Annotated in this window: 88 protein-coding genes and 3 pseudogenes (1 of these 91 only partly in view); 32 read left to right on the plus strand and 59 right to left on the minus strand. The window is 57.6% G+C overall.

Annotation, left to right across the window (positions count from 1 at the left end; translation table 11 throughout):
• The 3 genes from tyrS to Q0K10_RS01350 all read left to right on the plus strand — a co-directional run.
• Window positions 1-341: the final stretch of a tyrosine--tRNA ligase gene (gene tyrS, locus Q0K10_RS01340; protein ID WP_294502160.1), read on the plus strand. It extends 943 nt beyond the left edge of the window; 341 of the gene's 1,284 nt are visible here — the last part of the coding sequence; its start codon lies beyond the left edge, outside the window; its stop codon occupies window positions 339-341.
• 87 nt (window positions 342-428) lie between these two features.
• Window positions 429-1,454 carry a lactonase family protein gene (locus Q0K10_RS01345; protein WP_294502163.1) on the plus strand — a complete coding sequence of 342 codons (1,026 nt, stop codon included), beginning with the start codon at window positions 429-431 and terminating at the stop codon, window positions 1,452-1,454.
• Window positions 1,455-1,466: 12 nt separating this feature from the next.
• Entirely contained in the window at window positions 1,467-1,700 is a 234-nt protein-coding gene (locus Q0K10_RS01350) for a hypothetical protein (protein ID WP_294502166.1), read from the plus strand.
• Between the two features lie 57 nt (window positions 1,701-1,757).
• Here Q0K10_RS01350 and Q0K10_RS01355 read toward each other — a convergent pair whose 3' ends face one another.
• The 4 genes from Q0K10_RS01355 to Q0K10_RS01370 form a co-directional block, all read right to left on the minus strand.
• Complete coding sequence (locus Q0K10_RS01355) at window positions 1,758-3,275, minus strand: site-2 protease family protein (protein WP_294502169.1); 1,518 nt, start codon at window positions 3,273-3,275, stop codon at window positions 1,758-1,760.
• A complete protein-coding gene (locus Q0K10_RS01360) occupies window positions 3,257-3,823 on the minus strand; it encodes a hypothetical protein (RefSeq protein WP_294502173.1) in 567 nt (188 codons plus the stop codon). The genes Q0K10_RS01355 and Q0K10_RS01360 overlap by 19 nt, the downstream gene beginning before the upstream one ends.
• A gap of 1 nt (window position 3,824) precedes the next feature.
• Window positions 3,825-4,316, minus strand: coding sequence for a hypothetical protein (locus tag Q0K10_RS01365; RefSeq protein WP_294502176.1), 492 nt, complete (start codon window positions 4,314-4,316; stop codon window positions 3,825-3,827).
• 96 nt (window positions 4,317-4,412) lie between these two features.
• Window positions 4,413-4,820 (minus strand): GtrA family protein, encoded by a 408-nt coding sequence (locus Q0K10_RS01370; RefSeq protein ID WP_294502178.1) that lies wholly within the window; start codon window positions 4,818-4,820, stop codon window positions 4,413-4,415.
• A 195-nt stretch (window positions 4,821-5,015) separates the two neighbouring features.
• Here Q0K10_RS01370 and Q0K10_RS01375 point away from each other — a divergent pair, with 195 nt between their 5' ends.
• The 4 genes from Q0K10_RS01375 to Q0K10_RS01390 all read left to right on the plus strand — a co-directional run bounded on the left by Q0K10_RS01375 (window position 5,016) and on the right by Q0K10_RS01390 (window position 10,513).
• Window positions 5,016-5,828: an AraC family transcriptional regulator gene (locus tag Q0K10_RS01375; protein ID WP_294502181.1), complete on the plus strand. Its 813-nt coding sequence runs from the start codon at window positions 5,016-5,018 to the stop codon at window positions 5,826-5,828.
• 119 nt (window positions 5,829-5,947) lie between these two features.
• On the plus strand, window positions 5,948-6,931 hold the full coding sequence (locus Q0K10_RS01380; protein WP_294502184.1) for a nucleoside hydrolase: 984 nt from the start codon (window positions 5,948-5,950) through the stop codon (window positions 6,929-6,931).
• Window positions 6,932-6,956: 25 nt separating this feature from the next.
• Window positions 6,957-9,668 carry an endo-1,3-alpha-glucanase family glycosylhydrolase gene (locus tag Q0K10_RS01385; RefSeq protein WP_294502187.1) on the plus strand — a complete coding sequence of 904 codons (2,712 nt, stop codon included), beginning with the start codon at window positions 6,957-6,959 and terminating at the stop codon, window positions 9,666-9,668.
• Between the two features lie 110 nt (window positions 9,669-9,778).
• Window positions 9,779-10,513 carry a type II secretion system protein gene (locus Q0K10_RS01390; protein ID WP_294502190.1) on the plus strand — a complete coding sequence of 245 codons (735 nt, stop codon included), beginning with the start codon at window positions 9,779-9,781 and terminating at the stop codon, window positions 10,511-10,513.
• A gap of 14 nt (window positions 10,514-10,527) precedes the next feature.
• Here Q0K10_RS01390 and Q0K10_RS01395 read toward each other — a convergent pair whose 3' ends face one another.
• Entirely contained in the window at window positions 10,528-11,430 is a 903-nt protein-coding gene (locus Q0K10_RS01395) for a GRP family sugar transporter (RefSeq protein WP_294502193.1), read from the minus strand.
• Between the two features lie 213 nt (window positions 11,431-11,643).
• On the opposite strand from Q0K10_RS01395, the gene Q0K10_RS01400 reads away from it, so the two are divergent.
• Entirely contained in the window at window positions 11,644-12,387 is a 744-nt protein-coding gene (locus tag Q0K10_RS01400; protein ID WP_294502196.1) for a TrmB family transcriptional regulator, read from the plus strand.
• 66 nt (window positions 12,388-12,453) lie between these two features.
• Here Q0K10_RS01400 and Q0K10_RS01405 read toward each other — a convergent pair whose 3' ends face one another.
• From Q0K10_RS01405 to Q0K10_RS01415, 3 genes and pseudogenes are all read right to left on the minus strand, one after another.
• Complete coding sequence (locus tag Q0K10_RS01405) at window positions 12,454-14,397, minus strand: acetylxylan esterase (RefSeq protein WP_294502199.1); 1,944 nt, start codon at window positions 14,395-14,397, stop codon at window positions 12,454-12,456.
• Between the two features lie 69 nt (window positions 14,398-14,466).
• Window positions 14,467-15,321, minus strand: a pseudogene (locus Q0K10_RS01410) (EamA family transporter); the annotation flags it as partial.
• A 117-nt stretch (window positions 15,322-15,438) separates the two neighbouring features.
• On the minus strand, window positions 15,439-17,745 hold the full coding sequence (locus tag Q0K10_RS01415; protein ID WP_294502201.1) for a glycoside hydrolase family 95 protein: 2,307 nt from the start codon (window positions 17,743-17,745) through the stop codon (window positions 15,439-15,441).
• A gap of 244 nt (window positions 17,746-17,989) precedes the next feature.
• Here Q0K10_RS01415 and Q0K10_RS01420 point away from each other — a divergent pair, with 244 nt between their 5' ends.
• Both Q0K10_RS01420 and Q0K10_RS01425 read left to right on the plus strand, forming a co-directional pair.
• Window positions 17,990-20,032, plus strand: coding sequence for an alpha-amylase family protein (locus tag Q0K10_RS01420; RefSeq protein WP_294502205.1), 2,043 nt, complete (start codon window positions 17,990-17,992; stop codon window positions 20,030-20,032).
• Between the two features lie 47 nt (window positions 20,033-20,079).
• Window positions 20,080-20,655 carry a SagB/ThcOx family dehydrogenase gene (locus Q0K10_RS01425; RefSeq protein ID WP_294502208.1) on the plus strand — a complete coding sequence of 192 codons (576 nt, stop codon included), beginning with the start codon at window positions 20,080-20,082 and terminating at the stop codon, window positions 20,653-20,655.
• An 85-nt stretch (window positions 20,656-20,740) separates the two neighbouring features.
• Here Q0K10_RS01425 and Q0K10_RS01430 read toward each other — a convergent pair whose 3' ends face one another.
• From Q0K10_RS01430 to Q0K10_RS01470, 9 genes are all read right to left on the minus strand, one after another.
• A complete protein-coding gene (locus Q0K10_RS01430; protein WP_294502211.1) occupies window positions 20,741-22,288 on the minus strand; it encodes a hypothetical protein in 1,548 nt (515 codons plus the stop codon).
• Window positions 22,275-22,943 (minus strand): prepilin-type N-terminal cleavage/methylation domain-containing protein, encoded by a 669-nt coding sequence (locus Q0K10_RS01435; RefSeq protein ID WP_294502214.1) that lies wholly within the window; start codon window positions 22,941-22,943, stop codon window positions 22,275-22,277. The genes Q0K10_RS01430 and Q0K10_RS01435 overlap by 14 nt, the downstream gene beginning before the upstream one ends.
• Before the next feature lie 16 nt (window positions 22,944-22,959).
• Window positions 22,960-23,850: a hypothetical protein gene (locus Q0K10_RS01440; RefSeq protein WP_294502216.1), complete on the minus strand. Its 891-nt coding sequence runs from the start codon at window positions 23,848-23,850 to the stop codon at window positions 22,960-22,962.
• 50 nt (window positions 23,851-23,900) lie between these two features.
• Entirely contained in the window at window positions 23,901-28,478 is a 4,578-nt protein-coding gene (locus tag Q0K10_RS01445) for an alpha-amylase family protein (protein WP_294502218.1), read from the minus strand.
• Between the two features lie 30 nt (window positions 28,479-28,508).
• Window positions 28,509-30,026, minus strand: coding sequence for a beta-galactosidase (locus tag Q0K10_RS01450; RefSeq protein WP_294502220.1), 1,518 nt, complete (start codon window positions 30,024-30,026; stop codon window positions 28,509-28,511).
• 24 nt (window positions 30,027-30,050) lie between these two features.
• On the minus strand, window positions 30,051-30,761 hold the full coding sequence (locus Q0K10_RS01455; protein WP_294502222.1) for a DUF1559 domain-containing protein: 711 nt from the start codon (window positions 30,759-30,761) through the stop codon (window positions 30,051-30,053).
• A gap of 2 nt (window positions 30,762-30,763) precedes the next feature.
• Window positions 30,764-31,858, minus strand: a complete 1,095-nt coding sequence (locus Q0K10_RS01460) for a LacI family DNA-binding transcriptional regulator (RefSeq protein ID WP_294502224.1) — start codon at window positions 31,856-31,858, stop codon at window positions 30,764-30,766.
• Window positions 31,859-31,949: 91 nt separating this feature from the next.
• Window positions 31,950-33,896 (minus strand): right-handed parallel beta-helix repeat-containing protein, encoded by a 1,947-nt coding sequence (locus Q0K10_RS01465; RefSeq protein WP_294502226.1) that lies wholly within the window; start codon window positions 33,894-33,896, stop codon window positions 31,950-31,952.
• A 48-nt stretch (window positions 33,897-33,944) separates the two neighbouring features.
• The gene (locus Q0K10_RS01470) at window positions 33,945-34,721 is read right to left on the minus strand and encodes a tyrosine-protein phosphatase (protein WP_294502228.1); all 777 of its coding nucleotides are present in this window, start codon (window positions 34,719-34,721) and stop codon (window positions 33,945-33,947) included.
• A gap of 449 nt (window positions 34,722-35,170) precedes the next feature.
• Here Q0K10_RS01470 and Q0K10_RS01475 point away from each other — a divergent pair, with 449 nt between their 5' ends.
• The 4 genes from Q0K10_RS01475 (at window position 35,171) to Q0K10_RS01490 (ending at window position 41,697) form a co-directional block, all read left to right on the plus strand.
• Window positions 35,171-36,604 (plus strand): hypothetical protein, encoded by a 1,434-nt coding sequence (locus Q0K10_RS01475; protein ID WP_294502231.1) that lies wholly within the window; start codon window positions 35,171-35,173, stop codon window positions 36,602-36,604.
• A gap of 10 nt (window positions 36,605-36,614) precedes the next feature.
• A complete protein-coding gene (locus Q0K10_RS01480; protein ID WP_294502235.1) occupies window positions 36,615-38,291 on the plus strand; it encodes a hypothetical protein in 1,677 nt (558 codons plus the stop codon).
• Window positions 38,292-38,350: 59 nt separating this feature from the next.
• The gene (locus Q0K10_RS01485; RefSeq protein ID WP_294502237.1) at window positions 38,351-39,901 is read left to right on the plus strand and encodes a basic amino acid/polyamine antiporter; all 1,551 of its coding nucleotides are present in this window, start codon (window positions 38,351-38,353) and stop codon (window positions 39,899-39,901) included.
• 854 nt (window positions 39,902-40,755) lie between these two features.
• Window positions 40,756-41,697, plus strand: coding sequence for a hypothetical protein (locus tag Q0K10_RS01490; RefSeq protein ID WP_294502239.1), 942 nt, complete (start codon window positions 40,756-40,758; stop codon window positions 41,695-41,697).
• A gap of 145 nt (window positions 41,698-41,842) precedes the next feature.
• Here the strand turns inward: Q0K10_RS01490 and Q0K10_RS01495 are convergent, their stop codons facing one another.
• The 4 genes from Q0K10_RS01495 to Q0K10_RS01510 are packed head-to-tail and all read right to left on the minus strand — an operon-like array spanning window position 41,843 to window position 47,106.
• Window positions 41,843-42,667 (minus strand): MBL fold metallo-hydrolase, encoded by an 825-nt coding sequence (locus tag Q0K10_RS01495; RefSeq protein WP_294502242.1) that lies wholly within the window; start codon window positions 42,665-42,667, stop codon window positions 41,843-41,845.
• Window positions 42,657-43,940 (minus strand): Mur ligase domain-containing protein, encoded by a 1,284-nt coding sequence (locus Q0K10_RS01500; protein WP_294502243.1) that lies wholly within the window; start codon window positions 43,938-43,940, stop codon window positions 42,657-42,659. The genes Q0K10_RS01495 and Q0K10_RS01500 overlap by 11 nt, the downstream gene beginning before the upstream one ends.
• Complete coding sequence (locus Q0K10_RS01505) at window positions 43,930-45,975, minus strand: ABC transporter ATP-binding protein (protein WP_294502245.1); 2,046 nt, start codon at window positions 45,973-45,975, stop codon at window positions 43,930-43,932. Before Q0K10_RS01505 ends, Q0K10_RS01500 begins: the two co-directional genes overlap by 11 nt.
• Before the next feature lie 9 nt (window positions 45,976-45,984).
• A complete protein-coding gene (locus Q0K10_RS01510) occupies window positions 45,985-47,106 on the minus strand; it encodes a DegT/DnrJ/EryC1/StrS aminotransferase family protein (RefSeq protein WP_294502247.1) in 1,122 nt (373 codons plus the stop codon).
• Window positions 47,107-47,281: 175 nt separating this feature from the next.
• Between Q0K10_RS01510 and Q0K10_RS01515 the strand changes: the two genes are divergently transcribed.
• From Q0K10_RS01515 to Q0K10_RS01530, 4 genes are all read left to right on the plus strand, one after another.
• A complete protein-coding gene (locus Q0K10_RS01515; RefSeq protein WP_294502249.1) occupies window positions 47,282-48,490 on the plus strand; it encodes an RsmD family RNA methyltransferase in 1,209 nt (402 codons plus the stop codon).
• Window positions 48,475-49,197, plus strand: a complete 723-nt coding sequence (gene radC, locus Q0K10_RS01520; RefSeq protein ID WP_294478244.1) for a DNA repair protein RadC — start codon at window positions 48,475-48,477, stop codon at window positions 49,195-49,197. Before Q0K10_RS01515 ends, radC begins: the two co-directional genes overlap by 16 nt.
• A gap of 111 nt (window positions 49,198-49,308) precedes the next feature.
• Window positions 49,309-51,879: a DUF2339 domain-containing protein gene (locus Q0K10_RS01525; RefSeq protein WP_294502251.1), complete on the plus strand. Its 2,571-nt coding sequence runs from the start codon at window positions 49,309-49,311 to the stop codon at window positions 51,877-51,879.
• Complete coding sequence (locus Q0K10_RS01530) at window positions 51,876-53,225, plus strand: hypothetical protein (protein ID WP_294502253.1); 1,350 nt, start codon at window positions 51,876-51,878, stop codon at window positions 53,223-53,225. Before Q0K10_RS01525 ends, Q0K10_RS01530 begins: the two co-directional genes overlap by 4 nt.
• Window positions 53,226-53,231: 6 nt before the next feature.
• Here the strand turns inward: Q0K10_RS01530 and Q0K10_RS01535 are convergent, their stop codons facing one another.
• Both Q0K10_RS01535 and Q0K10_RS01540 read right to left on the minus strand, forming a co-directional pair.
• Window positions 53,232-54,104 carry a radical SAM protein gene (locus Q0K10_RS01535; RefSeq protein ID WP_294502255.1) on the minus strand — a complete coding sequence of 291 codons (873 nt, stop codon included), beginning with the start codon at window positions 54,102-54,104 and terminating at the stop codon, window positions 53,232-53,234.
• Window positions 54,088-54,360, minus strand: a complete 273-nt coding sequence (locus tag Q0K10_RS01540) for a hypothetical protein (protein ID WP_294502257.1) — start codon at window positions 54,358-54,360, stop codon at window positions 54,088-54,090. Before Q0K10_RS01540 ends, Q0K10_RS01535 begins: the two co-directional genes overlap by 17 nt.
• Window positions 54,361-54,534: 174 nt before the next feature.
• Between Q0K10_RS01540 and Q0K10_RS01545 the strand changes: the two genes are divergently transcribed.
• Window positions 54,535-56,577 (plus strand): hypothetical protein, encoded by a 2,043-nt coding sequence (locus Q0K10_RS01545; RefSeq protein ID WP_294502259.1) that lies wholly within the window; start codon window positions 54,535-54,537, stop codon window positions 56,575-56,577.
• 79 nt (window positions 56,578-56,656) lie between these two features.
• Here the strand turns inward: Q0K10_RS01545 and Q0K10_RS01550 are convergent, their stop codons facing one another.
• The 3 genes from Q0K10_RS01550 to rpmF are packed head-to-tail and all read right to left on the minus strand — an operon-like array spanning window position 56,657 to window position 58,967.
• Window positions 56,657-57,646 carry a beta-ketoacyl-ACP synthase III gene (locus Q0K10_RS01550; RefSeq protein ID WP_294502261.1) on the minus strand — a complete coding sequence of 330 codons (990 nt, stop codon included), beginning with the start codon at window positions 57,644-57,646 and terminating at the stop codon, window positions 56,657-56,659.
• A gap of 28 nt (window positions 57,647-57,674) precedes the next feature.
• Window positions 57,675-58,754, minus strand: coding sequence for a phosphate acyltransferase PlsX (plsX, locus tag Q0K10_RS01555; RefSeq protein WP_294502263.1), 1,080 nt, complete (start codon window positions 58,752-58,754; stop codon window positions 57,675-57,677).
• Window positions 58,755-58,787: 33 nt separating this feature from the next.
• A complete protein-coding gene (rpmF, locus tag Q0K10_RS01560) occupies window positions 58,788-58,967 on the minus strand; it encodes a 50S ribosomal protein L32 (RefSeq protein ID WP_294502265.1) in 180 nt (59 codons plus the stop codon).
• Between the two features lie 539 nt (window positions 58,968-59,506).
• Between rpmF and Q0K10_RS01565 the strand changes: the two genes are divergently transcribed.
• Genes Q0K10_RS01565 through Q0K10_RS01580 form a run of 4 tightly spaced genes read left to right on the plus strand, consistent with a single transcriptional unit; the run spans window position 59,507 to window position 64,741 of the window.
• Complete coding sequence (locus tag Q0K10_RS01565) at window positions 59,507-60,160, plus strand: redox-sensing transcriptional repressor Rex (protein WP_294502267.1); 654 nt, start codon at window positions 59,507-59,509, stop codon at window positions 60,158-60,160.
• A gap of 59 nt (window positions 60,161-60,219) precedes the next feature.
• Window positions 60,220-60,741 (plus strand): NAD(P)H-dependent oxidoreductase subunit E, encoded by a 522-nt coding sequence (locus tag Q0K10_RS01570; protein WP_294502269.1) that lies wholly within the window; start codon window positions 60,220-60,222, stop codon window positions 60,739-60,741.
• A 25-nt stretch (window positions 60,742-60,766) separates the two neighbouring features.
• Entirely contained in the window at window positions 60,767-62,677 is a 1,911-nt protein-coding gene (locus Q0K10_RS01575; protein ID WP_294502271.1) for an NADH-quinone oxidoreductase subunit NuoF, read from the plus strand.
• A gap of 33 nt (window positions 62,678-62,710) precedes the next feature.
• Window positions 62,711-64,741 carry a 2Fe-2S iron-sulfur cluster binding domain-containing protein gene (locus tag Q0K10_RS01580; RefSeq protein WP_294502273.1) on the plus strand — a complete coding sequence of 677 codons (2,031 nt, stop codon included), beginning with the start codon at window positions 62,711-62,713 and terminating at the stop codon, window positions 64,739-64,741.
• An 82-nt stretch (window positions 64,742-64,823) separates the two neighbouring features.
• Here the strand turns inward: Q0K10_RS01580 and Q0K10_RS01585 are convergent, their stop codons facing one another.
• The 9 genes and pseudogenes from Q0K10_RS01585 to nifS form a co-directional block, all read right to left on the minus strand.
• On the minus strand, window positions 64,824-66,809 hold the full coding sequence (locus tag Q0K10_RS01585) for a hypothetical protein (RefSeq protein WP_294502275.1): 1,986 nt from the start codon (window positions 66,807-66,809) through the stop codon (window positions 64,824-64,826).
• 5 nt (window positions 66,810-66,814) lie between these two features.
• A complete protein-coding gene (locus Q0K10_RS01590; protein WP_294502277.1) occupies window positions 66,815-67,963 on the minus strand; it encodes an aldo/keto reductase in 1,149 nt (382 codons plus the stop codon).
• 150 nt (window positions 67,964-68,113) lie between these two features.
• Window positions 68,114-69,339, minus strand: a pseudogene (locus Q0K10_RS01595) (FAD-dependent oxidoreductase).
• A gap of 63 nt (window positions 69,340-69,402) precedes the next feature.
• A complete protein-coding gene (locus tag Q0K10_RS01605; RefSeq protein WP_294502284.1) occupies window positions 69,403-70,569 on the minus strand; it encodes a type III PLP-dependent enzyme in 1,167 nt (388 codons plus the stop codon).
• Between the two features lie 240 nt (window positions 70,570-70,809).
• A complete protein-coding gene (locus tag Q0K10_RS01610) occupies window positions 70,810-70,971 on the minus strand; it encodes a hypothetical protein (protein ID WP_294502286.1) in 162 nt (53 codons plus the stop codon).
• On the minus strand, window positions 70,968-71,096 hold the full coding sequence (locus Q0K10_RS01615) for a hypothetical protein (protein WP_294502288.1): 129 nt from the start codon (window positions 71,094-71,096) through the stop codon (window positions 70,968-70,970). The genes Q0K10_RS01610 and Q0K10_RS01615 overlap by 4 nt, the downstream gene beginning before the upstream one ends.
• Window positions 71,097-71,122: 26 nt before the next feature.
• Window positions 71,123-72,328: a hypothetical protein gene (locus tag Q0K10_RS01620; RefSeq protein ID WP_294502290.1), complete on the minus strand. Its 1,206-nt coding sequence runs from the start codon at window positions 72,326-72,328 to the stop codon at window positions 71,123-71,125.
• Between the two features lie 200 nt (window positions 72,329-72,528).
• Entirely contained in the window at window positions 72,529-72,810 is a 282-nt protein-coding gene (locus tag Q0K10_RS01625) for a DUF493 domain-containing protein (RefSeq protein ID WP_294502293.1), read from the minus strand.
• Window positions 72,811-72,925: 115 nt separating this feature from the next.
• Window positions 72,926-74,122 (minus strand): cysteine desulfurase NifS, encoded by a 1,197-nt coding sequence (gene nifS / locus Q0K10_RS01630; RefSeq protein ID WP_294502295.1) that lies wholly within the window; start codon window positions 74,120-74,122, stop codon window positions 72,926-72,928.
• 150 nt (window positions 74,123-74,272) lie between these two features.
• Between nifS and Q0K10_RS01635 the strand changes: the two genes are divergently transcribed.
• From Q0K10_RS01635 to Q0K10_RS01655, 5 genes are read left to right on the plus strand one after another with little or no spacing between them, the layout of a single operon-like run.
• Entirely contained in the window at window positions 74,273-75,370 is a 1,098-nt protein-coding gene (locus Q0K10_RS01635; protein WP_294502298.1) for an aminotransferase class V-fold PLP-dependent enzyme, read from the plus strand.
• 59 nt (window positions 75,371-75,429) lie between these two features.
• Entirely contained in the window at window positions 75,430-76,632 is a 1,203-nt protein-coding gene (locus Q0K10_RS01640; protein ID WP_294502300.1) for a hypothetical protein, read from the plus strand.
• Between the two features lies 1 nt (window position 76,633).
• Window positions 76,634-77,938: a folylpolyglutamate synthase/dihydrofolate synthase family protein gene (locus Q0K10_RS01645; protein ID WP_294502302.1), complete on the plus strand. Its 1,305-nt coding sequence runs from the start codon at window positions 76,634-76,636 to the stop codon at window positions 77,936-77,938.
• Between the two features lie 33 nt (window positions 77,939-77,971).
• A complete protein-coding gene (gene lon / locus Q0K10_RS01650; RefSeq protein ID WP_294502305.1) occupies window positions 77,972-80,404 on the plus strand; it encodes an endopeptidase La in 2,433 nt (810 codons plus the stop codon).
• A gap of 26 nt (window positions 80,405-80,430) precedes the next feature.
• On the plus strand, window positions 80,431-81,156 hold the full coding sequence (locus tag Q0K10_RS01655; protein ID WP_294502307.1) for a hypothetical protein: 726 nt from the start codon (window positions 80,431-80,433) through the stop codon (window positions 81,154-81,156).
• A gap of 90 nt (window positions 81,157-81,246) precedes the next feature.
• On the opposite strand, the gene Q0K10_RS01660 is transcribed toward Q0K10_RS01655, so the two are convergent.
• Together Q0K10_RS01660 and Q0K10_RS01665 are read right to left on the minus strand one after the other, a co-directional pair.
• Window positions 81,247-81,951 (minus strand): hypothetical protein, encoded by a 705-nt coding sequence (locus tag Q0K10_RS01660; RefSeq protein WP_294502310.1) that lies wholly within the window; start codon window positions 81,949-81,951, stop codon window positions 81,247-81,249.
• 65 nt (window positions 81,952-82,016) lie between these two features.
• The gene (locus Q0K10_RS01665; RefSeq protein WP_294502312.1) at window positions 82,017-82,880 is read right to left on the minus strand and encodes a hypothetical protein; all 864 of its coding nucleotides are present in this window, start codon (window positions 82,878-82,880) and stop codon (window positions 82,017-82,019) included.
• Between the two features lie 365 nt (window positions 82,881-83,245).
• Between Q0K10_RS01665 and Q0K10_RS15555 the strand changes: the two are divergent.
• A pseudogene (locus tag Q0K10_RS15555) lies at window positions 83,246-83,489 on the plus strand (transposase); the annotation flags it as partial.
• 270 nt (window positions 83,490-83,759) lie between these two features.
• On the opposite strand, the gene Q0K10_RS01670 reads toward Q0K10_RS15555, so the two are convergent.
• The 3 genes from Q0K10_RS01670 to Q0K10_RS01680 all read right to left on the minus strand — a co-directional run bounded on the left by Q0K10_RS01670 (window position 83,760) and on the right by Q0K10_RS01680 (window position 92,083).
• A complete protein-coding gene (locus Q0K10_RS01670; protein WP_294502315.1) occupies window positions 83,760-84,290 on the minus strand; it encodes a hypothetical protein in 531 nt (176 codons plus the stop codon).
• Between the two features lie 449 nt (window positions 84,291-84,739).
• Complete coding sequence (locus Q0K10_RS01675) at window positions 84,740-84,877, minus strand: hypothetical protein (RefSeq protein ID WP_294502317.1); 138 nt, start codon at window positions 84,875-84,877, stop codon at window positions 84,740-84,742.
• Window positions 84,878-84,910: 33 nt separating this feature from the next.
• Window positions 84,911-92,083: an Ig-like domain repeat protein gene (locus Q0K10_RS01680; protein WP_294502319.1), complete on the minus strand. Its 7,173-nt coding sequence runs from the start codon at window positions 92,081-92,083 to the stop codon at window positions 84,911-84,913.
• 329 nt (window positions 92,084-92,412) lie between these two features.
• Here Q0K10_RS01680 and argB point away from each other — a divergent pair, with 329 nt between their 5' ends.
• Genes argB through aroC form a run of 3 tightly spaced genes read left to right on the plus strand, consistent with a single transcriptional unit; the run spans window position 92,413 to window position 94,912 of the window.
• Window positions 92,413-93,300, plus strand: a complete 888-nt coding sequence (gene argB / locus Q0K10_RS01685) for an acetylglutamate kinase (protein ID WP_294502321.1) — start codon at window positions 92,413-92,415, stop codon at window positions 93,298-93,300.
• The gene (locus Q0K10_RS01690; protein WP_294502323.1) at window positions 93,300-93,860 is read left to right on the plus strand and encodes a shikimate kinase; all 561 of its coding nucleotides are present in this window, start codon (window positions 93,300-93,302) and stop codon (window positions 93,858-93,860) included. The genes argB and Q0K10_RS01690 overlap by 1 nt, the downstream gene beginning before the upstream one ends.
• On the plus strand, window positions 93,857-94,912 hold the full coding sequence (aroC, locus tag Q0K10_RS01695) for a chorismate synthase (protein WP_294502324.1): 1,056 nt from the start codon (window positions 93,857-93,859) through the stop codon (window positions 94,910-94,912). The genes Q0K10_RS01690 and aroC overlap by 4 nt, the downstream gene beginning before the upstream one ends.
• 27 nt (window positions 94,913-94,939) lie before the next feature.
• Here the strand turns inward: aroC and Q0K10_RS01700 are convergent, their stop codons facing one another.
• The 19 genes from Q0K10_RS01700 to Q0K10_RS01790 form a co-directional block, all read right to left on the minus strand.
• A complete protein-coding gene (locus Q0K10_RS01700; RefSeq protein WP_294502327.1) occupies window positions 94,940-95,359 on the minus strand; it encodes a helix-turn-helix domain-containing protein in 420 nt (139 codons plus the stop codon).
• Window positions 95,360-95,505: 146 nt separating this feature from the next.
• Complete coding sequence (locus Q0K10_RS01705) at window positions 95,506-96,123, minus strand: GDSL-type esterase/lipase family protein (RefSeq protein ID WP_294502330.1); 618 nt, start codon at window positions 96,121-96,123, stop codon at window positions 95,506-95,508.
• Window positions 96,123-96,839: a deoxyribose-phosphate aldolase gene (deoC, locus tag Q0K10_RS01710; RefSeq protein WP_294502332.1), complete on the minus strand. Its 717-nt coding sequence runs from the start codon at window positions 96,837-96,839 to the stop codon at window positions 96,123-96,125. The genes Q0K10_RS01705 and deoC overlap by 1 nt, the downstream gene beginning before the upstream one ends.
• A gap of 13 nt (window positions 96,840-96,852) precedes the next feature.
• The gene (locus tag Q0K10_RS01715; RefSeq protein ID WP_294502334.1) at window positions 96,853-97,344 is read right to left on the minus strand and encodes a peptidylprolyl isomerase; all 492 of its coding nucleotides are present in this window, start codon (window positions 97,342-97,344) and stop codon (window positions 96,853-96,855) included.
• 35 nt (window positions 97,345-97,379) lie between these two features.
• Entirely contained in the window at window positions 97,380-98,306 is a 927-nt protein-coding gene (locus tag Q0K10_RS01720; RefSeq protein ID WP_294502336.1) for an NAD(P)-dependent oxidoreductase, read from the minus strand.
• Between the two features lie 10 nt (window positions 98,307-98,316).
• Complete coding sequence (locus Q0K10_RS01725) at window positions 98,317-99,252, minus strand: glycosyltransferase family 2 protein (protein ID WP_294502338.1); 936 nt, start codon at window positions 99,250-99,252, stop codon at window positions 98,317-98,319.
• A gap of 1 nt (window position 99,253) precedes the next feature.
• The gene (locus tag Q0K10_RS01730; RefSeq protein WP_294502340.1) at window positions 99,254-100,459 is read right to left on the minus strand and encodes a class I SAM-dependent methyltransferase; all 1,206 of its coding nucleotides are present in this window, start codon (window positions 100,457-100,459) and stop codon (window positions 99,254-99,256) included.
• A gap of 11 nt (window positions 100,460-100,470) precedes the next feature.
• Window positions 100,471-102,252 (minus strand): thiamine pyrophosphate-binding protein, encoded by a 1,782-nt coding sequence (locus tag Q0K10_RS01735; protein ID WP_294502342.1) that lies wholly within the window; start codon window positions 102,250-102,252, stop codon window positions 100,471-100,473.
• A gap of 1 nt (window position 102,253) precedes the next feature.
• Entirely contained in the window at window positions 102,254-102,847 is a 594-nt protein-coding gene (locus Q0K10_RS01740; RefSeq protein ID WP_294502345.1) for a hypothetical protein, read from the minus strand.
• Window positions 102,844-104,373 carry an N-acetylneuraminate synthase family protein gene (locus tag Q0K10_RS01745; RefSeq protein ID WP_294502347.1) on the minus strand — a complete coding sequence of 510 codons (1,530 nt, stop codon included), beginning with the start codon at window positions 104,371-104,373 and terminating at the stop codon, window positions 102,844-102,846. The genes Q0K10_RS01740 and Q0K10_RS01745 overlap by 4 nt, the downstream gene beginning before the upstream one ends.
• Window positions 104,370-105,710 carry a lipopolysaccharide biosynthesis protein RfbH gene (gene rfbH, locus Q0K10_RS01750; RefSeq protein ID WP_294502350.1) on the minus strand — a complete coding sequence of 447 codons (1,341 nt, stop codon included), beginning with the start codon at window positions 105,708-105,710 and terminating at the stop codon, window positions 104,370-104,372. Before rfbH ends, Q0K10_RS01745 begins: the two co-directional genes overlap by 4 nt.
• A complete protein-coding gene (gene rfbG, locus Q0K10_RS01755) occupies window positions 105,698-106,768 on the minus strand; it encodes a CDP-glucose 4,6-dehydratase (RefSeq protein WP_294502353.1) in 1,071 nt (356 codons plus the stop codon). Before rfbG ends, rfbH begins: the two co-directional genes overlap by 13 nt.
• Before the next feature lie 4 nt (window positions 106,769-106,772).
• Window positions 106,773-107,591 carry a glucose-1-phosphate cytidylyltransferase gene (locus tag Q0K10_RS01760; RefSeq protein ID WP_294502356.1) on the minus strand — a complete coding sequence of 273 codons (819 nt, stop codon included), beginning with the start codon at window positions 107,589-107,591 and terminating at the stop codon, window positions 106,773-106,775.
• A gap of 141 nt (window positions 107,592-107,732) precedes the next feature.
• Window positions 107,733-107,921, minus strand: a complete 189-nt coding sequence (locus Q0K10_RS01765; RefSeq protein WP_294502359.1) for a hypothetical protein — start codon at window positions 107,919-107,921, stop codon at window positions 107,733-107,735.
• Window positions 107,922-108,076: 155 nt separating this feature from the next.
• The gene (locus Q0K10_RS01770) at window positions 108,077-108,823 is read right to left on the minus strand and encodes a trans-aconitate 2-methyltransferase (RefSeq protein ID WP_294502361.1); all 747 of its coding nucleotides are present in this window, start codon (window positions 108,821-108,823) and stop codon (window positions 108,077-108,079) included.
• 12 nt (window positions 108,824-108,835) lie between these two features.
• Window positions 108,836-110,524 carry a 2-isopropylmalate synthase gene (locus tag Q0K10_RS01775; RefSeq protein ID WP_294502363.1) on the minus strand — a complete coding sequence of 563 codons (1,689 nt, stop codon included), beginning with the start codon at window positions 110,522-110,524 and terminating at the stop codon, window positions 108,836-108,838.
• Between the two features lie 156 nt (window positions 110,525-110,680).
• Window positions 110,681-110,809, minus strand: a complete 129-nt coding sequence (locus Q0K10_RS01780; protein WP_294502366.1) for a hypothetical protein — start codon at window positions 110,807-110,809, stop codon at window positions 110,681-110,683.
• Between the two features lie 200 nt (window positions 110,810-111,009).
• Window positions 111,010-113,271 carry a right-handed parallel beta-helix repeat-containing protein gene (locus Q0K10_RS01785; RefSeq protein WP_294502367.1) on the minus strand — a complete coding sequence of 754 codons (2,262 nt, stop codon included), beginning with the start codon at window positions 113,269-113,271 and terminating at the stop codon, window positions 111,010-111,012.
• Window positions 113,272-113,320: 49 nt separating this feature from the next.
• Window positions 113,321-113,971 (minus strand): type II secretion system protein, encoded by a 651-nt coding sequence (locus tag Q0K10_RS01790; protein ID WP_294502369.1) that lies wholly within the window; start codon window positions 113,969-113,971, stop codon window positions 113,321-113,323.
• Window positions 113,972-114,080 lie beyond the last annotated feature (109 nt).

Consider the following 114,080-nt stretch of genomic DNA (forward strand, 5'->3'; position numbering starts at 1 on the left):
GGACCCGGTTCGGATTCGCCGATCCTGAGCGCAAGGTCGAGACCACGAGCAGCATCCGGAATGTCGACGCCGGGACGGTGCATGCCGATTTGCCGACCGTGACCGTGACGGCGGCGGAACTCGATGATCCGGCGGGGCTCTCGGTGCCGAAACTGCTTGTGCTCGCGGGGCTCTGCAAGACCAACAGCGACGGACGACGGCTGATCCAGGGGAATGCGGTCAGCATCGACGACGAAAAAGTGACCGATGTGAATGCGAAGATCACGCGGGAGAATTTCCACGACGGCGCTTTCACGCTCCGGGCCGGGAAGAAAAATTTCCGCCGGGTGGTTCTCGGATAATGGGAAGATTCCGTGGCGCGGGTCGGAAACGCCGCGTTGCGCCGCGGTGGAAGATGGTTGGGAAAAAAGAGGAAGGAGCACTGCTGTATGACACCTCAATTCTATGTGGCCGCAATGTCGGATCGTCCGGACGGCGGGATCTACCGGTATGAAATGCGTGAGAAAGCCATGCCGCCGGTTCAGGTTGGTTTTACGCCGATGCCGAACGTGAACTACCTCGCGTTTTCGCCGGATCGGAAGTACCTTTATTCGACCTGCACGGTGGACGGCCATGCGGGTGTGGCGTCGTTTGCGGTGGGCGCGGACGGTTCGCTGACGTTTTTGAGCAGCATGACCTCCGGAGGAAAAGCCGCCTGTTACGTGATCACTGATCCGAGTGGAAAATTCCTTTACTGCGCGAATTATCTGACCGGCGATTTTGCGGAGTTCCGGCTTGAGTCAGGGCGGATCGTCGAGCAGACGAAACTCGTGCGCCACGAGGGACACGGGCCCAACGCCGCACGGCAGGAGGGGCCGCACACTCACTTCACGAACATGACGCCGGACGGAAAATACCTTATTGTGATCGACCTCGGGGTGGATGCGGTGTTCACTTACCGGATCGACCCGGAGAAAGGGCTCGATGCGGCGAATCCGAAGGTTCTGAAGGTCGCGCCCGGGGATGGTCCGCGCCATCTGGTGTTCGACCGTTCCGGGAAGATCGCCTATCTTGCGAATGAACTCGGGAACAGTGTGACGGCGCTCTCCTATTCGGACGGGGAGTTCGAGATCATCGGCAAGGTGTCGACGCTGCCGCGTTTCTGGAAGGGGGATACGAAGGTCGCTGCGATCCGGTTGTCGGCGGATGAGCGTTTCCTTTTTGCGTCGAACCGCGGATTTGATTCGATCGCGGTGTTCGAGCTGGATGGAAAGGGCGGCATGAAGCCGTCGGATATGGTGCTTTCGGGCGGATCGAGTCCGCGGGATATCAACTTCCTGCCGGGCGGAGAGTGGTTCGGGGCCGCGAATGAATTTTCGAATGTGGTGGTGTTCTTCGACTACGACGGCAGGGGGAAGCTCACTCCGAACGGTTTTCAGCTTCAGCTGCCGCGTCCTCTGCACATTTTCTGGTAAAGAGGGGTGGGAATGGAACTGGATACGGCGACGCTCAATGGAATTCTGGTGGTATTGATTGTCGCCGGATTGATCGTCTCGAACACGGCCGGGCGGAAATCTCCCCCGGTTCGTTTTTTCTGTCGTGCCGGGGTCTGGGCGCTCTGCGGGGTGCTGGCGTACGGGAAGGCTCCGGTTCTCGCGGTTCTGCTCTGGCTCCTGACGGTGGTATTCATCTATCTGGGGATTCGGAAAAGACTGGACTGATTTCAGACGTTCCGGGTTTCCTTTTTCGGCCGGTGCAGACGCTGCCGTCCGCGATTTTCAAAATTCCCTGCGGATGGCGGAGAGGATGAGTTTCCAAAGCTGCCCGCCGAGCCGTTCCGGATGGCGGATCTTCACGGTGACGACGCGGCCGCTTGCGAGTTCGGCCGGAGCGGTGAATTCAAGCTCAATCCGGTAGAGTGGCAGCACGGAACTGTAATGGCGCTCGCCCCCCTCCGCAAGATAGACCGGAATCGGCCCGCCGAAGTGCTGCAGCAGCGGGGAGTCCTTCAACTGCGCCGCGATGCGGTTCACCGTGACGATTCGGGCAGGAAACGTGACCAGCGAATCCCGGAGATGGACGGTCGCCTCGTCGCCCGGCGTGAGCTTGCCGATGTCGCGATCCTGCGCGTAGGCGCAAACCATGAGCTTTTCGGAAACGACCTCTCCGGCGAGCAGCCCCTTCGGAAGAAACGCCCCTTTCGACAGGGACGGAAGTTTTGAGACGAAAACCCCGGACTCCGGAGCGGTTACGGTCAGAGCGTCCCGACGGCGCCGGAGCTCCTTCATGCCGGTTTCATCCGAGGCGAGTTTCTCGGCGGTCACGCGGCTTTCGGAAAACCGTTCCGCATCAAGCTGTTGAAGTTCGTGGAGCGTGCGGTCGTAATTCCGCACCGCATTCAACCGTTCGACCGCGGTTTCGAGCTGGGGCGAATCGAGCTGAAACAGCGTCTCCCCCGCCTTGACCCGGACGGCCCGGCGAGGAAGATCGTCTGTCAGATATCCGGACTCCGTGATCGTGATCTGCCGATGTTCCACCGGAACCGTCTCGCCCGGAAGGGAAATGTTCCATGAGAGCGGCAGAAACAGGATTCCCGCCAGAATCAGCAGTACGATTCCGCTCAGAATCCAGCGCGCCCGTCCGGCGGAACGCTTTGAGAGCGCCCGGATCGTCTGCAGTTCCCGCCAGAGCGGATAGAGGAGAATGCTGTAAAGTTCAAGGATCATCATCACGATCGCGACCGCTTTGACAAATTTGTGATAGATCAGCAGGATGATCGAAGTGTAAAGAAAGACCCGGTAGCAGAATGAACCGATTCCGAAAGAGAGCAGCAGCCAGCCCCGCTCATTGCGGGGCTTCCGGCCGAGGCGAAGGCAGTGCCACCGCCAGAACTGTTTCACATATTCCGCCGAACGGCTCATGAGGTTTTCAATGTTCAGCAGGTCGCAGAGGATGTAGTACCCGTCATAGCGGATGAACGGATTGCCGTTCACGAACAGCGTCGAGAGTGTGCTGACCGTGAATACGTAAAACATCGTCGATTTCCAGTTCCCGGGCGACAGATAGCACCAGAGGAGCGCCGCAACTCCGCCGAGCAGCAGTTCGATGATGATGCCGGCGGCGTCGATGAGCAGCCGACGCCGGCGCGGCAGCCGCCAGCTGTCGGTCGTGTCGGTGTAGAGCCGCGGATAGAACACCATGAAGCCGATGCCGATTCCGCGCACGCGGCAGCCGAAGTGGATCGCCGCGAGCGAGTGGGCCGCCTCATGGACGAATTTCAGGAACAGTACCGCCACGAAATATTTCGCCAGCCCCGCCCACGAGAGCGAATCGAGAACGTCGCTCGAACCGTGCCGAAATCCCGGAGCATCAACAAATAACCGAGAAGTGCCGGAATGGCCAGGAGCCATACGGTCCACTTCGAGGCAAGCCAGGATATATACGGTTCGATTTTCGCGAAGAACCGTTCCGGCCGCCACGGCGGCAGTCTGAAAAAGAGATAGGCCGCGGAAAAACGCAGGAACGCGGTCTTCTCCTTCATCGCCGCTTGTCGTTCCCGCTTGATGCCGATGTGGCCGTATTCGGGGGCGAGCAGATTGTTCTGCTGCAGGAATGCGAGCAGTTTGAGCAGTGTCTCTTCGTCGATGGAGACTCCGTTGTGTTCGAGTTTTGTCCGGAATTGCGAGACCGGCATCGATTCGGTCAGATAGGAGATCGCGTCGAGCATCCCGGGGGCGACTTTGTAGTAGGCGTCCGCCTGACGGTCGAACAGAAGCGGTGGATTGCCGCGGATGAGTTCGACGTCGCTTCGAAGCACGCCGGTGACCGGTTCGGGCGCCGCCATTTCACAACCCCCGGAAGTAAAGCACGACGCTTTTGAAGAGCCGGTAGCCGAGCGAGACGTTTTCGCCGCTGAGCCGCGCGATGCCGCGCATGCCGTATCGCAGCCCGGCGGAGTTGTCCGGCAGCCGGGCGCTCGCGAGGTCGTTTTCGGCGATGCGGCGGTCGAAGTCGGCTTTCTTCAATTCGTAGTCGCTCGTGAAGTTCTTCTCCCGCAGCTGTTTCTTGTCCTCGTAAGTCGCGCGTGCGAATTCAAACTGTCCGGCTGCGCGCTGCTCCTCGAGCGCACAGCGGGAGTCGTCGAGCGTAACGAGCACGGCCCCGGCTTCGAACGGTTCCCCGAGTTTGAACCGGTAGGGCTGCAGCGTCGAGTCGGCCCGTGCGGCGATGACCGCCTCGCGAAACGGAAACAGTACGGTTTTCACGGTCTCCCGTCCCGCCGCCCCGGCGGAGAGGGCGGTGCAGACAAGCAGAAACATCAGCGCAGATCGCTTCATGATCAATTCCATCCTCCGGCGTTTTTGCGACTGTCAGGGGGGAGAGGCGCCGGTCTCTCCGGACACGGGTAAACTTAGCATGAAGTTGCCGGTTTGTCAATGGGATGCGGAGCCGGTTCCGCTCTTTTTCCCGCTTCGGAATGAGAAGAAGCGATGGCCGAGATAGCTCCAGATCACACTCAGGGCCGTTATCAAGATATTGGCCCGGATCGGATTCATCCCGGCGAGTTCCACAAGCAGGATCATCCCCGCTGTGCCGATCAAGGCGGAACTGCCGTAGACGGTCCAGCATTTGAGGTATTCGCGCAGATAGTTGCCGTGTGTCCGGAAGACGATCCATTTGTAGCAGAGAAAGGCGTTGGTCACGGCGAGAATCTGGACCGCGATGCCGATGAGGAGATAGTTTTTTTGTGTTCCCCACAGCCAGTACAGAAACGTGAACAGTCCCACTCCGAAGAGCGTATTCCAGCCGCCGACGAAGAGATAGCGGACGATCCGCCACATTTCCGGATTTCTATACAGTTGTGAAACATTCATCGGTGATTCCGGCCGAAAACAGTGAAAAACAAGTGCCCGATACATAAGATGGCCGTGCCATCACCGGTTTTCAAGCTGATTTTCCGGAATCGGCTTGAAAAAACCGCGGAATACTGCCATTTTAAGTCGTCGGATTTGAATCGGAAAGAAGGTTACGGCTCCATGGATTCCATCACGGGGAACAAATTTGAATTGCCGAGGTTGCAGCTTTCCTATGCCGGGCATTATCTCTTCGTCGACAACTTCACTCGAACCATGCATTGTCATCGGGGCGGAGAGCTGGTGTTGTTCCGCCGGGGAGCATGCCGGACCCGGTTCGAGTCGGGCGAGGATCTCTCCTGCACCGCTTCGCAGGTGCTTGTGACGCCACCGGGACTCCCCCATCTGCAGTATGACAATACGACGGATTGCGAAACCTATTATCTGGTGCTGGAAGGAGCGTTCGAACCGCAGGAGTTTTCACTCCGGATGATTTCTCCGGGAGATGATACGATAGTTCCCGAGTGGTTCCGCCAGATCTTCGAATTGTGCGAGCAGCATGAGTCCGAAAGTGCTTCCGTGCTTCTGTCGCTGCTGTGGCGGCGGTTGCTTGAGATTGAGAATCGATCCGAGGAGCGGCGCTCGTTTCATCCGGCACTGCTCAAGGCGGTTGACTGGATTCGGCATCACTATCGTGAAGATCTCTCCGTGTGCGGCATTGCCGAGAGCTGCGCGGTCAGTGTCAGTCTGCTGAATCTGCTGTTTCGCCGTCAGTTCGGGGTGGGGCCGCGGCGCTATCTGCTTTCTCTGCGGATGCGTGAGGCGAGACGGCTGCTTCTTGACAACCGCTATCGGATCGGGGAAGTCGCCGAATTGACCGGTTTTCAGAGTGCAAATTATTTCAGCCGCTCATTCAAATCCTACCACGGCGTCACCCCGGAAGAGTACCGGAACGGACCGCCGGAATTTGCCGACCAAGTTGTGTTTCTGGAATAGCGTTTTGTCGATTTGTGCTATTGATTTGTCGTTTTATGAAGAAAGCCTCTCTTGTTTTTTTGTCGTTGTTTTTCCATAATTAAAACAGACAACACATTGACAATGAGGTTTCCTGAACAATGAACGACAATGCGGACCGGAAGATGGAAAAAATCGATATCATTCTCGATACCGACACTTACAATGAAATGGATGATCAGTTCGCGGTTCTCTGGGCGCTGGCTGCATCCGGGCAGTTGAGCGTGCGCGCCCTGACCGCCGCACCTTTTTTCAACGACCGTTCCGTATCGCCCGCTGACGGTATGGAGAAAAGTTATCAGGAGCTTGTTCGGATCGCCGGTCTGGTGGATCGTGAATCCGCCGGACTGATTTACCGGGGAGCTCCGGGGTATCTGCCGGATTGCCGCACGCCGGTGATCTCTCCCGCCGCGGAACGCATTGTCGAGCTTGCACGCGAGGCCGGCAGATGCGGCCGCCGGTTGAAGATTCTCGGAATCGCGGCTCTCACGAATGTGGCTTCGGCGCTCCTGATCGCGCCGGAGATCGCCGAGGTCGTCGAGGTGATCTGGCTCGGCGGCCAGCCTTATGACTGGCCGACGCAGGATGAGTTCAATTTCCGGCAGGACGTCGCCGCCGTCCGGGTGGTTTTTGAATCGGGTGCGCTGTTGGCGCACATCCCCTGCATTCACGGCGCCGAAACGCTGATCATGACCCTTCCGGAACTGGAAGAACGCTGTTTCCTTCCCGGCAGGGTCGGAAATTACCTGCGGAACCTCGCCGTGCAGTTCATGCGTCGGGGAGGCAGTCGCATCATCTGGGATATTTCGACGGTGGCGTATCTGTGCGTTCCGGAAGCGTTTGTTCTGGATGTGGTCGCGTTGCCGTGTCTGGGGGCGGATGGCCGGTGGATTGCCGGTTCCGATTCGGGGCGGCGCGCGAGGTTCGTGCGGCACATTGAACGGGATCCTGTGTTCGACCGGCTTTTCGACCGGCTTCAGGAGTTGAGTGACTCTTCCTCGCCGGGGCTGCATCGGCTGGCCGCTCCACGCGGCGTGTTCGGTGACGGGGAGAGCGGTTACAGGCAGGTTCCGGCGATCGGATGAATGTGTTTTGCGGAGGAAGGAAGAGATGTTGTTGAAACTGGTTCGAATGCTGTTTGTGTGTCTGATTGCGACGGGGATCCGGGTTGACGCCGGGGAAGTTGCCGGGCGGAAGATGGCCTGGGCTCATTATGTTCCCTGGTTTAAACCGGAGAATGCTTCGCTCACGACCGAGTTCCTCTACAATTGTCCGATGCAGGATGTTCCCGGGGACGGCAACCGGGAAAGTTATTACCGCAGTGAAATAGCGGAAGCCCGGCGCATCGGCATCGACGGATTTTTCATCGATCAGGGGGCGAACCGGAACCGCCCGGTCAATGACTGGGATTTGACGCCTTATCTCGACGCTGCGAAGGGGATGGATTTTCAGATTGGGATCTGTCTGGACGGATACGACAACATTCCGCATCTGGTCGGGGAGTTCACCCGGATGCTCAAGACCTACGGCAACCACCCGAACTATCCGCGTTACAACGGAAAGTATGTGATCGCCACCTACGCCTACTGGCGCTGGAAACCCGAGGAGTGGCGTCAGTTGCGCGACGGATTGAAGAAAGCCGGATTCGAACTTTTCATTATCGCCAACGTCGATCCCGGAGTGTTGAAATCGATCGATGCGAAGCAGCTTTCTGATTACGCCGATGCGATCGACTGCGCCTACATGTTCGGCGCGCCGGGAATCAACAATGAACACCCGGAGGAGAACAACCGGATCCTCAACGAATTCGCCCGTTCGCGCGGAAAGCTTTTCATGCCGTGCCTGCATCCCGGTTATTACGGAGCGTGGTTGAAATCCGGCAATGATTTTTACCAGCCCTTTGCCGGAGTCGATATGTTGTATGAAACCTTTCTTTCGGCACTGGAGCTGCAGACGCAATGGGTGCATGTAACCACCTGGAACGACCTGATCGAAACCGCGTTGATGGCTCGGACTTTCACTTTCGGCCTGCCGCGGGTGCTGGAGTATTATTTGTCGGTGCTCAAGGGAGAGGAGAAGAAGTTTCCGGAGCCGGAGCTGATTTTCGCCTACCATCGCGAGGAACAGCCGGGTACGCTTCTGCGGCTCGAAGTGATGAATCTGCCGTCGGTCGGTGATGAGAAGATCACTGTGGATGGCAACCTGCTCGATCTGAACGGAAAACCCGTTTTCCGGCTTGCGCCGAAACGGTTTGTGCCCGGCAGGCTCGACAGGGCGGAGTGGCTGGTTTCAACCACAGATCTCGCCCGCTCTCCGGTTCTGGTTCCGGAATTCCGGGTGACTGCGGGCGGCAACACGCGGGTGGTGCGGACTCCGGCGGTATTTCTGGTCAGTTCTTGGCTTCAGAATGCGGTGACGGTCAATGTACCGTTGAGCGGACTGGTCGAGATTCGGAATTCTCTGCGGATATCGTGGAAGGAGGGGCAGCTTGCCGCCACGATGGAATTCGATTCTCCGGAAGAGATCAAACAGGCGGTTCTTTTCAAGAACGACCGTCCGATTGCGTTGTTCTCGCCGGATTTGAAAGAAGGGGAAGTTCTGCTCTCCTGCAAACTCTCGCAGGTCGATAAGGAACTTGACGTCACCGTGAAGAACGGTCGTATTCTCCGGGCAGTCAAGAATTACGAGAAGAACGGCTGCCCCTGGTTCCAGTGGAACGGAGAAAAACTCAAAACCACCTCAACTCCCCGCTGGTCCGTGATCGGCGTGACGTTTGCCGGGAGTCCCGGGATGGAGATCACTGCGAAGAAGCCCGGCAGTGAAACATTCACCGTCTCTGTTTCCGAACTGATCCGTTCCGGTGAGGCTGGAACCGGAATCGGCCGTTTTTACGTTCTCCCCGAGATGACGTTGCGAAACGCCGATCCGCTGAAGCGGAAGAGCGGGCAGATGGAACTGTCGCTCTTTGCGCGTCGGCCGCGCCCCGCGGACAGTTTTTATGTCCGCTACGAGACGATGAGCGGGAAAGTCGGTTTTTCAGAAATTCAGTACCCGTTTGCAGAGGGCAATCCGGTGGAGGAACGCAGCTTCATCGAGACGCCGGTCAATCTCGAAACCTGGTCCGGTTCGATCGGCTGGTGTCGCCGCGACCGGAGCGAATTCCTGACTCCGGAGTCGCGTCTGCCGGTTCGCAAGACTCGCGTGGTCAAACGGCCGCTTTCTCTGCTGACTGAACGGGCACTGCTTTATCATTTCGACGGAAACGGGGAGGATGCGCTGGGGTTTTATCGGTTGAATGTGCCGGAAAACTTGTTTGTCGAAGGTGGTTTCGACGGGAAGGGGGGCGCATTGAAATTCACCGGAAAAGAGAAGTTTCCGATGCGTTTCCGGGTCTGGCCGGGCAGCACGGCGACGATTCGTTTCCAGCTGAATCCGGCGCCGTGGCCGGGAAAACCGCAGTCGGTGATCTTCAACCAGGGGTGGACGGACGGCATCAGTGTGAATCTGACCGCCGACGGCCGGATCGAAGCTGTCCGTTCTTTTCTGGTGCGCGATGACACTGCGAATGAGACGAAGGATTACGAACGGCTTGTGAGCAAAGGCAGATTGACGCCTGGAAAATGGAGCGAAGTCGAAATCGTTGCGAATGCCGGAAGCATGTCCATTTATGTGGATGGAAATTTCGACTGTCGTACCAGACTTCGACCGGTTCGCTCCATCGGGAACTGCAAGGTCATGCTCGGCGGCGGAATGCCGGATTATGAAAACTACACGGGTTTGCTCGATGAACTTTCCGTCAGCGGCCTGGGAAGAAAAGAGTGATGAGGTCCAATGAGTCATCAGGGAGTGGAACTCCCTTTTCTGATCATCAATTCAAGGAGGCGGATTTTATGGAAAGCTGTGATCGAAGAACGTGTTTGCAAAAGAGTGGTTTGTATTGTAAATGCTTTACATTGATAGAGTTGCTTGTTGTGATAGCGATCATCGCCATTCTCGCGTCCATGCTGTTGCCGGCATTGAACCGGGCGCGTGATTCAGCGAAGAACACCAAATGTCTCAACAACCTCAAGCAGATTGGCACGATGGCACAATATTATGCGAATGACTACGACGGTTATTTTCGCACTTCAAATCAAACCTACGGCTGGGGAGACAGTGCCGCCGGTCAGTTGATTGAGGAGTACAGCCGTTTCAGCACACTCGACCACAAGGATCGCAAATTCGGCATTTGCCCCAATGATCCGCTCTGGGCGACGGAATTTCAGCCGTCCTACCGTACGTTCGATTGCGACTGGGGCGCCTGGGATACGAATTACGGGCTCGGGCAATCGGCCTGGGCGAAGAACAAGCGGTCGGTTGTGCCGTGGAACACACCGTATTCCGTTACCTACTATTTTGAAAAACTTTCGCGTTTGAGCAATTACAGCAGCGGCGGCGACAAGCCGAAGTATTTCAACATTGCGCTGATCGCCGACGACCCGACTCTGCAGAGCCACATGGATGGCGGGACCGATTTTCACTACAACCGCTACAAGGCGGACGGCAGCGCCGGAACCTGCTTGAACATGTCCCGTTACTGCCCCGCTCCCACGAATGACCGTTACTGGGGGAATTCGTGGAAGACGATCCAGTTCGCATTCATGACGATGTCGAAGCAGGGGATGTGAAGAGGGGACGGCTGTCAGCTGCCGAGGGCGGTGACGGCGAGTCCGGTGACGACCAGGGCGATTCCGGCGAGGCGCGGTCTGCCCGGTCTTTCATGCAGCAGGAAGATTCCTGCGAGCACTCCGAGCGGCAGACTCATCTGCCGGAACGCCTGAAGGTAGCTGACGTTGCTGACCCGCTCCATGGCAAACAGAATCAATATGTAGGCCGTCGAAGCGAAGATTCCGGAGAACACCGGACTCTTTGATTTCAAGAAGAGCTTTTTGAATTCGTTGCGTTCCACCCGGGAGAGGCTCACCACCACCAGTTGCGAAACAGCCAGCCCGGCCTCGATCAGGAACAGATACGCGCATGAATCGATCCAGCCGGGGCGTGCAATCGAGGCGTACAGCACTTTGAGCGCAAGGCTGTCAAGGATTGTGTATCCGGTGGTGCCCAGTGCGGCCATGACGATAAATTTCAACGCGGGCGAACGATAGCTGGCGAATCGGAACTGATCCCACCGCGTCAGCGGCATCAGCACGCAGCCGACGCTCAGAATCACCATCCCCGCCAGAGCGGTCGGCCCCGGCGGACGGCCGTAACCGAAACAGAGCGTCAGGAACGCCGTCATCATGACCGGCAGCGCCCGCGCGAGCGGATAGACCAGACTGATGTCATCCGTCCGGTATGCATGCGCAAGTCCGCACAAATAAAGCAGTTCGCATCCGACGCTTCCGAGCCAGATCAGCCAGAATTCCACGGGCGGTTCGGCCGCAATCAGCCCCGAACAGAGGAAAAACGGCAGCCACATTACCGCCGAGGTCGAACTCATGATGCAGTAAAACGCCAGAGAGGGAATCTTCTTCTTGCTGAGGAAGTTCCATCCGGCATGCAGAAAGACCGATGCAAAAACAAGAAGGAAGGCGCTGATCGTCATCGGTCCGGCTCCTCCCGATAAGGAATTTTGCTGCATTTATCAACCGGAACGGTTGAAGGTTTGAATCGACTCATCATCTGCCCCTGCGTTCTTTGATTGCGATATGTCGGTTGAAATCGAATGACTTTTATAGTATATTCAAAAACAGGTCGATTTCAAGCGTGTTTTTTGAAATAAATGATGTCGGTTTTTTACGACATTCCGGGAGGTGGCATGAACATTATCGATCAGCTTGAGACGCTCGGTTTGAATGGACGGCAGGCGAAGGTCTACCTCGCATTGCTGCAACTCGGCAGCGCGAGCGCCATCGAGATCGCGAAGGCGACCCGGTTCAAACATCCGACGGTCTACGATGTGCTCGACATTCTGAAGGAACGGCGGCTGGTTTCCGAAACATTCGAAGGAGGGCGGAAGCGGTTTTCCGCCGAAAATCCGAACCGCCTGCGACAGGCGGAGGAGGAGCGCCGCCGGACACTGGAGGAGCTGCTGCCTGATCTTCAGGCGCTTTACGACGGTGGAAGACGGCGTCCGCGTGTCCGGGTTTATCTCGGGTCGGAGGGAATGGAGGTCGTAGACGAAGAGCTTCTCAACGTCCGCAGCGGTGAATATTTCTATTTCGGCGGCGTCCGCGAGATGATCCAGAATTCCAGCGAGGAGCACCTGAGTGATTACTACCGCAAACGGATCAGCCGCGGCATCTGGTCGAACGCGATCCGCGTCCGCGGAGCGGAGAACGATCTGGAATACATGCGCGGCGGCGAAAACCATCTGCGCCGGGTTCGCTATCTGCCGAAGCCGATCCTGGAAAATTCCGCGGGATTGTACCTCTACGACGATCGCATCGCCGTCATCTCCGCCTGGAAGGAGAATTACGCGATGATTATCGAAAGCAACGAGTTGTCACTGCTTCTCAAGACCATCTGGAACTGCATGTGGGAGATCGCCGTCGAGCCGTGACGGCAGACGGATGAAAAAAGGGGGGAGAGGCTCACCTCTCCCCCGCTTGCGGAACCGCCGTTCGGATCACTTGCTTTCCTGAACGAAGATCTGCGGATTTTTCGGGACGAATCCATGTGTGGATCCCTGGAACCAGAGGATCTTTTTCGGCGCTTTGATGACGTTGTAGAGCACCGCCACGCCGGAGGGCGGGCAGGTGTAGTCGCCGAGTCCGGCGCGTGTGATTTCGACCGGGCACTTGATCCGCTTCGCATGGTTGACCGTATCGTAGTAGGCGAGTCCGTCGACATAACCGGGGAACCAGCCGCGGATCCGTCCCTTCGAGGAGCCGTTCAGGTCGCAGCACCACGGGATGTTCGGTCTGGCCAGAGACACATCCGGATCGAGACCGGCGGCCCAGATGGTCTGAAGTCCGCCCTGGCTTCCGCCGGAGACGATCAGATCCCGGCCGTTCCACTGCGGCAGCTGCTTCAGGAATTCGAGCGACCGCATGACCCGCAGCGCCATCCCGTTGAAGTAGGCGGTTTCCGGATTGGAGTTCTGCTTCGGGTCGAACGCATAGATCTGACCGTTCGACTTGATTTTATTCGAGAAATCGCTGTAATAGGAGTCCGGTTGATTCAGCAGAAAACCGTGAGCGTTGATGCTGAGATTGATCCGGTCTGCCGGTCCGTCCTGCGGCGGCCGCTGGGCGCCGACGCCGTAACCGAAATAATTCGCCTGGGCGGGCAGGGATTTCTCTTTCGCCCCGACGGGAATCGTGAGATAACCGGTCACGGGGCGCGGTCCGGCGCAGTCGATGGTGACGGCGTAGACATCCGCCTTCGGGGTGGTTCCGGCTTTGGGTTCGACCTTTTTCATCTCATACTTCAGCGGAACGGCCGCGAGGCGTGCTTTCTGCTTCTGCCAGAAGGCGTCAAAATCCTTCGGCTCCTCGGCTCCGGCAGTCAGTTTCTCCGGCTGGACGCCGGCGCCGCCTTCAAAGGAGAGGATGGCTTGCCCCCACAATTCTCTGGTGTTCATGCTTCTTCCGTTTTTGTCCACGAGTTTGGCGATGATGCGGACGAATCCTGGTTTGTCGATCGAAGTCTTGATGACGAGGGGCTCTCCGGTCACTTTCGCGCGCCCTTTTTCCGTTTTGCCGTCGTCGCCGCTGCGGGTCCAGTCGAGGAAGTAGTCGAGGGTCGGCTTCTGGCCGCCGAGTTCGGTGGTGATGGTGAAGGTCATGGTTTCGCCGGGGGCGTACGAGAGCGGATTCTTGTCGGTGGTGCCGACGACGCGAACATTCTTCGGGTTCAGGGCGACGACCTCTTTCACCGTCAGGTTCTCATATTTCCCGACGATGTAGAGTTCCGCACTCTTGTAGTTCTTTCCGGAACTCGTGAAGGTCCAGTCCGGATTGCCGTTCGGGCTGTTGCCGATGCCGAGGTCGCAGTTCTGGTTGGCCTGCAGCTTGTTGAAGGCGAAAACGGTCTGTTTCTCCTGGAAATTGTGAACCTGCATTGAACCGTAGTTGGCGTCTCCGGTGGGGGCGTCACCGAAATCGAACGACTGACTGCTTGCGCCCGGAATCTGTTTCCCGTTGCCGGGAGCGTAGTTGCATCCCCAGAATTCGATGTTGCCCTTTTCAAAGGTTCCGGTCTTGACACCCTCGACGTTGCTGGCAACCTCAAGATTCGTCACATAGGTCTGGAAGGTCGGCGAACCGGGGTAGGGGACGGCCACTTTCGCCGCCGTGTCCGCGAAGGGATCCATCGCAGTGAACACCCACTGCATCTTTCCGTCATTTCCGGTGAGTTTCAGCAGATAGCCGACACGTTTGAGATCCCCGGAGAGCATTTCCGTGCGGTCGGTCTGATACCCGTCTGCCGCCCAGCGGGTCGGATTGAGTTTGGCGATGAGTTCGTAACCTTTCGCTTCCGGGACCAGCTCCAGAAGTTCCGGCACTTCGGCCTGGAGCGAAACGCCCCCGAGCAGCGCGAGCGCGGCGAATCCACAGTAGAATTTCATGGATGACCTCCTTGGTTGTATTCCCTAATTATACTCCAGAACCAGCTTGAATGCAAGCGGGTGCGAATCTTATTTTGCAAGAGAATAGAGGGTCATCGCCGCGAGCATGAGAATCGCCATGATTGTACGGCGGGTCCACGCTTTTGCTCCGACCCGGGGTTCGAGCTTGTCGAGTCCCGCTTTGAGCAGCAGCAGACCGAGCAGCACGGAGATGAGTCCCCGGCTCGCCTGGATGATGTTGCCGAACAACACCCCGATCGCCCCGAACGATGCGAAGAGAAAGATCATCGCCAGATACCACGAGACCGCATAAGGAACCGCGTCGACGAAACATGCGCGGGAACACTTCATCCGGAACAGCGCCAGACTCGAGACCGCTCCGAGGGCGGTGAACGCCGCCCCCGTCACCGCGATCGAGTTGAGGAACAGCCGGTCGCCCGGCATCCTCAGAATCATTCTCGTTTCCACGAGATCGGCCGTCGCATAGGCGAGGAGCGTCAGCAGCAGAAAGAGACATCCGCGCCGGTTCAACGGCCCCCCGGTGAAATTCATCCCGACCGCGGCCACGGTTGAGAGTCCGACTGCAAGGTACTGGAGTCCGTGCAGCGGCTGGTGCAGCAGTGTGATGCTGACCACGGCGAGCACAACGATTTTCAGTCCGAGCAGGGAGCTCAGCCGCGAGGCTTCGATCTCATGCAGCGCCCGGAAGAAACAGAAATAGCCGACGTTGCTCGCTGCAACGAAGGCGGCCAGCAACACGAGAAACTCCCAGGTGAGCGGGAAACGGACGAACGGCAGCGTCACTCCCAGTGTGACCAGCCCGAAGAGGCACATGACCGCCTGGGAACAGACAACCAGACGTCCGGGATCATGGTGCTTCAACACGAACCGGCGTGAAAATACGTAGGATGTCGACTGCAGAAACGCACTGAAAAAAACCGGCGAGGATTCCGAAAAACATAGATCATTCTCCTGTGTAAAGAATTAATATACCACATGTTTTCCGAATTTTCTCCCCGGAAAAAGCGGATTTTTCCGCAATTACTGGTAGGCCGCGATGAACTGTTCGCGCAGCTCGACCTTGACCCGGCGCGAGAAACGCGGCGCCCGCAGCTCGACCGTAATCGGTTTCAGAGCCCGGATGCGCAATCCCGCGACACGGCTTTCCTTCCAGACCAGATCGAGAAAAACTCCGTTGCGCAGCCGAATTCCGGTAAGTTTTCCTTCGGTCCAGTTGGCGGGTGGAGCGGGCAGCAGGTCGACGATCATGATCCCGTCCTCCGTTTTCCGGTGACACTGCACGAGCATTTCGACAATTCCGGCCGGAATTCCGAGATTCGCATCGATCTGGAACGGCGGGTGGGCGGAAAAGAGATTGGGATAGATTCCGCCGCCGGAGCCGGGACTGGTTTCCGCGGTGGAATCCACGGCTTGAAGGAACTCCCGCAACATGGTTTCGGTTTTTTCGCTGTCGCGGAACCGCGCCCAGAGTGCGAGGCGCCAGCACATCGCCCAGCCGGTACTGTGGTCGCCGCGCCGGATGAGGGAGAGCTTCGCAGCCTCGAATCGTTCCGGATCGTTTTCCGGCGTGAAAAGATCCGCCGGATAGACGCCGTAAAGGTGGGAGAGATGACGGTGATGGATTTCCGCCTCCGCGTAATCGTTGTCATATTCCAGAAGCTGCCCTTCGCTGCCGAGTCCGATGGGGCGCAGACGCGGAAGAGCACGTTCCAGTTCCGGGATCAGCGGATCGTCCAGTTTGAGTGTGCGGGCGCAGTCGATGAAATCCCGGAACGTCTCCCGGATGAGTTCCAGATCCATGCTTGTCCCTCCGCCGCAGACGGCTGCCACCTCTCCGGACGCAGGGTCGACAAACCCGTTTTCCGGCGAAGTCGCGGGGGAGGTGACCAGCTCCCCGCAGGAGTTTTCCACGAGCAGATCGAGTGCGAATTCCGCATTCCCCCGAAGGATCGGATACCATTCGCGCAGAAAGTCCTCATCACAGGTGTAGCGGAAATATTCCACCAGATGGCGGCAGAGCCAGAGGCCGCCGACCGGCCAGTACCCCCATCTGGCTTTTCCGCTGGCGGGGACACAGAAGCGCCAGAGGTCGCTGTTGTGATGCAGACACCAGCCGCGGGCGTGGTAATACTCTCTGGCACAGGTTTTTCCGGCCTCCGCCACTTCCCGGATGAAGCGGAACAGCGGCTCCGTGCATTCCGCCAGGTTGGTCGGCAGCGCGGCCCAGTAGTTCATCTGGAGATTGATGTTGGTCGTGTAGTTGCAGCCCCACGGCGCAAGCATGTGCGGATTCCAGATCCCCTGCAGATTCGCCGGCTGAGTTCCTGGACGGCTCGAAGCGATGAGCAGATATCGCCCGAATTGATAGAGCAGCGCCGCAAGAGCCGGTGAATTTGATTGCGCATACCGGATAATTCGTTCATCCGTCGGGAGTTGATCGTCTTCCGAATCCGGCAGTTCAAGATACGAACGGCGGTAGAGCGGGCGATATTCGGCGAGATGCGCCTCCAGAAGTTCGGTTCCGGTCTGTTTCTCCGCCTGATCGAGATCCTCCCGGCAGCGGTCGGCGGGAAAGAATCCGCCGGGTTCCGTATCCCATCCGGTGAAATCACTTCGGATTGCGACGAGAAGCAGGGCGTCTCCGGTTCCGGTGAACCGAATGCAATCCTTTTCCGTGCAGACGGTTCCATCTTTTGAGACAACCCTGGCCCGAATCTGGAAGCGGATTCCTTCCCTGCCATTTTCGTCGGATTGCCGGACAGCGTTACGGCGGGCGTGAATCGGACAGATGCCGTTCAGAAACAGATCGCCTCCCTCGGAGGCACATTCGTGCCGGATTGGTGAATCGAGCCGCAGCGTGAAGTCGCCGGTATTGCGGCAGCGCATAACCAGAACCTGCTGCGGGACCGAAACGAACCATTCGCAGGAGGATTCTCCGTTCCTGGTGGCGACGACCGCGCGGTCGAGGTCGAGTTCGCGCCGGTAATCGGCGGAGACGGCGGCATTCCCGAATTCGAGTTTCAGCGCCCCCGAAGGAAGGTATCCGGCGCAGTCATGACGCAGCATCTGTTCTGAAATGAATTTGTCCGCATCTGTCAACCTGTTCTCTTTCAGCAGATTGCGTGCTTTCTGAAGTTTTTCGTGATATTCCGGGTCAGAGAAGCGGCGCGGCCGCCCGGCCCAGAGAGTATCTTCATTGAGTTCGGCAACTTCTCTGGAGACGCCTCCGAAGATCATTGCGCCGATGCGGCCGTTCCCGATGGGCAGAGCTTCATTCCAGCACGAAGCCGGTTTCCGATAGAACAAGAGATGCTGATCGTGTGTCATAGTAACCTCCCCGTTAAATGATACCTCCTCGAAGTGCTTTCGTCAAGCGTGGTTGTGCAGTTTCCCGGAAAATATCCGGTTGATTCGGCAGGAACGCGATCAAATGACGTAAAAAACTGTCCGGGACGGCAATATTGTCGATTTTTGCGCTTTCATGCCTTGATTTTTCGCGGGGGATCAACTACAATTATCATAATCGCAGAACATGAGTGCCGAAAATAACGAATCTGGAGGGAACCGCCGCATGAGTGGCAGCTGGTATGGAGATCACTGCAATATCGGCATGCACTACGATCTGCATGCGCGAAAGGAGGATACGGTACTTGGGACACGGGTTGACGACACGCTTGCGGAATTGCTTGGTGAGCTCGACGTCGACTTTGTTCAGACCGACTGCAAAGGACATCCCGGGGTTTTGAGCTGGTTCTCAAACCTGCCGGGATCGACGATGCCTCCCGGCCTTCGCCGGGATGCGCTCGCCGGCTGGCGCGAACAGACCCGGAAACTCGGTCTGCCGCTGCACTGCCACTACTCCGGGATCTGGGACAAGGCGGCAGGCGCCCGTTTCCCCGACTGGCATTGTCAACTTCCTCCTGAGGCCCAGGTCGGCAGCGGCGGGCAGAACGTCGGCACGAACAATTCGCAGGAGATCATGTGTCCGAATCGCGGCTATGTCGATGGACTCATGATCCCGCAGATGAGTGAACTCATTGAACGGTATGGAGTTGATGGATTCTGGGTCGATGGAGATCTGTGGGCGGTCCGCCCCTGTTACTGCGACCGCTGCCGTGCGCGTTTTTGCGAGGAGACCGGACTGGATCGTATGCCGGTTTCGGAGGAGGATCCGAACTGGTATCTGGTCTGGAACTTCATGCTGCGGAGCTTCAAGCGGTACGTAAGACACTACTGCGACGAGATTCACCGCCGTTATCCGGGTGTCAAAATCTGCTCGAACTGGCTTCAGACCTACCGCAATCCCGGCGAACCCGATGTGCCGACCGACTGGATCAGCGGGGACAACGCCCACCACTTCGGACTCGACACCTCCCGCTGCGAGGCGCGATTTCTGGAAACGCGCAACAAGCCGTGGGACATCATGTTGTGGACTTTCACCTGCAACAACGGGTTCGCTCTTCCGGAGTCTCCCTGGGTTTTCAAACCCGCTGAAATGCTTGAACAGGAGATTGCGGTTCTGCTCTCCTGCGGCGGCAACATCCAGCTCTATGAAACCTCGAAGATTCGAGACGGACGGCTTGTTCCGTGGCGAATCCGGCGGCTGCGCAAAGTGGTCGATTTCATCCGGGAGCGGCTGCCGGTCTGCAAACGCTCAAGATCGATTCCGCAGGTGGCGGTGCTGCACTCCGAAGTTCATTTCTACCGGCACGTGACCGGGGTTAACCTTATGACAGGAGGGGATATAACGCCTGTCGACGGTGCGGTCATGCTGTTGCTTGAAAACCATTTTCACACCGATCTGTGTGATGAGTGGGCGCTGTTGCCCCGCCTTGCGGAATATCCGGTCGTCGTGGTTCCCGAGCAGTATGATCTTTCGGAAAAGATGGCGGAAGCCTTGAGACAATATGTAGCAGGCGGCGGCTGTCTAGTCCTGACCGGATCGGAAATCTTCGACCGGTTCGGTGCGGAGTTCATCGGAGCGGAATCCGTGAAGGTCGAACGCGACGCCACCTGGTTTGTTCCGGATGCCTCTGATGGAGCGACTCCGCTCTTCAGTCGGACGTTCCGGCTGCTGAAACCATCTGAAGCGGAAGGAGTCGGGGAGCTCTATCGTCTCGGCCGGGTCGGTGACGACGGCAGCGGTTTTCCCGCTGCGACGGTTTTACGGAAGGGCAGGGGCGTTGTCGCTTATATCCCGGCGGCGATCTGCCACGATTTCGCATTCAACCGCGAGATCGGGATTCGGGAATTCTTCGGCTCTGTTGTGCGAAGTGCCGCATGCGGGCGGCTTGCCGTTGAATGCGATGGACCGAGCTGGGTCGATCTCTCGTTGCGGCGCAGCGGGGAAAACGAGATCCAGATCCATCTCATCAACCGTTCGACCGGCATTCCGAATCTGCCGAATCAGGGAGTCGTCGCGGAGATTCCTCCCGTCGGGCCGCTGACGATCCGGCTCCGGATGGAACAACGCCCCGACAAGGTCGTGGGCGCGTGGGAACGTGTTCCGGGGCTGGAGTGGGAGTGGCATGACGGGATTCTTACTGTCCGGCTGCCACAGCTTCGGCTTTACGAGGCGATTCTGGTGAATGAACCGGGCCGATCGACTTGTTGAGATCGTGCCTTGCTTATTATTGTTTATTAACGACAGGAGGAAAATTCATGAAAATCAAGAAGATGTCGCTTCTCGCCGCTATTGTCGCCGCGGGAGGACTCTCGGCCGCGGACATCGAGCTGCCGAAGCCGGAAATCACCGGCGGGATGCCGCTGCAGGAGGCGTTGGCGAACCGGCGCACCGACCGGAAGTTCAGCAGCAAACCGCTTTCGCGTGGGATGCTTTCGAATCTGCTCTGGTCGGCGATCGGCGTGAACCGTGCCGACGGCAAGAGGACGGCGCCGACCGCCCGCAACCAGCAGGAGATCACACTTTACGTCTGCATTCCGGAGGGGACGTTCCGCTACGATGCGGCGGCGAACAAGCTCGTGCAGACCTCGGAGAAACGGGCCGGAGACGCGCCGCTCATGTTGATTTATGTAGCTGATCTTGCGAAACTTCCGGAGCGGCTCTGCCATGTGGACTGCGGCTTTGTCGGCCAGAACGTCTATCTTTTCTGTGCCTCGGAGAAACTTGCGACGGTCTTCCGCGGCAGTTTCCGCGAAGGCGACTACAAACCGCTGCTTGACTTGAAGGGAAAGGAGAAAATTCTCTACGTACAGGCGGTCGGTTTCCCGGAGTAAGCCGGTTCTGTATAGGAAACACCCGCCCGGTGTCGCCGGCGATTCGGCTTGTGGCACCGGACGGGTGTTGTTGTTTGTTGTTCTTTCACTTTGCGCGGCAGACCAGGAGCGTGACGCTGCCTGCGGGAAGCCGGATGGTTTTCGCATCTTCCGCCGTTCCCTTGCGGTAGTGGATGGCGATCGGCTTGTCCACGGCGGTGTTCACCTCCGACACGGAGTCGGCGGTCAGCGTGTAAACATGCTCCACCGTTCCGCCTGCGAGATCAAGCGAGAGCTCCCGGTCGGTGTCCGGCAACCGGTTGGTCAGTACGACATACCGTTTCCCATCCTGTTCGACTGCGACGGCGGAGAGGGAGAGTTTTCCGTCGAATGCGGTTCCCGCTCCCCGCAGCTCCTGACCGATCACCTTGCCTCCGAAGGGAATGAGTTTATAGAACTTGAACAGTTCCGCCAGACCGGTCGCGTAAACCTTTCTGCTGTACGGATCCGGATAGAACATCCCCCAGGGGCCGCTCGAACAGGCGTGCATGGTCATTGCCGCCACTTCGGGCCGCGCCAGCATGCGATTGAACCATTCGCTGACGGCCAGACACCCTTGCAGGGCATGGGTTTTGTACCAGGAGTTTTCCCAGCGGCCCGGTTCTCCGCCCGGCCAGAGACCGTGTTCGGAGATGAAGATCCGGATTCCCGGGTTCGAGCTGGAGGCGATATCGTCCCGAATGACATCCAGATAATTGTCAATCACGGAGATGGGGTATCCGTGATAATATGGATGGAACGCAAAATAATCGATTTCATCCGCCAGTTCGGCAAGCAGTTTGCGATGCCACTCCTTCCAATGTTTGTTCTGCGTCTCATGCCACGGGGCGGTTGCCGCGTGCGGCGCGAATTTCGCGTCTGGAACCACGGAACGAATCGCTGCCATGACTTCCTTGCAGGTCTGGACATATTTGTCCGCAGTGAGCTTCTGGGAGCTCCAGTCGGTTTCGTTGCCGAGTTCCCAGATGGCGACTTTGACTGGATCGGGGAGTCCCCATTCGATCCGTTTCCTCCCCCATTCGGTTGAGGCGTCTCCGGTCAGAAACTCCGCGATCTCGCGCGCCTGGCGGGCACATTCCGCGTCTCCGACGCTGACCATGATATCGAACTGCGCTTCGGGATCGACCGCAAGAATGGAACGGATGGTTTCGACGGGACCGGTGACCTGAATGCGTTCCGGCGCCCAGGAGGCCTGTTTATGTTTGACACGTTCGGCGAGGGGACCCGAGGCGAATTTCCAGTTGTCCTTCAGCAGCCAGAGCCGGTTCAGCGGCAATGGAACGCCGCGGGCAGCATCGGTGAAATCCGGGAGAATTTCCGGATACGGTTTGCCGGGAACCTCGGCCGCCATGCTGATGCCGTCCTGAGCGGCAAAGTCGTAGGAGAGTCCGAACATCTTCGCGTCATAGTCGCGAATTGTTTTCTCTGGAAGCAGCCGGAACTCCGCCGGGAGCTCCTTCTCGGAGCGGTGAATCGGCTCTTCCAGAATGATGTTGTCATATTCATGCCCCGCCCCGATTTCCGCGGCTGGTCCGAGCAGCGGTGCGACTCCCAGCAGCATGGAGATCAGCGCACAAAATTCAGTTCTTGTCATAATACCAGTCTTCCTTTCTCTGAACCCCATCGGGCCGTTCGTTGCGTTTCACATGGCCGACGTGGCCGTCTATGTAGGCGGTGTTGGCGCCGTTGTTGTGTTTGGCGGCGAGGCTGTTGTCTGTACCGTTATACCAGTTCCACAACGCCCAGTCTCCGGCATTGTAGTAACCATCATCACGAATGGAGTCAATGAGGAAAATCATCCGGGACGGGTTTCGTTTAACCTGTTTGAAGGAGGAAAAAGGAGTGGAAGTCCCATCCAGAGTAAAACTGTACTGTGCGTGATTCATCCCGTAGGATTCGTGATTATCCTTGAGAGAGACCGGGCACTCAGATGCTCCGTAGCCGTTCCATTCCCATGTTACTTTTGAGGTTGGGCGCGCCAGAAAACCGGTTCCGGCGAGAACCAGCCAGTGCGGCGTATTTTGCCGTACATTCCCGTCGTATATCATGGTAAGCTTATTTCGGGCAAACGCGTCAAAGCTCTGCTCATACATGATATGCGCGGTCATGAGCTGTTTGAGATTGTTGGTGCAGGCGACGGTTTTGGCGCGGTCGCGCGCCTGATTCAGCGCGGGCAGCAGCATGGCGGCGAGAATCGCGATGATCGCAATTACCACGAGGAGCTCGATGAGGGTAAATTTTGATTTCATGAGCGGAATCCTTTCGTTATTTCAGAAAAAGCGTCTGGTCTGCGATGGTGAGTGAATTTTCCTTGAGCGAGTTACGGATGACCCGGCCGCCGCGCCAGCCGTCCGGCAGCTTCCAGACGAGCTGTGAAGCGTGTGGCGCGAGGTGGACGATCGCCAGTTCGGAAGCGTTTTCCGGAATCGGATTGGAGAAGGGAACCTTTTCTCCGGCTTTGTTGAGCATCGTGAATTCGAGCGTGCGGCTGCCAGCCGGCAACTTGATTCTGGTCGCCGGCAAAATGGCGATATAGGCGATTTTGGCGCTTCCGTAGCTCTGAAGCAGCGTGTTCGCATGATTCCATTCCTGCCCCTTGTAACCGCGCCAGAGGCCGTCGCCGGAGAGCTTGAGAACGGAGATCGGAAGTTCCCGGACTTCCTCCGACCACTCGCCCTTTTTTCCGACCGTGATATTCTGATATCCGGAGCCGTTCGGGTGCAGCGTGAAGGTGATTCCTCCATACAGTTTACAGGCGATCCACGCTCCGCGCGACGTTGCAACGGGAAGAGAAATTCCGCCGTTATCCGATGCAACGGTCAGGAGCGGCTGATAATTTTCTGTGATTTCCGCTACTGGGACGCCATCCTGAATGCCGGCTTTGGGCATGTTCCAGACGCCGTCCCGCTGGTGATTGCCGGGCAGAAGCCCCGGCGAGAGGTGACCGGGCTCGCCGAAAACGCGGATCGCAACGTTTTCCATTTTAAGCAGATCGCTGCTTTTCCCCTTCTCGGCGCCGCCGATGGCCAGATCGAAAGTTCCGGCCGCATCGTCCCGGAGTTTGGCGCCGTCGATCGACTCCCAGCCCACCGGGGCGGCCGATAATGCCGCTCCGAGCAGAATGGCTGCCAGCGTGGAAATTGATTTTTTTGCCATATTTCTTCCTTTCCTGTTAGCGCGCTGAAAATAGCGGTTCTGAATCGGGATTATCTCGGATGAACTGCAAGATCTTTTATCCGGAAGGAGGCGACGCCGTCGCGGCTGCCGCGGAACTGGATCATGACCGAAGTGAAATCACTCCCGCTCTTCGGATTGCGGAACAGTTTGAGCGGGATGGAGATTTTCCATGCGCCGTTCCTGATTTGCGTCGCGTGCGATTCGAGCGGCAGCTGGGTCGAGGAGGCGAGTGTGCGGCCGCCGGAGGAGTTCAGCAGAGTGATCTGGAGCTGAGGAAGTTCGGCGCGGTCGGAAATGATTTCACACGCCAGAGTTCCGTTCTCCCAGTCGTCCGATGCGATCGGAAGTTTCCCCGCGTGCAGGACGAACCCAGCCCACGGCGCGGTTTCAGCCCCGGCCGTCACGCGGATTTCTCCGTCACCGGCCGCCGTCGCAACTTTGCCGATCGGATAGAGGTCGGCTGGACAGAATTTGACCGGTTTCCCGGTGGCGGCCGGCTGTGCCTCCCGGGTTGGACGGTTCGGGCATATGGCGGGATTCCGCAGCCGGAAGGAGGCGATGCCGTCGCGGCTGCCGCGGAACTGGATCATGACCGAAGTGAAATCACTCCCGCTCTTCGGATTGCGGAACAGTTTGAGCGGGATGGAGATTTTCCATGCGCCGTTCCTGATTTGCGTCGCGTGCGATTCGAGCGGCAGCTGGGTCGAGGAGGCGAGTGTGCGGCCGCCGGAGGAGTTCAGCAGAGTGATCTGGAGCTGAGGAAGTTCGGCGCGGTCGGAAATGATTTCACACGCCAGAGTTCCGTTCTCCCAGTCGTCCGATGCGATCGGAAGTTTCCCCGCGTGCAGGACGAACCCAGCCCACGGCGCGGTTTCAGCCCCGGCCGTCACGCGGATTTCTCCGTCACCGGCCGCCGTCGCAACTTTGCCGATCGGATAGAGGTCGGCTGGACGGAATTTGACCGGTCTGGCATCCGGCGCCTGCGGCTGCACCGATGCGGATGGAGCGGCGGATGGAGCGGCGGAAGACGGCGCGGAAGCCTGCGACGGCGCGAGGGTGTCCGGCGTCTCCAGGCGGATGTTGCGCACGGTCACGCCGGAGTGGACGTCGTAACGGAACTGGAACTGTATGCCATTGACGTTTTCCGGGAGTTTTCCGTTTTTCGCAAACTTCTCCAGCGGGATTTCCACCGTCTGGAAACTTTCCGGATCCGTGTCGATCCGTCCGCCGTCGATTCCCTTCTCCAGCTCAAACATCGCCCCGATGACATTTTTCCGGTAGTCCGACGCGGCCGAAAGCAGCGTAAGCTGCAGCGCCTGATTGCCCCTGGGGGTGCCGAAGGAGTCGGAGCCGCCGTTGATTTCAAATTTCAAAACTCCGCCGTCCGGCAGTGCTCCGCCGCCGAGCGGCTTGAGATCCCGCTCCCGGATGATGAATCCCGCCCAGGCGTTCGTTTTCGCCGTGGTTTCAACCGTCAGAGTGCCGTTTTGAAGTTTCGCCGCCAGACCGCCGAATCCATAGACCTCCGGCGTGGAGAAAGAGATCTCACGCATTTCTGCAACCTCTTTCCCGTCATACTGTTCCGCCGTTATAGCCAGAACGATCGGAACCGATTCCGTTCCGGAGCCGACGACGTCCAGGGAACGAATCTCGTCATCCGGTGTCGGATTGACCCAGCGCCAGGCGTAGAAACCGCGCCCGGAACGGTTCTGCCAGGCGACCAGCTCGTTCACCGCGTAATTCGCGCTGCCCATCCACCAGTCGCCGATGTTTTTGCCGCATACGACCGGAATGTCGAGCGTGCGACCGGACGCGTAGTGAATGCGGTAACGCATGACTTCTCGCCCGGCATTGAACCAGGCGGTCGTGTGGAAGAAGATCAGAGAACGGAGCTTCGCATTGATTCCTATCCCGGTGATCTCCTGCGGCAGATCGCTCCTGACCGAAGGCGAACGCAGCATGATGCAGGTGCGGTTGTCGTTCTGATCGAACCGGATCAACTCACACGGAACTCCCAGAAACTCGTGCGTCCCCCACGGTACTCCTTCGAGTGAATTTTCCCTGCCTTGATCGGTCCAGCCACCTTTGCCGTCTCCCCCGACCGAATCGGTGAACCCGCGGTTGCAGAACTCCCGAATGTCGAGCGGCGCGGTCAGAGCCGGATCGACCTTGTAGCGGAATGAGTTCGCCGCTTTCGCCTCCCTGGCCGCGCGCAGTTCGGCCTCCAGCGCGGAGCACTCGTCCTGAAGGGTTTGCGCCGTCACCGGAGTGAGGGGGCCGAATTTCGTCTCAAGCGCGGTCTTCGGGCCGACTCCCGCAATCAGGCGCTCCTGCGGGGCCAACAGCAGCAGGGCGCGGCCGCCGGAATCCGGAAGCAGCCGGTTCCCCGTAAGATCCGCCGCGGCTTCCGCCCCGTCGAGTTTGAGCTGAATCAGTTTCGGATAGTTGTCCCAGTTGTAAAGATAGTGCAGTGCGAGATCTCCGCGGCGTGCGCTGTGCGTTTCGACATTGACCGCAAGATCCCCTTTCCCATACCGCGTAAGTTCAAGCGCCGGAACGATCTTGTGCCGCGAAAACGCAGTCGAGAGCAAGGCTCCGAGCGCGTAGTCCTGCAACTCCGGGGTGATGACGTAAACCGTTCCTTTTCCGATTCTTCTGGAGAGAAAAACCGGAACTCCATCGCTTTCCGCGAGGATTTCCCAGCCGGACGAGGCGGTGATCCGGCGGGTGTTGCGCCCGATGAGCCGCCCCGGAAACAGCTCCGGCTGCTTTCTCAGGAACGTGATTTCCGTGATTCCCGCCTCTTCATCCGGCACGAGGGTGAGTCCCTCGAACAAACCGGCCGGGTCGCGCATTTGACCGTATTCATCTTCCGGCAGAAGGTCGCGTCCCGCGATCAGCACGCCGCCGTCTTCCACGAATCGGCGCAGTGCCGGAGCGGTTGTGTCGTAACTGTTTCTGACTCCGGCTGCAACAATCGCCCGATATCGCCGCTGGCGATTTTCCGGAAGCTGTTCTTCGAAAATCGCATCAGCCGGGAAAAAGGTGAATTGCAGCGCGCCGGTGTAACTCGTGATCTCATTTTTGACCGGATTGCCGGTCGCTCCACCCATCCGCTCGGTCGGCAGCGAGATCAGAAGCGCAACCTCGCGCGGAATACCCCGGTCGCGCGGAACGAAGAACTCCCCGAAACGGAAAATCTCCTGCTTCGTCTGTTGAATCGAGGCGAAATCCTCCGCCGGATAGGCGTAGGGATTCAAGATCATCCAGGGGAATTTTTCGGCGATCAGCCGCCCGCCTTCAGGAGATGCGGGCGGCTTCCAGTCCCACGCCCGTTTCGACCACTCGAAGAGGTAGACCGCATCGATTCCGCGGGCGACATCGAGCCAGATCCGGTTCCGGGTGGAGCGGCCGTCCGAACCCGTGTAGGCTTCGGGATTGTGGATCGGTTTCCCGTCGGCCATCGCACGGAGAAACCAGCGCTGGAGTATCCCTTCCGTAATCCCTCCGGAGATCGCCGGCGCCGACCCGGAGTGTTCCGGCGGCGCATCGTATCCGGAGCCGGAGCCAATGGAAATTCCACCGCCGGTCGGGGTCGAAATCGCATCGAGCTGCCGGTTGATCTCGAACAAATTCACGTGCGAGCGCGGAAGCATCCGGTAATAGCTGCCGCCGAGACTCTGAAAACAGAGTCGTGCATCGGGAACGAGTTCACGGATCGTCTCCACCCCGAGTTTCGTGATCGAGTTGAATCCGGATTCCAGAAATTTCGACCAGTCCACGCAGAGTCCCGGATTTTCGCTGCTCGACTGGAAGTTCGCCGCCGCCTCAAAGTCGGCATAGGAGCTGTTCCAGCGCCGGTTCATCGCTTCCGGCGTCGTGTAACGTTCACGGAGAAATTCCGCAAACAGCTTGCGGTTGTAGGCGCTCGGATCGTCGTAGGCCGGTTCGTTGAAAAGCTCGAACAGCATGAGCGGATTGCCGCCCGCAGTCATCTCCCTGACGCCCGCGCGCCACATCGACTGATAGAGCTTCCGTCCTTCCGGATGAAAGAGATTGTAGGGAACCCAGTGATTGTTGGCTCGGTCCCGGTCGGCGTTGATCGCTTCAGCAGGAATGGTCTGCGCATATTTTTCCGCGGCAAGCATCCCGTGCGTCCAGGGGAAGCAGGTGAAATCCACCAGCGTCGGCAGTCCGTTGGAGCGAAGTTTCTCCCCTGCGGTTCGGTTGCTGTTTTCAAACGCGTTGTTCCGGTAGCCGGGGACAAAGTCGGCGATCCAGCGGTCGGCGGTGAAAATCGCCAGTGTGTCGAAGCCGAGCCGCTGGGCATTTTCATAGGTGAGCGGTTCCTCGTAAAGCCATTTCCACTCCGGCGTATATCCGGAGGTCGGAGCGATGTCGTCGGCACTGCTGCTGGAGGCGGCCTGAACGCCGAGAAGAAACCGTTCCCGCCCGTTCACCAGGTAGTTTCCGGACGGCGCAACCGTCACGGTCGGATTGGGGGCGAGCCGCACCTCCTGCGGAATTTCATCAAGTTCGGGCAAACTCCCGCCGAGCAACGGCACTCCCGTCACGAGCAGCAGCCATAGAAAGTTTCCACGTTTCACGCAATAATCTCCTTGTCATTAAGATGTCAGTTACAAAATTTCCACCGGCCCGAGCGCGTATCGCCCCATCGCATCTCCGCCGGGGAGCGGGAGTCGGATCGGCAGATGGTCCGAGAGTCTTCGCAGACCGATCGCCAGCCGGTATGTGCCGCATTGAACTGTTTCCGGGACAAAAAGTTCGGTTCTCTCCCCAACGCGGCATCCGCACTCCCACAACGCGGTGGTTGTCGGCAGGATCGGCGGTGTGAGCTGTTCCCAGACGCAGTTGCCCGTTCCGTCGAGCAGAGCGAACAGAATGCCGAACTCCTCTCTCGGTCGGGCGGCTCCCCGGTTTTCCCAGAAACTTGTGAGCAGCGCCGCCTTTTTCCTTACGATCCGCTCCGGGTAGTGCAGTTCCGCCGGAAGCAGCCGGTAACCGACGATCTTTGCGGCTTCGCGCAACGTGCCGCGCCGGATTTCCGGAGCGTTCCGGGTCTGATCGAGATAAAGCTGTTTGCTCAGTGGATCGTAATTCTCCATGGCTCGGAAACAGTCATCGTGAATCGTATCGATCGCCGTCTCCGGCACGCCCTGCCGCTCCCCGCCGCGATTGGTGTAACTCGCATGGCAGCGTCTCAGGGTTTCGAGTTCGCAGGGCGCGTGGAACGTGGAAATATTTTCGACGATGATCTTGACCCATTCATGATAGGCCCGGCAGTAGTCGACATACCACCCTTCCATAAACGGATCCTCCCCCCAGCGATCCCAGTTCGCGCCGAGCCCGTTGTATTTGAGATTGATCCCCTGAGAGACCAGATAGGGAACCAGCTCCCGGGCCTGTACAATTGAGATCGGGCCTGTCTCACAATCCGGATCGGGCGTGTTGTAGCTCAGGTTTCCGAGCTCCTGGTAGAGCGGTTTATCGGGAAACGCCGCTTTGAAACTTTCCGTCTGCCAGTGGAGCGCGGCTGTGTAGGTCGCAAGGGAAAAACCCGCTTCCACCCAGGGGCGGATCGGCGTGTGCTCCGAAATGTGCATCTCCCCGTAATGGCCGAGAAAGCCAGGGAAAACCATCTCCACCGCGGGATTCCCGTTATAGCGTTCCCCGAGCGCGAACGCGAGTTCCCGGCTCTTCTCCAGGTAAAGTCTGTCCCAGTAGACCGGATAGCGCATCGGTACTCCTCCCGGGGCTCCGGGTTCATCGATGTACTTCGCACCGCGGTCGAACAGCCATTGCGGCGCTCCGTCGTTCAGAAGCGTGCCGCGGCAGCCCATGCCGCGAACCTGAATGCCCACCTTGTAACCGGCGTTGATCCAGCTTTGCATCGCGCCTTCCCACTCGGGATTTTCCCAGTCGTATTTTCCCTCTTCCGGTTCGATCACCGACCAGGGGACGTCGAAGATGATCTTGTCACACAGCTGCGGCGCAAGAAACCACTCATTCCGTGCGAGTTCATCGAACCGTTTCTTGTTGTGCCCGCGTTGAATGAGCATGTAGCCCATCCCGGGATTCAGCACGATTTCGCCGCTGTCCGAGGTGACGACGCGGCGCGTTCCGTTTTCTGACATGTTTATCAAATCCTTGATGTTCAATCAATTCCTGAGAGCCTGCCCCCAGAAGTAGACATACCATCCGGCATTCGGAATCTCATCCTGCGTCATCGCCTTGACATGTCCGCCAACGAATCCGACCACACTGCCCCGGCTGTTCATATGCCGGAATCCGAACTGGTTTTTGGCGGCGATGCTCGGATTGTCGCTGCCTGTCGCCTGCGGCAGGCTCATGTCGGAAAGCATGAACCGCTGGCTCGGAGTCTTGATCCGCTTGATCGTTCCGCCGAGGATATAATTCTGATCCGAGGCAAGGATGGTGCAGATGTAGCGGTTGATGCCGTAATTGTTGCACATGTAAAACGGTTTCGTCTGCGAAGTGGTGATGGAGTTCGGGCAGATGAATATCCCGTGCTGAACCCGGGTTCCGTCCTCGTTCAGCGGCAGAAACGCGTCCGGATCCCCCGCTTTCACGAGGCCGGGATGCGTATAGGGCAGAATCTGGGTCTGCCACTTCGCCCAGGGCGGGTTGCTGCGCGAACTTCCGCCGTCATTCGGGAAAAAACCGTTGTAATCGGAAGTGTACTGGATGCAACCGAGAGCAAGTTGCTTCATGTTGCTCGTGCATTTGATCTCTTTGCCTTTGTCGCGTGCACTGTTCAAGGCGGGCAGCAGCATGGCCGCAAGAATCGCGATGATCGCAATCACGACCAGGAGCTCTATCAAGGTAAATGGGTTTGTTTTTCCTTTCATCTTCAATCTCCTTTCCTGACATTGGCGTATTCTGAAAAAATCGATACATGGCCGGCGGCGGGCCCGATCGCCTGATTCAGAGGCGCTTCCGGATGATTTTCCGGACCCGGCACATGGGGGATGACGCTCGCTCTTCGAACCAGCGCGGTGGAAATCATCTGATGTCCATCCGGATCCGGCCGTTTCGCGATTCTTGCGAGGAGACGTTCGAACGCCTTCTGCGCGAGCAGCCTGCGGTCGAGGTGGATCGAACTGAGCGGCGGCGTCCCGATCCGGCTCAGAAGCGTGTCGTCGATCGCGATCATCGACAGATCCTGCGGAATCCGGATGTTCCGGTCAGCCAATGCGCGCAGAACGAGCAACGCATCATAATCAGACGCCACGATGATGGCATCGAGCTCCTTCGCCGCCGCGGCGACCGCGTGCCCGCAACTGATGACCGCATCCTCGCCGCCCGCCGTCGGAGAGAGATAGCGGAACTCCCGGAACGGAACCGAATGTTTCCGGCAGCATTCGCGGTACGCGGCATATTTGATCTGCTGAATCGGATCGTGGACGAATGCGATTCTGCGGTGCCCGTGTTCCAGCAGATCACGGAATGCTTCATCCATGCCGGGCAGGTAGTCGAAGCCGATACTGTTGTATCCGTTTTCAGCGTCATCGATCTGAATCAACGGATAATCGGCCGGAATCTTCGTCTGCTCCATCATCTTATGCGGAACTCCGCCGATGAAGATGATTCCGTCGACCGGTGTCGAATAAAGCTGGAAAATACTTTCGCACGTCCGCGCATCCGGCCAGTCCGACTGCATTTGAATCGTCTGAAATCCGGCCCGGTCCGCCGCGCTCTGCAGTTCCCAGGTCAGGTCCGCGAAGTAGGGCGAACGGATATCCTGAATGACGATTCCGACCATTCCGCTCCGTCCTGAAACCAGACTCCGCGCCGACCGGTTCGGACGGTAGTTCAGTTTCGCCGCCGCGAGAAAGATCCGCTCCCGCGTAAGCGGAGCCGCCTTCGAGAGATTTCCGTTCAACACTGCGGAAACCGCCTGGTACGAGACCCCCGCAAGTTTCGCAACATCTTTGATTGTCGCCATGATTTTCCGTCTCTTGATTCTACTTGGTAGAACGTTCTACTTCCTATGGTATATATTATGAATCATGTTGCCGGAAAAAGCAAGTTTTTTTTTATTTTTCAGAAATTTTCGCCTGCGGCGGACGAGCAGGATGACAATTCTCCCGGAGGCGCGGGGCGTTTTGTTCCAGTCCCGTGACCGGATAAAGCAGCCGGTAGAGGGTCTGGCTGCCGAGCTCCTGAAACGGGCCGGGCTGGACGGTTTTTCCGTAAGGCGCTCCGGTGAAATCCCGTTCTACTCCCGGAACGGGTTTGAACCCGAAACGCTTTCCGGAGAGGTTCCGGATGTAGATCGACGGTTCAAACGGTTTGATCCGGATGTAAAATTCGCGCTGCGGCAGAAACGCCGATTCCGTCTCCCGGCCGGAGATTTTCGACCACACAGCCGGAGCGAATCCCCGGATGAGTTCCGCATGGCGCATCTCCTCGTTCGTCAACTTCGGCTTCACTGCGGGGAGGAGCTGTTCCCATGGTGTTCCGCCGCTGTATCGGAAGTTGACGTCGCCGACGAAGAGATTGCCGTCCGAGACGCAGTTGCCGGAACGTTCCCCCGGGAACGGCAGGCTCACGCCGCCGCCGTTGTTCGCAAAGATGTTGTTGACCACAAGTTCGTCGGAGGTCTCGACGATCTTTCCGTGATACTTCCGGTCGGTGACGTTCTGCATGTAGACCCCTTCTGCCTTGTTGTCGACGATAAGGTTATGGCAGATTTTAAGCCCGGACGCGTCATGCGCATAGATTCCCCGGCCGGGATAGGGGCTGAAGAACGGTGTCGTGTTCGCGACGATGTTGTTGTCGATGAGGACGCTTCCCGCGCCGAGCTCGATGAAGATTCCCGTTCCGATGTTTCCGAACACGAAATTCCGCGTGATGCGCGCCTGGTTGTATCCGTTGTCGAACCAGATTCCGTGTGCGCCGTTGAACCGGACCAGATTGCCTTCCACCAGCGCTTCGTCGGCCTCGTGCAGTTTGATTCCGGCCCACTCCTCCCAGTTGCACTCGCTCGTGGTGAGCGATAGGAAGTTGTTGTTTTCGATGGTGTTACCGATGATCTTCACTCCGCGGCAGCTCCATCCGGCGATGCCGCAGAGGCCGTTCTCGACGATGAGGTTTCCGGTGACGAGGTGACGTCCGCCTTTGCGCAGGAGCTTCTGATCTTCCGGGGTGGTTTTCGGCAGCAGATCGGTGCGCCAGTATTCGCTGCCGACATCGAGTCCCACCGTCTTGGCATGGCGGATCACATTGTTGCAGATCACCCAGTCATGTCCGCTGCGGGTCGAAACCATCCCGAGCTGCGGAAAGGGCGCCTGATTTGCGCAGTGCTCGAAGATGAAACCCTCGATCTCGATGTAGCCGAGCCCGCGTCGCGCCGGAGCGAACACCCGGTCGCGTACGGAAATTTCGAACTGCGAACAGGCGGAATCATAATCGAGCGGCAGATGCAGCAGGATATTCTTTCCGTCGGGGGAGAGAATCCAGCTTCCCGGCACCCGGTCCACCTCCTCGACGGTCTGCGACTGGCGCAGTTCCCGGCCGTCGCAGAAAATCTGTCCGAGCGAGTAGGGCAGCAGCGGCCCGTCGGCGGGACGGGCGGGTTCGTTTTTATCGGAGCTTCCCGCATTCAGCTTGCGTTTGAACGGGTTCGGATAATCGCCGAAAAACGCGTCTTCCGGGGTCGGAGTGGTGAAGAGTTCCGGCCGCTCCGGAAGCGGAGTGAGTTCCGGTTCCCAGATTTCGCTGCCGCGGACGAACACCGTACCCGGCTGTTCGGCGCGATATACGATCGGTCTGCCCTTTTCACCGCCGCGTTCCGGCGCGATGTGTTCACGATAGATGCCGGGAGCGACGAGGATCAGATCCCCTGGCTGTGCCCGGGCTGCGGCCTCGCCGATGGTTCGGAACACGGTTTCCCCGTCGCCGGCAGCATCCACGTGCAGCGTCGCTGCGAACGATCCGGCCGAAATCAGTCCGGCCGCAAACAAAAGAAGAGTTTTTTTCATTGATTTCCACCGCAATTTTCGATTGTCGGCAAAACCGGTTCCCGGCAGTTATCCGGCTTCCGTGTAAAGTTCCTGCATGCGCGGCGCATCGACTCCAAGATTGTTTCGGAGATACTGTTTCACTCCTCCGAACTCCCCGTCGATGACTTCAAACGCGGCGTCGAGGTACTCCGGTCGAACCGTGTAGATCGAAGCGAACCGCTTATCCGCCTCGATCGCACTGCGGTACTTCTCCCGGATGAGCCGGGCTGAAAGCAGATAATCCCGCAGAACCGTTTCCCGGGACGCGCCGAGCGACAGCAGAAACAGCGCCGCCGCGAATCCGGTGCGGTCCTTCCCCGCCGAACAGTGGAACAGCAGCGGCGCATTTTCCGGATTCGACAGCAACCGGAAAAACTCCCAGTACATCTCCTGCGCATCCCGTGCAAGTGCGCGGTAGAGTTCGCACATCATCTCCGGTGCGTTTTCACAGGTCAGCCTCGCAAGTTCCAGTACATTTCCGGGTTCAATCGGCAGCCGGACGGTTCGTCGGACCGTCCCCGGGAGCCGGTTCGGGGCGAGGCACACCTCTTCGTTTCCCCGGAAGTCCACGATTGTCCGGATGCCGCGTTCTTCCAGTGCGGATTTCCCGCGGCTGGTCAGTCCGCTCAGGTCGTCGGAGCGAAACACCTTTCCGAGCCTGACCCGCCGCCCCGGAACCGTTTCCACTCCGCCGATGTCGCGCAGGTTGAACATTCCGTCCACTGCGATCGGAGTTGTGAAGCGTTCCGCTGTCTGGAGGGGAACTCCTCCGGCCGGAAGGTCGGCCGCTGCCGTATTCATCATCTGCTCTTCCCGGGATTTTCTTCTGACAACCTAACATCGAAAACCGGATTTGTCAACCGGCAGCAGGGTTTTTTCCGGGATGTTTTCCTGCCGTTTCATCCGGGTCATCGATAGAGACAGGGTAATAAAAGTATCTGTTTTTTAGAGTGATATCTTTTTTTTCCCTATCTTTTTCCTGTTTTTATGTGTAAATATGGAATTTTATCATTTTTTTGCAGATACAACTTGACAAAGAGAGAAAATGGTTTTCTATTGATATCAGAAGCTACAAACCTGGGATGGAAAAGAATTTCAAGGAGGAGTGATTCTTTTTGATCCGCGCCCGGGAGCCTGCGTTTCTGCCCCGCCCCCGTGGCAACGGAATGCCGAGAAACAATCCGACCGGCCAATGAAACCGTCGCGGTTCGACGCGTTCTCTGCCGGAATTTCAAGGACGAGGAGGTGGGGAAATGAGGTGTTCTCCCGGATCGGCGCTGATGGTTTTGATCTCTTCGGCGCTGTTGGTCGGCCGTGTTGCCGCCGCTCCCGGAGAGGAGGGGAGCGAAGCCGGATCAGGCGTCCAGCTTCTGCGGTTCGTGCAGGACGACGCGCAGGACTACATGGTCTCAAAGATCTACGTGCTGAAATACGCCCAGTCGAACGATCTGATGCCGTTCATTGCCGGCATGATCAAACGCTACAACATGAATTCCAGCGTGAGTTGCATCGAATACGGTTCACAGAACGAGCAGATTCTGACGGTAACCTGTCCCGTCGGCATGATGCCTTACGTCGATGAATTTGTGAAGATGGCTGACCGCAACGTTTTGATCGACGGCAAGGTTCCGGGAGACATCATCCGGGGAACGGGAATCACCCGTGCAGTCTATCGCCCCAGGTATCGTTCCGGACAGGATCTGGTGAACGTCATTGTGAATGCGGTCATCAACGAGGGACCCTATGGTTCCGTCTACGGCTGGGATCGGAATTCGAACCAGATCTACTGGAAGGACAATGCGACGAACTCCGAATTCATCTACCAGTTTCTCGCGTTTCTCGACCGTCCGGCGCCGCAGATCACGTTGACGTTCCAGCTTTACGAGGTGCGCGAAAGCACGCTGCGCGACCTCGGCATGGAGTATCTCGCATGGAAAAACGGGCCGGGGCTGAATCTCTTTCAGGCGGGATTTGACGTGTTCAGCCTCTCCTCGGGGGGGAGTGCCGCGCTGCAGGCGGCCTCCGGTCCTCTCGGCGGATTTTTTTTCGCACCTCAGTTTGATGCGAGCTTCATCCGCGTTCTTGAACAGAGCGGCAAGGCGACGTTGCGGAACAGCGCGACCCTCACCGTCGCGAATTCCGACGAGAAAAGTTATGAAATCTTCTTCAATCCGCAGCTTCAGAACATCGTCAAGAGCAACAACGATCAGAGCAGCGTGACGCAGAGTGCCGTTCTTCAGGCGGGGCTCAATCAGGTCTATTTGAAGATCGTGACGCCGATCGCCTGTCTGCACAGCGGTTCCGAGGTTGATTTTGAGATTCCGAACTACGTTCCGGGGGCTTACGACGGAGTGCCCGGTACGCTCGTCTTCGGATACGACGTGCAGGCCGCCAACGTCGTGGAGCGCAACAACTACGGCGCGGAACTCGTCGAGACGACCCAGCTGCAGGGGAACGTCTCGATCGATCTCGGCGTGGAGAAACTGCTCGCCTCCTGGGAAAAGGAGGAAGAGGTCGAGCAGACCATCGGCGTGCCGTTTCTCTCCGACGTGCCGATTCTGAAATATCTTTTCAGCACGACGACCACAAGCGAGGAAAAGACCCATGTCTGCCTTACCGTTACCGCCGGAATCCTGAACACGAGCCCGCAGCGCGAAAAGAGCGGCGTGCTCCAAAAATTGAAATAAGGAGGGGAAGATGAAACGAATCACATGGATTCTTCCGACGCTCCTTGCCGTGTGCGGCGCATATGCTTCCGGCGAGACTCCCGCTCCGCCGCGCGATTCGAACTTCGGCAACACAGCCGGTTACGACAGCACGCGGGTCGAGGTGCATCTCCAGGTTCCGGTTCGGGAAGAGGCGAAGGCGGTCCACTTCGTCCGGGACAACAACGATCCGCGGGTTGTGACCAGAACCTATCTGATCCGCCACGTCGATCCCTATGAGATTCGCGACTATCTGCGCCAGATGGTGCAGTCCAAGCGGGTCGGCAACACGGCGCTTCAGCAGATTTATCCGGGCAACACGACGGCACTGCCCTATGCCGCAACGACCAGTTCCGCAGAGCTCACGACTCCTGCGAACGCTCAGCCCGGCTACGATCCTGCGCTTCAGCTCGGCAGCAACACCGCCGTGGAGTGTCTGAAATATGTGGACGGCACCGGGCTGTTGATCGTGAGCGCCGAGGAGTACCGTTTCCGGGACCACGAGAACGGCATGGGATTCGATTCACTCATCGAGTTTCTCGACAAGCCGCAGATGGGAGCGAACTATGGGACTCAGACCTTCTTCTACATTCCGAAATTCGTTCCGGCCCGGAACCTCATGCCGATGATCGAAAACGTCGGCATGAATGTTACTGATGTGACGGAACTCTGGCAGGGGCAGGATCTGGTCGCTTACGATCCGGCGCTGAACTGGCTGGTCTTCGATGTGACGAACTATTCGCAGCCGAACATCGAGAAGATGCTGCGCGAGTACGACGTTCCGATTCCGCAGGTGCGACTCCGGATCCGGGTCTATGAGCTTTACAGTGAAAACGATGACCGGATCGGCATTGATTTTCAGGCGTGGAAGAACAATCAGGGGGCTGATTTCTTCAGCGCGGGCGGCCGTTACCGCGACAACTGGTCGGCAGTTTACGGCGGGGCGATGGGCAGGACCGGCTCCGAGCGGACGAGCTTCTACAACTTCAATCCGAAGTGGAACTCCCGCTATCTCGATTTTCTGGTAAGCAAGGGTCGCGCGAAGATCGCCCACACCGGAGAATTGTGCATCCGGAACAACACCCCTGCGCTGCTTGAGCGCAAGACGCAGATCTTTTACGTCAGGAGTTCGACGCCGGCGGGGAATGCGCAGAGCTCTCCCGATATGGGAGTCGGTCCGTACGAACTGCTGTCCGCTCTGGTCGGCAGGAGTTTCACCGCATCTTCGGAGGAGGAGGTCCCGGTCGGAAAAGGGAACCGCCAGGAGGTGGAGGCGTTCACGGGATTCGGTTTCACGATGAACATCGAGAACGCCTCGGTGAATCTGGCTGAGACGCGGTTTACGGTCTCGCTCACCAATTCGAGCCTGATCGGATTCGAGTCGAACGGGACACCGCGCATCTCGGAGAACAGCGTGGCGGGCCAGGAGATCAGCCTGCCCTACGGGAAGGATTCCTTTGTGATCGGCGGGCTGCGGAAGCAGGAGGAGGTCACCTCTTCGTCGGGGATTCCGCTCTTGAAGTCGATTCCGTGGATCGGTTATTTGTTCTCAACCGAATCGAAGTCGATCAAGAGTTCGGAGCTCATCGTGGTCGGAGAGTGCGAGTGGGACGCGCAGCCGGACAGGCCGGAACAGCCCGCCATGAGCAGATCGTACCGGGTTCCGTAAACATATCAACCAGCAACGTCCTCAGGGAGTGAGGCGGACAACAGTGAAAGGGGAGAAAAATGCCGGAATCGAACGACAACAGAAAACTCGGCGTCATATCGCTTGCCGCCCTCGTCGTCTCCGCCATGATCGGCGGCGGGATCTTCAGCCTGCCGCAGAATATGGCGCAGAGCGCCGCTCTTGGCGCGGTCGTGATTGCGTGGGTCGTTACCGGGATCGGGATGTTTTTCATCGCCAATACGTTCCGTGTCCTGTCCGCTGCGCGTCCGGATGCTTCGACCGGGATATACGCCTATGCCCGGCTCGGCTTCGGGCGGTTTGCCGGATTTCAGATGGCGTGGGCCTACTGGCTCTGCAACATCTTCGGCAATGTCGGATTTGCGGTGCTGCTCATGGATGCGTTGAACTACTTTTTCCCGGGGGTGTTCACCGGCGGGAACAATCTCTGGTCGATCGTCGGCGGATCGATCGTGATCTGGGGGATGAACTTCGCGGTGCTGGCCGGGATGAAGCAGGCGGCGTTCATCAATACGGTCGGGACGGTGTGCAAACTTGTACCGATCGCGTTCTTTATTCTGATTATGCTGTTTGCGTTCCGGTGGATTTTCTTTTCGACCGATGTGCTTGGAAATCAGACGATTCCGGAGCATGGGATCAAGCCGCTCGGGTCGCTCTTCGACCAGGTGCGGTCGACGATGCCGGTGACGCTCTGGGCGTTTATCGGCATCGAGGGGGCGGTGGTGGTCTCCTCGCGGGCGAAGAGTCCGGCGGCGGTCGGTCGGGCGACTGTGCTCGGGTTTCTGGTCTGTCTGGCGATCTATGTCCTGCTCTCGGTTCTGCCGTTCGGGCGGATGTATCAGCCGCAACTCGCGGATCTCGCGAATCCATCGACCGCGCCGCTGCTGCAGGATGTGGTGCATGGATCGTGGGGCGGGATTCTGATGAATCTCGGCGTGATCGTCGCGTTGCTCACGAGCTGGCTCGCGTTCACGATCATGATCGCGCAGATTCCGTATGCGGCCGCGCTGGACGGGACGTTCCCGCGCATGTTCCGGAAAGTCAACTCCAAAGGGATGCCGAGTGTTTCACTCTTCGTCACGAGCGCGGTCATGCAGCTTGCGATGATTTTCGTCTACTTTGCGAATAATGCCTGGAATACGATGTTGACGATCACTTCGGTCATGATTCTGCCGCCCTATCTGGCGTGTACGCTCTATCTCTGGAAGATGTGTGTGACGAAACAGTATCCCGCCGGGATGCAGGTCGGTTTGCGTTACGCGCTCGTTTGCGGTGCGGCCGGGTCGCTCTTCGCGCTCTGGATGATCTATTCGGCCGGATTGCGCTATCTCATGTTCGCGTTCGTCTTCCTGCTGATCGGGATTCCGGTCTTCGTCTGGGGGCGGAAGAACGCGCTTGCGGATGATGCGGCGGCGACTGATCGCCGCGTCTTTACCCGGAAAGAGATGATCGGAGCGATTGCCGTGGCCGTAATCGCAGTGATTTCGATCATTGTGATGATCGTTCAGACTCCGCTGGTCGACAAGCGGTTCCACAAGTGGGCGCACTGGGCGGAGGACGAGGTTCAGACCATCGAACATGACGGAAAATAGCTGTTCCCCGGGAAATCAACCCCCCCGGTTCATCCGGTGGTTTTGATTCGAGGAGACGCCGATGGCCTGTAAAGAAGATCGAGTCGGGTCATCGCTGCCCTCAAGGCTGCGGGATTGATCCGGGTTCTCCGCTGTTGACGTTCAAAAGTCCGACGGCGGAGAAGGCATGAAACAACGCGGCATCCCCCGTGCTCATGATTCACGGGGACGAGCTGTGCAGACTTGCGTTGCGGGCGGGTGAGTCTCGGGCGTCCTGATGAGACCAGTCGGTTATGAAAAAACACTTGATTTATTGATAATCAATAAAAAAGTTGACATTTTATGATATATTCTTGAAGAGAGTCTGAAAACCGGGTTGCGTGAAGGCTTCATAAAAAAAGTCGAGTTGTCTCGTGTAAACGTGGACTGCACAGTTCAGGAAAAAGCAGTCCGTTATCCGACCGATGCCCGGCTTTATGACCGTATGCGCGAACGATTCGTTCAATCTGCCCGTAAAAACGGCATTCAATTACGGCAGACTTATGAACAGATCGGAAAAATTTGCGCCGTCAGAGCGTTTCTGCAAAAGCGAATCAGTTTAAGCGAGCAAGAAAATCGACAAGGCAGTTGAAAACGATTCTCGGTCGGGCCATTCGTGACATCAAGCGCAAAACAGTCACTCCCGATGCTGAATTCAAAAACTGCTTGAACTTGGGGAACGGCTTTACAATCAGAAAAAGAGCAATAAAAACAAACTTTATTCCAGAAATAAAAGGGATATGGTGTCTGAAAGAAATTGCTCATCACTGCGTTAACACACGTCATAAAAAATGTAAATGGACATGTTATCAACACTAAGGAGCAGAGATGAGAGGATGAAAAAAGTATTTTTAAGTTGTTTGTGTTTCATTTCAATCGTGTCTTATGGCATTGAATTGCGTCAAGCTGATCAATCCGGTATTGACTTGATTTTTGGGTATGAATATGGCAAACCTGATGGAAATATTTTCTATTCTCCGAAACATGCACTGACGTTTGTGCCGTATAACAGCAAATCCGAAGACAGAAAACGCTGTTTTTCCATTTGGATGTTTCGCAACGACGAGATCCGCTTTGAAAATATAATTGGACAGGTTTCGATGAGGAGTGTTGATGATGCCGAAGTGGTTTTGCAATTGGACTCCAGCTATGATACACGGGTCTCTGAGAAAGGCAAAGAGACTGCTGTAGACACCTATTTATTTCATAAGCGTCTTGCCATGGTTGCCGCGTCGTTCATGCCTGGCGAATGGAAAACGCAACGTTGGGAATCAATTACATATCATAAATCTCAATGGGTCTTGACTCAAAAAGATGCCGATGGCAAGCTCCATAAAACGACACTTACCCCCACGAAAAGCACAAACACCATGTTGTTTCAAAAAATCACGCTGCCGCAAAGTTTTGCTCAAACGGAGTTCCTGAAAATCAAATTTAATGCGGCTCCGGTCGGTATTCCGCAAAAATACGGGAATGGTTACTGGATAAGATTTGAAGATGACCGTGTATTCTATTATTTTGACGATGCCGATTTTGCATGGTGCATCGGATTTGACAATGGGAAGATCGTAATGGTGCTGCGGGGAGATCAGCAGAGAGTGGAAGCCGATTTCCATACCGACAAAAAATTTGGAAAAATCTTTTATCAGCGGACACCGTTTCAACTTTACATGACCCGCTATGAAACCGACAACAAATACGGACTTGAATTCAAACTCAATCCGTGGGACAGCAAACAGCTTTTTACCGTCTCAACTTGCGATCTTTTGAAGGAATAAAGACAATATAATTGAACTGAACAAAACCCACAACGCTAAGGAGCAGAGGAAGTCAATCGGTAGTCGCCTGTGCCGCGCAAATCACCTCCCGCATTTCGCTGTTGCATAAGCGACAAGATCAGACTCCGGGGCGGCTCTCTCTTTCTCAAACGCCGACAGGGGCGGAATAGCGGCGTTCGCGTTCGAGCGTCATGCCGTCGAAGGCCGCTTGTGCGCCGATCTCGGCGGCTTTGGCCTGAATGAGTTTCTCATCCTCGGGCCAGAGGGTGCGGGCGAGGTGATTCAGCACGACCCGGGTCGTTTCGTCGATCATGCCGCGGTTGCGGAACGTCGCGAGCAGATGGCGGACCACCGTACGGTCGTTGTGTTCGAAGATTCGCCAGTCGCCCTCTTCCGCCATCGTGCAGTCAATCACGATCCAGTCGAATTTGATTCCGTCGATCAGCAGCCACTCCGGTTTCGTGAGTCCCGCTCCGTCGAGCGCGTAGAGCAGCGTTCCGGCCGCGCTTTCGAAGAGAAAGTGATACGCCTGTTCCGAGGGAAAGTCGGTCAGGTGATTGGCCGGGAGCGCAGTCACATTGAGCTCGCCCAGCTGGAAATGGAGCCCCGGAGCGAGTTCGCGTTTCTCAAAATCCCCGGCCTCCGGAAGCTGTGCGAGCGCTTCCGGCGCGGCGTAAATCCGGAATGGTTTCGCTTTTCCCGGCGTCCGGGCGAGCTCCACAATCTGATCCGGCTGGAAATGGTCGCCGTGGGAGTGGGTTACGAGCAGTGTGTCGACCGCTCCGAAGTCGATGCCGTTCCTTTGCAGATTCCGGAGTCCTGTCGCGCCGCAGTCGATCAGAATGTGCCCGTTCAGGAGAGAACTGGTGCTGCCGCGCACACCCGGTTCGCCGAGCCGGCTCCAGTCATAATCGGCGGCTCCGGTTCCGAGCAGTACGAGCCGCATTCGGGCAAGCGTGTCATCTGCCATCTGCCTGACTCCCGGGGAGGTGTTGAAAGATCTGTTCAATGTCGCCCGCGCCGATCACCGCGAGCAGCAGGGGACGTTCTCCCTGATAATCGAGCGCCGTGCACGCAATCTTCTCCCAGTTGCCGTCGAGATAGCGGACGCGTTCTCCCGCCGCTGCGGCGAGGTCGGCTTCGCCGGAGGGCCCCGTTTCGCACCACGCCGCAAAAACCGGGGTGACGATGGCTGAATCCGCCTTTGCAAGTTCCGCCGCCAGCTGCGGCAGATATTTGTGCAGCCGCGCGTAGCGATGCGGCTGAAAGACGATCCGCAGATGATGTTCCGGATATGCAAGCCGCAGCGCTTCGATCGAACTTGCCAGTTCGGTTGGATGGTGCGCATAATCCTCGATCACGGTCAGCGTGTCTGAGTTGTAATGTACGCTCATGCGGCGCGCGACTCCCGCGAAACTCGCGAGGGCCTCTTCCGCTTCTCTGGAATCGACTCCGAGCAGAGCGGCCGCGGCTGCGGCGAGTTTCGCGTTGCGCGCCTGAAATCCGAGCCACCGGCCGCCGAATGCGCCCGGTCCCGGAAAGTCAAGCCGGGTCGCCGCCGGATGTTCCGCGAAGAGCGCGTCCGGGTGTTCGCCGGGGTAGTAGAGCAGATGTTCGCTCTGAAACGCGAATTTCCGGAAATTTGCAAAGAGCTGCTCCTCTCCGCCGACACTCCAGCTGTGGTCGTCCTCGATGTTCGGCACGATCCCGAGATAAGGATGGACAAATGTGTGGGTGCCGTCGGACTCGTCGACCTCCATGATGAAGAGATCGTCCCCGGCGCCTGCCGAGGCGGAGTCGCCGCCGTTTACCGCCGCTCCGATGAGGAATCCCGGTTCCCGCCCGGTATGGGCGAGGATGTGGGAGAGCATTGCCGTGACGGTGGTTTTTCCGTGCGACCCGGAAATCGCGACCGGCCTCCGGTAGAGTGCTGCGAGGCGTGCGAGAAATTCGCCGCGCCGGATTTGCGGGATTCCGCGTTCCGCGGCCCGTTTCCGTTCCGGATTCTCTGCTGTCACGGCGGAGGAGTAGACGACCAGTTCCGTGTTTTCCGGCAGGAACTCCGCGCTGTGTCCGGCGTGGACCGTCGCGCCGAGCGCTGCCAGATGGGCGGTTTTTCCGTTTGATTCGCGGTCGGTTCCGCTGATCGAAGCGCCGCGCGCGAGCATGATTTCCGCGAGCGGAGCCATCCCGGCTCCGCCGATTCCTACGAAGTGAATGCGTTGCGGAAGATCACTCTTCATCGAGCTGAAACTGCGTGTTGTAGAGCCGGAAGTAGATGCCGGACTCGTTTTTCATCAATTCCTCATGCGTCCCGGACTCTGCGATTCTGCCGTCCTTGAGGACGATGATCTTGTTCGCGTTGCGGATCGTCGAGAGCCGGTGCGCGATCGCAAAGACCGTGCGGTTCGCCATGACCCGGTTCAACGCCTCCTGTACGAGTTTCTCGGTCACGGTGTCGAGCGCGCTGGTCGCCTCGTCGAGGATCAGAATCGGCGGATTCTTCAGAATCGCCCGGGCGATCGCCACGCGCTGCTTTTCCCCGCCGGAGAGGCGGAATCCCTTTTCTCCGACTTCCGTGTCGTAGCCTTCGGCATGGCGTCCGTCGACGATGAAGTGATGGGCGTTCGCGAGCTTCGCCGCTTCGATGATCTCCTCGCGGGTTGCCTCCGGACAGCCGTAGGCGATGTTGTTCGCGATCGTGTCGTTGAAGAGGATCGCATCCTGGTTCACAACGCCGATGACCCGGCGCAGCGAGGCGATCTCGTAATCGCGCACGTCGACGCCGTCAATCTTCACAGCTCCGCCCGTCACGTCGTAGAAGCGGGCGATGAGATTCGCGATGGTGGTTTTGCCGGACCCGGTTTCGCCGACCACGGCGACCATTTCGCCTTTCGGAATTTCAAAGCTCACATCGTCGATGATTTTGCGCTCCTCGTAGGAGAATTCGGTGTGAACAAGCTCGATCTTGTCCCGGAACTCCTTGAGTTTTACGGCGTTCGGCTTCTCCGGGAGCGATGTGTCCGTGTCGATGAGTTCAAAGTACCGGTCCGCCGCGGCCATCGACCGCTGGATCGAAGTCACGACCTTCGACAGATCCTTGATCGGCCGGTAGGCCATGAAGGCGGGCGCGAGCAGCGCCGCGATTTCCGTGATCGAAACTCCCTGGCTGTACGAGTAGACGAAAAAGACCAGCGTGGAAATCACCGCGACCACTTCCATCGCCGGAGAGAGCAGCAGCTGCAGCCGCAGTGCCCGCACCACCTGTTTGAAGTAGCGGCGGTTCTCGCCGTGGAACCGTTCGATTTCCATTTTTTCGGTGTTGTACGCCTTGACGACCCGGATTCCGGTGAACACCTCGTGCATCCGGGAGAACACCTCCGCGATACGTGCAAAACTCTTCCGGTAGACCCGGCGGATCTTCCGCCCGAGAAAGTGGATCGGCAGGAAGATCACGGGAACACCGATGAGCAGAATCACCACAAGCGAATAGCTTTCATATTCCCGGCACGCCATGAGAATCGCCACGAGGCATGCGAAAATCTGGATCGGCGCGCTTGTCAGATCCGCGACGGAATTCGACACCGCGTTTTCGATTGCGGAAGTGTCGTTCGTCGAACGGCTGATGAGGTGTCCGATATCGATTTTCCCGTAATACTGCAACGACTGATTCACGAGTTTGTCGAAGATCTTGTCGCGCAGATCCGCGACCACCTTCGCTCCGACCCAGTGCGTGTAGTAGTTGCTGATGAAGGTCGCGAGATTCTTCACCGTCCACGCGAGGATGAAGACGAAGACATAGACCGCGAAGATCTGCCACGCGATCCGGCCTCCCGGACCGACCGCCTCGAATCGAAATTCCCTCGGCCAGCTTACAACGATTTCGCGCCCTTCGACGGAGAAAGGAAGTCCATACTTTTCCGCCGCGCTGCGCGCTTCGTTCAGCATCTTGGTCAGCTGCGGGTCGTTGTCGACCGGGTGCAGCAGCTCCTGGACGGCTTTCTCTCTCTCCTCGCGGGTCAGCCCGGGCTGTTCGAGGATTTTGACGACGTTCTGCGCCTCTTCCTCGAATTTGGCCGCCTCTCCGCTGCCGGTTCCGTGCTCGACCGCGCCGACCAGACGCGGAACCATCAGCAGACTCACAAGCAGTGAGCCGCCGACCAGAATTCCCGACACGATGCCGACCGTGAGTCGAAACCAGTAGGGACGGGCGTACTTCAGCAGCCGGAAGTAACTCTGCGCCTTGAATTCGCCCTCATTGCCGCTTCTGCGCCCCATGCCGCTCCTTTATTTGAGGAAGGCCGCGATTGCATCGACGACCTCTTTGCGCTGGGCAGTGGTGGATTCCGGATAGATCGGCAGAGCCATGATCCGGCCGGTCGCCTTTTCGCTGACCGGGTAATCCCCCTCTTTCCCGCCGAGAGCGGCGAAGCAGTGCTGCAGATGAAGCGAAAGCGGGTAGTAGACAGCGCAGCCGATTCCGATTCCACGCAGGTGGGCGACGAGCGCATCGCGTTTGCCGTCCGCGACTTCGATGCAATACTGATTGTAGATGTGGCGAACCGGGTAGGCGGCCTTTTTCGGGAGCGACACCTTGTCGAGCAGACCCGCTTCCGCAAAGAGCCGGTCATATTCCGCCGCATTGTGCTGGCGCGCCTCGCTCCAGGAGTCGAGATGCGGCAGTTTGACCGAGAGAATGCCTGCCTGCAGGGCGTCGAGACGGAAGTTGCCGCCGACGTAGTCGTGCATGTAGGTGCCGCTCTGGCCGTGGTTGCGGAATATTTTGAGGAGCTTCGCTTTTTCGGGATCGTTGCATGTGACCATGCCGCCGTCGCCGAAGCAGCCGAGGTTCTTGCTCGGGAAGAACGAGAAGCAGCCGTAGTCGCCGATCGAGCCGACGCGCCGGCCCTTGTATTCCGCTCCGATCGCCTGGCATGCGTCTTCGATGACGATGAGGTTGTGCTTTTTCGCGATTTCCATGATCGGATCCATGTCGGCGCTCTGGCCGAAGAGGTGAACCGGGATGATCGCTTTCGTGCGGGCCGTGATCTTCTCCTCGATCTTCGAGGGGTCGATGTTGTAGGTCACGGGATCGATGTCCGCAAAGACCGGCGTCGCGCCGACGCGGACGATCGCTCCGACCGTCGCGAAAAAGGTGAACGGCGTGGTGATGACCTCGTCGCCGGGGCCGATCCCTTCGACCATCAGCGAGATGATGAGCGCATCCGAACCGCTCGTGACGCCGACTGCGAAATTGCTGTGGCAGTAGGCCGCGACCTCTTTTTCAAGTTTCTCGACCTTCGGGCCGAGGATGAAATACTGGGAGTCGGCGATCTCGGAAAACTCCTTGAGAATCTGCTCCTTGATCGTCGCGTACTGCGCCTTCAGATCCAGCAACGGAACCGCCATATTTCCATCTCCTTATGCTCAATGAAAAACAGAAGAACTCCCGTCCGGGGAGTCGCGATACAAAACTCTGGCATAATATAGCTCAGGTTCTGCAATCTTTCACCTTTTTTTTTATTTTTTTTCGCAATTTGCCTCTCTTCCGGCTATATTAAACGCCGGAACACGGGGAAAACAGATGCGGATCGGTACGGAATTTCAATGTGAGGTCGAAACCTGCGCGCTGGGCGGCGACGGAATCGCCCGGGTCGACGGGGAGGTCATCTTTCTGCCGGGAACGCTGCCGGGCGAGAAGCTCATCGGCAGGATTACGGCGGAGAAGAAGAATTTTTCGCGGGCCGAGGTGGTCCGGTTCGGGGGGAAGAGCCCGCACCGGATCGATCCCGGATGTCGTTATTTCGGGCGCTGTCCCGGCTGTTGCTATCTGCACGCCGATTATTTGTATGAGACCGCGTTGAAACAGCGTCAGATGCTCGACATGATGAAGGCGGCGGGGATTTCGTTCGAGGAATCCGCCATCGCGGAGCCGTTCGCTCCGGAGCCGCCGCTCGGATATCGCAACAAGATCGTACTGCACACGCACAAGGTGCGCGGCGAAACCTTTTTCGGTTACGTCATGGCGGACAACATGACCGTGACCGATATCGAGGCGTGTCCGCTGGCGCATCCGGAGATCAATGCGGAACTTGCGCGGCTGCGGGCGGACAAGGGGTTTTTCCACTCTCTGCACGAGGGAATGAGCGTGACGTTCCGCCGCACGGAGCGCGACGGCGTGAAGTTCTGGCGCAATGCGCCTGCGAAGAACCTCACCTGGCTGCGGGAGGAGACCGTTTTCGGGGAGCTTTCGGTGCCGTGCGGGAGTTTCTTTCAGGTGAATCCGGCGGGCGGTGCGCGTCTGGTCGAACGGTTTCTCGAAGTGGTGGAGCGGCTGAACCCGCGTCGCGTCATCGATCTCTATGCGGGGGTGGGTCTTTTCGGCTGTGCGGCCGCGAGCCGCGGTGTGCCGGAGATCCTTGCGGTCGAGTCGGACGGGGCGGCGGCGGAGGCGGCGAAGTATAATCTGGGGAAATTCGTTTCGACTTCGGCGCGGGTTGTCGCCGGGGATGCGGCCGAGGCGCTTGCGGAGGCCGGGCGTGGAACGGACGAGGCCGCGTCGACATTGCTTGTGGTCGATCCGCCGCGCACCGGGCTCTCGGGGAAGGCGGTGAAGGAACTTTGCGGCAGTTCGCTGCGGCATCTCGTCTACATCTCCTGCAATCCGGCGACCTGGACGCGTGACGCGGCCCGGCTGATCCGGGGCGGATTTGTCTTGCGGCAACTTGAGGTCGTGAACATGTTTCCGCGAACCGAACACTTTGAACTCTTCACGGAATGGGTGCGGAACTGAGCATGGCCGGGCCGGAGAAAAAGCATACGGACGGCCACCGTCGACGATTGCGGGAGCGGTTCCTCCGGGCGGGGCTCGACGGACTTCAGGATTACGAGGCGATCGAGCTGCTGCTCACCTACGCGATTCCGCGGCGCGATGTGAAGCCGCTGGCGAAGGAGCTGCTGGAAACCTACGGTTCGCTTGAGAAACTGCTCGACGCGACCCCGGCGGATCTGCTCGACCGGCACGGGATGGGGCCGAGCGGAACGACGCTGGTGCTGCTGATCCGTCAGCTTTGCTCGAAGTACCTTGAACAGAAGATCCGGGATGTCGATGTGCTGGACTCCTCTGCCGCGACGGAACGGTTTCTGCGCATGAAGCTCGGCGGCGGGCGCAAGGAGACGTTCATGGTGATCTTCATGAACAGTCACAATCACGTTCTTGATTTTCAGGTGTTTCCGGGGACGGTCGACCGGGCGGCGGTCTACCCGCGCGAAATCGCCGAGAAGTGCCTGCGGACCGGTGCGACCGCCGTCATCGCCGCGCACAACCACCCGAGTGGAATCTGCATGCCCTCCGACGGGGATCTTCAGACCACGCGGCGGATTCTTGCCGCGCTCCGGACGATCAACGTCGGGCTGGTCGATCATCTGATTGTGACGCCGACCGCCTGCCTGAGTCTGCGCGGCAACGGTATGCTCAAGCGGCTCGAAGCCCAGATCTGATCGCGTTCGGCTGAATCGGACTTTCCGGGTTGCAAATCCATTTTGCCATGATATAGTAATTCGGAACATGTCGGGGATTTTAAGTGCATTCGATGTGCGGGAGGTGATAGAATGGAAGTTTTTATTGTGTTGCTGTTCCTGTTTTTTCTCCTCGGCGGATTTGTCTTGCTCATTGTGAACGTGATTGCAGTCAATTCCTGCCGCAAAGCGGTGGGGAAGCTCGCCGAACGGCTTGAACAACTGGAGCGGCAGGGGGCGTTTCGCCCGTCCGTTTCCGTGGCCGCATCGAAACCGAAACCGGAACCGAAACCAATGCCGGGAATTTCCACCCCGCCGCGGGCGGCTCCTGTTTGTGCGCCTGTGCCGAAGCCGCCGGTTTCTCCCGCTTCCGCAGCCGTGCCGAAAACCATCTCCGTCTCCGCACCGGAGCCGAGGTCAGCGGCGGTGTTCGCCGAAAAGCTCGCCTCCTCCTTTACCGCCCCGGAGCCGAAACCGAAGGCCGCTCCTGCGCCCAGCCCTGTGCCAAGACCTGCGCCGGAATCTGCTCCGAAACCGGAATCGGAAACCGCTTCGATTCCGCAGCTTCATCCGTCCGAATTCGAACGGCGTGCAGGGGAGGCGCTGCAGAAGATCTGGAGCTGGATCGTTGTCGGCGAGGAGTTCCGGCCGCGCCGGGTCGCGGTCGAATATGCGGTCGCGACGGTCTGGCTGGTCCGTTGCGCTGTGCTTCTGCTGCTGATCGGGATCGGGTTCTTCGTCAAGTATTCCCATGACAACAATCTGGTTTCACCCCAGGCGCGCATTGCGGGGGTGATTCTCATCGGGCTTGCCGTGGTCGGCGTCGGCTGCCGGCTGGTGAAGTCGGAGCGTTACCGGCTGCTCGGCTTCGGACTCTCCGGAGTCGGGATTGTAACGCTCTATTTCGCGATTTTCGCGGCGGCGTCGATCTACAAGTTCCTGCCGGTCACGGCGGCGTTCCCGCTCATGATCCTCATCACGATTTCCGGGGCGCTGCTCGCATTGCGGCAGAATTCACTCTTTGTTGCGCTCGTGGCGGTGATCGGCGGATACGCCACGCCGATTCTGCTTTCGACCGGCTCAAAACATCTGCCGGAACTCTTCGCTTATCTGGTCCTCATCGGGGCAGGGGCGCTCTTCCTGGCGTTTTATCGCAACTGGAGAATTCTGAATTTCGTCGCATTTCTGTTGAATTACGGGATTTTTCTGGGGGCAGTGCACAAGTTTTACGATCCGCTGTCGCGGGCGGACTTCGGGCAGACGGTCGGATTTGCAAGCGGGCTCTTTGTGCTCTTTTCGCTGCTTCCGCTGCTCTATTCGCTCGTGCACCGGAAAAAGATCACGCTGCTTGAAGTCCTGCTGCTCGCTGCGAATGCGGCGCTCTATCTCATAACCGCGATATGGGCAGTCGAAAAGAGCTTCCCCGATTCGCGTTACGGGGCCGGAGTCTCGCTCTTTGCGGCGCTGGTGTTTGTGGTGGAGTTCCTGGCGTGCGTGAAATTCCGTGTGCGTGACCGGAATCTCTACCTCGCGCTTCTGGTATTCGCCTCGTTTGCGGTGGCGCTGACGTTCCCGCTGCTGCTCTCCGGCCACTGGATCGTGGCGGCGTGGGCGATTCAGGCCGTGGCGATGCTCTACCTAGGTTCGCGCTGCGGCAGCCGGTTCCTGACGACGCTCGCGCTCATCCTCCATGCGGTGGCGGCTTTCGATGCAGTCGTGATGCTCAGGGAACTGACGTTCATCCAGGCGGACAACTACTGGCCGGGGATGCTCGACCGCCTTGTGTCACTCGGCAGCTGTGCGCTGGCGTTCGCTGCTGGATATTTCATCCTGAAGCGTGGCGGCGGAACCGACGGCCATCGGCCCGAAGTGGTCGGCACGAACGAACCGGAACCGTTCGGCACGGAATTGAACGGTGAGATCGTCAATGTATTTTTCTGGGGAGCGGCGATTTTCCTCTTTGCCCTCTTCCGGATCGAGATTGAGAACTTCCCGGTTTTTGCGCCGGTGCTTCGGGTCACGCTCTCTGCCGTGCTTTATCTCGGTACCCTCGGATTCCTGTTCTGCCGCTACCGCCGGAGCGGAAACAGGACGCTGGGCGGCTGGATGGCGGCACTGGTAATCGCGGCGGTGGCGGATCTTGTCCGGCTGGCACTGCTCGGGCAGAAAATCGATTATCCGCTCGACTGCGGATTCCGGCTGGCGGCGTTTCTGCTTTACAGTGCGGGACTCGCGTGGACGGCGAAACGGCTCTTTGCCCGGGAGGGAGAGTCTCGGAATTTCGCCGGATTTTTCGCTGTTTCCGGCGGTGTGCTCTGGTTCGGTTACAGCAGCGTGGAGTTGTATCAGGGGTTGACGCTCTATGTGCCTGAGTTTGCGGCAGGCGGGCTCTCCGTGCTCTGGGCGGTTTACGCGCTGTTGCTGCTGATCGGCGGGATTCGCTTCCGGCAGCGGGCGATGCGTTACTGCGGGCTTTCCCTTTTCGCTGTGGTGGCGGTGAAAGCGATTCTGCTTGATATGGCAAAGCTGCCGTCGCTTTACCGGGTGCTTGCGTTTCTGGCGATGGGGCTGCTCTTCTTTGTCGGGGCGTTCGCCTACATGCGGGTCGAACAGCTCTTTCGGCCGGACGGGGAGGAGACGGAAAAGGAGGAGGCGGAGAAATGAGAAAACGATTGCTTTATGTGTTGTTGCTGGTGTTCTGCAGCGCACTTCAGGCGGCCTCTCCGGAGGATTACCGTTTTTTTACGGAACTCGTTCCGCCGGAGAAGGAGGTGACGAAACAGCTGAATTCCGTCCGGCTCAATAACGCTGTCTGGACGGCGATTTCGGGGCTTGGTGACATGCGGCTCTACTCTGCGGCAGGGCGGGAGCTTCCGTTCAAATCCGAACAGCTGTTCGAAAGTGGCAGTACATTGCGCAGCGAACCGGTGCCGTGCCAGGTTATTTCGTTCAAGCTGGAAGGACGTAAGGCGGTGATCTTCGTCCGTGTCGGCAGGGATGGAAAAGGAGCGCGGGTCGACTCGCTCACCATTCGGACGAACGAGCGGGATTTCGAGAAACGCGTGACGATTTCGGGGCGTGATAATGTCGCGTGGCATGAACTTGTGCGGGAGTCTCCGTTCTTCGACCGCAATCCGCGTATTGCGCTGCGGCGCGTTTCGTTCCATTTCTCCGCAGGATGCTACCGGGTGCTGAGAATCGAGATTGACAACTACGGAGAGGATTACGTCTCCCCGTTGCGCCGGATTACGGAGGGAGAGACGCCGGAGAACCGCAAAGAGGAACGCGAAGTGCTCTTCCGGGAGCTGAAGATCGACGGCATCGATCTCAGCGTGAAGAAGAGCGTAAATGTTTCTGCCTGCGCCGTTGAACAGTCGTTCGAGCCGGAGATACGGAGCGTGGCGAACGATCCGGAAACGAAATGTACCGTCATCGAGTTTGATTGCCGGTGGATTCCGATGACGCGCCTCGAACTGTTGAGTTCCAGCACGAATTTCAGCCGCGAGGCGACGTTCGAGACGGTCGATGGCACTTTGAAGAAACATGCGCGGCTTGAGAGCCTTTCGATTCCGGGATACACCCGCCGCACGACGGCGATTTCATTTGGCGGCGAACAGCGGCTCGGACTCTGCCGGATCACGATCCGGAACGGGGACAATCCGCCGCTCGAAACTCTCACGCTCAAGGGGTACGGCCCGGTTTACCGGCTCGTTACGCTTGCGGCGGATATCCCGGCGAAACTCTGTTACGGAGGAAACGGTGTCGCCCCCGGTGATTACGATCTCGGACGGACGCTTTCCGGTATCAATACGGCGACGCTGAAGTTCAACGAATACCAATGCGGCCCGCAGTTGGATACGCCTGATTTTCGGGAGTCGGAGGAGGAGAATTCCTGGTTTTTCTCTTCGAAATGGATCTTTCCGGCGGCGACCGTGCTGCTGGCCCTGGTGCTGATTGTCTTTATCGTGCGGAACATCGGCCTTGTGGAGAAGTCGCGGGACGACAATTGATCCGCCTTACCACAGCGCGTCATTCACTGTGTGCAGACAGCGGCGGAATTTTCCGTTCGGTCCGATGACGCCGAACGTTTTCCCCGCAGGGCAGGGGACGGCGTCCGGGCGACCGTAATGAGCGAGATATTCCGGCGGCTGGTCGCGACATTCGCAGAGGATCTCATCGCAGAACTGGTAACGGGTTTTCCCGCCGGGCAGGGCGCGGATCTGCTCTTTCAGCGCGTTCCACTCCTGCGGCGTCAGCGCGAGATCGGTTCTGGTTCGGCCGCGCCCCTCAAGCATCATCGCTCCGGCCTGTATGGTGCGCGCCCCCGCGACTGCGGCCGCGGCGAAGAGGTCGGTGAACTCCGGCGCGTTGACTCTGGTTGCCGTCAAACTTACGTCGAACGGCCAGCGCAGCTCTTTTGCGCGCGCGAGCAGTTCCAGAACCGGCAGGCAGCTCCGGCGCGTCCCGGTCATCGCCCCATAGGTGCGCAAGCCGGGGAGGCTCGTACAGAGCCGGACGCGCAGTTTCCGGAACCGTTTCAGCCTCTCTTCGGTCATCCGGGAGCCGTTTGTGAAGAGCGAGAGGTCGCATTCGGGCGCCCGTTCGCGCGTGTAGCGCACAAGTTCCTCCGCGTCGCGCCTCAGGAGGATTTCGCCGCCCGTGAAGAGCAGGCTCTTCACGCCGCCTGCGAGTGCCCGGTCGATGATCCGTTTCCACGCGCGGGTCGGCAGATCGCGCTTCGCAAGTTCCGGGAACTCGTGCCAGACGCAGTAGCAGAACGGACAGTGGAAGTTGCAATGGCGCGTGAGTTCCAGAATCAGATACGGCGGCAGTGCGCCGGTGGCTGATGCCTCTCCGTTCGGGCGCTCTGTCTCAGCGGGATTCTTCATCGCTTCCGGCGGATGGTTCAGTCGGAGGTCTTGGCGGAACTCCTGCCAGGGGGGCGGGGGCGATTTCTCCTCGAATGACGACTGTTTCGGTCGATTGCTCCGGCGCGATGTCCCCCGACAGAGGGGCGGTGCCTTCATCGCACCCGCCCGCAAGCGGGAGCAGTGCGAGCAATCCGGTGAGCGGCAGCCCTTTGCGGATCGCGGCGGCAAGCCGCTTCTGCCTGTTCCGGTCGGCCTTGTTCAGCTGGTATTTCATGGCGTTCTCTCTCCGGTTGATGATTATATAAAACATAATAGCGTTTTTTGTTGGAAATTCAAGTGCAAATTCTCTTTTGTTGTCGGAAAAATCTGCAGAAAGACATTTGACAACCGGATTTTCTGCATTTATTTTATTGTTGAGACGGTGTTCCGTAAACGGGAGTTCGCTGAAATGTGGCGTTCGATTAAGCGGAAAGTTCTGTTCCCGGATATTTCGGCACGAGGCGCTTTTTACGCATTGACGCAGCTGCTCTGCGGTTGTTATCTTCTCGGATCACTCGCGATTCTCATGTTCGGATTCTGCGGCGTCAGTCTGGAAAATCCGCTTCGTTATGGAGGCGACGCCTCTCTCCGGAACTGGCTCGGGTATCTCGACGGGGTCGACCGGCTTGTTCTCGTCGGCTGGGCGGGGATTCTATTGGCTTTCGTCATTTTTTACGTATGGACAACGCTTGCGTTTTTCCGGAAGTTCGCCCCGCGCGCTCCTCTTTCCCCGTTCTGGTGCTGGCTGATCTGGATCGCCCTCTCGCTGTTTTTGTGGAAGATCGGCGTTCCTGCGTGGGTTGCCGTGTGGGTCTTTTTCGCGTTTTTTCCGGCCGTCCTGCCGCTCTTTCACAGTGCGGACCGGTGGAAGAGCGCGCTCGGCGCGGCGCTCTCCTGGTGCGTCGGGAGCGTGCTGGTGCTGATTCCGCTCTACTATTATGACGCGATGCTGTTTCGGGGCGGGTACGGATTCCACGGATCGGGGGAGGCTTTTTCGTGGTTCTTCGGAATTTCCGGGTCCGGTTGGATGTTCTGGCAGGCCGCCGCTCTGTTTTTTCTCACCGTCTGGTACATCTTGACGGCGCTCTTTTTCGCACGGCGGGAGGGCGTTCGTCTGCGCGCGCTGTTCGGATTGGGCGTGGCGGTCTGGTGGGGCGTTTCCGGTGCGGTCTTTCTCCTTTTCTGCATTTTGACAGCGGTTGCGGGACGCGAGGTGTCGCGTGAAATCGCGGCGCTTGAATGCCGTTTCGGTCGGCCGGTGACGGTGGAGGCGCTGGCGGAGACCTGTTGCGACAGCGAAACACCGGATCCGGTCTGGCTGGAACGCTGGAGACAATTGTGCGACGCGGCTTCTCCATTTCATCCCGGCGATGATGAGGAGAACGAGGGATGGGCCGAGCTCAACATCGTGCCCGACTGTGTGACGATGCCGGAAGCCGATCTTGCTCTCTGGCGGGAGCGGTTCAACCGGCACGCTCCCGCGCTGGCCGAATGGGAGGCGCTGCTTGCCGGGCCGATTCCCCCGGAGGCGCGTCTGTCCCGGCGCGGCGGATGGTTTCGTGGGACCGGTTCGGGGGTGAAGCAGGGTTGCCGACTCTTTTTCAAACTCCAGCTCTGGCGGCTCTATTTTTCTCTGGTCAATGAAAACCGGGAAGAGGCGCTTGCGGCTTACCGCTCTCTCCGGCTTACGGAGAAATTTCTTCGGCGGGAGCTGCTGACCGGCGCGTTTTTTCCGGTTGATCTGGTTGAACTGCGACTGGCCGGCTCCCGAATGCTGCTTGCATCCGGAATTCTGACGGACGGGGAGTTGAAGCGCCTCGCAACCGAAATAGAGGAGATGGAACTCTCGCTGGAGTCGCAGCTGGAACGTTTCCGGTACAGTCAGGCGGTTTCTGCTCTGGAGTTTTGCGACCTCTTTGCCGATGGGAACTTCAGTGCATATGGGAGCGATCCGTTTCCGCTGAACGCAACCTGGTTTCTGCTGCCGCAGCTCCGATGGTACGGCCTGAGGGAGAAAGCGGACCTTGCCCGACTGCTTCTCAATCCGGAGTCTCAGAGTCCGCCGCTTTTCCTGAGCGGCGCAATCGCCCCTGATGACCGGATTCTGTCGCGTTCCCTCCGGAAACTCCGTGCCCATTGCCGGGCGTTGCGGGTGATGGTCCATGTGGAGCTTTCCCGGCGGCAGTACGGCTCTTTGCCGGAGACGCTTCCCCATCTGCCGCCCGACCCGTATGGTTCCGGGACGATGGAATACAAATTCGGAATGTTTCCGTGCCGCCACCGGGTTTTCTCGCGCCGGAGGTTGACGGGATTGCCGGGCGTTCCTCCCAATACGTTCCGCTGGGAGAGCCGCGAAGCGTTCAAACCTCTCCCGGCGATTCAGGTGCGCTGCCCCGGCGCGGGCGATGACCCGTGGGAGGAGGTCTCCTTCACGTTGCCGATCCGCGAGTGACGGCGCCGTTTCGCCGAAAACAAAATCAGGCGGCGGATTCTCTCCGTCGCCTGTTTGCCCGTTACTGGAAAATGTCCGCTCAGAACTTGAGCAGCATCGCCCCCCAGGTGAGGCCGCCGCCGAACGCGGTCAGGAGCACGTTGTCCCCCTTTTTGATGCGCCCGCTGCGAACCGCTTCGTCGAGGCAGAGCCCGATCGAGGCCGCCGAGGTGTTGCCGTAGTGGTTGATGTTGATGAACACCCGTTCGTCCGGGACGCCGAGCCGCGGCGCGACCGCGTAGATGATCCGACTGTTCGCCTGATGCGGGACGACCAGATTGACCTCTTCCGGCGTGATTCCGGCCTCTTCCAGGACGGTCTTCCCCGCATTGACCATGGCGTTTACCGCGAGTTTGAACACCTCTTTCCCCTCCATGTGGATGAAGTGCTCGTGCGCTTCGACCGTCTCTTTGCTCGCGGGAGCAAGGCTGCCGCCTGCGGGCATCTTGAGAATTTCACCGTAACCGCCGTCCGTGTGCAGATCGCTCGCAACCACGCAGTCCGGACCGTCGGAGCCGTCGTTCTCCAGAAGAACCGCTCCGGCGCCGTCGCCGAAGAGCACACAGGTGTTGCGATTCGTCCAGTCCGTGATGCAGGAGAGTTTTTCCGCCCCGATCACCAGCACATGTTTGTACCGTTGCGGGTGGGTTTTCATGAGGGAGTATGCGACCTCCAGCGAGTAGAGCAGCCCGGAACAGGCCGCTTCCAGGTCGAAGCAGAACGCCCCTTTCGCCCCGAGGCGATCCTGAAGTACGCAGCCGGTGCTCGGGAAAACATAATCCGGAGTGATCGTCGCCACGACGATCGCATCAATCTGCTCGCCGGTGATCCCGGCCATTTCCAGCGCTTTCAGACTCGCCCGGTACGCGAGATCGCTCGTGGGCTGATCCGGCGCGGCGATGTGGCGCTCTTCAATGCCGGTGCGGGTGCGGATCCACTCGTCACTGGTCTCGACCATCTTCTCGAGATCCGCGTTGGTTAAAATCCGATCCGGAACATAGGATCCGGTTCCTGCTATCCTGATGCTCATGTCACTTCCTTGTGCTGAGATTGATCTTCTACCGGCCGGCGGAGCTGCCGCCGGGCCGCTGCTTCTTTTCCTCTGCCAGCTCTTCCTCCAGTTCCGCGGTGTTGCTGCCGGTTTCATTGATGCGGGCGGCAATTCTGTCATTAAGGCCGAATTCGACGCATTCACAGGCCACCCTGATCGCGCTCCGGACCGCCTTCGGACTCGAAGAACCGTGCCCGATGATGCAGATGCCGTTGAGACCGAGCAGCGGAGCACCGCCGATATCGTCGGCGTCACCGAATGATTTGAGCTCGATGAACGCATTTTTCGCCAGCATCGCACCGGTCATGCGAAGCGCATTTTTGGAGAGTACGCGCTTGAGCCAGAACATGACGGATTTCGCAAGCCCCTCGACGCCTTTGAGCATCACGTTGCCGGAGAAGCCGTCGGCGATGAGCACGTCCGCGACATTTTCAAAGATCACGTTCGCCTCGACGTTTCCGACGAAATTCAACTGGCTGCGTTTTCCCAGCAGCTTGAACGACTCCTTCGTGAGATCGTTCCCCTTGATATCCTCGCCGCCGACGGAGAGGAGACTGACACGCGGCGAATCAAGCCGGAACAGATACTGCGCATAAACTTCACCGAGAATTGCGAACTGAACGATGTTCACCGGCGTGCACTCGATATTCGCTCCTGCGTCAACGAGCAGAAACCGTTTCCCGTTCTGCGTCGGCAGACTCGCCGCCAGAGCGGGGCGGTCCACACCCGGGAGAGTTCTCACCAGAACCTTCGTCGCCGCCACGGTCGCACCGGTGTGACCCGGCGTCACCATGGCGTCTACCGCCTTCTCTTTCAGCAGCCGGGCGCAGACCGTAATGGAACAGTTCTTCTTCGCGCGCAGCGAAGTCGTAGAGGGTTCCGACATTTCGCACACCGTTTCGGCGTGCACTACGGAGATCCGGGGATGGCCGGCAATACCGTATTTCTCCAGATAAAACGGCAGTTTGCCGGAGTGTCCGACCAGCACGAACTCACATTCCGGATAGTCGGACAGTGCCATGACCACGCCTTCGATCACCGGACCGGGGCCGTAGTCCGCACCCATCGCGTCTACCGCAATCTTCATCTGCTCCTGATCTCCTCCGAATTCAGGGCAAACTTACGCTTCGACGTTCAGAATCTGCTTGCCGTTGTAGCAGCCGCAGGAGGGGCAGACCCGGTGCGGCGTCGCCGGAGCGGAGCAGTTCGTGCAGAAGGTCGCCTGCACGCCTTCGTAGCGGTTCGCGGCCTTGCGCTGACGTCTCTTCATACGGGAGGTTTTTCTTTTCGGAACAGCCATTTTAACAACTCCTTATATCGTTGATTTCTCGTTTATCCGTTTTCATCCGAATTCATACAGAGTGTAGAATATATCACCGTTCACAAAATTTTCAAGACCGGGAGATGCAGATTTATTGATAAAAACACAAATGTGAACGAGTTAACCCCGGGTTTTTTATTGCAGTTCCCCGGTGGTTGCTCCTCTTTTCCCCTCCCGGACATGTCTCGTCCGACCCCGGATGTGTTCCCGCGGCCGCCTGACCTTCCGGTGACTGACTGCGGCGTTCCGGCAGTTGCGGCCGCATGGTCCCGTTTTTCAGTAATTCCCTGAAACTTCGCCATTTAATCTCGATCGATAAAAAAATATCTAATTTAGATAAAAAAATATCGATAATAAAGTCCCGAATGCCTTGACATTCGGCTGAAAGGTGATATTTTAAATGGAGGGCCGTACGGATAAATCGGCCATGAAGGAGCAGGCTGACCGACGCAGATCCGGTCAGCCCGCATTGTGAACGGGCGGGTTATACGCTTCTAATCAGGAGTTGATGGACTGGTATGGCGAATGTGAAGGTGCCGAAGCTGCCGACGATCCGGCGGCTGCCTACTTACCTTTATAAGTTGTCCGAAATGCGCAAGGCCGGGATTGAGATTGTGGCTACTCCGGAGCTGGCCCGGTATATGAATCTTGGTGAGATCGTCATCCGCAAGGATCTGGCTTTGACCGGGGTGACGGGTCAGCCGGGCGTCGGCTACAAGGTGCGCGAACTGATTGATGCGATCAAGCGGTATTTGAACTGGAACAATGTGTCCGAAGCGGTTCTGGTCGGTGCGGGCGCGCTCGGCAGCGCCCTGATGGGATATGAGGGGTTTGAAGAGTACGGGCTGCGGATCATCGCCGCATTTGATGCGGATCCGCTGAAGGTCGGTACCGAGGTGCGCGGCCGGAGCGTTTTCGATATCGACCGGCTGGAAGAGCTGACGCGGCGGCTTCAGGTGCGGATGGGGATCATCTGCGTCCCCGCCGATCAGGCTCAGGACATCGCCGACCGGATGGTCGCCGGCGGAATCAAGGCGATCTGGAATTTCGCAAACGTCAGCTTGAAAGTGCCCGATGACGTAATTGTTCAGCGCGAAGTGATCGCCGGAGGTTTTGCGGTGCTTTCCGTCAAAATGAGCCGGAAGCTCCTCGAAGAGGATGCACAGGATTGAGGTAAGTCGATTCGTTCGTTTCTATAAATCAGAATAGAGAAAAGGTACAAGGAGCCAAAATGCAGGAAACCATCGAAACCACCCAGGCGATGATCGATCATCTCGCCGCGGTCAACAAGATTCTGGAGAAGAACCACTACTCCGAAGGACGGTTGATTCCGATTCTCCAGGAGGTTCAGGCGGTCTACAAGTACCTCTCCAAGGACATGATCAGCTACGTCGCCACGAGCATCGGCGTTCCGCCTTCGCGCGTCTACGGTGTCGCGACCTTCTACGCGCACTTCTCGATGCAGCCGAAGGGCAAGTACATCATCAAACTGTGCGACGGAACCGCCTGCCATGTGAAGAAGTCCCACAGCATTCTGCATGCTCTCTACGAGAAGCTCAAGCTCTCCGACGAGAAGCGCACGACTGACGATTTGCTTTTCACCATTGAAACCGTCAGCTGCCTCGGCGCCTGCGGACTCGCCCCGGTGATGCTGGTCAACGACTCGGTTCACGGCCAGATGACCCCGGATAAGACCGATGAGATCATCGACCAGATCCTCGCGGAAGAAAAGGCCGCGGCCGCCAATTTGTAACCCCCGACCGGAGAGAAGAGAGAAAATGAGTACTGATACCGTCAAAGCCGTCGATCTTGATAAAATCGCAGCGGATTATAAGAAAGCCTATGAAAACGTCAAGCGCCGCATCATCATCTGCGGCGGCACCGGTTGCGTGGCCAACGGCTCCCTCGATGTTCGCGACGCGCTTGCGAAGGAACTTGAAAAAACCGGAATCGATGTGACCCTCGAAGTCAAGACCGAGGATACGAAGAAAGACGAAACCTACATTTCAAAGTCCGGCTGCCAGGGATTCTGCCAGATGGGACCGCTGCTCCACATCGAGCCGGGCGACATCCTCTACACGAAAGTCAAGATCGCCGACGTCCCCGAGATCGTCGAACGGACGCTCCGCCACGGCGAAGTGATCGAGCGTCTGCTCTATGTCGACCACAAAAACGGCAACTGCCGCTGCAAGGGTGACGCCGAGATCCCGTTCTACCACCGCCAGAAGCGCGTGGTCCTCGCAAACTGCCGCATCGAGCCGGGCGACGTGCGTGAATATATCGCCCGGGGAGGCTACTTCGGTGCGCGCAAGGCGGTTCTGGAGATGAAGCCCGAAGAGGTCTGCCAGACCGCGATCGACTCCGGGCTGCGCGGCCGCGGCGGCGGCGGTTTCCCGACCGGTCTCAAGTGGAAGTTCACGCTCGCTTCGCAGAACAATAAGAAATATGTCATCTGCAACGGCGACGAAGGCGACCCGGGCGCGTTCATGGACCGTTCGGTCATGGAAGGCAATCCGCATGCGGTGATCGAGGGAATGATGATTGCCGCCCGTGCGATCGGCGCCGATGAGGGTTATGTCTACGTCCGCGCCGAATATCCGCTCGCGGTCGAGCGTATGCGTGCCGCCGTGAAGGACGCCGAGGAGATCGGCGTGCTCGGCGACCATCTGTTCGGCAGTGATTTCAGTTTCCGGGTCACTGTGATGGAAGGTGCCGGTGCGTTCGTCTGCGGCGAGGAGACCGCGCTCATTGCGTCGATCGAGGGCAAGCGCGGCATGCCGCGTCCGAAACCGCCGTTCCCGGCTCAGTGCGGTCTCTGGGGCAAGCCGACGGTCATCAACAACGTCGAGACGCTTGCGTCGGTTCCGGGCATCTTCTACAAGGGGCCGGAACAGTACCGGTCGGTCGGTACCGAGAAGTCTCCCGGCACGAAAACCTTCGCTCTCACCGGACACGTTGCGAACACGGGTCTCATCGAGGTTCCGTTCGGCACGACGCTGCGCGAGATCGTCTACAATATCGGCGGCGGCGTGACCAACAATGCCGGCGAGATCACGAATGAGGATTTCAAGGCCGTGCAGATCGGCGGACCGTCCGGCGGCTGTTTGACTCCGGAAATGCTTGACCTTCCGCTCGACTTCGATTCGCTCAAGAGCGTCGGCGCGATGGTCGGTTCCGGCGGACTCGTGGTCATGAACAAACAGACCTGCATCGTGAAGATCGCGCGGTTCTTCATGCAGTTCACGCAGAACGAGTCGTGCGGCAAGTGCGTTCCGTGCCGTGAGGGCACGCGCCAGATGCTTGCGCTGCTCGACGACATCATCGAGGGGCGCGCCGACCGGCACACGCTCGAGCTGCTTGAGGAGACCGCCAAGGCGGTTCAGCTCGGCTCGCTCTGCGGCCTCGGCAAGACTGCGCCGAATCCGGTGCTTTCGACGCTGCGTTACTTCCGCGATGAGTACGAGGCGCACGTGCTCAAGAAGTGCTGCCCCGCCGGCGAATGCAAGGCACTTGCCCGTCCGGAAATTCTGGCCGACAAATGCAAAGGCTGCACAGCTTGTGCGCGCAAGTGCCCGGTCGGAGCGATCACCGGCAAGATCAAGGAAGTTCACGTCATCGACGCTGACAAGTGCATCAAGTGCGGCGCCTGCAAGGCGGCGTGCAAGTTCGGTGCGATTATCGGCCTTTAAGCAATCAATCTCAGCCCTGGAGCATAAAATAAAATGAGTGAAGAAAAAAAGACGCTGTTTGTCAATAACCGCGAGATCGAGATCGCGGGCGAGCGCAATCTGCTCGAGCTGATTCGCAAGGCGGGCATCGACATCCCGACTTTCTGCTACCATTCGGAGCTGTCGATTTACGGTGCGTGCCGTCTCTGCCTGGTGGACGTGAAGGGCCGTGGCATCATGGCTTCGTGCTCGACCAGACCCGAGCCCGGCATGGTGATCTTTACCGATACGAAGGCGATCCGCAACATGCGCAAAATCAATGTCGAGCTGCTGCTCGCGAGCCACAAGCGTGAGTGCCCGAGCTGCCAGCGCAGTGCGAACTGCTCGCTGCAGGACATCGCCCGCAAACTCGGTGTGCACGAGGTTCGTTACAAGCAGACCGTGAAGGATCTGCCGATCGATGATTCGAGTCCGTCGCTGGTTCGTGATCCGAACAAGTGCGTGCTCTGCGGCGACTGCGTGCGGGTCTGCGCCGAGGTGCAGTCGGTTGGCGCGCTTGATTTCGCGTGCCGCGGGTCGAATGCGCGGGTGGTCCCGGCGTTCGACAGCAAACTCGCGGAAGTGGAGTGTGTGAACTGCGGCCAGTGTGCGCAGGTCTGCCCGACCGGTGCGATCGTCGCGAAGAGCAACATCGACCAGGTCTGGGATGCGATCTATGATCCGGACAAGATCGTGGTTGCGCAGGTTGCTCCGGCGGTCCGCGTGGCTCTCGGCGAGAAGCTCGGCGGCTTCGGTATGGGAGAGAACGTCGCCCGCAAGATGGTGACGGCCATGAAGATTCTCGGTTTCGATGAAATTTACGACACCTGTTTCGCCGCCGATATGACGATTTTCGAAGAGGCGACGGAATTCCTCGACCGGGTCGGCAACAACGGCGTTCTGCCGATGTTCACGAGCTGCTGCCCGGGCTGGGTGAAGTTTGCGGAAACCTACTATCCGGAACTGCTGCCGAACATCTCCACGACGCGTTCGCCGCAGGCGATCTTCGGCTCCGTGGCCCGCAAGACGCTGCCGACCAGGCTCGGTGTGAAGCCGGAGAACCTGGTGGTGGTTTCGGTCATGCCGTGTACCGCCAAGAAGTTTGAGGCGCAGCTGCCGAAGTTTTCGCAGGACGGTCGTCCGGATGTCGATTATGTGCTCACGACGAACGAGCTTGCCCAGATGATTCAGTCGATGGGCATCCAGATGAACGAACTTGAGCCGTCGGCGTTCGACATGCCGCTCGGTTTCTCGACCGGCGGCGGCGTGATCTTCGGCGCGACGGGCGGTGTGATGGAAGCGGCGCTGCGGTTCGCGGTCGAGAAGATCTCCGGAGACCCGATAAGTCCGATCGACTTCAAAATGACCCGTGGACTCGCTCCCCGCAAGGAGGCGACGCTTGAAGTCGCCGGCAAGAAGCTGCGCATCGCGGTCGTCCATGGTCTCGGCAATGCGCGCAAACTCATCGAGGAGATGAAGGCGGGCAAGGTGGTTTACGACTTCGTTGAAGTCATGGCCTGTCCGGGCGGCTGTGTCGCGGGCGGCGGTCAGCCGATTTCGCATGACAAGGATTTCCGGCAGAAGCGTGCCGCGGGGTTGTACGATACCGACAAGGGTCGTCAGGTTCAGAAGCCGCAGGACAACTACTGGGTGGACAAGTGCTATGCCGAAAGTTTCGGCGGGCGTCCCGGTTCGCATGAGGCGCACACCCGGCTGCACACGCACTACCAGAACCGCAGCCAGCTCTTCGATGCGAAGAGTCCGATTCTGCGCAGCAAGAAGGAAGATGCGCTCCCGATCTGCGTGACGATCTGCACGAAACAGAGTCACTGCCCCGGCCAGGAGCTGCTCGGGCGCGTGGTCGCTTTCGTGAAAGAGAAGAACTGGGCGGACAGCGTGAACGTCGATGCGGCGTTCAGTTCGCGCCCGGAGGCGGATGGAACGATCTCCGTGACCGTCGGCGATGTGGTCATTCCGCGCAATGACTCCGTGGAAGTGACCTTCTCCGAGGTGAAGCGCGCGATCGAGAACGCGTTCTCCCGGTAATTCCGGAACAGAACACGACTGCCGCGTTGCGGGGAAACCCGCAGCGCGGCTTTTCTTTTCCGGGGGGAGGGGGAAGAACGCCTTACCGGTTTTTCCGGACGGCGAAACAGTAGAAACCGTTGCGCATCAGGAGGGGCCGGAAGGTTTCCGGATGGGCGAGCGCCCAGTTCACCTCGATTTCCGGATTCGGTGCTGCGAATGTCCGGGTGTCGCAAATCAGGAACGAGACGTTGTGGTCGAACAATCGCCGGAGGTAGGTGGAATAGGCGCCGGGACTGCGCATGGCGTTCCAGTTCGGATAATCGTGATTTTCGGTTTTTCCGGATTCGGTCACGGGAATCGAAAGAATTCGATTCTGCCAGCGGTCGCCGAGCATCTGGTAGTAATGGGCGCCGCAGTAGGCGACAACAGCTCCTTCCGGGGCGAGTTTCCGCAGCAGTTCACGGCACTCCTCGTCCTCGCGTGAGATGAATTCACTGCGCAGGAAGGATGCCGCCGCATTGGCCCCCGCAAACTGGAAACCCGCATAAATGCCGAAAGCGATGACCGCCGCCGCGGAGAAACTCCACCGCTGCCACTTGCGGGAGAGGCGATTCAGAATCAGGCAGAAGGCCGCGGTTGCGCAGCCCCAGAGCAGAATTTGCAACCCGTGTTCGAAATAGTTGAGTTGACGAAACGAGCAGAGCAAGCCGAGAATGACCGCCGCCGTGAGAATCAGAAGAGGATGGCGGAGCTGCCGGAAAAGTGCCGCACTGCATCCCGCCGCCAGCATTGCCACCGGAATGATCTGGCGCGGCTGGGTCATTGACGGGTAGAATTGGAGTTCGATCAGGAAGAGCAGCACGGTTCCCGCCGCGAGGAACGCCGGGGCGAAAATGGTGATACCGGGTTTTCGTCTCCACGGCAGCAGCGGCCGGATTCCTGCCAGGAGGATCACTCCGAGAAGGATGACTGCGTTGTAGACATTGAGATTGTTCTGACCGTCGTTGACGAAAAAGCTCCAGGCCGCTGCGTGCAATCCGACCGGTGGTGCATCCACCTGCATGGAAGCGCCGAAGCCGATGGAGACCGGATAAAACGGATTGCCGGTTTCGATCCAGTTGGCCACGAAGCACGGGATCGCCGCCAGAAATCCCGCCATTGCCGCCAGAAGAAGAGCCCGGCGACACTGCGGTTTGAATCCCCAGAGCACTGCGCCGAAGAAGAGCAGGGCGGGCGGTGCGAGCAGCAGTCCGAGATATTTGGTTCCCGCCGCGAAACCGAAACAGATTCCGCCGAGGACGATCATGGCGTGACGCTTCCGTCGGGCCCCGCAGCAGAAGAGAGCCACTCCGCACAGAATGCCGGCTCCCACCATGAGGTCGGTATTCGAGACGACGGCATTGCGGAAAATAACGCCGGAACAACCCAGCAGCGATGCCGCGGCCAGCGCTTCCATCCGGCGGAATCCGACCGCCCTCAATCCCGCCGCACAGCCGCAGCAGGCCGCCAGCAGAAAGAAAAATTGAAAATTCTTCGCGAAGAAATCCGATTCCACCACTCCCATCTGCCAGGCGTAGACCAGTTCGCCGTAGCAGGGATAGCTGGAGGTCATCAGGCCCGGCTGGGTGACGCGCTCGATCCCTCCCTCCGTCAGCCAGAGCGCGGGATAGTAAAGATGATAGATCAACGCATCTGTCCCGATCGGCGGCAGCAGCAGAAATGCCGAATACTGATAGAGTGCGAGTCCTCCGGTCATCAGCAGCAGGCCGAGTTCCGGAATCGTCCATTTCCGGCGCGGAAGCGGCGGATCACGCCGTTCCCGCTCCGTGACCAGAGCAACGCCGCCCAGACACCAGGATGCGATGAAAAGCGCCCCCGAAGAGAGGACTCCGAACAGCCCGAGAATGCCGGTGATCGTCGTCGTCAGCAGGATGTAGAGCACCCCCGCGACGGTCAGCTGCTCAAAGCCGCTTATCGGGCGAAACCGCTTCGCCCAGAAAAAGGCGGCCAGCAACACCGGCAGCTGGGCTGCCAGACAGGTTCCCGAGAGGAGGGCTCCAAGCATTCCCTGGGCGAATTGATCCATTGCCGTTATTTCCGCGCCGGTTGGGAGAGAAGTTCAGCCGCTTCAGTCAGGTACTTCCGGATCGGCAGTTTTTGCGGACACTTTGTCTCGCACACTCCGCAGTGGACACAGGCCGAGGCATTCGCCTCCTGCTTGTTCGGATCGGTGCCGATTTTCCGGTACCGTTCACGGGCGTGCTCATGAAATCCGTAGACCCGGTCGTAAATCAGCGCTTCGAGAACCGCCGGAATCGCGACATGCTTCGGGCAGGAGGGACCGCAGTAGTTGCAGCCGGTGCAGTAGACGTTTCGCAGTTCCGCACATTTTTCACGAACCTGCGCGAGGGCGGAGAGTTCCGATGCCGAGAGCGGCGCCGGATCGGAGGCGACGCGCACATTATCGTCGACCATCTCCGGATTCCCCATGCCGGAGAGCGCGCAGCAGAGATTCGGATTCGACAGCACGAATCGGAGGGCTAATTCCGGTGTTGTGAACTTGCCGCCGAGGGCGTCCTCGAAAACTCCGCCTGCAAACGCGAGCCTGCCTCCGCCGACCGGCCCCATTGCCACCGTCCCGAGGCCTTTTCCCGCCGCGTAGGCGATCATCTCCTCGTTTGCGGTATCGAGCAGATTGTACTGAAAGAGCACAGATGAGAACTCCCCCGTGTCGATCAGGGTTTTCATCGCCTCGGGGCGGTCGTGGAAAGAGAAACTCAAGTGCCGGATCATGCCGCGGTCGCGTGCTTTCGCCGCCTGCTCGAAGATTCGGAACTCCCGGATCGGGCCGCTGAGTGCGGATTCTCCGATTCCGTGCAGGTGGTAGAAGTCGATGTGATCGGTATCGAGTTTGCGCAGCTGGTGTTCGAGAATGCGGAAAAAATCATCCGCGCACTTCATGTGTCCGAGCGGAAGTTTGGTTGAGAGTCGTACTTTGTCGCGCCAGTGATTCCGTTTGAGGGCGCGGCCGACGGCGATCTCGCTCCAGCCGTTCAGGTAGAAATAGGCGGTGTCCACATAATTGATGCCCGCCTCAAAACCGCGGCAGAGCAGTTCGACGGCCGGCTCCAGATCAGGTTCGGGGCCGTCAAAAGGAACGTTGGCCACGGGCAGGCGCATCGCACCGAACCCCAGCGCGGAAATTTCAAAACCGGTGTTTCCGAATTTGCGAAATTGCATGATGATTGCTCTCCATAACATGTGTTTGGAAAGTATAGATGTACTTTGCCGGAAGTGCAAATTGTTTTATGAGTGAAAAAAGATATTTTCCTCGTTTTTTTCTTTGCATTTCCGGATTCAGAGAGAGCGTGCAACCGGCTTCCTTCCGCATCAGAGCCGCCTGGCGGCATAACTGCGGATACTCTGTCCCGCGCGGATTGCCGCCACCGCGGCAGAGCCGGCGGCTTCGCCCATTCTGAGGCAGTCCCCTGTGACACGGTAGGCCGCGTGCGCGGCAAAACTGCCCGAGATGCAGCGCCCTGCCGTCATGAGATTTTCGACCTTCAGAGGAATGAGCGAACGCAGCGGAATGTCGAATCCCGGATGTTTCCAGCAGGTCTGTCTGGTCTGTTCCGGTTCATGGATGTCCACGCCGAAATGGACGCGGCAGACGGCATCCGGCTGGCGGACGCCGTTTTTCACATCCTCTTCGCTGATGATGTACTCCCCTGTGATTCGCCGGGTTTCACGTACGCCGATCACGGCGGGGAGATCGAGAAGATAGACGTCACCGAGTTTGTCCCGTACAAGTTTGAAACACTCGAGCGCCCGGCGAACCTGGCGCCGCCCCTCGAACGTTGCGGCCGTAAGTTGCTCGGCGTCGGTACCGAGACAGCGCTTCACGTGCGTCCACTGAATCAGCGCCTCGCCGCGGCGCGGCAGGGTGATGAGCGCGGGATTGTCGTAGGGAATCTCCGCAAGAATTTCCTTTTCCGGCATCCGCTCGATGAGCGCATCATACCAGCTGCGCAGGTCATCCCGCTCGTAGTCAGGGCGGAGCCCGCCGATTTTGAACATCATCGTCATCGGCTGAAAGACGCCGTCATTCTCGCGGCCGATCCGGAACGGCGCGCCGGCGCGCGCGGCGATGTCGCCGTCTCCCGTGCAGTCGATTACCATGTCCGCAAGAACTGCCTGTTCGCCGGATTTATTCCGGAGGAAAACTCCTTTGAGCTTGTCTCCTTCCAGGATCGGATCTGTTCCCATTGTGTAGAGCAGCACGTCGATGCCGAGCCCGGTTACATATTCGTCGAGCAGCAGGGCCATTTCGCAGGAATCGAACGACATGTTCCACAAGCCGCCCCAGGAGTTGCGCTGCAGGAGCCTTCCCGCAGTTCGCGGTTCAATCCGTCCTGATGCAGGTTGTCGAAGAACGGACTGAGCAACCCGAGAGTCCACATGCCGCCCAGCATGCCTCCCTGTTCGATCAGCGTCACTTTCGCGCCGGCGCGCGCGGCCGCGACCGCGGCTCCGAACCCTGCCGGCCCTCCGCCGACAACCAATACCTCCGTCCGGTTGCGAACCGGAACTTCCGCAGCTGGCCGCATGATCCGCATGGCGGTCTCCTGCGTCCTGTCCGAAAAGGCGGGGAATCGACTCCCCCGCCCGAAAAGCCGTTTCTACTTGACGAAGTAGACCGGCAACGGTGGAAATCCGTTGAATTCCACTGAGCAGTAGCTGGACGTGTATGCTCCGGTCGTGAGCCAGTATACCCGGTCCCCCGCCTTGATGTAGGCCGGGAGCGGATTCCGGAAATATTCGTACATCACATCCTGGCTGTCGCAGGTGGGGCCGGCGATGATAAAGTCCTCGCACGGTTCCCCGCGCGCTTCACAGTAGAGCGGATACTTGATCGATTCATCCCAGGTTTCAATGAGACCGTTGAATTTGCCGGTGTCGAGGTAGAGCCACTTGTCGACGCCCATCGATGACTTCTGGCTGATGAGGACAACTTCGCTGACCAGCACTCCCGACTCGGCCACCAGAGAACGGCCCGGTTCGAGAATGATTTCAGGAGCGTCCTCCCCGAAGTCCTCCTCCAGATAACGGGTAATCTCCTCGGAATAAACCGTCATCTCATTCGTTTTGGAGATGTAGTTCGCCGGGAAGCCGCCACCCATGTTGATCAGCGTCAGCTTCAACCCTTCGCCTTCAAGATAATCGAAGATGTACCTGACTTTGGCAATCGCCGAGTCCCAGGTACCGATGTCGCGCTGCTGAGAACCTACGTGGAAACTCACCCCGCACGGCTTCAGGCCGATTTCACGGGCCAGCAGAATCAGATCGATCGCCATGTCCGGATGGCAGCCGAATTTTCGTGAAAGCGGCCAGTCCGCCGTTTCACTGCCTTCGGTCAGAATCCGGCAGAAAACGCGCGAGCCGGGCGCTTCCTTGGCGATATTGCGCAAATCCGCCTCGCTGTCGGTTGCAAACAACGAAACCCCTTTCTCATGAAAATAACGGATGTCTGACGGCTTTTTGATGGTGTTGCCGTAACTGATCCGGTCGGGTGTCACTCCGAGCGACAGCACCCTGTCCAGTTCATATCGCGAGGCGATGTCGAAATGAGAACCGAGATCACGCAGCAGCTCGATCACCTCGGGCGCCGGATTGGCCTTGACGGCATAGTAGATTTTGGCGAACGGGAAATGAGCGAGCAGTTCCTCATATTTCCTCTTGATGATATTCAGATTCACCACCAGAAACGGGGAGGGATGACTCTTCGCCTCCTCCCGGATCAGAAGCCAGTCATCTTTGGTGTAGTAGTCCAGAACGTCAATCCGCATTGTTTCTTCGACCTTTCCTAATCACGAACGTTCCTGTATGTTCCGATTCGCCGCTTTGCTGCGGGGGCGAACCGGCCGCCCGGCTGTTCCTGAGAACCGGGACCGGATGAAAACCGGGTGTTCTCTGCTTACCCGGTTTTTGACAACTTTTAAAAGTAGCTCCATTCTTCCCGTTTTCAACTTTGAAACGGGAAAAAATGCCGATTTTTGCGACTGGAAAGCTGGACGAAAAGTCCCTGGTCAGTTTTGAATCGGGCCGTATGGCTGCAATTCCCACGAGGCCGGCGCATTTTGCGGAATCGGACTCATTCCCATCCGCTCCTGTTCCGTGCAGCCGAACCCGAGGCAGAAAAAGGCCGCCGCAAGAACTGCGGCGGCGGTATTCAGCAATATTCTCTTCATTTGGAAGCGAACATCGTATTGAAGAGATTGTATTCACTCATCTCCAGCGCCTGGAACGCCACTGTCGCGCCCATCGCGAGGAAGGTCAGAATAATCATGACCGTGAAGAATTTCGAATTGAACACTTGCGTATCCTCCCGGTAACGGTTGATTACTTGATGTCAAACCAGACCTTGTCACCGATTTCCACGGTTCCGTTCTCTTCCCCGAACGGCTCCGCAATCGAGCAGCTCTTGTCGACCTTCGTGATCTTCACCTTCGTGATGAACTCGGAGGCCGGAACCTCCAGGTCTCCGCGGGAAACGATCATCTCCAGACCCGGAGCCATGGCGATATTGACGTTTCCAACCTTGTTCCCGAGCTGCTGCGGAACCGTGGACTCGGTTCCGAGGTCGATCGTGATGAAACCGTACTTCGAGCTGACGTCCACCACCCTGCCGACGACCATCTTGCGCGCTTCCGGCGAACCCGGCTTCCACGGCATCGGAATCTTCTCATCCTTGTTGAGCCCGAGCACATCGCGCAGGCTTTCAAGCTGATAAACCTTCTCGTCGAGGTTTTTCTTCGCGGTGTCAAGCTGACCGTTCAGCTGTTTGATCTGGTTGTTCTGGCGCTGAATCTCCTGGTTGCGGGCCGCAATGGTGCGGTTCGCTTCGTCGAGTTTGCCTTTCATCGCGTTGACGGCCTGCTTGACTTTGTTGAGTTCTCCGGTGAAATTGCCCGAGAAGTTCAACGCCCCCTGGCCGTTGCACTGACGGTAGATCTCCGTCAGAGCGCTTTCAAAGTCGCGACGCTCCTTGCCGAACTGATTCATGCGGTTCGCAAATCTTTCCAGTTCCGACTGGTCGGCGGCGCGCAGTTTGTTCGAGTCGAGCGTGAGATTCAGATTGGCGCGGGCGGAGCTCACGATGCGATCCACAATCTTGTTGCGGTTGCTGATCAGATCTCCCGCTCCGTTGACGACATCGTCTTTCGCCGTCGAGTAGGTGGTCATTTCCTTCAGGTTCTTTTCCTGGGGAACATTTTTCATTTCCACGATCGAGCCGATCCGGCGGAGAGCGCTGGCGAGTTCGTCACGCTGTTTCACAAGAGCGCGGCTCTGGGTGGTCAGCTGGGCGAGCTTCTGATCCAGTTCCGCATAGTTTTCATGAGAGAGTGCCTCCACGGTCAGGGCGTCGCCGACTTTGGTGCCGCTGCCTTTGTCCATTTCCTTTGCGCTCTGGTTGATCGTAGTTGCCATCTTCTTCCAGCCTTCGACCATCTGACTGCGCTTCTCAAACAGGAAATAAGAGAAGACTGCGCTCGCGGCCGCAAGCAGAAGAATCAGGATACTCAATACGACGTTGACTGCTTTCATCGGGGCTCTCCCACTCTGATTTTGGTTGAATTTGCCGTTTGTATGTTAAAACCTGGTTGACAAACAAAAAACACGTCCGTTATGACGCTGTTGAACATTAGCACGACAAAAATGCATTGTCAAATGCCAAAAAGCGCTGAACAGGCAAATAAATCGATTTTTTTTTGAAAAAAACGTTTCTTCCCCCTGTCCGACCGCATTTACAGCAGAAATTTCACTCCTTCGATTTTCGCCAGATCCGCACTGAGCGAATCCATCATTCCGCGGTCGAGAAGTGTCACCGGAACTTTCAGCGTCCGGTATTTTCCTCCCCCGGAATGAAGCCCCTCGTGAATTGTCGGGGAAATTCCGTGCGACCGCAGGCAGCCTTCCACCTCTTTCCGGACATTTTCCTCCCGGGCGGCGTCGACGATGATCCGATATTCCCAGTCAACCGGGAACTTCAGCTCCTCGCCGCGTATCTTCATCGGTTCTTCGCTCATTTTCCGCAACTGCTCCTTCCCCCTTTGCCATGGTGGTAGGCCTGGTAGGCCCGGCAGTCGCCGTGACGGGAACAGCCGGTGTTGAGGCATGGGCATGCAGAATTTTTCTGCCCGCTCATTTGTCCCTCCCTTCCCAGTATGGTGAAATCGCACGCAGCCGTTCGATGATCGGCGGAAGCGCTTCCACAACAAAATCAATCTCTTCCGCAGTGTTGTATTTCGACAGACTGAAACGGATCGTCCCGTGCGCGGCCGTGTACGGCAATCCCATCGCGCGCAGCACGTGCGATGGTTCCAGACTGCCGGTCGTGCAGGCCGAGCCGCTCGACGCACAGATATTCATCATGTCCAGCAGCATCAGGATCGACTCCCCTTCGATGTATTCGAAGCTGATCGATGAAGTGTTCGGCAGCCGGTTCTCGAGATCGCCGTTGACCCTGATATGGCTGATCCGTTCGCGAACCCCCTCTTCGAGCCGGTTCCGCAGCTGCGTGAGCTGGATATTTTCCGCCACGAGGTTCTTCCGTGCGATTTCGCAGGCGCGGCCGAGGCCGATGATGGAGGCGACATTCTCCGTTCCTCCGCGGCGCCCCTTTTCCTGATGGCCGCCGAAAATCAACGGCTTGAACCGGGTTCCCTTCCGCACGAACAGCGCACCAACTCCTTTGGGCGCGTGCAGCTTATGACCCGAAATCGAAAGGAAGTCGATTTCGCTGGAATCAAGATCGATCGCAACCTTCCCCGCCGCCTGCACCGCGTCGGTATGGAAAAGCGCCCCCTTCGCGTGGGCCATCTTCGCGACCGTCTCCACCGGGAAGATCGTCCCGGTTTCGTTGTTCGCCCACATGACCGAAACCGCCGCCGTCGATTCGTCGATCGCACGTTCCGCATACGCAAGATCCAGACGGCCGCGTTCATCGACCGGAATGTATTCGATTTTATATCCGCGGCGCGAGAGTTCCCGGCAGTAGGCGAGTACGCCGGGGTGTTCGACGATGGTCGTGACGATTTTGTTCCGCCCGGGCCGGGCGGTGACGGCGGCGTTGATCGCGGCATTGTCTCCTTCGCTGCCGCAGCTCGTGAAAATGATCTCCGCGGCATTCCCGTCGTTGTCGCGGAAGCTCGTGCCGAGAAGCGAGGCAACCTGCCGCCGCGCTTCTTCAATGTCCGCGGCAACGCTTCCCCCAAAACGGTGGATGCTCGAAGGATTGCCGTATCGTTCGCAGAAAAACGGACGCATCGCCTCGAACACCTCCGGATCGACCGCGGTCGTGGCGTTGTTGTCCAGATAGATGATTTTATTCTGATTCATGATGGATGGAAACCTCCTCCCTCTGTCGGACGTCAATTGTCTTTCATAAAATAAACCATATTTTTCCGAAAAGTCAATCTTTTTCGAGGGAATAATGGTATATTATAGAAGAAACGCATGGAAAACGGATCTCAGGAGGGTTTGTCTGTCATGGTTTATCTCGATCACGCGGCGGCGGCGCGCCCCCCCCGTGAAGTGCTTGAATATTTCTCCTCTTTGCTTGCGGAGGAGTTCGCCAACCAGGAGGCGGCGCATCGGCTCGGATATGAGGCCCGGCGCAGGCTCGACGCCGCCGCGGAGCGGTTGGCGGGCGCACTCTTCGGCAAGGGGGAGTACGCCGTGGTCTGGGGAATGAACGGAACGGAACTGTTCCGGCTCATCGCCGATTCTCCGGTTGTCGCGGGCAGGCGGGGGCTCTCCTCGCTGCTGGAGCATCCCGCGTTGACGGCGAATCTGCAGCGGACCGCGGCAGGGCTCGCTCTGCTGCGTCCCCGGCGGGACGGCACGCTCATCCCGGAGGCGGCGGAGGCGGAGTTCGCCGCGTTCCATCTTGTGCAGAGCGAACTTGGTGTTCTTCAAGCGCCGGAATCTCTCTTCGCCTCCTCGCCCGGCGGTGTCCGGATCCTCGACGCCATCCAGGGGGCCGGACGGCTGCCGCTGCCGGAAAACGCGGCGGATCTTTATGTTATTTCCGGTCACAAATTCGGGGCCCCGGGCGGCGCGGCGATTCTGGTTGACAAACATGCCCCCTGCGCGAAATCGTTCCTGGAATTCGCCCACCGGTACCGCCACGTCGAATACCGGTGCGGCCGTCCGGAAGTTCCGGTGCTGTTTGCAATGGTCTTTGCCGCCGAACTGCGCTGTCGGGAAATGCACGAAGCGCTGGTTCGTGTGCGTGATTTGAACCGCTTCCTGCGGGGGGCGCTTTCCCGGGTGGAGCTGCCGGGGGGAGGGCGCTGTTTCTGCACGATTCCGGAGGAGACGGCCTCCCCGTACATCCTGCATGTGATGCTGCCGGGAGTCGAGTCGGGTGTCGTGGTCCGGATGTTGTCGGAGGCGGGAATCATGGTCGCCGCGGGGAGCGCATGCTCTTCGGAATCCCGGGAATCCTCCGCCGCATTGCGCGCTCTCGGCTACCGGGGGCGCGACGCGTGGTCGGGGCTCCGGGTGAGTCTGAGTCCCGAGTCGACCGTCGATGATGGGAAAAAGTTGGTTGAAGCTCTCCGGAACGTGTTGAAAAACTGGTGATTGCGGGTTATGTTACCCGTTGACAGTCATTCAGCGTTGTGGAATCAAGGAGTCAAACCATGAAGAAAGTTCTGTTTCTGGCTGCTGCGGCGTTTTTCGCTGCGTCGACGACCGTTTTTACCGCGTCCGCGGAGACTATTGTCATTACGAAGAACGTCCGGACGAATCCGGAACTTTATTTTGCCGGAGTCCAGGGGGATCCGGAGTTTTCGAAGGAGATGACCACCTTTCTCGGCGTCTGCGGCTGGTTTGATCTCACGCGGAATCCGAAGGCGGAATACATTCTGACCGGCAGCCTTTCCGGCAACCGGGCCGTCTTTACGCTCACCACGGGCGGGGCTCCGGTCGGGAGCTGGAGCGTCACGCTTTCCGGCAACCGGCGGCGTCTTGCCCAGCAGACGGTTGACGCGATCATTCAGCGTAATTTCAAGGAGTTGAAGGTCAAGGGATTCTGTTCCACCAAGATCGCTTTCTGCGCCCAGACCGCTCCCGGTGTTAAAAACATCTACACCTGCGATATCGACGGCGGCGATATCAGACAGATCACGAATTTCAACGCGCTCTGCGTGGAGCCGTGCTGGTTCCCGAACGGCAATTCGATCGGTTACTCGAAATACAACCGCGCCGGAATGGATGTGATCGAAACCCAGCTCAATCCGAAACGCAGCCGCGTCCTGACTTCGTTTCGCGGCATCAACAGCGGTGCGGCGATCAGCCCGGACGGCCGGAATCTCGCCGTGATTCTCAGCCCCGATCACAAGGTCGATCTCTACGTCATGCCGGCCGACCGGCCCGGTACGCCGCGGCGGCTGACCAACAGCATTTCGGTGGAGGCTTCGCCGTGCTGGAGTCCGGATGGACGCGAGATCGCGTTCGTCAGCGATGAGACCGGCGTCCCGAAGATCAACATCATTTCCGCAGACGGACGCAACCGCCGCGTCCTCAAGGCGGTCGGTTCCGACGCGGTTACACCGGACTGGTCCGGCGACAACAAGATCGTCTATGCCACGCGGATTCAGGGCGCCTACACGATCGCCGTCTACGATCTGGAAACCGGCGAGAACACCCGCATCACGAACGAACCCGGCGTCTGGGAGTCTCCCGCATGGGCGGCGGACAACCGGCAGGTGGTCTGCAAGCGCTCCGACGGCCGCCGTTCGGCGCTTTATGTGATCGACAGCTGGACCGGCAAGGTGCGGCTGCTCGTTTCGACTCCGTTCAATCTCTCCATGCCCGCTTGGTCGCGTGCCGGGAGGCGTTGAGATGTCCTGCGGCAAGATCGGCGGAGGCTATCTCGACTCCCTCTCGATGTTCGGGATCAAGCCGGGGTTGGAGGCCAGCTGTGAACTGATGCGCCGGGTGGGGAATCCCGAACGGGAACTTTCCTTCCTTCACATCGCGGGTACGAACGGCAAGGGGTCCACGGGCGCAATGCTCGAATGTATGCTGCGCGGAGCGGGTTTTACCACCGGATTCTACTCCTCTCCGCATCTGATTGACATCCGCGAGCGCTTTCGCGTGAACGGTCTGGCGGTTTCCGAGGAGGATTATCTTGCTCTTTCGGCCGAACTGGCCGAGGCGGCGCGTGCGGAGACGGGGCGTTCCTTCACATTCACCTATTTTGAGTTCACGACCGTGCTCGCCGCGATGATTTTCGCGCGGGCGGGGGTCGACATTGTGATCTGGGAGACAGGCATGGGAGGCCGTCTCGACTCGACCAATGTGGTCCGGCCGATCGCGTCGATCATCACCGGGATCGCGCTTGATCACCAGGCTTATCTCGGCGATACGATCGAAAAAATCGCTGCGGAAAAAGCGGGCATCGCCAAACCCGGCGTCCCGGTTTTCACCGGCGTCATGCCGGATGAGGCGCGGCGCGTCATCGCCGAACGGGCGCGCGAGCTTGGATGTGACTGTTTCCCGGTTTCGAAGGAGGACTTCAAACCGGTTACGCGCCGATTCGACGGGACGCGCACCGTGCAGGAGTTCGATTACGAAGGCCGCCGCATCACGCTGCCGCTCATGGGGGAAATGCAGCGGCGGAATTTCCGGCTTGCGGCGCTTGTGCTGGAAAAACTTTCGCCGCGCCTCGGAATCGATCTCGACCGGGCATTCCGGGCGCTTGCGACCTGTCGCTGGCCGGGCCGCTGCCAGCAGGTGAATGAACGGCTGATCGTCGACGGGGGGCACAACCCGGACGGGATCGCTGCGCTCTGCGCCGCGCTGAAGGAGACTTTCCCCGGTGAGAAGTTCACCGTGGTGTTTGCCGGATTCAGGGACAAGGACGTCGCGGGCGGTTTGCGGCTTCTTGCGGAACTTGCCGCAAAATTCATATTTGTTCCGCTCAGGGAGTCCGATCGCCCGAGCTACAGTGGCGAAGAACTGATCGCGCTGGCGAAACAGAGCGGTGTCAAGTCGCAGTTCGCTTCTGCTCCGGACGCGGCGGCTGCGCTGAAACTCGCTTATGAGGATGCTCCGCGACGGGTTGTCGCAGCCGGTTCCCTCTACCTGGCTGGAGATGTGCTGTCGGCATCCGTCGACCCCGCCGCGGTTTTAAATCTTGAATGAACATTTTCTCCGTAGAAAGGGAGCAGATACGATATGGCAGATTCCTCGACAATTTCCGTTACCGGGCTCGGTTCGGTCAAAGCGGAGCAGTCCGTTCCGCTTTTCCTGATGCGCGATCCGGTCATTTTTCCGTTCAGCCTCACGCCGCTCCAGGTCGATGAGGAGAATCTTTCCGCGTTGCGTCAGGCGATGGCGCAGGAGCGGCTTCTTGCGATCTTCCCGGAACTGCCCGGTGACGAGGAGCTGGGCATGCTGCCGGTGCAGGTTCCGCTGAAGCTCTTCGTGTACCGGGAGAAACGCTACGGCGGAGTCGGTGTTCTGGTCCGCGTGGTCAAGGAGTTGAACTTTCCGGACGGTTCCGTCCGGATTCTTGTGCGCGGAATCAAGCGGATTTTCTGCCGCCAGATCGAACTGGTCAACGGCGTCTCCGTCGCCAGAGTTCAGCTGTTCACCGACTCCCAGGCGGAAAACGAGGATACGGAGAACCGGGCGCGGCAGAAATCCGTGACCGTCGCATTTCAGGAGCTTGCCTCCGCCATGCCCGGATTCCCCGAGGAACTGCAGGTCGCGGTGCTCAACGCCGAGTCGCCCGGACGATTCGCCGATCTGCTGGCTGATTCACTCAATATCAGTTATGCCGAGAAAATTCTGCTGCTCTCCATGACCGCGATCCGCAAGCGGCTGGAGGTTCTTGCGATTCTGCTGAACCGGGAACTTGAGGTTCTGAAACTCGGCATGAAGATTCAGAGCGAGGTGCATCAGGCGATGAGTCGTCAGCAGCGTGAATTCTTTCTGCGAGAGCAGCTTCGCACGATTCAGCAGGAGCTCGGTGAAGACAGCCGCAATCCGGATATCATCGAGATTGAAGAGCGGCTTGAAAACATCGAACTGCCTCAGCACGTGTTTGACGTGGTGCGCAAGGAGCTTTCCCGGCTCGAAGTGATTCCGCAGGCTGCGCCGGAGTATCATATCTCCTACACCTACATTAACTGGTTGCTCGATCTGCCCTGGTGCGTATTCACCGAGGATCGTCTCGACTGTGCGGAGGCGCAGAAGGTGCTTGACGCGGATCATTACGGACTTGAGGATGTAAAAAAACGGATTCTCGAATTTCTTGCCGTGCTTCAACTCAAGGAAGGGGAGGACCGCAAGGCGCCGATTCTCTGCCTCGTCGGCCCGCCGGGCGTCGGCAAAACTTCGCTTGGACAGTCGATTGCAAGGGCGATGAAGCGGAATTTCATCCGCGTCTCCCTGGGCGGTGTCCGGGACGAGGCTGAGATCCGCGGCCACCGCCGCACTTATGTCGGCGCTCTGCCCGGAAGGATCATCCAGAATTTGAAAAAAGCCGGCAGCGGAAATCCGGTGTTCATGCTTGACGAGATCGACAAACTTGCCAATGATTTCCGCGGGGATCCAGCTTCCGCTCTGCTGGAGGTGCTCGATCCTGCTCAGAATTTCTCGTTTAACGACCACTATCTTGAGGTTGATTACGACCTTTCCCGGGTGTTCTTCATCGCGACGGCGAATCTGCTCGACACGATTCCGGGGCCGCTTCAGGATCGTATGGAGATCATCCGGCTGCCCGGTTACACCTCGTATGAAAAACGCGAAATTGCAAAGCGGTACCTCGTCGGCCGTCAGATCAAGGCCAACGGACTCAAGCCGAAACAGGTGCGTTTCCGGCTTGCGGCGGTCGATGAGTTGATCGACCATTATACGCGCGAAGCGGGTGTTCGCGAACTTGAGCGGTGTATCGGCCAGGTTTGTCGCCGCATTGCCCGCCGTATCGTCGAAGGGGAAATCGCTCCGGATGCGACCGTTTCCGTCACACCCGCTCTCGTTCAGGAGCTGCTCGGCGCACGAAAATACATCCTTGACGAGGCCGCCGAAAATCTTGGCCCCGGCTGTGCGACCGGTATGGCATGGACGAGCTGCGGCGGCGTGATCCTGCCGGTCGAAGTGATTTCGATCCCCGGCAAGGGAGGGCTGAAGCTCACTGGTTCGCTCGGCAAGGTCATGCAGGAGTCGGCGGAGGCGGCGTACAGTCTTGTGCGCGCTCATGCCGGAGAATGGGGGATCGAACCGTCGTACTTCGCGGAGCATGACTTCCATATCCATGTTCCGGACGGCGCGACGCCGAAGGACGGTCCTTCCGCGGGGGTGACCATCGTGATGGCGCTCATCTCGCATCTGCGGAACATACCGTTGCGCCCGCGCCTTTCCATGACTGGAGAAATCACGCTGCGCGGCCGCGTGACCGCTGTGGGCGGCATCCGGGAGAAGGTGATCGCCGCGCTGCGTGCCGGGATCGATACGGTCATGCTGCCGGAAGAGAACCGCAAGGATGCGCTCGAATTGCCCGAAATGGTCAGGGAAAAGCTTGAATTTCACTTCGTCTCCGATTTCCGAGAGGCGATGGAGGTCGCGTTCTCTCCCGCGCGGAAGGTGGAACGAAAGAAAAAATAAGGTAACCCTGGAGAGGAGTTTGCCCGATGAAACGTTGGATATTGCTGGTGTTGTTTGCGGTCTGGACGGCCTTGCTTGCCGCTGCGGAGGAGCTGCCGCTCGATCGATTCATGGAGCGGGTGCGATTCCCGAATCCGACGGCAACTTACGCTGCGCTAGAGGGGCAGATTCAGCACCGCCGCAGCGGGGAAGCCCCGAAAAGCGAATCGATCTACTTCGCGGTGATTCTTCAGCCTGAACGCATGACCGGACAGATCATCATCGGCGATAAAGAGGGGTATTTGATCGGCCAGACCCGCAACTCCGGCGACTCGGAGACCAGCGTCGTTCCGATGCAGGGGAGCCGTCAGGAGAATCCGATGCTCGGATACATGGGGGTGCGTGCCTCGGATCTGACGATGAGCTTTCTCTTCTACCCGGTTCTGAAGGAGCTTGAGCCTGAAATTGTCCGGGCAGTCCCCTGCCGGGTTGTGCTGCTTGAGGCTCCTGACAAGAGCGAACAAGTAAGGGTTTATATTGCCCGGAATCACTATTTCCCGCTGAAGGCCGAATTCCTGAAGCCGGGTGAGTCGGAGCCGTTCCGGACACTCGAAGTGAACAGCTTCAAGCAGGAGAACGACCTCTATTACACCGACGAGATCGGCCTTTTCGGCCCTGGCTGGCGCACCCGGATCAACTTCAACAAGTCCGCGAAAGTCGGGCTCTTCGTACCGGGCGACAAGGCGGCATCGTCGATTATCCGGACGCTCTGATCACCACGATAGCGGGCGAAGTGGAACTTCGGATTCCCGTGGGCGGACGCTGCCATTTTGCGGTTGTCCCGTTTTCGGGGCCAACCGCAATTATAAAATTGTCCAGGAATCCCATTGGGGCAAAACAATGGAGAATTCCGGAAAATTCAGTGTATAGTCGAAAATCAGAAAATATTTTTTCATGCCATATCGTTGAACAGAAGCTTGTGAAGAATCCAAATGCATTATACAAAAACGAGGAGCAATATTTTTATTGTTTGGAATGATTAATACTTTGATTGTAAATGGATTATTTTCCGGGGATAAAATGATCAATACTTCTTCTGTGTTTTTTATTTCAGTACTCCCATAGTATTCCTTTTTTTCAGGTATAAAATATTCTCCAGGAAATATATAGGATATATTATACGTGGGAATGGGCATCCACCGGGAATTCTTTTTAGATAAACTGAATAAGTAAATTTTCGCGTTTAATTTATATTTTTCCTCATATCCATCCTTTAATAATTTTTGCTTTTGGCTGATAGACAATCCATCAACAGAAAATTCAGAAACAGGATCGTTTTCTTCTCCAGTACCTTTCCTCATGTTTTCAAGAGAAAGAAAAGGATATTGTTGAGGATCTGGAAAACAAAAACGTACTAGTACCGCATTGCGGTCAGGGGTTGTTACATTGCATCCTGTTAAACCTGATAACGAAATGAAAATACCTCCAAAGACAATATATGCTTTTTTTATTTTATGCATTTTATTAAGGCTCTTTGGTGACTCATAGTTCTTGATTGCGCCTCTCATCAATATACCGTACTGACGGCACCATATCAAAAGACCGATAAAACCGCTGTTGAAAATTACATTGGTCATTTTGTGTTACGGTTTGTTATTTCTATCCAATCATGATAAGAGAGTTGCTTGACAATTTTACCTTTTTTATCCCAGATTGTTACGTCTGACCATGTCCCGTTTGTTCCAGATATACAACGCTTAAGACCGCCAGCAGGGAAGAACGAGCAGTCAAAATTTAAATCTTCCATCTTTATCGTACCAGCAACAATTTTCTTTTGCGCCATCGTAACTGAAAAGAATAATTTTCCCCACGGCGATTTTTCGTTCGGATCTTTGCCTGTTGCAACATTATATAATGCCCCATTGACTATACTTAAGTTTTGTATATAATTATGATTATAATATTTTATCAATATGGCCAACGAATTTTTACCAAGTTGTACTTTTTTTAACCCAATTTTGTTTTCGCCAATTTTTAAGTAAAAAAGCAAATCACCATATTTTATTAAATTTCGATATGCAGTATTAGATGCAGATGAATATTCTATCGGATAATAATTAGGGTTATTTATTGTCGGAATATCTCGATTATAGTAAGTGATTTCCATGGAAGGTGAGGTTATTTTTTCAATTTTCATTGCAATATCTTTGATAAAATAAACATTGAAAACAACATTGTCATACTCTTTAATTTTAATACTCACAGCATTATCATATCGAGCATGAACATTTTTATCAAAGTCTAAATCAGCTACCTGAAGGGAGAAAATTTTCCATTCCCCTTTGTCGGGATTAATATCTTTTGTTTGGGGCAATTCATTTATTATTGGGGATAGTAGAAACGCAAATGAGTAGAGGTCATGATCGTTCACTTCAGTAGCGATGCAATTTGCGACAAAGGCGATATGAAAAGATATTAGTAAAAAAGTTATCTTCATAATTGTCTGCTTTCTGTAAATCTGTTTCATGTGCGGGAATAAATGATTCAGTTTTTCAGTAAAAAACAGATGACACTTTTCTCCCTGTTAATAAATTGACAGTCAATATGATGCAACATTGCATCTATTCTGTCAATAAAAGAAAGATAGCATGAAAAATTTCGATTGCAAATCAGAATTTCTGAGTCATAAATCAAATTGACCGATAACTTCCGGAAATTTGCGCACATTTTGAGAGAGGGCACTTGAACAAGGGCCTGTTTTCTGATTGATTACAGTCATCACACAACAATCAATCGAAAGGAAAACAGACCAGCGCAAGAAAACAAAGCTGATCATTGAAGCTGAAACGGATTACAAGTTTTGTAGAAACCAGCGTGGAGGAGACATTGTCTTATATGGATTTCCCGTATGAGCACTGGAGCCGGTTGCGGACAAATAACGGTCTCGAACGCATTATGTCGCCGTACCCGGGTTGTCGGCAGCTTTCCGGATGGGTACTCGGCTATGATGCTGGTCGGAGCCAGGCTCAGACATATTTCCACAACAAAATGGGGCACTCGGCAGTACATGAATACTTGCAAACTTTACGAAGGTGGTATAAGGTAAAAAGACGGGAGGCTCCGCCTGCGCAACCGACCTGCTCCTCCGGAGCTCTCAGGTCGGTCGGTTGCTTCGGCTGCGCCAACTCACGTTTGTCATCTGTAATCGCTCAGAAACAAATGTGCGCAAAATTTCGAACACTACCGGTGGACAGAATCTGGCGATCCTATATTCATTTGCTGCAATTTGCAAAGCAAATGGAATTCCATTCCGAAAATGGCTGGAAGATGTTCTTCCACGTTTGAGTTGTATATTGTTTGCAATATCGCATCTGCATTACTGCCTCACTTGTTTGTTTAAAATCCCGCATATTCCATCCCTGATTTGAACGGCATCCTCATATGTATAAGTTATAATAATTTCTTTACAAGTGATAGTGATTCTTGGATACGGTCCGTATGTATTATTGCATGAGATTTCAATATTTTTAGATGAATCTATAATAGATCGCAAAGAAACAACCCCTTGAGGTGCTATTTCAACGATAGGAATTCCATATTGTGTTTCATACTCAGAAGGTGTTAATTTCTTCTTGATTACTGTTGGAGTACATTTTTTCAATATAGGCAACAACGAGGCAACTATTTCTGCAGATTGCACTTCTGAATATTCAGTATTTCGCATGCTAACATTTTCCCAGTGTGAAACCTGAACAGTAAAGTACGTATTTGAAATGATAGAAATAATGTGTTCGGTTCCCTCATACAATGAAAACATTTTTGAGGAAGTAACTTGTTCGCGACACGACACAGTAACCAGACATATCAGAACAATAAAGGAAGATTTAGCATTACCAAACTTCATCATAACCTGCCTCCATGTGCTTCCCATACCTCGCTAGAGAACAGATCAGTGGTAGTCTTATAGCTATTTGGTACGAAATTGTTTTCATCATCAAGTTGGGAGCCATACATCAATCTATTATCCGAACTGATCGCAATATAATATTTAGTTCCGTACGCGGTAGCACCTTTCCTTAGCGCGGCAGCAGCAAATAACTTTGCTAATCCAGACGAGGTACAACCTGCAAATCGCACTGTTGCATTACGAGCAAACTGTCATGTGCGGGAATAAATGATTCAGTTTTTCAGTAAAAAACAGGTGACACTTTTCTCCCTGTTAATAAATTGACAGTCAATATGATGCAACAATGCATCATATTCTGTCAATAAGAGTAAGATAGCATGGAAAATTCTGATTGCAAATCAGAATTTCTGAATCATAAATCAAATTGACCGACGCAGGAAAGCCTTCGATTAATGCACGCCGCGATGCACCTGCTCAAGAATGTCCATGCTCCAGATCAGATGCACGTCGCAGTATTCGACCAATATAACAAACAGGGAGAAAACCAGATGGTTTTCTCCCTGAACTTTTCCGGTTGACGCTCTCACCGGCGGAATGTATCCGCCGGTGGAGTGTTGCCGTTACGCCAGCTTGGTGATGCCGAGATCGTAAGACGTCCAGTTCTTATCCGGATTCGAGATTTCGACCGATACCGCATAAGTGCCGGCTTCGAGCGTGTTGGTTGAGGTCAATGCCCCGTCAAGTCCCAACGTCTTGCCGGTGGCAGCATTGTAGAGCTTGACTTTCACTTCCTTGCCGACCGTCAGCGCCTTGTTGTCGAGATCAAGATCAAAGTCGACTCTTGACGCCGAATCGAGTTCGAAGCGGAAGAAGTCGGTGTCGTCTCCGTAACCGATCCACTCGTTCTCAAGATCGAACGTGTTCACGTTACCGAAATTCACGCTGGTGGCACTCGCCAGATCATTGTTGGTCGTCGGCGCCGGGAAGATCTCATTGGCAACGATGCTGATGCTGTAATCGCTGTTCTGCTTGCCCTTGCCCTTGTCTCCGGATTCGATGGTGAGGAGCGTATCCCCCTTCAACAGCGAGTTCCCAAGTGCCGGGGAGATCAGCATCTGGTCTTCCTTGACATTCCAGGTTTTGATCTTTTTGCCGGAGGCGATATCGGTCAGCGTGACCTTGAGCTGGGCGGTTACGTCATTGATCGAAATCGAGTAGCTGCCAGCCGCCGCGTCGATGGTGTAACTGTCAGACGCATCGCCGAAGCCGACCCAGCCGGAGATCGACGTGTTGATCGATGACGAAACCGTGTAACTCTTCCCATCATTCACTTCCTGCGGATCGAGGAAATAATCGTTATTGATGGTGAAGTCATAATAACCGTTCTGCTGCCCCTTGCCTTTGTCCCCGGACTCAACAACAAGGTAATACGTTCCGGCAACAGCGAGAACATCATTCTTGAAGATGTTTTCAACAGAGCCGAGTTCGCCCTTGATCGTGACGTTCTTGAGCTTCTTGCCTGCCGAATCATACAGCGAGACCTTGTACTGGGTCTTGGCGTTCTGCGGCTGCATGTTGAAGTCGATCGAGAGCGCACCGTTTTCGGTCGTGGTGAACTTGAAGTAGTCGGCTGCGTCGCCGAAGCCGACCCACTGATTCTTGTCGCTCGTTCCGGTTCCGGCAGCGTTCAGCGCAATCTGTTCCGCAGTCCCGAAACTGTTGTTTGACGAAGCGGCCGGGAAGTAGTCATCGTTGATGACGAAGTCGTAGTAGCCGTTCTGCTGCCCCTTGCCCTTGTCGCCGGATTCAACCGTAAGGAAATAGGTTCCTTCAAGTGCGAGGATCTCATTCTTGAAGATGTTCTCAACAGAGCCGAGTTCTCCCTTGACGGTGACGTTCTTGAGCTTTTTGCCGGTGGCATCGTACAGCGTGACCTTGTACTGAGTTTTGGCGCTCTGCGGCTGCATGTTGAAGTCGATCGTGATTGCGCCGTTGCCGTCGGTGGTGAATTTGTAGTAGTCGGTCGCGTCGCCGAAGCCGACCCAGCGGTTCTCCGCGCTCGTTCCGGTGCCTTTCGCATCCAGCGAGACCAGCTCGGCGGATTTGAAGTCGTTGTTCGACGATGCGGCCGGGAAGTAGTCATCGTTGATGACGAAGTCGTAGTAGCCGTTCTGCTGCCCCTTGCCGTTGTCACCGGATTCGACAACGAGGTAGTAGGTGCCGGTTTCCGCAAGAATGTCGTTCTTGAAGATGTTTTCGACCGAACCGAGTTCCCCCTTGACGGTGACGTTCTTGAGTTTTTTGCCGTCGGCGTTGTACAGCGAGACCTTGTACTGGGTCTTCGTGCTCTGCGGCTGCATATTGAGATCGATCGTGAGCGCGCCGTTGCCGCTGGTGGTGAACTTATAGTAGTCGGCGGCGTCACCGAATCCGACCCAGCGGTCCTCCGCGCTCGTTCCGGTTCCGGCAGCATTCAGCGAGACCAGTTCGGCGGAGCTGAAGTTGTTATTCGAGGAAGCCGCCGGGAACAGATCCTCATTGGCCTTGATCGTATAGTTGACGGTCGAATTCTTGTTGCTCGAAACCACTTCGAGATAGTATTTGCTGCCGTATTTGGAGACATCCCACAGCACACCGTCCAGCGTCGTAGTTCCGGGTTTGACCGAGTAGCTTTTGATTTTCTTGCCGTTGCTGTCGTAAAGATTCAGCTTCACGCCCGCATTTTTGCCGTTGAGGTCCGTGACGTTCGAAACCGTGAACGAGAGCGTCGCCGCCCCGTCGAAGGTTCCCGTGAACCAGTCAACCGTGTCGGTTCCGCCGACGGTCTGTTTGTCGTTTGTTGCCCACGGCAGGAATTTTGCGGTGCTCCGCGTATCGCCCGCGTCGCCCGAGGTGTCAACCGTGACGGTGATATCCTTGCTGGCTTCGGAAACGTTCCCGAAGGAGTCGGCCGCATAGAGGGTGAAGATGTACTCCCCGTCTTCCTGATTGTAGAGGATGTAGCTTGTCGCCTTGGGATCGTAGATGTACTGCGCCTGCGTGATGTAGCCGGAAGTGGTTTTTTTGCTGACCACAAGCATGTAGCCGGCAAGGTTCTTGTCACTGGCTGCATTCCAGGAGAACGCGATGTCCTTCGAACCTGCGATGGAGTTGACGGCGAATCCGGCGCCGTTCACCCAGATCGGAGCCGTGCTGTCCACTTCGAATTTGCTGCCGGTGGTCCAGGCGCTGGCGTGGCCGACGTAATCGACCGCGCGAACCTTCCACGTGTAGACGCCGTCCGCAAGGGTCAGAACGTCGGATACTTCCTTCGCCGAGACCGTGATGGTCGTGGACTGGCCGCCGGACAATGTGTAGGTGATCTCATAATTCTCCACCCCGAAGATGTCCGTGGAGGCCGTCCAGCCCAGCGTCGCCGTATTTTTGTTCACGGAAACAGTCGTTGACGTGATGTCGGTCGGAGTATCGACATCGGTGGCGTAATCGGTCATCCCTTCGCCGATGAAGTAATGCATGTCGCCATAATACCAGTTGCCGGTTCCGTTGCCCATGGAGTCCATGGCCTGAACGCGCCAGTAAACCTGATGGGTCGGCGTGTTGGCCATGCAGCCTGCGCCGTAGCCGTTCGTCCCGTCAAGACGCAGCGTGGTTTCGCTGGTGACAAACTCATAGAGCCGGTCGCCGGTGAATTTGTTGTTGTCGCAGACCTGAATCAGATACTGAACCCCGCTGGCATTGTCCGTGTAGGTGCTGTCGAACGTAAAATCGATATAGATACTCGTAACCGTTTCCACAATCGTGGTTCCCGAGGTGGTGGTGTCCGGCTTCGCACCGAAACCGGATGTCCGTCCACTCGAAGTGTCGGTTGCCGAAGTGGTTTCATAATTGATGAGACCGTCGGAGACGAGATTCGAAAGCGCACCGGTCGGGGCGGCCGTGTCGATCAGGAATGTGCCGCCGTCGAGAGTCGTGGCGTTTCCTGCGTTGTCGTAAGCCGTGACTTCCCACTTGTAGGAGCCGTCCGCAAGCGCGAGCTGCCCGTTTTTGCCGACTGTGACCGCGTAGGTGTAGAGTTCGTTGCTTTCGTTCCAGTCGAAGGTCTTGAGAATTACACGGTTTCCTTCGAGGTCGTAGTACGCCAGCTCGAAGCGGTCCATGCCGGAATTCGGCCGGAGTTCGTTTTCGTCGGTGGCGTTTGACCAGGTAAAGACCAGCGAATTGGTTCTGGTCGTCAGATCGTAGTCATTCGTCGCGCTGAGCAACGAAGAGTCCGTAAAGACCGGAGCGACATTGTCGCAGAGCCAGGTGCCGTTGATTGTGACAGAGGCGTTTCCTGCCACGTTGTAGGCAACGAGCTGGTACTCCCAGTCCTGATTTGCGAGGTTGCCCGCCCAGGAGAGATCGTCTTTCACACTGATGACCTGAGTCGTCCAGGCGTCGTCGCTGCCGGCGACGCGGTAGCGCACTTCGTGGCGCAGAACCTTGGAGTATCCCTCCTCGGTTACGGCCGGATCCCAGGTGATCGTGACGTAGATGTTGTTCGCTTTCGAATCCCACGACGAGGTCGAGATCACCGTTGTGGCATCGAGCACCGGCTGCTTGTTTTCCTGCGTCCACACTCCGGTAAGCGCGGTGGATTCCTGTCCGGAGTAGTCGACCGCGGTCAGCTGCCAATCGTAGGTGGCGTTCTCCAGGAGCTGGAGGCCGGAGGCCGGATTCTGCTTGAGCCACTCCGAAAGCTGGAAGTTGTAGATCTGCTGATCGTCGTCTTCCACCGGAATGTCGCAGGAGGTCCACTCGCCGTTGCTGCCCTGAACGCGGAAGCGGATCGTGTAGCGGCTCACGCCGGAACGGTCGTCTTCCGCTTTTTCCCAGCTCAGGGTCGGATCCATCGTGTGGGTTTCCTGCGGATCGACCGTCGCGGGATCGGCCCAGGTGACACCGCTGTCCAGAATCGCGCTCTGGCCATTCACGAACCACGGGGCGGTGGTGTCGTCGTCGTAGACCTTGAAGATTTCACCGTCGACCCAGTTTTCATCTTTGATGACCCAGTTGCCGTTCGCGTCGACCTCGTCGATTGCCTGCACCTGCCAGTAGAAGTATTTCAAGTTGGTCAACCCCGTGACCACGAGTTCCGGAGCGGTCACATACTTCTCCATGTAGGCCGTGGTATCCCAGTTGACTCCCTCCGGTTTCCGCTTGTCTACCTGGACGTAGCGCACGACGTAGCCGATGAGCCCCTCCGAGTACTCCTCTCCCGGCGTCCAGGTCAGGTTCGCCACGGCGGACGCGGCGGAGAAGCCGCTGAACTCGAAGTCGACATTCTCGACCTTGCTGTAAACGTAATTTTCTTTGGTCATCAGTACGTCGCCGCCGTCGCTCCAGACGCTGGTGCGGTCGCCGTTGCCGATGTTCTGACGGATGCGCCATTCGACGGTCTGCCCCTCTTCGATGTTCGAAAGGGTGATGCTCTCCTGACTGCCCGAGACATACTGAACGATGGTTTTGCCGGTCGAATTGCCGCCGACGATGCGGTATTCGACTTCGAAACTGCCCTGCGTTCCGTCCGCTTCCCAGCTCAGGGTCACGGTCCCCTTGTCAACGTCGAACGACTCCTGAAGGTTTTTGACCTGATCCAGTTCCGCGACGTCGGTCGGCAACGAGTTGACGGTGAAGATCACTTCACCATTGACGATTGCCGACGAGAACGAAACACCGTCCTGATCGTAGGAACCGCCGTCGGCCAGAATGTCGTAGTTTTTGCCCTGATACTTGACCGCAAGAACCTGATTCCCCCATCCCCAAAGATTGCCGGAGTAGAGCTTATAGGATCGCGAACCGTTGGAAAGGTCGACACTGTTCAGATTGACCGTGAAGTGTACGGTCGAATCAATCAGAGTGTTGCTCGTTAAAATCGCATCGTCGTTGACTGCCTGAATCCGGTTTCCTTCGTCATCAATGACAAAGGCATAATCGTTCAGAACAAATTCAACGTTGTTTGTACCTAAACTGGCGTTGACATTGCCTTCCACTCGCGCATTGCTGTCGATTACAATGGCATTTCGACCATTATAAAGCTCGATGTCGCCCACAACATGAGCACCAGCTGCAATTTCAACCCGGTCATCAGTGTTGTAACGCACACTTGTGGTTGCGGTGATGAGCATACCGGCATAAATCGCATAGTTGCTGGATTTGACATTTCCGGAAATACGGATGTTCATGTTTTTTCCGGTATTGCCGAGGATTCCCGCCGCAACGCCGGCCGTGACGTCGATATCGCCCGTGATGTCAAAACTCTCATCGTTGCCGTTGGTAAAGTACTGGTCGACCAGGATTCCAGCCGTTACTGTCGAAGAGCGGTTGCTGTTGATCGTGATGTCGCCATCGAATGCGGCGGCGTTGATCGTGTTTGCACGCAATCCGCAAATATATTCTGAAGAAGAACGCTTGCCGATCAGAGTGTCGTTGACGGAAATCGTGACGTCGCTGCGGAAATAACCGTTTGTGACAGTGATGCTGTCACCTCGGATTCCATAGATGTTGCTGTAAATTTCACAATTCTGCGATGAGGTGTAGGGAGCGTCCACCGTCAGGTTGATCGCTCCGTCGAAGTTCTTGTTCGCAATAAACTTGCCGGAGGCATTGATCCCGTAGAGATTATAGGAGTTTCCCGTGTAACTCGAGGTTTCCCCGCCGGATCTCCCTACCGTGATATCGGAAACTTCGGCGGTCAGAACACCGGAGAATTTATCATTGAAGGTAATATTCGAACCGTTGATCGCAATCGAATAGATCGCATTGTTGATAGCGGATGCGGAAGAACCGTCGCCGCCGGTGGACTTCGCCACCAGGTTGACCCCGTCCACCACGGTCTGGATGGAACTGCCGCCCGCCGCCGGAGCGTCGAATGCTCCAAATGTGAGGTCGCTGCCCTGAATACCGATGGCACGAATCACATTACTGTTGACGTTGGCATTTTTGGCGGCGTCATCCTTAATGCCGGTAGTCTGGTTGTGGAGATCGACATTACCGACCGTCGCGACGATTTCACCGCGATAAGCTCCAGTGATATTGACCGTGCCATCGGACCAGATTCCGTAGGCGGTAATCTGGTTGCTGTTCAGATTCGAAGCATTGTAGTTGACAACGTAAAAACTCGTGTTGTTCGATTGCAGCAGCCCCGTGAAATTGTTGTCGATCGACATGCTGCCGACACGGAACGCCGCCGCATTCGAAACGTTGCTGGAAGTAGATTCGATGTAGGCGATGTCTTGAACCGTAGTATCGCGGTAATACCCCATGTACAGGGATGTTGTAGTGAAGAACTGGGCGCTCATATCGCTGAGAACGTCCAGATTCCCCGAACTGCGGACACCGTAGGCACTGGTGTTTTGAGTTCCTGGAATGATGGAATTTTTGTATTTCGCCCAAGTGTAGTTTTCGGTATCCACAACATTGCTGGTCCAGATGATCTGGCTCTGAGGCTCAATCTTATCAACACGACCCGCGGCCCCGTTACCGGTAACTGGGGAAAAATCAAATTCTCCATCTCCGGAGAAATTGACCATGTTGATTTCGCCCTGGAGGTTGGCCCCGCTGTAATACAAATTGTATGGCTGGTCGGCAATAGACTGATTGTCTGCTGTATTACCGAGCGTTACCCGGCTGCCGCCCGACATGCTGATCGGGGTGTAATAGGGTTTCGTATCGTCGGACGTCAAATAAGGCGTGGTTGTGTAGGTATAATACCAGCTGCCGCCGATGTCGAAGCCCGCTCCATCGAGAAACACGAGATTCCCGTGAGCTCCAATATAGCTATAGCCTACGGATGTTACGAATTCATACAGCATATTCCATCTATCCTCATTTTGATTAAGATATGTTCAAACTCTCAAGGCACAAGAACACAACCACACACTGTAAATTATAGCATAGCCAAACTCATTTGCAAACAGCTTTCGCGTGAAATTGACACTTTTTTTACAAAAATGCCCGCTTTTTTCCGTTTTTGCCGTAACTTCGGCTCAGAATTCGATTTGTGCCGTTGAAAAATCCCCGGTGCACGCTATATTATCAGACGTTTGCAGTGATTTACTTCTTAGCAGGAGAACGAGGAAAAATGAAAGAATTGATCGGGAAGGCGGCCGTCCTCATCGAGGCGCTGCCCTACATTCAGAAATTCCGCAACTCCATCATGGTCGTCAAATTCGGCGGGAGCGCCATGGAGGATCCCGAACTCGTCCGCAGCACCATGCGCGACGTCGTTCTGCTCGAAGCGATCGGCATCCGTCCCATCGTCGTTCACGGCGGCGGCAAGGCGATCTCCGCCGAACTCCGGCGCCAGGATATCCCCGTCCGCTTCGTGAACGGGCTGCGCTACACCTGCGAGAAAACCATCAAGGTCGTCGACGACGTGCTCCATAATCAGGTCAACGCCGAACTCGTCAAGCTCGGCAGGGAGTGCGGCGGCCGCATGATCGGTCTCACCGGAAAAGGGATTCTGCACGCCGTCCGCACGAAGTCGGTCGACCCCGTCACCGGGGAACAGCAGGATGTCGGGTTCGTCGGCGAAATCACCGCCGTCAACGCCGCCCCGGTCATGGAGGCGCTCGAAGCGGGTCTCACCCCCGTTGTCACTCCGCTCGGCACCGGCATCGACGGCCAGACCTACAACATCAACGCCGATATCGCCGCCTGCAAAATCGCCGAGGCCGTTCATGCACGCAAGCTCGTGTTCCTCTCCGACGTCCCCGGCGTACTTGCGGACTGCAATGATCCGGATTCGGTCATCCCGACCATCCGGACCGACGAGATCGAAGGGCTCGTGCTGCGCCGGATTCTCTCCGGCGGCATGCTGCCGAAGATCAGGAGCTGTGTCGCCGCGCTGAATTCCGGCATCAACAAGGTTCACCTCATCGACGGGCGCGTGAACCATACGCTGCTGCTGGAGATCTTCACCGATCACGGTGTCGGCACCCAGATCGTCCGCCCCGACTCGGTCATGTGATGAACCGTCCGACACGGCCGGTCGTTCTTGCCGGAATCAAGCATTGCGGCAAATCCACGCTGGGCAGAATGCTCGCCCGGCGCTGGAATGTGCCGCTCGTCGACACCGATGCGGAACTCGAAGCGGAATTTGCCCGCCGCACCGGGCGTGCCGCCGGAACGCGCGAGATCTTCCGCGAACTCGGTGAGGAGGCGTTCCGCAAACTCGAGGCGGAGGTGATCCGGAGTCTGGCGGATTCGCCGGAGCTTCGGGTGATCGCTCTCGGCGGCGGAGTCGTTTCGAACCGTTTTGTGGAGCCGGAGACCCTGCGCCGTCTCGGACTCGGCGTCTGGCTCGACATCCGGCCGGAGATCGCCTATCCCCGCGTGCTGCGGCGCGGACTGCCGCCATTTCTCGCGTCGGCGGCCGATCCCGAGGCGGAATTTCTGCGCATTCACCATGAACGCGAGCCCGGATTCCGGGCGTTCGCCGAACTCCGCTTTCCGATCGAAACGGAACGGCCCGCACCGCAGGTTGCGGCAGAACTTGCCGAACAGATAGAGAAAGGAATCGATTTATGAGCGGTAACACATTTGGACGGCTCTTCCGGGTGACGACTTTCGGCGAGTCGCACGGGCCGGGACTCGGCTGCATCATCGACGGCGTACCCGCCGGAATCCGGCTCGATCCGGCGTTGATTCAGCGCGATCTCGACCGTCGCCGCCCCGGCCAGTCGAAAGTCAGCACCATGCGCAAAGAGGCTGATGAAGTGGAGATTCTCTCCGGCGTCATGAATGGCGTCACCACCGGCACCGCGCTTGCGATGCTGATCCGCAACACCGATCAGCGCAGTCAGGATTACGGCAACCTTGCGACCTGTTTCCGGCCCGGCCATGCGGATTTCGGGTATTTCAAGAAGTACGGCATCCGCGACTACCGCGGCGGCGGCCGCTCCTCCGGGCGCGAAACCGCCACGCGCGTCGCCGCGGGGGGCGTGGCGAAACAGCTGCTCGCTCATGCGGGGATTCGCATTCAGGCTTACACGATCCGGCTCGGAGGGGTCTCTGCGAAGAAGATCGACCTTGCCGCGGTCGAGTCGACGATCGTGCGGTCCGCCGATCCCGAGGTCGCCGACGCGATGATCACGGCGATTCGAGCCGCTCAGAAAGAGATGGACAGCGTCGGCGGCATCATCGAATGCCGTGTCGACGGCGTTCCCGTCGGCCTCGGGGAACCGGTTTTCGACAAACTTGACGCGACGATTGCCCATGCGGTGCTTTCGATCGGCGGGATCAAGGGAATCGAATTCGGCGCGGGATTTGCGGCCGCCGATCTGCGCGGCAGTCAGAACAACGATCCGATCACGCCGGAGGGATTTGTCTCGAACAACGCGGGCGGCATCCTCGGCGGAATTTCGACCGGGGAGCCGATTCTCTTCCGTGCCGCGATGAAGCCCACGAGCTCGATTGCGAAAGAGCAGCATACGATCAACGAAGCGGGCGAGGCGGTCACGATCAGTGTTCACGGCCGCCACGATCCCTGCCTTGTTCCGCGCGCGGTTCCCGTGGTCGAGGCGATGACCGCGCTCGCGCTCGCCGACGCGCTCCTGCAGAACCGCTGCGCGCGGCTCTGACGGGAGGAGAGGGGAGGGGAACGGAATTCAGCGTTCCTCTTTCTCTCTGCTGGTGATGGTTTTGTGAATTGCGGCACGTTCTTTCTTATCCATCGCCATCAGTTTTTCGAGCAGCTGAGCCGCTTCGCCGGCAGGTTGATTTTCGCCGTTCTCCCAGGCGTTGACTTCCTCTTTGCTCACGCCGAAGAGCTCGGCGAACTGCTGTTTGGTGAATTTCAGTTTTCGGCGGAGTTTGACAATTTCGCTTCCGCCGTTCTTTTGCTCTTTTTTCGCCTTTTTTCTCTTTTCCGGGGTGGGTGCAGCGGGCGTACTGATCTGCTGTTTCAGCAGTTCGAGTTCCTGTTGCAATGCGGCGACCGTCTCAAGCAGCGGCTGAACGGCGGAAGCGACCTCTTTGCGGATCTGTCGGGAAAGTTTCTCACTGTTTTTTTCTTTATTCTCCGGCATTTTCGACTCCTTTGTCAGCGATATTTCGAGAAGAATGCCACCTGCCGGCGGCTGTTGTTTCAGATTACATCCGTTTCCCGGCAAATGCAATATTCTTAACAAAATTCTAACAAAACGCTAATCGACTTTTCGATAAAACGGGGAAATCAGAGCAGTTCCGCCAGACGGGCCGGATAGGTCGTCTCGCGTCTGAGGCCGAGACCGTAAGTCAGGCTGTCGCCGAAACAGACGATCCGCCCAGTCGGCAGCGCGTAGTTCCGGATCGCGGCGGCGGCGCATTGCGCAACCGCCTCCGCCCCGGCTTCGGTCAGGTGAAGCCCGTCCCGGACGCCGCTGTTCGCGGGATTCCGCAGATACGACTCCCGCTCTTCCCCGATCGGGCGGCTTTTCACGACCGCTTCGAAGTCGGCGAGCGGCAGCCCCAGGGTGTGCAGAAACGCATTGACCGGCGCGAGCCGCTCCGCCGGACTCTCCGGATAAGCCGCCACTCCCGGAAACTGTTCGACCAGATAGGGAACAAACTGCGGCGGCAGAGTCCCGATCAGCACTTCGGCTCCAATGGCTTCAATCCGTTCGAGCAATTCGCGGTAATTCTCCTCGAATTCCGGCAGTTCGAGCGTATGACCCGGATAGAGCCGGTCGTTGACTCCCGCCCAGAGAATGATCAGCTCCGGCGCGCGCATGGCGACGTCACGCTGGAATCGTGCGAGAAGTTCCCGCGTCGTGTTTCCCGGAGCTCCGGCATTGAAGACGCGGACGGTCATCACTCCTCCAGGCGGCGAAGTGCTTCCCGCAGAATCGGTTCCGTGTCGGACGTCGCGATGCGTGCAGCTCCGAGTTTCCGGGCGGCGAGCAGGGCATCGAGCGTGTCGATCGTGCCGGCCGCCTCGACCTTGATTTCCGGCCGGGCGAGGCGGCGCATCAACGCGAGGTGCGGAACGGTCGCCCCCGTGCACACATACTCCCCGGACTCCTGCTTCTCAAACCCGAATCCGGTGGAAGTTTTGATGTACGCGGGGGAGATTTCGTTGCAGACGCCGCAGAGCTGTTCGATCATCGCGTCGCAGAGGAACCCGGTTTCAAACGTCACTTTGAGCTGTGCGCCGCGCGCGGAGACGCAGGCGTTCACCCCGGCGATCTCATCGCGGACGAATCCCCATTCTCCGGAGCGCACCTTGCCGATGTTGATCACCATGTCGATCTCCTCCGCGCCGCAGTCGACGGCCCGTTTCGCCTCGTTGATCTTGAGTGCGGTGGAGACTGAGCCGTGAGGAAAACCGACGACGGTTCCGGTTTTGATGCCGGTTCCGTCGAGCAGTTTTGCGGCGGTTTCGACGAAACAGGGTTTGATGCAGACGCTCGCGCAGTTGCATTCGACGGCGAACGCCATGCCGCGGATCAGCTCTTTGTCATCGAGCATCGGATGCAGCAGCATGTGATCGATCATCCGCGCGAGTTCCTCAAAACTCCATTCGGGCATGGCGTGTTCTCCGTCAATCCCGGATGACGTCGAGGATCACGACGTTCTCGGTCGGCACGTCGCGGTGCATACCGCGCGAACCGGTCGGAACCGCAGCGATCGCGTCGACCACATCCATTCCTTCGACGACTTCGCCGAAGACGCAGTAGCCGAAATGCTGCGGGGTCGGGGCCTTGAAGTCGAGAAAGTCATTGTCGACGAGGTTGATGAAGAATTGCGACGTCGCAGAGTCAACGATGTTCGTGCGCGCCATGGCGATGGTGCCGCGGCGGTTCGAGAGCTGGTTGTCGGCCTCGTTGGTGATGGGGTCATTGGTCGGTTTCTGGACGAAGTCGGTGGAGAACCCGCCGCCTTGAACCATGAATCCGGGGATGACACGATGGAAGATGGTCCCCTTGTAGAACCCGGAATCGATGTAATCGAGAAAATTTTTCGTAGTGATCGGCGCCTCTTCCTCGAAGAGGTTGATTTTGATGTCGCCCTTGCTGGTTTTGAGAGTAATCATGATACAGGCTCCTTGTGTTTCTGCTATAAGATAGTTCACTTCCGGTGAAAATCAAATGTCCGCCGCAATGCTGTTTCGAGATCGATTTGCGGGACGAGGCCGAATTCCTGCTCCGCCCGTGTGAGATCGGGCACATAACGCGGCGTGGGGCCGTCTCCGGGAGTTCCGAGAATCGAAATTGGCAGTGCCGGTGTCCGGAGTTTCGCGCAGAGGGTTGCGAGTTCCGCGATCGATACGGCGTGTTTGCCTCCTACATTGCAGATACTTCCGGGAGCTCCGGTTTCGAGCAGCTTCCACAGAAAGCGGACAAGGTCATCTGAATGCAGATAACTGCGCAGCGGCCGTCCGTCGCCGCGGATGACGATCGGCCGGTTCTCGAGTGCGTCTCGGAGGAAATTTCCGGCGGCGAAGTGGATATCGAGCGGCAGATAGGGGCCGATGAATGCGAAGCAGCGGGCGATGACGGTCGGGATGCCGGATTCAAGGCAGAGTTGTTCCGCGGCAAGTTTCCCTTTCCCGTAGGCGGTGACCGGCCGGCACGGATGGGTTTCCGCAAGTCGTTCGCATTCCGGCTCCTGTGGGCCGTAGACTGCCCCGGAACTTGTGAACAGCATGCGCTGGACGCCGCTCTTCCGGCAGAAATCGATCACATGGCGTGTCCCTTCCACGATGATGGAATACATCTCTTCCGGATTTTCCTGTTCGAGAGTGGCACTTGCCGGAGTGGCGGCGTGGATGACCTCGTCGAAAGGCGTGGTGGGGAACGTGAAATTCCGGACATCGCCCTTGAGAAAACGAACATGCGGCAGTGCGGAGAATTCCGGGAATTTCAGAAGAAACCGCTCCGGATTCCGGGACAGGATCGTCAGCTCGCATTCCGGGTGCGGCTGAAGCCGCCACGCCGCGAGCAGGCTTTTTCCGAAAAAACCGGTTCCCCCGGTGATGAAGATTCGTCGAGGCATATTGTTTGACTTATTCGTCGAAGTTGATTTTTTCTTCCTCAATGGCGAGCGGTTTATTTTTGACCTGGGTCCAGATTGCCCCGATGTATTCTCCGAGAATCCCGATGAAGATCAGTTGGACCGCTGAGAAGAAAAACAAGCCGATCACCAGCGGAGCCAAGCCCAGTTGGAACGTATCCCAGTACAGCAACTTGTAAACCAGGTATCCGAAAGCTGTGAGTAAGCTCAAAAATGCCAGAACAAAACCGCAGAAAACCGCCAGCCGCAACGGCAGTTTCGTATGATTGACGAACCCGGTCATCGCGAGGTCATAAAGGGTAAAGAAATTATTCTTGCTGCGACCGAATCGGCGTTTTTCCTGAATAAAGGGAACTTCGACTCTTGAAAACCCAATTTCCGCTACCAAGCCCCGGAAGTAAGGATAAGGTTCATGAAAGCGTTTGATCGCCTCGACGAATTGTTTGTCATAGAGGCCAAATCCCGTAAAATTATGAAGTTGCGGCGTGTCGGAAACTTTTCCGATCAGCCAGTAATAGAACCGTCTGACCATGAACATGAGGGGCGATTCTTTGCTCTCCGGTTTAACGGCGCAAACCACTTTTGTTCCCTTCTCCCACTCCTCCAGAAAACGTTCAATCATTTCCGGTGGTTCCTGCAAATCAGAACATATTGTGACCACCGCATCACCATTGGCCTGAAGAAACGCATTGTAGGGCGAACGGATGTGCCCGAAGTTGTTGGAATTGAGAATTACTTTGAGTCGTTTGTCTTTCCCCGCCATCTTTCTCAATAAATCCCGGCTGCCATCAGTGGAATAGTTGTCAGCGATAATCAGTTCAAACTCATACTCTGGATGTTTGGCAAAAACAGCCTTGATTCTTTCCCAAAGCTGTTCAAGATTTTCAACTTCATTGAAACAGCTTGAAACAACTGTTACTTTTTTCATTTCAGTACTCCTGCTCTTCCCTCGGCCGACAGGCGGAAAGAATTTGACCTTTCCACTTTAATTTTTCCAGTTGCTTGCGGATTTGCTGTTCATACAATACAGATGAGATCATCACAATTGTTTTTTCTGAATTTTCTGTCATCAGCATTTCTGGAGAGATAATCGGACACCCGTCAACGTTTTGTCCAACTTTCTTCGTGTCAACTTCAACTATTCCGGCAGGTCGAGCAGACAGTTTATTTCTCAAAAACCATTTTGCGTATGCTCCGCACCCCCAGAGAAAAAATTTCTGTTGCGTGTCCGGCGCATCCGGCAGAGTTTGTGCTTTTTTTTGTGACCATTCAATATATTGGCTGACCGGGATTGCGGTATTGCTTTTCGGAATACCGAATGTCCCGTCGTTTTTTTGACGTTTTTTCTTCTGTACCAGCAGTCGGCAAATTGGATTCTCCATCCCTTCCACAGGGAAGCAGGTCTCGGCTTCTTCCGCTAATACTTCAAATCCCATGGAACTCCAGAGATTCCGCATTGAATTCAAATCAAAGTGATTGATATGCTCCATATCGAAAAAATAATACGGTGCATGCGGAAACAATGCATAACGTGAGGCATCGGGCACCTCTACTGCGATCATACCATTTGGAGTGATTATTTTGCTTAATTGTTTTACCGCTTCACGCAGATTAAAGACATGTTCCAAAACATTTGCAACAATAACGAGTTCAAATTGGTTAGTGGAGTTTAAAGATTTGATATCCGAACACACCGCATCCATTTTTAATTGATGCCTGATAACTTCCACACATCCCGGAGATGGTTCAATACCTGTCAGATTCTGAAAACCATTTTCCCTGAGAAAACGCAGCAGTCCTCCTTTCCCGCAACCGACGTCAGCAATGATTAATTCCGCATTCAGGAAGGGGGAAAGCCACTTAAGTAGTTTATGGTAACGAATACGGTCAATCATTGTTAGTCCCCCGGCTCCTCCGGTCCCGGAGGAAGTATATTTTGTACAACTGCGGTAATATTGCTCGAACAGCCCCTCATCTGCATCAAGGTCATCATAGACAAAGCCGCAGTTGTTACATTCAACGATTCGGTAACTTTCGGGAAGAATGCAATGTGATTCCCGGGCAAAATCCATTGTTTGCAGGAATTTAACTTTTTTTCCCGTGCAAACGGGACAGGTTCTTTGGGCAGATTCCATTTGATTACCACCTAAACTATACTCAGGTTTTCCGCAAGTTCTTCGCGGCTCAGGAAAGGAGCGAGGTCCTCCATCGGCTTCGAGACCATCCGTCCGTCCGGCAGCGCCTCCGAGGCGAGGCGGGGCGCGCTCGGAACTGACGGGTCCGTCATCACTTCGCAGATCACCGCTCCCGGACGCTCGAGCACCGCCCGCACCTGGCTGTCGAGCTCTTTCGGCGACGCAATCCGGACAAAATCCAGTTGATAGGCTTTTGCAATCCGCTCCAGATCCGGCAGCGTCAGCCCGCTGGCCGGATTGCACGCCACCAGATGTCCCGCAAAACGGCCGTTCTGCATGTTGTAAATCGAACCGTAGCCGTTGTTGTTCAAGACGAAAAGTTTGACCGGAAGATTCAGCCGGTGCAGCGTTTCGAGTTCCTGAATGTTGTGTTGCAAGCCGCCGTCGCCGACGATCCCGACCGTCCGTTTCCGTCCGGAAGCCAGGCAGCCGCCGAGCGTTGCGGGCAGACCGAAGCCCATCGAGCCGAGGCCGGGCGTGTTGTGAATCCGTACACCGCTCTTCACCTTGACCGCCTGCATGGTCACCTCCGCGCAGGCTCCCGAACTGCCCGGAATCAAGATGTCACCCGGTTCAAGCTGATGCGACAGCACTTCTACGAGGTGATAGAGATTAACCAGCTTCTTCGACTCGTCGCAATATTCCGGCAGAATGACAGGGTAACGTTTCTGCCACTCTTTCGCCCGATTCAGAAATGCGGCGCACGGCAGCGCATCCGGCCGTTCCGCCAGCATCGCCCGGATCACTTCTCCCGCATCCATCGCGAATTTTCCGGCGAACGGCATGTTCAGCTTGTCGATCTCGTGAATGTCGATGTCCACCATCAGCTTGCGCGCGTTCGGAGCAAAGTGCGGGTGATTGAACCCGGTCTGGCAGAGATCGAGCCGCGTCCCCAGAATCAGCAAACAGTCCGCCGTCTGCTGCACAAAGTTCGCTCCGCGCTGCGCGATGATGCCGGGACGGCCGACGAAAAGCGGATGATCCTCCGGCAGAAAGTCCGCTGCTTTCCAGCTGGTCAACACCGGAATCTGCAGCCGTTCCACAAGTTTCAGAAAATCGTCGACCGCTCCGGCGGCCCGGATGCCGTTCCCCGCGTACACCGCCGGACGATGCGCCTGGCGCAGCTCTTCGAGGATCGTCACGGCCGCCGTTTTGTAATCCGGTTCGGCAGCAGGTTCCGGCGTGAACCCGGTGAGACGGTCCGGATCGATCTGCGCGCCCTGAACATCGAGCGGAATGTCGAGCCAGACCGGACCTCGCCGCCCGTGCTGCGCAAGATAGAGCGCTTTTTCCAGCTCCAGCCGGATCGACTCCGGTTCGGTCACGCACTTCGCATATTTGATAATGGGGGCGACAATCGCAGTGATGTCAACCTCCTGAATCCCCATCTGCCGGACGCCGAGGCCGGTCATCCGGTCCTCCCGTTTCGCCTGCCCGGAGAGCACCAGCAGTGGCGTCGAGTCGATCCATGCCCCCGCCACTCCAGTGATTGCATTCGTCGACCCGGGCCCGGTCGTGACCAGCGCGATTCCGAGTTCGTTGTTGTTCTGCGCGTAAGCCTCCGCCGCGATTGCGCAGGCCTGTTCGTGGAGATTGCAGACGAATTCGAGCCCGGGCTGTTTCCCCAATGAATCGACCAGATGCATGCAGCCGCCTCCCGGCAGCATGAAGACGTGGCGGACACCGGTGTGTTCCGCAAGATACCTGAAAATGTAATCCGAAACTTTTTCCATTTTATTGTAACGACTCCCCGTTCAGAAGTTTTTCCCAGACCTCTTCCGTTTTCCGGTTCCGTGCCGCGTTCCATGGCGCGGGAAACGCGATTGCCTCCGCTCCGGCAGACCGGGCGGATTCCAGATTTTTCTGCGTGTCATCGATCAGAATGACTTTTCCCCGGAATCCCGCAAGCACTTCTCCTTTCGTCTGCGCGTAGGCAGGCAGCACACACTCCGGCCGCGCCGACGGTACGAAGTGGAAGCTCCGGATCCACTCTCCGAAGTGTTTCATCACCCACGCCGCCGAAACGGATGCGAATTTCCGCGGCGTCGCCGTCACCGCCGCGTGCCGGAACCGTTCTCCGTATCGGCGCAGAAACGCCAGAACTTCCGGCGCAGGTTCGAGTTCTGCGTACTTTTCCGCCCGGAAGCGGTCGAGGCTTTCCAGGTACTCCCCGCGACTGATCCCGAGCAGCCGGTCGGGGGGATTCTCTCGCAGCATCTCGTAATCAATCCCCGGAAATTTCCCCCGGTTGTGTTCAAACCAGCTCCGTGTCAGGCAGTTTAAAACATCATCCACATCCCACGCCACCAGCGGGCGTTCATCGTTCATCGCACCTCTCCGTTCAGCCAGTCGGCGTAAAAGGTCAGATAAGTTTTCCGCGAGGCGGTTCCTTTGATCGCAGGGTCGTCGTAGAAAGAATCGTCCTTGTAATGCGTGGTCGAAATTTCCTCCAGCACCGCCCCGGACGGGCTCGAGAATTTGTGTGCCGTCCCCCGTTCCACCACGACGATCTCCCCGGCATGATAGAGCTTTTCCACGCCGTTCAGCGTCAGCGAGAGGTCTCCGTAGAGAATGTGGAACGTCTCCTCCTTGCGGTGGTGGGTGTGGGTCGGATTCTCCTGCCCCGGCAGCAGCAGAATGATCTTTTTGCAATACTCCCGGTTCACGCAGGTGATGATCGTGCAGCCGTATTCGTAGAAGCGGTCGATCCCGTAGTGGTGCGAGAGTTCGAGCTCAAGTTTGTCCTGAAGATGGAGCCCGCTCTTCCGGAGCAGTTCGCTGATCTGGCGGACTGCCTGAAGCACCTTTTCCCGGTTGTTCCGCACTTCGACGATCTCTTTCCGGATCGGCGCGCCCGCCGGGATCTCCTGCTTCGCCGTCAATTCGAGATATTTCGACAAGTCGTTGGCCACAAACTGATCCGGCTGATTCGGAATCGCGTAGAAGAGCAGCTCCGGCGTGAGTTTCTCGCCGGCGGCGATCGATCGTCTGGCAAATACGCCGCGCTGAAGTCCGCGCAGGTCGGCGCGCTCTTTTTCCGACACCGGCCGCCGCATGCCGGAAACGCCGCACATCGCATACGCTTTCCGCGCCGCTTTCAACCATTCGCGGATCTGTTCCGGAGTCGACGAATAGGCATTGAGTTTCCACGCTTCCGTTGCGACGCCGACATGCCGTTCCAGCACGACAGCACCTTTTGCCACCGCCAGCTTGACCGGGTCGAAATCCCCCGGTTCCTCGTGGGTGGAGAAGCCGACCGGCACGCCAGGATAACGCTGCCGGAAGAAGTCGATCTGATTGAGTTCGAGCTCCGCCGCGGGGGTCGGGTAGGAGCCGACACAGTGCATCAGGCAGAATTTTTTGTCGCGGTGCTGGAGAAAATTCACCACGTTGTCGATCTCTTCGAGTGCGGCGCCCGCCGTCGAGATCACGATCGGTTTATCGGTCTGGACCACCCGTTCCAGCAACGGCCAGTCGTTGCAGGAGCAGCTCGCGATCTTCAGGTATTCAAAATTCTGCTCGACGATCCGCTCCACCGAGCGTTCGTCGAACGGCGTGCACATCGAGTGGAAGCCGAGCTGTTCCGCCTCCTGCTTCATCCGCAGGAAATCCGCCTCCGACAGCCGGGTCTCGGAGAAACGTTTGATGTATTTGAGGTCCATCCGCTCCCGGTAGTCCGGATGGATGAATGTATCCAGATCCCGGTACTGGAATTTGAACGCAAAGCGGAAATCGGGAAAATCCCGGATCACTTCGCCGAATGCCCGGATCACGTTCAGCCCGTGCTCCACGTTCCCCATATGGTTATTGGCCAGTTCCAGGATGATCAAACGATCGAAAAGAGTATCTTTCATGGTTGTTCTCCACCGTTCGCGTTGCAGAAACTCCGGATTTCCCGGATCATATAGTCGAGTTTTTCGCGGGTCATGCCGGGGTAGACCCCGATCCAGAATGCGTCGTTCATGAGCTTGTCCGTGTTCGTAAGCGCCCCCGATATCCGGTAGTCAACTCCCTCTTTCAATGTCTCGAAACATGGATGGCGCGTCAGATTCCCCGCAAACAGATTCCGGGTCTGGATTCCGTGCCTCTCCAGGTGCGCAACCAGTTCGTTGCGCGTGAAATGCGCTTCCCCGGTCAGCGTCATCAGAAAGCCGAACCACGACGGTTCCGATTCAGGTTCCGCTTTGAACAGCGACAATTCCGGCAGATCTTTCAGCTGCTCGTACAGATAGTCGAAGTTTTCCCGCCGCCGCCGCGTGAACTCATCGAGCCGCGCAAGCTGCGCACAGCCCACCGCCGCCTGCAGATCCGTCGCCTTCAAATTGTAACCGAAGTGACTGTACACATATTTGTGATCGTACCCCTCCGGCAACGTCCCGAATTTCCCCGTGAACCGGTGACCGCACCGGTTGTCTTCGCCCGAAGCGCAGCTGCAGTCCCGTCCCCAGTCCCGCAGCGACAGCGCGATCTTCGCAAGCAGCGGATCGTCCGTGTAAACTGCTCCCCCTTCGCCCGTGGTCATGTGGTGCGGCGGATAGAAACTCGATGTGCCGATGTCTCCCCACGTCCCCGTGAGCCGCCCCGCGTATTTCGACCCGAGCGCATCGCAGTTGTCCTCAATGAGCCACAGATCGTGCCGTTTGCAGAACTCTTTGACCGCATCGATTCTGAACGGATTCCCGAGCGTGTGCGCAAGCATCACCGCCCGCGTCCGCTCCGAAAGCGCCGGCTCCAGCTGCGTGACGTCCACGTTCGCCGTCGCCAAATCCACATCCACGAAGACTGGAATCGCCCCGAACTGCACGATCGGCGCCACCGTCGTCGGAAAACCCGCCGCCACCGTGATGACCTCGTCCCCGCGCCGGATCCGCCTCTCCCCGAGCAGCGGCGAGGTCAGCGTCATGAACGCCAGCAGATTCGCCGAAGATCCCGAGTTGACGAAAAGCGCCCTCTTCAAACCGAGAAACTTCGCCAGCCCCGTTTCAAATTCGCGCGTATACCGTCCCGCCGTCAGCCAGAATTCGAGCGCCGCATCGACCAGATTCGTCATCTCTTCCAAACCGTAGACGCGCCCCGCATAATTGATCCGGCTTTTCCCCGGTTCGAACGCGGAGTCCTCCTGCGTTTGTTTCGCTTCGCAATAGTTTTTCGTCAGCGCGAGAATCTCTTCGCGCAATTTCATCGCATCCATACGACTCCCCTTTCCGCGGCGGCGGCGAGGTATCCGTCGAGATCCGCCGCCGTGTCGACCGCTCCGGTCTCATAAAAATCCCGATACCACTCCGCTGTCCGGCGGATCGCTTCCCCCGCACTCCATACGCCGTGCCAGTGAAGTTCACGCTCCGCTTTCGCGCAGTCGAGCTGAAGCAGTTTCGTTTCGTGCGGCGCATCCGGCTGCGGCGCAAACCGGAACTCCACCCGCGGCCAGAAGCGTTTCATCTGCGCGGCGACTTCCCCGACCGTCAGCGCGTCGTTTTCGGCCGGGCCGAAATTCCATCCCGTCGCCGCCTGCGTCTCTCCCTCGAAGAGCCGCTGCCCGAGCAGCAGGTAGCCGCCGAGCGGTTCGAGCACATGCTGCCACGGCCGCACCGCGTCGGGGCTGCGCAGCGGTTCGCATTCCCCGCGGGCCGCGGCGCGCACCAGATCCGGAATCAGCCGGTCCGCCGCCCAGTCGCCTCCGCCGATCACATTGCCCGCCCGCGCGGTCGCGAGCAGCGTCCCCCCGCGGGTGAAGAAGCTGTCGCGGTAACTCGCCGCCAGGAGCTCCTGACACGCCTTGGAGGCGCTGTACGGATCGTATCCGCCGAGCGGATCCTCTTCGCGGTGTCCGCGGGGAGATTCGTCGTTCCGGTAACATTTATCGCTTGTGACGATCACGATCGCCCGGGCTCCGCCGGTCGAACGGAGCGCCTCGAGCAGATTCACCATTCCGCCCACGTTCACGGCGAACGTCAGTGCCGGTTCCGCATACGACTTCCGGACCAGCGGTTGCGCTGCGAGGTGAAAGACGATTTCCGGCCGGAAATCGCGCACGATTCCGGAGACATGTTCCGCGTCCCGCAGATCGCACCACTCCGAACGCAGTTCCGGTTTGAGCAGATTGTAATGGGAAACTTCCGTCTCCGGCGGCAGCGCGATTCCACACACCTCCGCGCCGAGGCGGCGCAGCCACATCACGAGCCAGCTCCCCTTGAACCCGGAGTGGCCCGTGACGAGCACCCGTTTCCCGTTGTAAACATCGCCGAACACCCGCTCACCTCTGCCAGTGTTTCGTCCAGGGGGCGCTGCCCGAATTCCAGAGATCGTTCAGGAGCTTGTGTTCGCGCGGGGTGTCCATGCACTGCCAGAACCCGTTGTGGCGCAGTGCGGCAAGCTGGCGGTCTTTCAGAATCTCCTGCATCGGCCGCGCTTCGAAGTAGCAGTCCGGACGCCCTTCCAGATAGCGGGAGACGATCTCCCGGTCCGCCACCATGAATCCCCCGTTGATGTAACGGCTGCTGGAAATCGGTTTTTCGGCGAATCCCTCCACCAGATTCCCCCTGAATTTCATTTCGCCGAAGCGCCCGTCCGGATGAACGGCGGAAAGAGTCAGAAGTTTGCCGTTTTTTCGATGAAACGCGAGCAGTTCCCCGATGTCGAGATCCGAAACCCCGTCGCCGTAGGTGAGGAAAAACTCCCGGTCCTCCGGCTTCAGATAACGCGAAGCCCGCAGAATCCGCCCCCCGGTCATGGTTTCGATTCCGGTGTCGGCGAGCGTCACCTCCCAGTCCGCCTCGAACGTTTCACCGTGGTAGGTGATGCCGTGATCTTTGCCGAGACGCACCGTGATGTCGGTCGAACGGGCGTGGAAGTTCAGAAAATAGTCGATGAACTCCTCGCGCTTGTAGCCGAGGCAGAGAATGAAACGCTTGACTCCGAACGCGGCGTATCCGCGCATGATATGCCAGATGATCGGCTGCTCCCCGATCGGAACCATCGGTTTCGGCAGCAGCTCGGTCACTTCCCGCAGTCGAGTCCCCTGTCCGCCGCAGAGTATCATCGCCGGCGGCATCGGTTGTTGCGATTCTGTCATGCCGTATCCTTTCCTTAGTGCGGGGGTAATGTATCATCTTCCCGGGAAAAAGTCAACCGCTGCATTCCCACCCCGCAAAAAAAGACTCCCCGTTCCACGGCGGAAGGGAGAGTCTTTGACTTCTCGGCAGAAGGGAGAGTCTTATTTCTTCAGCTGGGCCTTGGCCTTTTCCCAGACATCCTTGCCGACGAAAGCGGTCAGGCTGCGGCCGTCCGCCGTCTTGCCCTTGAACGCATAGCGCTTGCGGCCGGCGTCGCCGAACGTCACGCAGTCGAGAACATCAGCGCTGACCTTGGCTTTGGCCTTCACATCGTAAAAATCATGCTTCATCGTTCAACTCCCTCCTGTTTGTTGTGGTGAGCCGTGGTAACTGTGTGTAATTATACTTAACGTTGCTCATAAAATCAAGCTCAAAACCGGAAAATCAGTCAAAAAAAACGAATTTTTCTCTGTTTGACTCTTTATTTCAGTCAAAAACGCCGGTTTCAGCGCTTGAATGCCACGGCCCGAAGCCGTCGGTAATCGACGATGAACTCACTGCCGTTCCAGAGCAGCGGACGGCAGGCGGTCTCGACCTCCGTGAGGATCTGCTCCTGCACCGAGGCGCTGAATGGTTCAAGATCGCTCTTCAGAAAACGGCACACCCAGTGACGAAGTCCGTCTGCTCCGCCAGGCAGCGGCGTCTGCCGGTCGAATTCGAGCACGCGCTCCGGCTCAAACCGCGCCGCTTTCAGCCGGTCGAAGAACTCGTCCGGGGTCGGGCAGTAGAACCGTTCGCGGTATTCCCGGCCGTGTCGCGCGCTCGCAGCCGCAAACGCCTGGCGCATCGTGGCGATATTGCTCGCCGCACCGAATTCGCATACGAGCTTGCCGCCCGGCTTCAGCGCCCGGCGGATCTCCGCAAGCAGGTGGTCCACGTCCGGAATCCAGTGAAACACCGAATTCGAAAACACCGTGTCGAACTCTTCGTCGTAGGGCAGCTCGAGCGCGTCGATCTCCGCGAACATGAGTTCCGGATGGCTGTAGCGCGCCTTGACGATCATCTCCGCCGAGTTGTCGATCCCGAGTACGTCGGCCCCGTTCGCCGCGAGCACCGCCGTGAGGTCGCCCGTCCCGCAGCCGAGGTCGAGAATCTTCTGTCCCGGCGAGGTGTCCACGTGCACCATGAGCGTTTTTCCGTATTCGGAAATGACGTTGGTTTCAGCCGGTTGTGTCTGATCTTTCCTCTCCATCTTTCCTCCCCGTCACTCTTCCAGAGTATGATTGATCGCATTGACGATCGCGCGGATCGCCGCGAGATTGATGTTTCTGTCGATTCCGGCGCCGTAGATCATCCGCCCGGAATTGTCGCGAATCCCGACGTAGGCGGCCGCCTGCGCCGTCGCTCCCCGCCCGAGCGCGTGTTCGCTGTACTCCTCGAGCTGGAACTCCGGAATCGCCCCGCATTTGTGCAGCGCCGCCGTCGCCGCTTCGATCGGCCCGCCGCCGACTCCGGAAACCGCGTAGAGTACGCCGCGCGATTTGAGTTCGAGCTCCACGCCGGTCTTGTCCGGCTCTCCCGGAACCGGCCGCTGGATTCGGAATCCCTCGAGCCGGATTGCCGCTCCCGCCGGTTCGAGAATCTTCTCGCGGAAGATCCGGTAGACCTCCGCCGGCGTGAGTTCGCGCCCGGTCGTTTCCGCCTCGCGCTGGACGGCGAATGCGACCATCGGCTGCATCTCTTTCGGCAGCCGGATTCCATAGACGTACTCGAGCACGTAGGCCACGCCCCCTTTGCCGGACTGGCTGTTGATCCGGATCAATCCGTCGTAACTGCGCCCGAGGTCGGCCGGATCGATATGCAGATAAGGCATCTTCCACCCCTGGCCGAAGAATTCGGCGATCTCCTCCCGGCGCGCCATCCCCTTGCGGATCGCATCCTGGTGAGTGCCGGAAAACGCGGTGAACACGAGCTCCCCCGTGTACGGCGCCCGCGGACTCAACCGGATGCCGGATGCCTCCTCGATGAACCGGACCATATCCGGGAGACGGGAGAAATCGATCCCCGGCTCGATTCCGCGCGACTTCAAGTTCAGAGCGAATGTGACCAGATCCATGTTGCCGGTGCGTTCCCCGTGGCCGCAGAGAGTCCCCTCGACCCGTTCCGCTCCCGCAAGCACGGCCATTTCGGCGGCGGCGACCGCGCACCCCTGGTCGTTGTGGGTGTGGACGCTGATCGTCGTATGATCCGCTCCGGAGTAGCGGCGGAGGAACGCTTCGATCATGTCGGCATACTCGTAAGGGGCGCGGCGCTCGACCGTCGCGGGGAGATTCAGCACGAAATCGCGTTTGTCGCGCGGGCGCCAGACTTCGCGGACCGCTTCGGCAAGTTCCGTGACGAAACCGAGATCGCTGTCGGAGAACTCCTCCGGAGAAAATTCGTAGCGAACCTGATCGCGCATTCCGGCGGCCTCAACCTGTTCGGCGATCATGCGGGTGCCTTCGACGGCGGTGCGCATGAGTTCCTCCGGTGTTTTCCCGAGCACGAATCTGCCGTGCAGTTCGCTTGTGGCGATGTAGCAGTGGACGGTCGCGGCGCGGACGCCCGCGATCGCCTGGATCGTGCGTTCGATCAGGTCCTGCCGGGCGGCGGTGAGCACATTGATCCGGACGCCGTCCGGGATCTGCCCGTCTCCGATCAATCTGCGGACGAACTCGAACTCCTCGGTCGAGGCGGCGGGATAGGCAACCTCGATTTCGCGGAATCCCATCTCGCAGAGCATGCGGAAGTAGCGGAGCTTGGTTTCGACGTTCATCGGGCGTGCGAACGCCTGATTGCCGTCGCGCAGATCGACCGGCACCCAGATCGGCGGGGCCGTGAGGCGCCGGGTGGGCCAGACGCGGTTTTCGATTTCGATTGGTCCGGGGGCTTTGTATTTCGGATACGAATTCATACTTGCTTTCTCCAGTTCATTCATGCGTTTTGCGGTTTGAAAATTGCGCTTCGACGCAACCGGAGAACGGGAAGACGGACGCAGAACGGCGCTCGAAGCAAAGAAATGGGAACTCCGCCGATCCGGTCCGATCCGGGAAGGTGTCGCAGTGCGTCTTCACTCGGCCTGATCGGCGCTGGTAAGTCGCAGCAGCAGGGAGGAAAGCACGGGCGCAAAAAAACGCGGGGCGGCATTTTCAACGCCGTTCCGGATTCCTGCATCGGTTTTTCTCGGGAACGTTTCCATCGTGCTTTCCTGTATTCCTTGAAAATTATTATATCACTTTTCCGGCCGGAATCAAGCCGCTTTTTCAAAAAAAAACGATATTTCGCGCAGGACGAATTGCGTCAGGGGGAAGGGAAACGCTCCTGTTCATCCCTGCGTACTTGGTGAGGGAGAATGGAAAAACGCGGGTCCCGGAAACATTGCCGGAACCCGCGCTCCACTTAAAGTGCGCCGCTCTCCTTAAGCGTTTTGATCAATTGCGGGATGTCCGCGCCCGCTCCTCCGGTTTTCCCTCCGGGAACAAGTTTTTCCAGCTGGGACGGGATATCGTCGTTCGGGTTGAGTTTCCCCCGGAAATTCGGATCGACAATGCGGCTTCCCCGGCCTGTTTTCGCAATGGCTTCGGCGTAAGCTCCCCAGAAAAGATTGTCGGACAACATCCACGATTTCTGGCGGCTGCGCAGTGTGAGCGGCGTCTCTGCCACGATCAGGTTGTCATGAAAATTCACCTTCTTCATCTGGATCGGATCCGCATCCCCCTTGCCCCAGTTCGCAATCAGGAACACCGCCTTGGAGTTATCAGGAGAAATGACCGTGTTGTTATGGATGTCGATGTCGTCCAGATTGTTCCAGAGCGTGAAGACCGACATCCCGTCCGAGATGGAGAGATTGTTGCGCACCGTCGCCTTCCGGTTCAGCGTGTCCGCTTCCCCGCAGATCAGAATGAATCCGCCGCAGTTGTGGAAACTCAGATTGTTCTCCATCAGGGTGTTGAAGTTGTTTGTGTCCACATCGAATCCCTGTCCGTCGCCGTTGCCCTGATGTTTTGCCGTGAACGCGGCGATGTTCCCGGAAATGACCGCGTTGTCGCAGCTCCACGGCCAGATCGCCACGTTGGCCTCCCGTGCCGTCGCCGCTGCCCGGTAAACCACGTTGCCCGTCACCCGGACCCCGTCGCACGCCCACGGCACGATGCCGTCTCCTCCGATGTCGCTCAGGCGATTGCGGGAGATCCGCACCCCAGTGCTCGGGAACCAGTGTGTGCGCAACGCATGCGGCCACACCTGAAAGACGATTCCGGAGCGGCCTGTGTGCCGGATCGTGTTCTCCTCGATGACGAGATTGTGGAACCGGCTCGGTTTGCGGCTTCCGTCGATCTTGACGAGAATGCCGCCGCTCTCCTTGGCGTTCTGAGGTCCCTCCACATCGTGAATGTTCAGATTGTGGATACGGATGTTCTTTGCGATTCCGTAATTTTCCAGTTCAAGGGTCAAGCCGGTCTGGCGCCGTTTCCGGGCGTAGGGCGCGAAGAACGGATCGTCCCGGGTCAGCTTGATCTCTCTGCCGGGGAGTGTTATTTCAGTGACGTTCTCCGGAATCGTCTGCGTATTGACCAGTTCGAGTTCCCCGATCTCCCAGTGGCTCTGGTTCTTCAGCCGGACGGCGTAGAGCACGTCTTTCACCGCGATGAGCGGGAGCTTGCCTTCTCCCCGGGCGTCGAGCCGGATCGGCGCATCCGCGCTGCCGCTGCCGCGCAGTTCGAGCGGAACATGCCAGACCGAACCCCGCTGAAGCCGGATCTGGTCGCCCGGCGCGAAAATCGTGGAACTGACCTTGTCCAGCGATTTCCAGGCCTTGTCGGGCGCGGTGCCGGGATTCGCGTCGTTTCCCTTTTCCGAGTCGACAAAGTAGACGGTTTTCCCGGGGGAGCGACGCCACATCGGAATTCTGACCGTGAACGGTTCCGACCACTCCGATTCCGCACCGTGCGACCGGTTTTTGACCCGGTAACGATAGGTCTTGCCGGGCTCGACGGCTGCGTCGGTGAAGGTGTGGAAGCCCGGCTGCGCTTCGCCGAGCGGGCGGAATTCGCCGTCCCCTTCGGCGCGTTCGACTGCGGCGCCGCGGCTGTTGTTGAGGTAGTTTCCGAACCGCAGCTGTGCGAGAAATGGGGTGCTGTCCACGTCGATGCCGCTGATCTGCGGTTTTTTCGGCGCGTCGGCGATTTCCGGAATCGGCCGGAGTCGAATCGTGTAGTTGTCGACGCCGACGGCGGAGCCCTTCGCCCCGTAACACCAGATGCTGATCTGCGTCAGATCCGGGGCGACCGGGAAGAGGGCGGTGCACTTCCGGTCGGTTCCGGTTTCGGAGAGCGTTCCGTAAACCTGTCCCGCGAAGCCGTTCCGGTCATTGAGCGTGATCTGCAACCCCGGTGTCCCGTTTTCCGGAACGTTGCGGAACCGGGCGGAGACTTCAACCCAGCCGGTTTCGTCCCGATTCCATCCGAGATTCCGGGTGAAGCCTCCGTCGAGAATCTCCACGTCGCCGCGCCGGCTCCGTTCCGATTCCGGCACGACTGCGACTTTCCCCCAGACCCGGTACGGCGCGAGCTGATTGGCCGTTTTCCATGGAAACAGATCCGTCGCAGTGCCCGGCAGCACGAGAAAAAGCAACGGAAGCAACAATAAAACATGAATTTTCACAGGCACAAACTCCTTAAGATGGTGATTTCAACCGTTTCCCGACCTCCGCTCAACTGCCCGTATACGGCGGATTCGGATCCGAGGCGATGTGCCAGCCCCAGAAGTCGTGGTGCTGTGCACTGTACCGCGCATTATCCCAGTGGTAGTCGGCGAACAGCACATTGGTTTTCCCTAGGTGGGGATAGTTGCGTTCCAGCGTCCAGGCGGTGTAATTCGAGTCCCAGTAATTGACCGGCTTGGAGGCCCCCCAGTCGTTCTTGTAGTAGCGCGTCGGCTCATTGTCCTCGATCAAAAACACGTATTTCTGCGGGTTCTTCAGGATGGATATCTTTTTGCCGCCGAGCTTCCAGCCGTTATAGCCGGGCATGTTGTAGGAGACCAGCGCCTGCGAACTGTTCGTCTGGAACACCGGGCAGCGGTAGACCTTCTGCGGCGTCAGATAGTTGTTTACGATAAGGCCCCGCCACCAACCTTTGTTCCACTCCATCAGATACCCCTTGTTGTCCTCCACATAGAGCGAGGAGGCAAGTCCGATCTGTTTGTAGTTGTTGATGCAGGCCGTCTCGCGCGCCCGTTCCCGCGCCTGATTCAACGCAGGCAGCAGCATCGAGGCCAGAATCGCGATGATCGCGATCACCACGAGGAGCTCTATCAAGGTGAAGTTGAAACCCACATGTTGTTTTTCCATACGATGCTTCATTCAGAATCCTTTCTTCTAGAGATTTTCTTTCCAGAGCCAATTTCAAAAAGATTGGCTTTTTCCTGTAAATAACTCTTTTTCTCATGTGCCAAGCCCATCTTGACACATC

It is taken from the genome of uncultured Victivallis sp. (assembly GCF_944391105.1).
Taxonomy (GTDB): Bacteria; Verrucomicrobiota; Lentisphaeria; order Victivallales; family Victivallaceae; genus Victivallis.

Coding starts and splice junctions, on each gene's coding strand:
- Q0K10_RS01605 (WP_294502284.1), bottom strand. CDS start 70,569: ATGCGGATTGACGTTCTGGACTACTACACCAAAGATGACTGGCTTCTG.
- nifS (WP_294502295.1), bottom strand. CDS start 74,122: ATGAATCAGAATAAAATCATCTATCTGGACAACAACGCCACGACCGCG.
- Q0K10_RS01530 (WP_294502253.1), top strand. CDS start 51,876: ATGAGAAAACGATTGCTTTATGTGTTGTTGCTGGTGTTCTGCAGCGCA.
- Q0K10_RS01620 (WP_294502290.1), bottom strand. CDS start 72,328: ATGAAAGCAGTCAACGTCGTATTGAGTATCCTGATTCTTCTGCTTGCG.
- radC (WP_294478244.1), top strand. CDS start 48,475: ATGGGTGCGGAACTGAGCATGGCCGGGCCGGAGAAAAAGCATACGGAC.
- Q0K10_RS01510 (WP_294502247.1), bottom strand. CDS start 47,106: ATGGCGGTTCCGTTGCTGGATCTGAAGGCGCAGTACGCGACGATCAAG.
- Q0K10_RS01380 (WP_294502184.1), top strand. CDS start 5,948: ATGAACGACAATGCGGACCGGAAGATGGAAAAAATCGATATCATTCTC.
- argB (WP_294502321.1), top strand. CDS start 92,413: ATGAAAGAATTGATCGGGAAGGCGGCCGTCCTCATCGAGGCGCTGCCC.
- Q0K10_RS01465 (WP_294502226.1), bottom strand. CDS start 33,896: ATGAAAAAAACTCTTCTTTTGTTTGCGGCCGGACTGATTTCGGCCGGA.
- Q0K10_RS01370 (WP_294502178.1), bottom strand. CDS start 4,820: ATGTGGCGGATCGTCCGCTATCTCTTCGTCGGCGGCTGGAATACGCTC.
- Q0K10_RS01700 (WP_294502327.1), bottom strand. CDS start 95,359: ATGCCGGAGAATAAAGAAAAAAACAGTGAGAAACTTTCCCGACAGATC.
- rpmF (WP_294502265.1), bottom strand. CDS start 58,967: ATGGCTGTTCCGAAAAGAAAAACCTCCCGTATGAAGAGACGTCAGCGC.
- Q0K10_RS01725 (WP_294502338.1), bottom strand. CDS start 99,252: ATGAAAAAAGTAACAGTTGTTTCAAGCTGTTTCAATGAAGTTGAAAAT.
- Q0K10_RS01455 (WP_294502222.1), bottom strand. CDS start 30,761: ATGAAAGGAAAAACAAACCCATTTACCTTGATAGAGCTCCTGGTCGTG.
- Q0K10_RS01415 (WP_294502201.1), bottom strand. CDS start 17,745: ATGACACACGATCAGCATCTCTTGTTCTATCGGAAACCGGCTTCGTGC.
- Q0K10_RS01470 (WP_294502228.1), bottom strand. CDS start 34,721: ATGATGAATACGGCAGCGGCCGACCTTCCGGCCGGAGGAGTTCCCCTC.
- Q0K10_RS01705 (WP_294502330.1), bottom strand. CDS start 96,123: ATGACCGTCCGCGTCTTCAATGCCGGAGCTCCGGGAAACACGACGCGG.
- Q0K10_RS01450 (WP_294502220.1), bottom strand. CDS start 30,026: ATGTCAGAAAACGGAACGCGCCGCGTCGTCACCTCGGACAGCGGCGAA.
- Q0K10_RS01740 (WP_294502345.1), bottom strand. CDS start 102,847: ATGAACGATGAACGCCCGCTGGTGGCGTGGGATGTGGATGATGTTTTA.
- Q0K10_RS01500 (WP_294502243.1), bottom strand. CDS start 43,940: ATGAAGAGTGATCTTCCGCAACGCATTCACTTCGTAGGAATCGGCGGA.
- Q0K10_RS01665 (WP_294502312.1), bottom strand. CDS start 82,880: ATGAAGATAACTTTTTTACTAATATCTTTTCATATCGCCTTTGTCGCA.
- Q0K10_RS01405 (WP_294502199.1), bottom strand. CDS start 14,397: ATGAAATTCTACTGTGGATTCGCCGCGCTCGCGCTGCTCGGGGGCGTT.
- Q0K10_RS01550 (WP_294502261.1), bottom strand. CDS start 57,646: ATGAGCATCAGGATAGCAGGAACCGGATCCTATGTTCCGGATCGGATT.
- Q0K10_RS01585 (WP_294502275.1), bottom strand. CDS start 66,809: ATGGATCAATTCGCCCAGGGAATGCTTGGAGCCCTCCTCTCGGGAACC.
- Q0K10_RS01735 (WP_294502342.1), bottom strand. CDS start 102,252: ATGGAAAAAGTTTCGGATTACATTTTCAGGTATCTTGCGGAACACACC.
- Q0K10_RS01590 (WP_294502277.1), bottom strand. CDS start 67,963: ATGCAATTTCGCAAATTCGGAAACACCGGTTTTGAAATTTCCGCGCTG.
- Q0K10_RS01770 (WP_294502361.1), bottom strand. CDS start 108,823: ATGGAGAGGAAAGATCAGACACAACCGGCTGAAACCAACGTCATTTCC.
- Q0K10_RS01360 (WP_294502173.1), bottom strand. CDS start 3,823: ATGGCGGCGCCCGAACCGGTCACCGGCGTGCTTCGAAGCGACGTCGAA.
- Q0K10_RS01490 (WP_294502239.1), top strand. CDS start 40,756: ATGAAAAAAGTATTTTTAAGTTGTTTGTGTTTCATTTCAATCGTGTCT.
- Q0K10_RS01475 (WP_294502231.1), top strand. CDS start 35,171: ATGAGGTGTTCTCCCGGATCGGCGCTGATGGTTTTGATCTCTTCGGCG.
- lon (WP_294502305.1), top strand. CDS start 77,972: ATGGCAGATTCCTCGACAATTTCCGTTACCGGGCTCGGTTCGGTCAAA.
- Q0K10_RS01480 (WP_294502235.1), top strand. CDS start 36,615: ATGAAACGAATCACATGGATTCTTCCGACGCTCCTTGCCGTGTGCGGC.
- Q0K10_RS01610 (WP_294502286.1), bottom strand. CDS start 70,971: ATGAAGAGAATATTGCTGAATACCGCCGCCGCAGTTCTTGCGGCGGCC.
- Q0K10_RS01515 (WP_294502249.1), top strand. CDS start 47,282: ATGCGGATCGGTACGGAATTTCAATGTGAGGTCGAAACCTGCGCGCTG.
- Q0K10_RS01655 (WP_294502307.1), top strand. CDS start 80,431: ATGAAACGTTGGATATTGCTGGTGTTGTTTGCGGTCTGGACGGCCTTG.
- Q0K10_RS01730 (WP_294502340.1), bottom strand. CDS start 100,459: ATGGAATCTGCCCAAAGAACCTGTCCCGTTTGCACGGGAAAAAAAGTT.
- Q0K10_RS01540 (WP_294502257.1), bottom strand. CDS start 54,360: ATGAAATACCAGCTGAACAAGGCCGACCGGAACAGGCAGAAGCGGCTT.
- Q0K10_RS01580 (WP_294502273.1), top strand. CDS start 62,711: ATGAGTGAAGAAAAAAAGACGCTGTTTGTCAATAACCGCGAGATCGAG.
- Q0K10_RS01420 (WP_294502205.1), top strand. CDS start 17,990: ATGAGTGGCAGCTGGTATGGAGATCACTGCAATATCGGCATGCACTAC.
- Q0K10_RS01575 (WP_294502271.1), top strand. CDS start 60,767: ATGAGTACTGATACCGTCAAAGCCGTCGATCTTGATAAAATCGCAGCG.
- Q0K10_RS01350 (WP_294502166.1), top strand. CDS start 1,467: ATGGAACTGGATACGGCGACGCTCAATGGAATTCTGGTGGTATTGATT.
- Q0K10_RS01780 (WP_294502366.1), bottom strand. CDS start 110,809: ATGGAAACGTTCCCGAGAAAAACCGATGCAGGAATCCGGAACGGCGTT.
- Q0K10_RS01790 (WP_294502369.1), bottom strand. CDS start 113,971: ATGAAGCATCGTATGGAAAAACAACATGTGGGTTTCAACTTCACCTTG.
- Q0K10_RS01385 (WP_294502187.1), top strand. CDS start 6,957: ATGTTGTTGAAACTGGTTCGAATGCTGTTTGTGTGTCTGATTGCGACG.
- Q0K10_RS01640 (WP_294502300.1), top strand. CDS start 75,430: ATGAAGAAAGTTCTGTTTCTGGCTGCTGCGGCGTTTTTCGCTGCGTCG.
- Q0K10_RS01525 (WP_294502251.1), top strand. CDS start 49,309: ATGGAAGTTTTTATTGTGTTGCTGTTCCTGTTTTTTCTCCTCGGCGGA.
- Q0K10_RS01425 (WP_294502208.1), top strand. CDS start 20,080: ATGAAAATCAAGAAGATGTCGCTTCTCGCCGCTATTGTCGCCGCGGGA.
- Q0K10_RS01345 (WP_294502163.1), top strand. CDS start 429: ATGACACCTCAATTCTATGTGGCCGCAATGTCGGATCGTCCGGACGGC.
- Q0K10_RS01430 (WP_294502211.1), bottom strand. CDS start 22,288: ATGACAAGAACTGAATTTTGTGCGCTGATCTCCATGCTGCTGGGAGTC.
- Q0K10_RS01375 (WP_294502181.1), top strand. CDS start 5,016: ATGGATTCCATCACGGGGAACAAATTTGAATTGCCGAGGTTGCAGCTT.
- Q0K10_RS01565 (WP_294502267.1), top strand. CDS start 59,507: ATGGCGAATGTGAAGGTGCCGAAGCTGCCGACGATCCGGCGGCTGCCT.
- Q0K10_RS01435 (WP_294502214.1), bottom strand. CDS start 22,943: ATGAAATCAAAATTTACCCTCATCGAGCTCCTCGTGGTAATTGCGATC.
- Q0K10_RS01535 (WP_294502255.1), bottom strand. CDS start 54,104: ATGAAGAATCCCGCTGAGACAGAGCGCCCGAACGGAGAGGCATCAGCC.
- Q0K10_RS01570 (WP_294502269.1), top strand. CDS start 60,220: ATGCAGGAAACCATCGAAACCACCCAGGCGATGATCGATCATCTCGCC.
- Q0K10_RS01545 (WP_294502259.1), top strand. CDS start 54,535: ATGTGGCGTTCGATTAAGCGGAAAGTTCTGTTCCCGGATATTTCGGCA.
- aroC (WP_294502324.1), top strand. CDS start 93,857: ATGAGCGGTAACACATTTGGACGGCTCTTCCGGGTGACGACTTTCGGC.
- plsX (WP_294502263.1), bottom strand. CDS start 58,754: ATGAAGATTGCGGTAGACGCGATGGGTGCGGACTACGGCCCCGGTCCG.
- Q0K10_RS01670 (WP_294502315.1), bottom strand. CDS start 84,290: ATGATGAAGTTTGGTAATGCTAAATCTTCCTTTATTGTTCTGATATGT.
- Q0K10_RS01760 (WP_294502356.1), bottom strand. CDS start 107,591: ATGACAGAATCGCAACAACCGATGCCGCCGGCGATGATACTCTGCGGC.
- Q0K10_RS01635 (WP_294502298.1), top strand. CDS start 74,273: ATGGTTTATCTCGATCACGCGGCGGCGGCGCGCCCCCCCCGTGAAGTG.
- Q0K10_RS01400 (WP_294502196.1), top strand. CDS start 11,644: ATGAACATTATCGATCAGCTTGAGACGCTCGGTTTGAATGGACGGCAG.
- Q0K10_RS01365 (WP_294502176.1), bottom strand. CDS start 4,316: ATGAAGCGATCTGCGCTGATGTTTCTGCTTGTCTGCACCGCCCTCTCC.
- Q0K10_RS01660 (WP_294502310.1), bottom strand. CDS start 81,951: ATGAGAGGCGCAATCAAGAACTATGAGTCACCAAAGAGCCTTAATAAA.
- Q0K10_RS01505 (WP_294502245.1), bottom strand. CDS start 45,975: ATGGGGCGCAGAAGCGGCAATGAGGGCGAATTCAAGGCGCAGAGTTAC.
- Q0K10_RS01395 (WP_294502193.1), bottom strand. CDS start 11,430: ATGACGATCAGCGCCTTCCTTCTTGTTTTTGCATCGGTCTTTCTGCAT.
- Q0K10_RS01440 (WP_294502216.1), bottom strand. CDS start 23,850: ATGGCAAAAAAATCAATTTCCACGCTGGCAGCCATTCTGCTCGGAGCG.
- Q0K10_RS01460 (WP_294502224.1), bottom strand. CDS start 31,858: ATGGCGACAATCAAAGATGTTGCGAAACTTGCGGGGGTCTCGTACCAG.
- Q0K10_RS01625 (WP_294502293.1), bottom strand. CDS start 72,810: ATGAGCGAAGAACCGATGAAGATACGCGGCGAGGAGCTGAAGTTCCCG.
- Q0K10_RS01775 (WP_294502363.1), bottom strand. CDS start 110,524: ATGAATTCGTATCCGAAATACAAAGCCCCCGGACCAATCGAAATCGAA.
- Q0K10_RS01690 (WP_294502323.1), top strand. CDS start 93,300: ATGAACCGTCCGACACGGCCGGTCGTTCTTGCCGGAATCAAGCATTGC.
- Q0K10_RS01720 (WP_294502336.1), bottom strand. CDS start 98,306: ATGCCTCGACGAATCTTCATCACCGGGGGAACCGGTTTTTTCGGAAAA.
- Q0K10_RS01765 (WP_294502359.1), bottom strand. CDS start 107,921: ATGAAGCATGATTTTTACGATGTGAAGGCCAAAGCCAAGGTCAGCGCT.
- rfbH (WP_294502350.1), bottom strand. CDS start 105,710: ATGGATGCGATGAAATTGCGCGAAGAGATTCTCGCGCTGACGAAAAAC.
- deoC (WP_294502332.1), bottom strand. CDS start 96,839: ATGCCCGAATGGAGTTTTGAGGAACTCGCGCGGATGATCGATCACATG.
- Q0K10_RS01495 (WP_294502242.1), bottom strand. CDS start 42,667: ATGGCAGATGACACGCTTGCCCGAATGCGGCTCGTACTGCTCGGAACC.
- Q0K10_RS01715 (WP_294502334.1), bottom strand. CDS start 97,344: ATGATTACTCTCAAAACCAGCAAGGGCGACATCAAAATCAACCTCTTC.
- Q0K10_RS01745 (WP_294502347.1), bottom strand. CDS start 104,373: ATGAAAGATACTCTTTTCGATCGTTTGATCATCCTGGAACTGGCCAAT.
- Q0K10_RS01645 (WP_294502302.1), top strand. CDS start 76,634: ATGTCCTGCGGCAAGATCGGCGGAGGCTATCTCGACTCCCTCTCGATG.
- Q0K10_RS01485 (WP_294502237.1), top strand. CDS start 38,351: ATGCCGGAATCGAACGACAACAGAAAACTCGGCGTCATATCGCTTGCC.